We start from the raw sequence: 99,371 nt of genomic DNA, 5'->3' as shown, positions 1-99,371 counted from the left end.
GAAGACCAGGCCCGCCTGCTCTCCGAAGCGGTGGATGTGTTCGTCATCGAAGGCGAAGCCACCGGCGGAATGCGCCCGCATTCCGCAGCGCCCGCCGCCCCGGTCATGCCCGCCACGCCGGCACGGGCCTCCGTCCGTCCCGCACCACGCAAACCCGCCGCGCCGATCCGCCGCAAGCCCGAACCGGCCCTGGCCGACGGCGACTGGCAGGAGTTCTGACCACTGCCTTCCCGCTTTTGCCTCCCCCTTCAAAGAAGGGGGATTGAGGGGGATTGGCTCTTCGCGCCAAAAGCCAATCCCCCGTCACCCGCTCACGCGGGCGCCCGCCCCCTTTTCGCCTTCAACCGCCGAATGGCGGGTCAAGGGGGCTATCCACTGCAAGGACGACCCGCTGTTGCCTCCCCCTTCGAAGAAGGAGGATTGAGGGGGATTTGCTCTCGCGCGAAGAGCCAATCCCCCGTCACCCGCTGACGCGGGCGCCCGCCCCCTTTGTCAAAGGGGGCTACCACTTCACGGACGACCTTTTTTGCCTCCCCCTTCGAAGAAGGGGGATTGAGGGGGATTTGCTCTCTCTCCCTCCCTCACGCATCTCCACGCGTGCATCCACCCACAAAAGCACGATTACGCCTAAAGCCCGGCAGCGTACGGCCGATGGAGTGCTTTGCAGACCGCTCCCCCCATCGGCCTGGTGATTCTCCCGTCCTCACTACCGGCCTTTTTCATGACCCGCTCACTCCGGAACTTCGCAAGCAGCAGCGTCGCCACCCGCCTGATGTCCGGCACGGCCCTGATCGCCGCACTCGCCTTTGGCGTTACCGCCCTGATCACCTACGTCCGCAGCAGCAATGCGCTCCTGGATAGCGCGCATGCCAGCATGCAGAACCTCGCGCAGGCGGAGGCGGAACGCATTTCCGGAGACCTGGAACGCGCGTTCTCGACCAACGAGACGCTCCGCAACAGTTTCCTCAGCCAGCGGGCGCATGCCGGCCTGGATCGCGGCACCGCCAGCGCGATCATCCGCGAGCAATTGGTCACCCATCCCGAATGGGTCGGCGTGGGCACCATCTGGGAACCGGATGCGTTCGACGGCAAGGACGCGGAGAACGTCGCCACCGCAGGCCACGACGCCACCGGCCGGTTCATGAGCTACTGGGCCTGGAGCGACGGCCAGCCGATGCTGGAAGCGCTGCGCGACTATGAAGTCCCCGGCAATGGCGACTGGTATCTGCTGCCGCGCAAGCTCAAGCAGCCGGTGGTGCTGGAGCCGTACGAGTACGAGATCGGCGGTCGCAAGGTGCTGATGACCACGCTGGCCACGCCGATCGTGGAGAACGACCGCTTCGTCGGCGCGATGACCGTCGATTTCGCACTGGAGTCCCTGCAGAAATCCATCGCCAAATTGCGGCCGATGGGTGAAGGCCATGTCCGCCTGCTGTCGCCGGCCGGTACCGTGGTCGCCGATCCGGATCCGGCCAAGGTCGGGCGCAAGCTGGAAGACGCCGACACCCGTGCCGTGCTGGCCAGCATATCCAAGGGGCAGTCCGTCTTCCGCGAAAGCCGGGATGCGAACCTGGATGAGGATCTGGTGGAAGCCTATGTGCCGCTGCAGATCGGACAGGCCGCGCAGCGCTTTGCCCTGGGCGTGGTGGTGCCGCGCTCGCTGCTGATGCAGCAGGCCCGCTCGCTGCTGTTCACCATCATGGTGGTCGGTCTGATCGCCGCCGGCGTGCTGTGCGGTGCGTTGTTCGTGCTGATGCGTCGCCAGATCCTCAAGCCGCTGGCCGAAGCCGTGCGCATTTCCGACGCCATCGCCGAAGGCCGGCTGGACAATCGCATCGCCCAGGATCGCAACGACGAATTGGGGCAGTTGCAGGGTGCAATGCTGCGCATGCAATCCCAGATCCATGCACTGATCGGTGCACTGGGCGAAATGACCCGACGCCATGAAGAAGGCGCGATCAGCTATCGCATGGACGAGTCCTTGTTTCCCGGCGAGTATGGCCGGATGGCGCGCGAGACCAACGCGCTTATCGGCGAACACATCAAGGTGAAGATGCGCGCGGTCGAGGTGATGCGGCAGTACGCCGTCGGTGATCTGTCGGTGGACATGGAAGATCTGCCTGGCGAAAAGGCGGTCATCACCGAAGCCATGCGCGCCACCAAGGCCAGCCTGTCGGCCATCAACGCCGAAATCAAGCGGCTGGCCAGCGCCGCGGCCGCCGGCGACTTCAGCCAGCGCGGCGAGGTCGACCGCTACCAGTACGACTTCCGCGACATGGTCGCCGGCCTGAACCAGCTGATGGAAACCACCGACGGCAACCTGGACCAGGTCTCGCAGCTGTTGCAGGCCATCGCCCGCGGCGATTTGACCGCCCGCATGGACGGCGACTTCCACGGCGTGTTCGCCCGCATGCGCGATGACGCCAACGCCACCGTCGCCCAGCTCACCGACATCGTCTCCCGCATCCAGGACGCCTCCACCGCCATCAACACCGCCGCCGGCGAGATTGCCTCCGGCAACGCCGACCTGTCCCGCCGCACCGAACAACAAGCCGCCAACCTGGAGGAAACCGCCGCCTCCATGGAGGAACTGACCTCCACCGTGCGCCAGAACGCCGACTCGGCCCGCCAGGCCAACCAGCTGGCCATCGGCGCGGCTTCCGTCGCCTCCCAGGGCGGCAACGTCGTCGGCCAGGTCGTCACCACCATGCGCGACATCGAAGCGGCCTCGCGCAAGATTGCCGAAATCATCGCCGTCATCGACGGCATCGCCTTCCAGACCAACATCCTGGCCCTCAATGCGGCCGTGGAAGCGGCCCGTGCCGGCGAACAGGGCCGCGGCTTCGCGGTGGTGGCCTCGGAGGTGCGCACCCTGGCCCAGCGTTCGGCCAATGCGGCCAAGGAAATCAAGGGCCTGATTGAGGCCTCGGTGGACCAGGTGGCCACCGGCTCTTCGCTGGTCAACCAGGCCGGCGCGACCATGGGTGAAATCGTCGCCTCGGTCCAGCGGGTCACCGACATCATGGCCGAAATCGCCGCCGCCTCGCAGGAGCAGTCCGCCGGCATCGAGCAGGTCAACCAGACCATCACCCAGATGGACGAGACCACCCAGCAGAACGCCGCCCTGGTCGAGGAAGCCTCCGCCGCCGCCCGCAGCATGGAAGACCAGGCCCGCCTGCTCTCCGAAGCGGTGGATGTGTTCGTCATCGAAGGCGAAGCCACCGGCGGAATGCGCCCGCATTCCGCAGCGCCCGCCGCCCCGGCCATGCCCGCCACGCCGGCACGCATCTCCGCACGCCCCGCGCCACGCAAACCCGCCGCGCCGGTCCGCCGCAAGCCCGAACCGGCCCTGGCCGACGGCGACTGGCAGGAGTTCTGACCACTGCCTTCCCGCTGTTGCCTCCCCCTTCGAAGAAGGGGGACCGAGGGGGATTGGCTCTTGGCGCCAAAAGCCAATCCCCCGTCACCCGCTCACGCGGGCGCCCGCCCCCTTTTTCAAGTCGAGTCGTCGATGTCTCATGTCGAAGGTCGAAGGTCGAGGGTCGTGGGATTCAGGTGGCGTCGGCAAGGTCCGACGCCAAGGGGCTATCCACTGCAAGGACGACCCGCTGTTGCCTCCCCCTTCGAAGAAGGGGGACCGAGGGGGATTTGCTCTTCGCACCAGCAACAAACGCCTCTCAACCGCGCCGGCACAGGTCAACCCCCATCACGCTCACTCTCCCCTTCTCTAAAGAATCCGTGACGAGGTCGATATATCGGCAACTGTCCCGCTCCCCACCGGGCCTGGTCATTTCCGCTTCCCACACCGAACCCATGTCCGAACAGATCGAGGCCGCCACCCAGGAACCCGTGCGGTACGACGAGGAAGAGAAGTACCTGCTCAGGCACCCGCGCGACATCCGCCAGGTGCTGCAGGCGCTGATCGACCGCCGCGCCCTGATCAGCGCGCATCTGGTGCCGCGCGGTCATGTCTTTCCCACGGCACTCCTCGAGCTCGCAGCCGATGAAGGCAGCCTGCTGCTGGACGGCAGCATCAGCGAAACCATCAACCGCTCGGTCGAGGAAGCGGACCAGATCGTCTGCGTGTCACAGCTGGACCGCGTGCACGTGCAGTTTCCCCTGGCTGGTTGCGAACGCCTGCGCGTGGATGGACAGACCGCGTTCCGGGCGCCGTTGCCGGACCGGGTGCTGCGCCTGCAGCGGCGCGAGTTCTATCGCCTGCAGGTGCCGGTCGCGCATCCCGTGCGCTGCCAGGTTCCGTTCGGGTCCGGCGAAGAGGAACCGCAATGGGTCGACATGCGGGTGCTGGACATCAGCGGCGGCGGCCTGGCGGTGGAAGTGCCGCCGGAACGCCCCGAGTTCCGCCCGTTCCGTGAATACACCGACTGCCGGCTCCTGCTGCCGGACGGCGAACCGCTGCAGGTGCGGCTGATGGTCAAGAACCTGTTCCGCCAGTCCCGTCCCAACGGCCGGGAAATCTGGCGGGCCGGCTGCCAGTTCACCGACCTGCCGCGCGGCGGCGACGCCCAGATCCAGCGCTACATCTTCCGCATGGAACGGCAGCGCAGCGCCCGCGAGCGCGGAATCGGCTGACCCCCCGATTCTGCGGCCCCCATCCCGGTTCCGCCCGCCGCCTCCCCGCTCCGCCTAAAGTCCCCGCCCTGCCGGCCGATGAGTAGCGGGAAGGACGCCTCCGCGTCCCAGCCAGAATGCACAGGAGCATTGCGATGAGCGACAACAAGACCACGGCCGCGGAGTTCCTCAGCTTCGCGCTGGGCGAGGAGCACTACGGCGTGGACATCCTGAAGGTCCAGGAGATCCGTGGTTACGACGCCGTCACCCGGCTGCCGGACGCGCCCGAGTACATCAAGGGCGTGATCAACCTGCGCGGCACCATCGTCCCGGTCATCGACCTGCGCCTGAAGCTGCGCCTGAAGGAAGCGCGCTACGACGCCTTCACCGTGATGATCGTGCTCAACGTCGAGGACCGCGTGGTCGGCATCGTGGTCGACAGCGTCTCCGACGTGATCCCGCTGGAACAGGACCAGATCCGCCCGACCCCCGAGTTCGGCGCCAGCGTCGACACCCGCTTCATTTCCGGCATCGGCACGGTCGACGACCGCATGCTGATCCTGCTGGACATCGAGACCCTGATCGACAGTGCCGATCTGACCGAACACACCGCCGAAGCCGAAGCGGCCTGACGCCGCCTCGCGCGACGGTTCCATCGCATGACCGCCCGCGCGGGGGGAGCCAGGCTTCCCCTGCGCCCGCGCACGCCTCGCGCGGTTCCCTGTCAGGCATTCCCCTACGACCAAGGATGATTCAACGCGCGCGCGCTCCGCGCCGATAGCACTACCGGGCCCGGCGCCCCTCTGCCAGAAGTGAACGGAAGTCCCATGAAGTCCGCTGCATCCCGCCCGCGTTTCGGTGCCCTCTCCCCGCGCGGCAAGTTTCTCCTGACGCTGGCCGCGCCGGCCATCGGCGGCGTCATCCCGTGCAGCGCGAGCGCGCGCCGGGATCATCGCAGGCTATGGCAATGGCGGATGCGGTTCGACACCCGGCGGGAGGCGGCTTCCCCCCAGGTTCCCATACCAGCGTCCACTCGCGCCTGCACCCTCCGCTGACGCATCGCCTGATCCCACTTTCCTTCCCCCGAGTTCGCCATGAACCTGTCCCGCCGCTTCGCCAACCTGCCGGTCCGGCACAAACTCAACCTGCTCACCGTCCTGATCGCGATCGGCATCGTGGCCCTGGCCGTGATCGCCGCGCGCATGCAGTACCTGGATCTCTACGAGACCCGCAAGACGGGCCTGAAGACCCGTGTGGAGCTGACCTTCGGCATCCTCGATCACTACGCGGCGCTGGAGAAATCCGGCGAACTGGATCCCGCGGCGGCGCGCGCGAACGCGCTCAAGGCGATCGAGCGCATGCGTGGCAACAAGGGCGTGGACTACTACTACATCCATGACATGCAGCCGGTCATGCTGATGCATCCGATCCGCAAGGAACTGGCCGGCAAACCGATTGGCGACGAACGCAGCCCGGACGGCGTGTTGCTGTATCGGGAGGGCGTGGAAGCCGCGCGCCGTGGCGGCGGTTTCGTCGAGTTCCGCTGGCCCAAGCCGGGCGGCGACGAGCCGATCGCCAAGGTCGTCTACGCCGCGCCCTACAAGACCTGGAACTGGGTGGTGGCCACCGGCGTGTACATGGACGACGTGCAGAGCCAGGCCTGGATGTTCACCGGCATCATGACCCTGGCCGGCGGCACGCTGGTGGTCATCGTGGTGCTGCTGAGCTGGATCATCGGCACCCGTATCGTGGTGCCGCTGCGGCACGCCACCCGCGTGGCCGAGTCCATTGCCGCGGGCCGGCTGGAGAACGCCATCGGCGAGCAACCGCACGACGAACCCGGCCGCCTGCTGGAAAGCATGCACCGGATGCAGGACCAGTTGCGCGCGGTGATCGGCGCGCAGCGCGAAATGGCACGCCGCCATGACGAAGGCTCCATCAGCTATCGCATGGATGAATCCGCGTTCCCCGGCGAGTACGGGGACATGGTGCGCGAGACCAACGGCCTGGTGGGCGAGCACGTGGCCGCGATCCTGGACGCGCTGCGCATCATGCAGCGCTACTCCATCGGCGATCTGTCGGTCGACATCGCACGCCTGCCCGGCGAGAAGGCGCTGATGACCGAAACGGTCGATGCGGTGAAGTCGAGCCTTTCGGCCATCAACGCCGAAATCAAGCGGCTGGCCAGCGCCGCGGCCGCTGGCGACTTCAGCCAGCGCGGCGAGGTCGACCGCTACCAGTACGACTTCCGCGACATGGTCGCCGGCCTGAACCAGCTGATGGAAACCACCGACGGCAACCTGGACCAGGTCTCGCAGCTGTTGCAGGCCATCGCCCGCGGCGATTTGACCGCCCGCATGGACGGCGACTTCCACGGCGTGTTCGCCCGCATGCGCGATGACGCCAACGCCACCGTCGCCCAGCTCACCGACATCGTCTCCCGCATCCAGGACGCCTCCACCGCCATCAACACCGCCGCCGGCGAGATTGCCTCCGGCAACGCCGACCTGTCCCGCCGCACCGAACAACAAGCCGCCAACCTGGAGGAAACCGCCGCCTCCATGGAGGAACTGACCTCCACCGTGCGCCAGAACGCCGACTCGGCCCGCCAGGCCAACCAGCTGGCCATCGGCGCGGCTTCCGTCGCCTCCCAGGGCGGCAACGTCGTCGGCCAGGTCGTCACCACCATGCGCGACATCGAAGCGGCCTCGCGCAAGATTGCCGAAATCATCGCCGTCATCGACGGCATCGCCTTCCAGACCAACATCCTGGCCCTCAATGCAGCGGTGGAAGCCGCCCGTGCCGGCGAACAGGGCCGCGGCTTCGCGGTGGTGGCCTCGGAGGTGCGCACCCTGGCCCAGCGCAGCGCCAACGCCGCCAAGGAAATCAAGGGCCTGATTGAGGCCTCGGTGGACCAGGTGGCCACCGGCTCTTCGCTGGTCAACCAGGCCGGCGCGACCATGGGTGAAATCGTCGCCTCGGTCCAGCGCGTCACCGACATCATGGCCGAGATTGCCGCCGCCTCGCAGGAACAGTCCGCCGGCATCGAGCAGGTCAACCAGACCATCACCCAGATGGACGAGACCACCCAGCAGAACGCCGCCCTGGTCGAGGAAGCCTCCGCCGCCGCCCGCAGCATGGAGCAACAAGCGCAGAGCCTCGCCGAGGCCGTCGACGTGTTCGTCATCGAAGACAACGCGGCAGGCGCGCCGTCCCCGGCGCGGGCTTCCCGTGCGAACGGCCACCCCGCGAAGAGCACGCGGCCTGAGGCCGCTTCCGCCGGTATCGCCGCCACCCGCAAGCCCGCCGCACGGCGTGCCCAGCCCTCCGCACCCGCCTTCGCGGACGCGGAGTGGCAGACCTTCTGACGGACCGCGCCGCCCATGACCTTTCCCGTCATGCCATTGGTCCGACCACCGGGCATGACGGCCTCAAGCGGACGCGTCCGCGGCCGATATCTGATCCCGCCTGGAACCAACGGATGGCGCATGAGCCCCGACTTTCCTCCCCACCGCTGCCATGCCCGCCCGATCCCCGCATCGGGAAGTGGCTCCTTGCGCGGTGACAGGGCATGAAGGCGTCCGTGTTCGCGCCCGCCCCGGTCGACACCGCCTTCGATCTGCTGTTCCAGACCCTGGAACAGTCGAACGACGCGGTGCTCGTGCTCGACGGGCAAAGCCGCGTCCTGCTGTTCAACGCCGCCGCCGAAAAGCTGTGGGGCGTGCCACGGGCACAGGCGCTGGGAGAGCCCCTGCACCGCTTCCTGCCGTGCCCGGTCGAGGGTGGCGCGGAACTTCCCGATCACGCCTGCGCCGCGCACTGGGTCGGCGGCCATCGCGAAGTGATGCTGGAACGCGGTGACGGTCGCCGGGTCACCGCTTCCCTGACCATGTCGCCGGTCGACGCCGGCAGCAGCCACTTCCACACCGCCGTGCTGCGCGATTTCACCGACGTGCGCCTGCAGCGCGAACGCATGCGCCAGTTGTCGCTGGTGGTGGATCGCAGCGACAACGCCATCTTCGTGAGTGCACCCAACCGGCAGGTCCTGTACGTCAACAGCGGTTTCACCCGCATGCTGGGCTACGAACTGGACGACCTGCGCAGCCGCAAGCCCAGCGAGGTGTTGTCCGGTCCCCATACCGAGCCGCAGCTGGGCGATCTCATCGAGCGCTCGCTCGCGCTCTCCGAGGGCATGCAGACCGAAGTGCTGCTCTATACCAAGAGCGGACGTCCGCTGTGGGTATCGGCCGCGATCAATCCGGTCCTCGATGATGACGGCCGTACCATCGGACTGGTCAGCGTGTTGACCGACATCACCCAGACCAAGGCGCACCAGGTCCTGCACCACAAGGTGCTGGACGCGATGGTCCGCGAGCAGCCGGTCACGGACGTGATGACCCTCATGTGCCGGGAAGTCGAGCGCATCGCTCCCGAAGTCGCGGTGTCCGTGCTGGCGGTGGATGGCGATGGCCGACTGCGGCCGCTTGCAGCGCCCAGCCTGCCGACCGCGCTGGTGACCGCCTGCGATGGCCTGGCGATCGGCCCGCGCGTGGGCGCCTGCGGCACCGCCGCCTGGCGGGGTCGCCCGGTGCACGTGCCGGACGTCGCCACCGATCCGCTGATGTCGGGTTTCCGCGACCTGCTGCTCGGCAACGGCCTGCATGCCTGCTTCTCCAGCCCGATCAAGTCCAGCAGCGGACGCGTGCTCGGCACGTTGTGCTTCTACTATCGCGAGCGCGGCGAACCCAACGATCTGCATCGCCGCATCGCCGACACCTGCCTGCACCTGTGCGCGCTGGCGATGGAGCGCGAACAGACCAACGAGCGGGTCCACCAGCTCGCCTTCTACGACACCCTGACCGGCCTGCCCAACCGGATCATGTTCAGCGCCAAGGCCGAACAGGTCCTGGCCAACTCCGCCCAGCTCAACAGCCAGGCGGCGGTCCTGTTCATCGACGTGGATCGCTTCAAGCGCGTCAACGAGGCGCAGGGCCACGCGGCCGGCGACGGCCTGCTGCGCGACATCGCCGCACGCCTGGCCGAGGAACTGCCCGGACCCAACCTGATCGGCCGCCAGGCCGGCGACGAGTTCGTCGCGGTGTTGCCGCAATGTTCCACCGAACAGGCCGCCAGCGTCGCCGAACGCCTGCTGGGCGCCATCGCGCGCCCGGCCACCGCCGGCGTGATGACCCTGCATCCCAGCGCCAGCATCGGCGTGGCGATCTATCCCGACGACGGCCGCGATATCGACCTGCTGCTGCGCCACGCCGACATGGCGATGTACCGCGCCAAGTCCGACGGCGGCGGCAGCGTGCGCTTCTTCAGCGGCGACATGAACCGGGTCGCGCAGGAGCGCGTCTCGCTGGAAACGGCGATGCGCGAAGCCTTGCTGGCCGACCAGTTCAGCCTGCACTACCAGCCGCAGATCAGCGGCGGCGGCGAACCCACCCTGTATGGCGTGGAGGCACTGCTGCGCTGGGAACATCCGGAACTGGGCATCGTGCCACCCTCGCGCTTCGTGCCGGTGGCCGAGGAATGCGGCCTGATCGCCGACCTCAGCCTGTGGGTGCTGGAACACGCCTGCGCCCAGATGGCCGACTGGCGTCGCCGCGGACTGCGGGTGCCGCGGGTGGCGGTGAACGTCTCGGCGATCAATTTCCGCGATCCGGATCTGTCGCTGCAGATCGCCAGTTGCCTGGATGCGCATGGCCTCCACCCCGACGACCTGATCCTGGAAATCACCGAGAGCGTGATGCTGGATCCCAATCCGGACGTGCTGGAGAACATCGAGGCCATCTACGTGATGGGCGTGCGCCTGTCGCTGGATGATTTCGGCACCGGCTACTCCAGTCTCAGCCACCTGCACCGGCTGCCCATCTACGAACTCAAGCTCGACCAGAGCTTCGTCCGCGACATCGACAGCAGCGCCATCGCCCGCACCCTCACCACCTCGGTGCTGCGCATCGGCGAGAGCCTGAGCATGAAGGTGGTGGCCGAGGGCGTGGAAACCGGCGCGCAGCACGCGTTCCTGGCCGAACAGGGTTTCCCGGTGCTGCAGGGCTACCTGTTCTCCGCGCCGCTGCCCGCGCCGGCACTGGAACACTGGTTGGGCAACAACGACTACGTGTCGATGCCGGCGTCCGGGGATGGCGCGGCGCACGCACCATGAGCGCCATCCCGCGTACGCCGCCGGTGCAGCGGTTGCCGGCGGCGTACTCCCTGACACCGCACCTCATCTACCCGCATCGGCTGTACCTGCTGCATGCCATCGCCACCGTCCTGGCGGTGGTCGCGATGGCGCCGGCGATGTGGACCCTGCAGGTGCCGCTGGAGCACTGGCTGACCACGCTGGCATTCGGCCTGGGCTGGCCGCACCTGGCGCGCTGGCGGTATCGCCGCAGCCGCAATCCAAACCGCGCCGAGATGCAGCACGTGCTGATCGACGGCCTGCTCGCCGGCATGGGCCTGCCGTTGATCGCCTTCAACCTGCCGATCGGCACCGCGCTGATCGCGGTGACCTGCTTCGCCGCGATGTTCGGCGGCGGTCCGCGCCTGCTCGCCGGCAACCTGTTGGCGCTGATGGTGGGCGTACTGCTGGGGATTCCCTTCTATGGCCTGCACTGGGAACCTGGCCTGGACTGGCTTTCCTTCCTGGCCAGCCTGCCGCTGGCATGGGTCGCGCCCATGGGCCTGCTGCGCATCGGCTACGACGTCACCCAGGGCCTGCACCACCGCCGCAACGAACTGGAGCTGCGCGGCTGGCATGACGGGCTCTCCGGACTGTTCAACCGCACCCACTGGGAAGACACCGTGCGCGCGGAGTTCGCCCGCTGCCGGCGCACCGGCCAGGCGGCGACGCTGATCCTGGCCGACCTGGATCACTTCAAGCAGATCAACGACCTGTACGGCCATGCCGAAGGGGATTCGGTGATCCGCCGGTTCGCGGATCTGCTGCGCACGAACCTGCGTGACATCGACGTCCCCGGGCGCTACGGCGGCGAGGAGTTCGGCGTCCTGTTGCCGCTCACCCCACTGCCCGAGGCGATGGAAGTGGTCCGCCGGCTGCACCGCCGCCTGCATGAGGCGCCGCTTTCGCGCCATCGCACCATCACCGCCAGCTTCGGCGTGGCCGAACTGACCGCCGACATCGACAGCCCGGAGACCTGGATCCGCCAGGCCGATCTGACCCTGTACCGGGCCAAGTACGACGGTCGCGATCGCATCGCCGAGCGCAGCGCCACGCCTGTCGCGCCATCCGCACCGGAGGGCGGGTCGTCGCATGCGCCCCTGCGCCCGGCGCTGTCGCCGCGCGATCCCGCGGTGCTGGCGCAACTGCTGCAGGGCATCGACATCGCCGACACGCCGGTGGCGATGTACAACCCGGACGATCAGCTGGTGATGGCCAACGACGCCTACATCCGCCTGCACGGCATCCCGCCGGGCGTGGTCCGCTTCGCCGACGTCATCCGCCATGCGCATCGCCTGCGACAGGGCGTGGCGCTGGACAGCGATCCGGAAACCTGGCTGCGCGACGTGCAGTTGCAGCGGCGGCGCGCGCCACGCCGGCTGTTCCCGGTGACGACCCTGGACGGAGTCCGCTTCCAGGGCATCGAGGTCTGTTTCAACGACGGCTGGATCCTGACCACCCTCGTGGCCGCCGCCCCGGCCGGTCTGGCCAGTCCGGCCTGACGCAAAAATGTGACGCCGTCCGCGAACACGCGGACCGGCGCCCGCACCGGCTCAAGTTCGCTCCGGAGGGGCCGATGACTGCCTTCAAGACGCCTTCCGCGTCATCGATTGTCCCTTCCCGGAGAGCACCCATGAAGATCGCCACCCTCATCACCCTGTCGGCCGCCGTCGTGGGCGCCACCCTGCTGTTGCCGGCCGAGCGCGCCAACGGCCAGGCCCAGGTCACCGACGCCATCCCCGCCGACAAGGCCGTGCGTTTCGCCGGTCGCGACGGCATCGTCTGCGGCAAGGTCGGCAAGGCCCGTTTCGCCGAAAACTCCGAAGGCACCCCGACCTTCCTGTACATGGGCGGCGACTTCCCGCGCCATACCTTCACCGCCCGCATCCCGGGCCCGGATCGCGGCAAGTTCAAGCCCGCCCCGGAAACCCTGGAAGGCAAGGACGTGTGCGTGATCGGCAGCATCCAGCGCGACAGCTCGCGCGCCGAAATCGTGGTGACCTCGCCGAGCAACCTCAAGCTGGCATCGATGCGCTGATCGCCCGTTCCCGTCGGCGGCGCCGCGCTGCGGTCCGCCGGTGTCCCCTTCCTTCGCCAGCCACTCCGCCCGCGACGTCGTCCGCCCCGGACCGAGGAAACCTTTCATGCAGTGGATCCAGAACCTCCGCCTGACCCAGAAGATGATGCTGGCCTTCGGCATCGTGCTCGTGCTGATGCTGGTGCAGGGCGTCTCCTCCTTCATCGGCCTGAAATCGCTCAATGGCGTGACCCGCGAAATGGCCGACAACACGCTGCCCAGCGTGAGCACCGCGGGCGCGCTGCGTGGCCTGATCGGCGAGTACCGCGCCACCACCTTCACCACGCTGGTCCGCGCCAGCGACGCGGTGAAGAACGATGCGCGTGGCCGGGCCAAGCGCATCCATGCGGAGATCGACAAGGCCATCGCCGCCTACAAGCCGCTGATCTCCACCGCCGCCGAACGCAAGGCCTACGAGGCCTTCGTGGCCGACTGGAGCAAGGCGTACAAGTCCTACCAGGACGTCAACGAGATGCTGGAGCTGGACCTGCAGGACGACGCCATCGATACCTTCATCGGCGGCACCTGGAATGCCCACGCCAAGGCGGCCGCCTCGCTGGATGCCCTGCTGAAGGAAGTCAACCGCCAGACCGCGGTCACCGCCAAGGACTCCGCCAGCACCTACACCGCTTCCAGTTCGCTGTTGCTGATCATGCTGGTGGCCGGCATTGTCGGTGGCCTGGTCCTGGCCTGGCTCTTCGCACGCGCCATCGCCCGCGCGGTCGGCGAGGCCGTGCGGGTGGCCAACGACGTTTCGCGCGGCAAGCTGGACGGCAGCATCGATACCTCGCGCAAGGACGAAGTCGGTGAACTGCTGGCTTCGATGCAACGCATGCAGCACCAGGTGCAATCGGTCATCGCCGCCCAGTCGGAGATGGCGCAGCGCCATGAGGAAGGCGCGATCAGCTACCGCATGGACGACAGCGCGTTCCCGGGCGAGTACGGCCGGATGGTGCGCGACACCAACGCACTGGTCGCTTCGCACCTGGAAGCGATCGGCAGCGCGCAGCGGATCATGCAGCGCTATGCCATCGGCGATCTGAGCCCGGACATGGATCGCCTGCCCGGCGAGAAGGCGACGCTGACCGAAACCATGGACGCCACCAAGGCCAGCCTTTCGGCCATCAACGCCGAAATCAAGCGGCTGGCCAGCGCCGCGGCCGCCGGCGACTTCAGCCAGCGCGGCGAGGTCGACCGCTACCAGTACGACTTCCGCGACATGGTCGCCGGCCTGAACCAGCTGATGGAAACCACCGACGGCAACCTGGACCAGGTCTCGCAGCTGTTGCAGGCCATCGCCCGCGGCGATTTGACCGCCCGCATGGACGGCGACTTCCACGGCGTGTTCGCCCGCATGCGCGACGACGCCAACGCCACCGTCGCCCAGCTCACCGACATCGTCTCCCGCATCCAGGACGCCTCCACCGCCATCAACACCGCCGCCGGCGAGATTGCCTCCGGCAACGCCGACCTGTCCCGCCGCACCGAACAACAAGCCGCCAACCTGGAGGAAACCGCCGCCTCCATGGAGGAACTGACCTCCACCGTGCGCCAGAACGCCGACTCGGCCCGCCAGGCCAACCAGCTGGCCATCGGCGCGGCTTCCGTCGCCTCCCAGGGCGGCAACGTCGTCGGCCAGGTCGTCACCACCATGCGCGACATCGAAGCGGCCTCGCGCAAGATTGCCGAAATCATCGCCGTCATCGACGGCATCGCCTTCCAGACCAACATCCTGGCCCTCAATGCAGCGGTGGAAGCGGCCCGTGCCGGCGAACAGGGCCGCGGCTTCGCGGTGGTGGCCTCGGAGGTGCGTACCCTGGCCCAGCGCAGCGCCAACGCGGCCAAGGAAATCAAGGGCCTGATTGAGGCCTCGGTGGACCAGGTGGCCACCGGCTCTTCGCTGGTCAACCAGGCCGGCGCGACCATGGGTGAAATCGTCGCCTCGGTCCAGCGGGTCACCGACATCATGGCCGAAATCGCCGCCGCCTCGCAGGAACAGTCCGCCGGCATCGAGCAGGTCAACCAGACCATCACCCAGATGGACGAGACCACCCAGCAGAACGCCGCCCTGGTCGAGGAAGCCTCCGCCGCCGCCCGCAGCATGGAGCAACAAGCGCAGAGCCTCGCCGAGGCCGTGTCGGTGTTCGAACTCGACGATCTGGCGCCGGCACCGGCCGCCGCTGCGGTCGTCGCTCCGAGGGTGGCGCCCAGGCCCGCATCGGTCGCCCGTTCCACCCCATCGCGCCAGACGCCCGCCGCCATCGTCGAGGCCGCGCTGGCCACCGAAGGGGAAGACTGGCAGGAATTCTGATCCCGCCATTCGCTGCAACGGGCGCCCCCAGGGCGCCCGTTCTCGATAACCCGCTCCCCACGAGTTCTCCATGTCCGTCCCGCTCCGCACCTCTCCCGCCGCCGCCCACGATGAAGACGCTTCGCGCACCCATGGACGCGAATTCGAGTTCGGCGATCGCGATTTCCGCCGCGTCTGCGATCTGATCCGCCAGCGCGCGGGCATCGCCCTGGCCGACGGCAAGCGCGACATGGTCTACGGCCGGCTCTCGCGACGCCTGCGCGCGCTCGGCATGCGCAGCTTCCGCGAATACCTGGATCAACTGGAAAGCGACGGCGGCGACGAATGGCAGGCGTTCACCAACGCGCTGACCACCAACCTGACCTCCTTTTTCCGCGAGCCGCATCATTTCGATCGCCTGCGCGAGGAACTGGAACGGCGCGGCGGCGCGGGCACGCTGCGGCTGTGGTCGTGCGCGGCCTCGACCGGCGAGGAACCCTACTCCATCGCCATCACCGCGTGCGAAGCCTTCGGCACGATGGCGCCGCCGGTGCGCATCCTCGCCACCGACGTGGACACGCAGGTGCTGGCGACCGGGGCACGCGGCGTCTATCCGCTGGAGCGCATCGCCGGGCTGGACGACGGCCTGCGCCGCCGCTACTTCCAGCGCGGCACCGGGCCGAACGAAGGCCATTGCCGCATCCATCCGGCGCTGCGCCAGCTGATCGACTTCCGCCCGCTCAACCTGCTGGCGCCGCGCTACGACGTGGAAGGTCCGTACACCGCGATCTTCTGCCGCAACGTGATGATCTACTTCGACAAGCCGACCCAGCGCGGCATCCTGTCGCGGCTGGTGCCACACCTGGCCGACGACGGCATGCTCTATACCGGCCACTCCGAAAACTACCTGCACGCCGCCGACATCATCCAGCCGTGCGGGCGCACCCTGTACCGCCGGGCCGGGGCACGCGGATGAGCGCCGCCGCCCTCGCCTTCGCCGAAGGCAGCGTGCTGCGCTACCACGACGCCCGCTTCCAGACCCCGGCCGCCAAGCTGCTGCCCACCCAGTACCTGGTGGTCGACGACGACACCGCGCTGGTCACCGTGCTCGGTTCCTGCGTGGCGGCCTGCATCCGCGATCCGTTGCTCAAGCTGGGCGGCATGAACCATTTCCTGCTGCCCGACGGCCAGGCCAACGATGGCGCTCCTTCGCGCTACGGCGGCTTCGCAATGGAACTGCTGATCAACGACCTGCTCAAGCGCGGTGCCAGCCGTTCGCGCCTGGAAGCCAAGGTGTTCGGCGGCGCCAACGTGCTGAAGGGGTTCACCAGCAATCCGGTCGGGACCCGCAACGCCGAGTTCGTCCGCCGTTACCTGGACATTGAACGCATCCCCGTGGTCGCCGAGGACCTGTGCGGCATCCATCCGCGCAAGGTCTGGTTCTTCCCCGCCACCGGCCGGGTGGTGGTGCAGCGACTGCCGCACGCCCACGACGCTGAAGTGGCCGCCGCCGAATCCGCCGCCCGTGCCCGCCTGTCGCGCACGCCGGTCAGCGGTGGCGTGGAGCTGTTCTGATGGGAGCGCCCTGCAAGGTCCTGATCGTCGACGACTCCGCGGTCGTGCGGCAGATGCTCACCGAGATCCTGGCCAGCGACGCCGGCATCGAGGTGGTCGGTTCGGCCAGCGATCCGCTGATCGCGCGCGACAAGATCAAGCGCCTGAATCCGGACGTGATCACCCTGGACGTGGAAATGCCGCGCATGGACGGGCTCGCGTTCCTGGAAAACCTGATGCGGCTGCGCCCGCTGCCGGTGGTAATGATCTCCTCGCTGACCGAGCGCGGCGCCGACACCACCCTGCAGGCGCTGGCGCTGGGCGCGGTGGACTTCGTCTCCAAGCCCAAGCTCGATGTGGTCCGCGGGCTGGAGTCCTACGCAGACGAAATCATCGCCAAGGTCAAGGCCGCGGCGCGCGCCAAGGTGCGCCCGCTGGCGCGCCCGGCCAGCGTGCGCCAGAGCGCCGACGCGGTGCTGCCCGCCGCGCAGCCGGCGCGAGCGCTGCGTTTCCAGACCACCGATCGCCTGATCGCCATCGGCGCCTCCGCGGGCGGCACCGAGGCCCTGCGGGTGGTGCTGGAACAGATGCCCGCCGACGCCCCGGCGATCGTCATGACCCAGCATATTCCCGCCGGTTTCAGCCGCGCCTTCGCCGAACGCCTGGATCGGCATTCGGCGATGGCCGTGCGCGAAGCCGGCGACGGCGAGGCGATTCTGCCTGGCCACGCCTACCTGCCGCCCGGCGGACGCCACCTGCGGGTGATTCGCGACGGCGCCCGCTGGCGCTGCCGGATCGACGATGGCCCGCCGGTCAACCGGCACAAGCCGGCGGTCGACGTGCTGTTCCGTTCGGTGGCGCACGCCGCCGGCGACAACGCCATCGGCGTGATCCTCACCGGCATGGGCGACGACGGCGCGCGCGGCCTGCTGGAAATCGCCCAGGCCGGCGCCCCGACCTTCGTCCAGGACGAAGCCACCAGCGTGGTCTGGGGCATGCCCGGCGCGGCCGTGCGGCTGGGCGCGGCCAGCGAGACCGTGCCGCTCGACGACGTCGCCGAACGCCTGGTGCAACTGTCCGCGCAATCGCGCTGACCACCCGTTTCCGCCGTTTTTCCGGCAGATCTCCACCCAGTTCACAGTTTTCCCCGCGCATCGCGCATTGCCGCGACGAACGCTAAAGAGCCATCCCCCATGGCCGATATCCATACCGTGATTCAGCAGAGAGCACCCATGTATTCGCGCATCCTGGTTCGTCTTGCCGCTCCCTTGATCCTGACGCTGGTGTTCCCGCTGTCGGTCGCCTTCGACTGGCCCGGTGCGGTCCAATGGGCCATCCTGACCACGATGACGCTGGCCTGGCTGCTGTTCGCCTTCCTGTCGGTATGGGGCGCGCAGAAACCCAGTGCGGAACACACCAGCATCCTGCGCGAGCAGGACACCCTGCTGAACGAACTGCGCCGCTTCGTCGGCAATGAAATCGATGGCTCGCGCGCCGAAATCGACCGCGCGCGCGGCCTGATCCGAGATGCGGTCGGCGGCCTGGGCGAGAGCTTCGACGCGATGATGCGCAAGTCCCGCGAGCAGAGCCAGGCGGTGTCGCGCATCGTCGACCGCGCCGGCGACGGCGACCGCGCCGGCGTGGACGTGGCCCGCTTCGCCCAGCACGCCAGCCAGCGCATGGAGCAACTGGTGGAAGCGCTGGAACAGGTCAGCGGCCAGAGCACCACCACCGTGCACCACATCGACGAGATGGCCCAGCACCTGGATGGCATCTTCTCGCTGCTGGAGGACGTCAAGTCGATCGCCGACCAGACCAACCTGCTGGCACTCAACGCCGCCATCGAAGCCGCCCGCGCCGGCGAGGCCGGCCGCGGCTTCGCGGTGGTCGCCGACGAGGTGCGCAACCTGTCCGAGCGTTCGACCGCCTTCAACGAACAAATCCGCAAGCTGGCCCACAGCTCCAAGGACGCCATCGCCAAGGTCCGCGAGACCGTCTCGCACATGGCCTCGCGCGATCTGGACCGTTCCCGCGAGGCGCGCGGCGAGGCGGCCAACATGCTGACCCAGGTCGCCGCCATCAACGCCTCGCTGGGCGACGGCATGCGCGAGATCTCCCAGTGCGGCCATGCCATCGACCTGAGCGTGGCCGAGGCGGTGCGCGCCCTGCAGTTCGAGGACATCGCCACCCAGTCGCTGGGCAGCGCGGTCACCCACCTGGAGCGCCTGACCACCATCAACCAGGAAGCGCTGGCGCTGCAGGAACTGCTGCACCGCAGTGGCGGCGTCATGGACCAGGAACTGCTCTCGGCCCTGCGCCATATCGGCAGCCGCCTGCGTGACCGCCGCAGCGAATGGGAGCGTCCACCGCACAAGCCGGTGGCGCAGCAGAACATGGGCGCGGGCACCGTCGAACTGTTCTGATTCTCGACGAATACGTTCCCGACGCATCCGCTTTCCCCGACGCCGGCACCGACTCCACGGTGCCGGCGTCGTCGTATCCGCCGCGCCGGAACCCGCGGGCAACTGGCATACTGGCGCGGTTGTCCATCCGACCGTTGCCAATGACGGCCCGCACACCCGCCGCTCCCGACACCTCGTCCACCGCCGCCGACGCCCTGCGCGAGCTGTACGCGCGCCAGGAAGCCGAGCGCCGCCAGGTCGCGCGGGCATTGCACAATGAAATCGGCCAGGCGCTGTCGGCCATCAAGATGTCCGCGCACCTGGCCGGCGACGAGGACGACGCCGCCCAGCGCCGCCAGGATCTGGCCGACATCGTGCGCATCGCCGACGATACCGTCGCTCGCCTGCGCGAGCTCTACGCGGATCTGCGCCCGCCGCAGATCGACACCCTTGGGCTGGCCGCCTCGCTGCGTGGCGAAGCCGAGCGCTGGCAGGCACGCTGGGGGGTGGCTCCGCGGCTGCAAATGGCCGACCCGGCGCCGCGCGCGGAGCCCGCGATCGAACTGGCCGCGTTCCGCCTGGTGCAGGATCTGCTGTTGCCGCTGCCCACGCTCGCCTCGCTGGAACTGCGGCTGTTAGCCGCGCGCGGCGGCCTCGCCGTGTTGGAAGTCCGGCATGACGGGCCCGCGCCCGATCCGCTGACCGCAACGTTGCTGCAATCGCGCGCCACGGCCGCCGGCCTCGCGCTCCAGTTGCCCGGCGATGCGCATGCCGGAACCCGCCTGCGGGTGGAACTGCCCGCCACGATGGTGGAGGCCTGAGCATGTCCGCCTACCCCGTCGCGCCGCCCTCCATCGCCCGCCTCGGCGCGCTGGATCCGGATCTGCAGGCCATGGTCGAGTCCGCCATGCAGGGCGGCACGCCGCTGATGCTGCTGCACGTCGACATCGATCACTTCCGCTCCATCAACGAGAACATGGGCGCCGACGTCGGCGACCAGGCGCTGCTGCTGCTCGGCCAGCACCTGTCCACCCAGTTGGGCCCGGAGGCGCGGGTCTGGCGCCAGGGCAGCGACGAGTTCATCGTCGCCATGCCGCGGTTGCCCCAGGTGCCGTCGCCGGATGCGTTCGGCGCATTCGTGCGCGATCAGGTCGAACTGCCGATGGCGGTGCTGCCCTATACGTTGTTCCTCACCGCCACCGTCGGCATGGCGCTGTGCCCGGAAGACGCCACCACCGTCACCGGGCTGCTGCAATGCGCGGAGACCGCGGTCGGCCAGGCCAAGCACGAGGGCCTGAACCTGGTCCGCCGCTATGCCCGCGACGCGGCCATCAGCATCCGCAGCGACAGCATCATCGCGCGCCAGATCGTCAACGCGATCGACAACAACGAGTTCCGCCTGCACTATCAGCCGCAGATCAACGCCCATGACGGCCGTGTGGTCGGCATGGAAGCGCTGCTGCGCTGGCATTCACCGGCGCTGGGCGTGCTGATCCCCGAGCGCTTCATGCACGTGGCCGAGAAGCTCGGGGTGATCGTGCAGATTGGCGACTGGGTGCTGCGCGAGGCGTTCCGGCAGGCGCGGGTCTGGCGCGACTGGGGCTTCGACGACTTCGAGATCGCGGTCAACGTCTCCACCCTGCAGTTGCTGCGCCCCAACTTCGTGATGGAGGTGCTGGAGGCGATGCAGGCCGCCGGCATCCCGCCGCAGATGGTGGTGCTGGAAGTGCGCCAGAACGCGCTGGCCAAGGACACCCTGCTGGTCCACCGCACCCTGGCCAGCCTGCACCGCGAAGGCGTGCGCCTGACCCTGGACGACTTCGGCATGGGCGACTCCAACCTGGACTCGCTGGTGCGCTTCGCGGTCGACAAGATCAAGATCGACCGCAGCTTCGTGAAGGGCGTGCCGGCCAGCAACCGCGAGGTCGCCATCACCTGCGCGATCATCGCGATGGGCCACCAGCTGGGCATGAAGGTAATCGCGCATGGCGTGGAAACCGACATCCAGCTGGGCTTCCTGCGCCGCAACCATTGCGACATGTTCCAGGGCCACCTGTTCGGCGAACCGATGTCGGCAGACGATGCCGGCGCGGTACTGCGCCGGCGCTACCTGCGCGCCGACGCCTTCGCCGCCACCAAGCCGGATCGCACCCTGCTGCTGCTCGACGACGAGGAGAACATCCTGCGTTCGCTGGTGCGGCTGTTCCGCCGCGACGGCTACCGCATCCTGGCCGCCTCCAGCGTCAACGACGCCTTCGAGCTGCTGGCCACCAACGACGTGCAGGTCATCCTGTCCGATCAGCGCATGTCCGACATGAGCGGCACCGAGTTCCTTGGCCGCGTGCGCGTGCTGTACCCGGACACCGTGCGCCTGGTGCTGTCCGGCTACACCGACCTGGCCACCGTCACCGAAGCGATCAACCGCGGCGAAATCTACCGCTTCCTGACCAAGCCCTGGAACGACGACGACCTGCGCGAGCACATCCGCCAGGCCTTCACCGCCTACGAGAACCAGCCGCACCACCGCGTGGTGGGTTGATTGCAGTGGTTCAAGTAGCGGCGGAGCAAGCTCCGCTCTACCGATGCGTGGAGCCGAGCTTGCCCGGCTGCCTTTGCCATTCGCGACACCCCACGCGAACCTCAGCCCGCATCCTTCACCGGCTGCCGCACCGGCAGGGTGATGCGGAAGCGCGAACCTTCACCGGGCTTGCTGTCCACCTCGATGCGGCCGTTGTGCTTCTTCACGATGCCGTAGGAAATCGACAGGCCCAGGCCGGTGCCGCTGCCGACCGGCTTGGTGGTGAAGAACGGATCGAAGATGTTCTGCAGGATGCTCTCGGGCATGCCACTGCCGGTATCGGCGATTTCGATCCAGACTTCCTCGCCGGCCAGTCCGGTGGTGATGGTGATGCGGCCCTTTTCCTCGATGGCGTGGCCGGCGTTGAGCAGGATGTTCATGAACACCTGGTTGAGCTCGGACGGCAGGCACTGCACCAGCGGCAGCTTGCCGTAGTGCTTGTCCAGGCTGACCTTGTACTTGAGCTCGTTCCAGATGATGTTGATGGTCGAGTCCAGGCCATGGTGCAGATCCGCCAGCTTCCACGAGTCGTCGCGCCCGGAGTAGGAGAAGTCCTTGAGGCTGCGCACGATCTGGGTCACCCGCTCGATGCCCTCGCGCGACTCCGACATCAGCTGCGGCAGGTCGCTGGTGATGAAATCGATGTCGAATCGCGAGCGCATGTCGTCGATTTCCGGCAGCAACGCCTTCGGATCCGGCGCGCGCAGGGCGCGCTCGTAGATTTCGATCAGGGCGAACAGGCTGTGCAGGTATTCCTGCAGCGATCCCAGGTTGGAATGGACGTAGCCGATCGGATTGTTGATCTCATGCGCCACGCCGGCGGCCAGCTGGCCGATGGAGGCCATCTTTTCCGATTGCACCAGTTGTTCCTGGGTACCGGCCAGGCGGATCAGGGTCTGCCGCAACTGGGCGTGCCGGCGCTGCAGTTCCTGCTGGCGCGCGTGGCCTTCGCTGATGTCGTGGAACAGGATCAGCGCGTAGCCGTCGTCACCCGGCGCGTGGTGATGGTAGATGCGCAGTTGCAGGATGCGGCCATCCTCCAGCGCCAGTTCGCCGTTCCAGTGCCCCGTCGCGCGGGCGGCACGGCGCGCCTCGGCCGGCACCAGCTCCAGTACGGCCTGCAGCGATTCCGGCTCCTCGCCCTCGGGCAGCAGTGCCAGCGCGGAGGCATTGGCATGCAAGGCGCGATCATCGCCGCGGCACAACAGCACGCCATCGTCCATCAGCTCGGTGAGCGCCTGGATGTCGACGAAGGACGGGATGTCCGCGGGAAGACGGGAAGCGGAGGAAACACTCACGACGGATGGCCCCTCGAAAGGGAATGGCGGCAAACGGGGGCCGCCAGTATCGGCAAGCGTCGCGGCGGCGGCAAGCGCGTGCGCCGCGCGCCTCAGGCCACCGCGATGGGGCGGCTGCCGCGCAGGACTTCGGTCTGTCCGTTGGCATCGTAGGCGCCGCTGCTTTCGCTGCGCCCAAGGTGACGCAGTGCCCAGTTCACCTCGCGGCGACGTCGCGCCAGCAGCGCGCCATTGGACTGGTTGGCTTCCGACAGTTCGCGCAGCCGCTGTTCGAACGGCGTGGACGCGGACGCGGGCATGCGGCTTTCCAGTTCGCGCAGCGCGGCCAGCTTCTCCCGGGTCGAACAGACCAGCGCTTCGACATCGTGTTCCAGGATCGCGCGGCGCTCCTCGGCCAGTGCCGAGGCCAGGCGTTCGAACTGGGTCTCCAGTTCGGCGCTCATTGGCCGAGCTGGCGTTCCAGGCTCAGCATGCCGTCGGCGATCGCCTCGGCATTGATCCGGTACGTACCGGCCTGGAGCGCGTCGCGGACCTGCTGGACCCGCGCGGTATCCACCGCGGAGGCCGAGGACAGCTCGCGCTGCAGCGCCTGCAAACCAGTGGCCTCGCCGGTCAGGCGCAGGCTGTCGCCGCCCGCGCTGGCTTCCACCGGCCGGGAACGTTCGGCGCCGGACGCCGCCACCTTGCCACCGATCGGACCGGTGGTGCGGATGGCAGAAGGCGCGTTGCCTTCGATTTTCTGGCTCATGTCGGTCTACCTGTTGCGGGTTCAAACAGCATATCGGCCGTCAAAGGCAAAGCTTTAGTGACGGAATCCACATTTTTTTATCGGGAGCGCAGCCGAAGCGCACTTCCCTGCCAGCTCGGTATCGGCCGCCCGTCCGGGGACTTTAGGACCGATTCCATTTTTTTCTCAGCGGCTTACCCAGACGTCACCGCCCGGGCCGACCACGCCCTGCACCACCCGGCGCGAGGACAGGTTTTCCACCGTCACCCGCTCGTTCTCGCCGGCGTCGGCCAGCGCCTTGCCGGCCACCCGCACCTCGACCCCGCCGCGACGCGACACCAGCGCCACGTTGTCGCCGCGCCGGATCAGGCGGGGCGCGACCAGGTCGTTGGCCCCCAGCACCGAGCCGGCGGTCAACATCCGCCGCGCCACCTGGCCCACGGCCTGCGCCGGATCGGTCAATGCGCCGGCGCCGATGCGGCCACCGTCACGGGTTTCGGCGACGAACGCATCGGCGGTCACCACCTGCCCCGGCGCGATGCCGCGATTGAGCACCAGCACGGTCTGGCTGCGGCGCACCCGCACCGGCACGAACAGGCGCCAGCCATGCGGGCAGCCGACCTCGACCGAACCACTGTTCTGCACCCGGGCTTCAAGCGGCGCGGCGCAACGCGGCAGGCGCAGGTTCGGGTCCAGCGTCGCTTCCGCCTCGCCGGCCGACGCCATCGCGCCAACCGCGGCCTGGCGGATGCTGTCCACCGGCTGGAAGTCCGCGGCGGGCACGGCGAACGCCGCCAGCAGCGCGGGCAGCAGCACGAGTCGTCGCATGGGCGGGCTCCATCGGTTCATCGGTGACAAGGAATGCAAGCGATGTGCCGAAACCAGCGGTCCTCGCGCCTGCCGCGGTGCGCGTTGGTGAAATGGACGGCGTGACCGCCGTCCCGCGAGGATCGAGCCTTCCCCGCCGCCGTACGCCGCGCACCACTCAAGCCGCCCGCAACCCGGCCGATATGCCTGCATGACCCAGGATCTGCTCAACCGCATCGACCAGCGCACCCGCCTGGCCGGCCACAACCGGCTCGCCCTGTTGCTGTTCCGCCTGGGCGGGCGTCAGCTTTTTGGCGTCAACGTCTTCAAGGTGCAGGAGGTCCTGCGCCGCCCGCCACTGTTCCAGCTGCCCGGCCTGCCCGCCGAATTCGCCGGCGCGGCCGATGTACGCGGACGTTCGATACCGGTGCTGGACCTGGGCCTGAGCATCGGCCATCCGGAGCGCGATCCGGATCCGGCGCGCGCGCCCAACTACCTGGTGGTCACCGAATTCAACCGCTCGGTGCAGGGCTTCCTGGTCAGCGACGTCGAACGCATCGTCAACATCGCCGTCGAGGACATCCATCCGCCGCCGGAACTCGGCGCGGAAGCCAGCTACCTGACCGCGGTCACCCGCTTCCAGGGCGAGTTGATCCAGGTCATCGACGTGGAAAGCGTGCTCGCCGACATCTCGCAGGCGCGCATGGACGCCCCGCTGGCGCCGGAAATGGCGCTGCCCGCCGACGCCCCGCCGCTGCAGGTGCTGGTGGTGGACGATTCGCGGGTGGCGCGCTCGCAGATCCGCAGCGTGCTGGACCAGTTGGGAGTCAGCGCCACCCTGCTCTCGGACGGCAAGCAGGCCCTGGATCACCTCCTGCAGATCCAGGCCGCCGGCGAGGATCCGGCCGAGCGCTACGCCATGGTCATCTCCGACATCGAGATGCCGGCCATGGACGGCTACACCCTGACGACGGAAATCCGTCGCCACCCCGGCCTGGCCGGCCTGTACGTCCTGCTTCACACCTCGCTCTCGGGCGTGTTCAACAACGCCATGGTCGAGCGGGTCGGCGCCAACGCCTTCGTCGCCAAGTACAGCCCGCACGAACTGGCGGACTACGTGCTGAACCGGCTGAAGCAGGTGGTGGCGACGAAGCGGGCGGCGTGACGGCGGCCGGTTGGCCGCCGGGATTGGGGATTCGGGATAGCCCCCTTTGGAAAAGGGGGCGGGCGGCCGCGTCAGCGGACGATGGGGGATTTGCGCGGTGCCAGGAGCACCGGCGAAGAGCAAATCCCCCTCGGTCCCCCTTTTTTAAAGGGGGAGGCAAAGCCACAAGGTGCCCATCGTTCCCCATGAGAAGGAATGGCACCGGCACTTAGTGGGGGAAGCATCTCCCCCGGACTGGCACAAGCCTTGCACCCACCCGGGCAACGTTCCCAACGGGGCCCGCCAATGTCCAATCCCATCCGCGACTACCTGGGCGTCCACGCCGCCGCCCTGCCGCTGCGCGAGCAGCGCATGCAGCTGATCGCCAGCAACCTCAGCAATGCGGACACCCCCAATTACAAGGCCAGGGATCTCAACTTCCAGGCCGTGCTGGAGAACGCCGCCGCCCGCCAGGCCGCGCCGCTGCAGACCAGCGACGCGCGTCACCTCAACGGACTGGAATTCGGCCCGCAGATCTACGAGCGCCAGGGCGTGCAGCCCAGCCTGGACGGCAACACCGTCGATGCCGACACCGAGCGCGCCGCCTACGGCCGCGCCGCGCTGGAGTACCGCGCCTCGCTGAGCTTCATCGAATCCAAGGTGCGCACCATGCTCACCGCCATCACGGGGCAATAAGCCATGAGCAACCTGCCGATCTTCGACGTCGCCGGTTCAGCCCTGCAGGCGCAGTCGGTGCGCCTGAACACCATCGCCAGCAACCTCTCCAACGCCGACTCCATCGCCTCATCGCCCGAGGCGGTGTACAAGCCGATCGAGCCCATCTTCCAGGCGCGTCCGCTCAACGCTGACGGCTCGCTGACCTCGGTGCAGGTCAAGGAGATCACCCAGAGCGAAGCCCCGCCGATCAAGCGCTACGAGCCCGGCCACCCGATGGCCGACGCCGAAGGCTACGTCTATGCGCCGGACGTGGATCCGGTCGCGCAGATGGTCAACCTCATTTCCGCTTCGCGTGGCTACCAGGCCGGCGTCGAAGTCCTCAACACCGCCAAGGAACTGGCGCTGGCCACGCTGACCATGGGTCGCTGACGCGACCCGCCCACCGGAGCAACCGCATGACCACCGCCGTCAATGGCGATCCCTTCGCCGCGATCAACAACAGCACCACCGGCACCGGGTCGAACAAGAAGAAGGAAAGCCTGGGCCAGGCCGAATTCATGCGCCTGATGACCGAGCAGCTCAAGCACCAGGATCCGCTCAAGCCGCTGTCCAACAGCGAGTTCATCGGCCAGCTCGCGCAGTTCTCCACCGTGCAGGGCATCAGCGAGCTCAACACCACCGTCAACGGCTTCACCACCGCGCTGACCGGCGATCAGGTGCTCAAGGGCGCTTCGCTGGTCGGCCATGACGTGCTGGTGCCGTCGGAGAAGATCGCACTCGGCGCGCAGGGCAGCGCCACCGGCCTGGTGATGTCACCGGCCACCGGCACGCTCAAGGTCGAAATCACCGACGCCAGCGGCGTGGTGGTCGACACCATCGAGATCGACGCCGCCAAGGGCGAGACCGCGTTCGCCTGGGACGGCGTGAAAGCCAACGGCGAACGCGCGCCGGAAGGCGTGTATGCGATCAAGGCCACCCACACCGACGACACCGGCAAGGCCACCAAGCTCAACACCTACGTCGATTCCACCGTGGAAAGCGTGACCATCGGTTCCGACGGCCTGTATCTCAACCTGCCCGGCCTGGGCACCGCTCCGCTCGACTACGTGCTGCGCATCGGCAAGTCGGCTTCCTGATCCCTGACATCCACGGGCCATTCCGACCCGGCATCCGCTAAGGAGTTTTCCATGGCTTTCAACAGTTCGCTCTCTGGCATGAAGGCGGCCAACGCCGACCTCAACGTCACCTCGCACAACATCGCCAACGTCGGCACCACCGGATTCAAGGAATCGCGCGCCGAGTTCGCCGAAGTATTCTCCACCACCGGTTACGGCCTGCTGCGCAACGGCATCGGCGCCGGCGTGCGGGTGACCAACGTGGCCCAGCAGTTCTCGCAGGGCGACATCAACCAGACCGGCCGCTACCTGGACCTGGCGGTGGATCGCGAAGGCTTCTTCACGGTCAGCAACAACGGCACCAACGTTTACACGCGCGCCGGCAACTTCCAGCGTGATCCCAACGGTTTCGTCACCACCCCGGACGGCTTCCGCCTGCAGGTGTTCCCGCCGCGTGCCGACGGCAGCGGTTTCGATACCGGCCGCCTGGTCGATCTGCAACTGCTGACCAGCGACAGCCCGCCGGCGCCGACCACTCTCGTCAACCTGGGCGTCACCCTGCCCGGCAACGCCGCGCAGCCGACCATCACCCCGTTCAATCCCAATGACGGCAACAGCTACAACGAGACCACCTCGGTCACCGTGTACGACTCGCTCGGCGTGGCCCACCAGCAGTCGGTCTACTACGTGAAGACTGCCAATCCGAACGAATGGCAAGCCCACGTCTACGTCGACGGCACCTCGATGGGTCCGGCCACCACCGTGCAGTTCGACAACAACGGCGCGCTGACCCTGCCGGCCAACGGCCGCATCACCCTGGCGCCGTTCACCCCGACCACAGGCGCCGGCGTGCTCAACATGACCCTGGACATCACCGGCACCAACCAGTACGGCGAAGCCTTCGCCAAGAAGGACCAGCGCCAGGACGGCTACGCCAGCGGCAAGCTCAACGAGTTCACCGTGTCGCCGGAAGGCGTGGTGTTCGCGCGCTATTCCAACGGCGTGGACCGCGCCATCGGCCAGGTCGCGCTGACCAACTTCACCAACCCGCAGGGCCTGGTCTCGCAGGGCAACAACACCTGGACCCACAGCTACGCCTCGGGCGAACCGCGCACCGGCGCACCGGGCACGTCCGACTTCGGCCAGGTCGCCTCCGGCGCGCTGGAAGCCTCGACCGTCGATCTGACCGAACAGCTGGTCAACATGATCGTCGCCCAGCGCAACTTCCAGGCCAACTCGCAGATGCTGTCCACCCAGGATCAGATCACGCAGACCGTCATCAACATCCGTTGATGAGATAGCCCCCTTGACCAGCCATTCGGCTATTGAAAGCGAAAAAGGGGGCGGGCGCCGAAGGCGACGGGGGATTTACTCTTCGCGCAAACAGCAAATCCCCCTCAATCCCCCTTCTCCGAAGGGGGAGGCAAAGCCAAAAGCGCTTCTCCGATTCTCCGCTTCTCCGATTCTCCGCTTCTCCGCTTTTCCGATTCTCAATTCCCGATTCCCCATTCCCGGCAAAGCCCATGGACAAAGCCCTCTACGTCGCCATGACCGGCGCCCGCGCCTCGCTGCAGGCCCAGGGCGCGGTGTCGCACAACCTCGCCAATGTGGACACCAAGGGCTTCAAGGCCGCACTGGCCGCGACCGAGGCGTTCAAGATTCCCGGCCAGGGATTTCCCTCGCGCGTGGACGCGGTGTTGACGGATCCGGGTTTCGATTCGCGTACCGGTACCCAGATGGTCACCGGCCGTTCGCTGGACGTTTCGCTGCAACCGGGCCGCTGGCTGGCGGTGCAGGCGCCGGATGGCGGCACGGCCTATACCCGCAACGGCGAACTCAGCGTCACCCCCAACGGCCAGTTGGTCACCAACGGCGGCCGCGCCGTGCTCGATGAGAACGGCAATCCGATCGCCATTCCGCCCGCGCAGTCCTTCGACCTCGGCGCCGACGGCACCATCTCCATCGTGCCGCAGGGCGAAGGCCCGCAGACCATGGCGATGGTCGCCCGCATGCGCATCGTCGACGTGCCGGCCTCGCAGCTGGCGCGTGGCGCCGACGGCCTGATGCGTCCGGCCGACCCTGCCCAGCCGCCCCCGCCGATGGCCCAGGGCAACAGCCTGACCACCGGCGTGCTCGAAGGCAGCAACGTCGACGCCGCCGGCGCCCTGGTCCAGATGATCCAGCTCCAGCGCCAGTTCGAAATGCAGGTCAAGGTCATCCGCACCGGCGACGACATGGCGCAATCGTCGAATCAGTTGCTGCGGCTGGGGGGTTGAAGGCCGTGAATCGGGAATGGGGAATCGGGAATCGTAGGCACACGTTTGTGGCCTACGTCCCAATTTCCATTCGCGTCGGGATTTCGACCGTGTCATTGGCACGGCACTTGCCTGTTCTTTTCCGTGAGGAGGGAGCCGGCGGCAGTATCGATTCCCGATTCCCCATTTCCAATTCCCAAACAAGGACCACGCCATGAACCAGGCACTCTGGGTCGCCAAGACCGGGCTCGATGCGCAGCAGACGCGCATGTCCGTGGTCTCCAACAACCTGGCCAACACCAACACCACCGGTTTCAAGCGCGATCGCGCCAGCTTCGAGGATCTGCTGTACCAGCAGTTGCGCCAGCCCGGCGGTTCGACCTCGCAGCAGACCCAGTTGCCGTCCGGCGTGCAGCTGGGCACCGGCGTGCGCGTGGTCGCCACCTCCAAGGATTTCCAGCAGGGCAATCCCCAGCAGACCGGCCGCTCGCTGGATGTGATGGTCAACGGCCGCGGTTTCTTCGAGGTGATGCTGCCCGACGGCACGCCGGCCTACACCCGCGACGGCTCGTTCCAGATCAACGCCCAAGGCGAACTGGTCACCAACAGCGGCTATGCCGTGCAGCCTGGCATCCAGGTGCCGGAAGGCGCGCAGTCGATGACCATCGGCAACGACGGCACGGTCAGCGTGACCATGGCCGGCGAGGCGCAGGCGGTGGAAATCGGATCGCTCACCCTCACCGACTTCGTCAATCCGTCCGGCCTGCAGGCCAAGGGCGAGAACCTGTACGTGGAAACCACCGCCTCCGGCCCCGCCCAGAACGGCACGCCCGGCCTCAATGGCCTGGGCAACCTGGTGCAGGGGTCGCTGGAAGGGTCCAACGTCAACGTGGTGGAAGAGCTGGTCAGCATGATCGAAACCCAGCGCGCCTACGAAATGAATGCCAAGGCCATTTCCACCACCGACTCCATGCTCGGCTATCTGAACAACAACGTCTGAGGCCCGCCATGACCCGCCTGTCCCGCAACGCCACCCTCGCCTGCTGCGTCCTCGCGCTGGCCGGCTGTTCGCGCTCGTTCGGCGACGTGCGCCCGTTCGCGCCGATGCAGCCGGTGCAGGTGGTGATGGCGGCGCAGGCCGAGCCCACCTCCGGCGCGATCTACCGCGCCGGCCCGGGCCTGAACCTGTACTCCGACCGCCGCGCCCGCGACGTCGGCGACCTGCTGACCATCAACCTGGTCGAGAACACCAACGCGCAGACCAGCGCGACCACCCAGGTCGACAAGACCAGCGAGGTCACGATGGCGGCGCCGAACCTCGCCGGCGCGCCACTGACCTACAACGGCCGCGATCTGCTGAGCGCCTCGGTCAAGGGCGATCGCGGTTTCAACGGCAACGGCAAGAGCGCGCAGAGCAACCGCCTGCAGGGCAGCGTGACCGTCACCGTCGTCCAGCGCCTGCCCAACGGCAACCTGGTGGTGCAGGGCCAGAAGAACATGCGCCTGAACCAGGGTGACGAACTGGTCCAGATCCAGGGCATCGTGCGCCCGGCCGACATTTCGCCGGACAACAGCATTCCGTCCAGCAAGGTCGGCGAAGCGCGCATCGCTTACGGCGGCCGCGGCGCAATCGCCCAGTCCAACTCGATGGGCTGGCTGGGGCGCTTCTTCAATTCGCCGATTTATCCCAATTAACCCTCTGAACTGACGAGTCACCCGGGAGCGCCGCATGATGGCCATCCGCCTGCCCTTCCATCGCAACCCGCGCGATCCCAACCGTCGCCGCGTCGATCCGTGGACCACGATCGGCGCCCTGCTGTGGTGGCTGATGGTGCTGGCCTGCCTGGCGCCGTCGGCACGCGCCGAACGGATCAAGGACCTGGCCCAGGTCGGCGGCGTGCGCAGCAATCCGCTGGTCGGCTACGGCCTGGTGGTGGGCCTGGACGGCAGCGGCGATCGCACCAGCCAGGCGCCCTTCACCGTGCAGAGCCTGAAGAACCTGCTGGGCGAACTGGGCGTCAATGTGCCGCCCAACGTCAATCCGCAGCTCAAGAACGTCGCCGCGGTCGCCATCCACGCCGACCTGCCCGCCTTCGCCAAGCCCGGCCAGCCCATCGACATCACCGTCTCGTCCATCGGCAACGCCACCTCGCTGCGCGGCGGCAGCCTGCTGATGGCGCCGTTGCGCGGCGCCGACGGCGAGGTCTACGCCATCGCCCAGGGCAACCTGGTGGTCGGCGGCTTCGGCGCGCAGGGCCGCGACGGCTCCAAGGTCTCGGTCAACGTGCCCAGCGTCGGCCGCATTCCCAACGGCGCCATCGTCGAACGCGCGGTGCCCAACGCGATGAACGACGGCAGCGGCAGCGTCACCCTCAACCTGCACCAGGCCGACTTCACCACCGTCTCGCGCATGGTCGCCGCGCTGGACCAGCGCTTCGGCACCGGCGCCGCCTACGCGGTCGACGCGGTCACCGTGGCGGTGCGCGCGCCGACCGACGCCGGCAGCCGGGTGAACTTCCTGGCCCAGGTCGAGAACCTGGAACTGACCCCCGGCAGCGCGCCGGCCAAGGTCATCGTCAACGCCCGCACCGGCACCGTCGTGATCGGCGCGCAGGTGCAGGTGATGCCGGCCGCGGTCACCCACGGCTCGCTGACCGTCACCATCACCGAATCGGCCAACGTCAGCCAGCCCAACAGTTTCAATCGCGGCGGCCAGACCGTGGTCACCCCGCAGTCCGACGTGCAGATCACCGCCGAGGGCAACCGCATGTTCAAGTTCGAGGGCGGCACCTCGCTGGACGAGATCGTCCGCGCGGTCAACGAGGTCGGCGCTGCGCCGGGCGATCTGATCGCCATCCTGGAAGCGCTCAAGCAGGCCGGCGCGCTGCGCGCGGAGCTGGAAATCATCTGATGAACATCCTGCAGCCCACCCTGCCGCTGAACCCGACCGCCAACCCGGCGGCGGACAACGCGCGCATCCACGAGGTGGCGCAGAAGTTCGAGGGCCAGTTCGCGCAGATGCTGATCAAGTGCATGCGCGAGGCCAGCTTCGGGGACTCGCTGTTCCCCGGCGAAAACCAGATGTTCCGCGAGATGTACGATCAGCAGCTGGCCAAGGCGATGACCCAGGGCAAGGGCATGGGCCTGGCACCGATGATCGCGCGCCAGCTCGGCGCCACCGACACGAATACCGCGCCGGTGCCGGTCAACACCGCGCTGTCGCAGTACCGCAAGATGATGCCGTCCGGCGCCGAGCAGATGCTGGACGTGATCGCCGGGCGCGCGCCCGGTCTGTCTGGCGCGTCGTCCGCCGAAGCCGCCGATCCCGGCGCCGCGATGGGCCTGCCACGCATCGACTGGGCCGCGCTGACCGCGCCGGACGCCCAGGCCGCGTGCGACCAGGTGGAACAGGTCGCCAGCGCCAATCCCCAGCAGTACGCCCGCAATACGCCCGAACGCTTCGTCGCCGAGATCTGGGACCACGCCCAGCGCGCCGCCAGGGAACTGGGCGTGGATCCGCGCGCCCTGGTCGCCCAGGCCGCGCTGGAAACCGGCTGGGGCAAGCGCGTCATCCAGCGCAACGACGGCGGCAGCGCGCACAACCTGTTCGGCATCAAGGCCGCCGGCTGGAAGGGCGAACGCGCCCGCACCGGCACACACGAATACCGCAACGGCGTGCGCCAGAACGAGACCGCCGACTTCCGCGCCTACAGCTCCCCGGCGGAAAGCTTCGCCGACTACGTGCGCCTGCTGAAGAACAACCCGCGCTACCAGAAGGCGCTGGCCGCCGGCAAGGACATCCACGGCTTCGCCCGCGGCCTGCAACAGGCCGGCTACGCCACCGATCCGTCCTACGCGAAGAAGATTGCCAGCATCGCCACCGGTCCCACCCTCGGCAAGGTCATCTCGGCGGTCGGCAACACCGTCGGCGGTGCGATTGGCGCCACGGTGGGCAACGCGCTCGCCAGCCGCTTCCTGGGCCGCTGAACGGAGTAGTCCATGTCCAACCTCCTCGCCACCGGTTCCAGCGCCCTGCTCGCCTTCCAGCGGGCGCTGTCCACGGTCAGCCACAACGTCGCCAACCTCAACACGCCGGGTTACTCGCGCCAGCGCACCGAGTTCGCCGCGCGCAACGGCACCTTCCACGGCTACGGCTACCAGGGCGGCGGCGTGCAGATCGTCGACGTCCATCGCATGGCCGATTCGCTGGCCACCGCGCGCCTGCTCGACAGCACCGGCGAACTGAACCGCCTGCAGCAGATGTCGGTGCTGTCCAACCGCCTGGACAGCCTGTTCTCGGAGAAGGCCACCGGCATCGCCGCGCCGTGGTCGGGCTTCTTCGATTCGATCAGCGCGCTGTCCTCCAGCGCCGCCGGCGCGGCCGATCGGCAGAGCGTGCTGTCCCAGGCCAACGCGCTGGTCACCCGCTTCAACCAGATCGATCAGCAACTGGACAAGGTGGATGGCGAGGTCAACAGCGGCCTCACCTCCGCCGTGGGTGAAGTGAACCGGCTGGCCAAGGAAATCGCCCAGCTCAACGGTCGCATCGGCAACGGCGCCAATGCCTCGGGCGATCTGCTGGATCGCCGCGATCAACTGATCAGCCAGCTGATCGGCTACACCGGCGGCACCGCCGTGCAGCAGGACGGCGGCCAGATCAACGTGTTCACCGCCGGCGGCCAACCGATGGTGGTCGGCGCCACCGCCAGTTCGCTGGTGACCGTGGCCGATCCCTACCGGCCCGAGCGCCTGCAGGTGGCGCTGGAAACCAACGGCCAGCGGGTCACCCTGGACAAGCGCGCGCTCGGCGGCCAGATCGGCGGCCTGATGGAATTCCGCACCACCGTGCTGGATCCGGCCATCGCCGAACTCGGCCGCATCGCCATGTCGCTGGCCGAGACCTTCAACGAAGGCCATCGCGCCGGCATGGATCAATACGGCCAGATGGGCGGGGATTTCTTCACCGCGCCGCAGCCGCAGATCTCGTCGCACTCGGGCAACACCGGCAACGCCGTGCTGCAACCGTCGCTGGATGATCTGGGCGCGCTCAACGGCAAGAACGTGATGCTGCGCTTCGACGGCGGCAACTGGGTCGCCACCGATCCCGACACCGGCACCGCCATCCCGGTGACCGGGACCGGCACCGCCGCCGATCCGCTGGAGGTCAACGGCGTGGAACTGGTCCTGTCCAGCGGCACGCCTGCCACCAACGATCGCTTCCTGCTGCAACCCACCGCGGGTGCGGCCGGCACGATCAAGCTCGCCATCAGCGATCCCAGCCGGATCGCCGCCGCCAGCCCGGTCAAGGCCAAGGCCGATCTGGCCAACACCGGCACCGGCAAGCTGGGCGCGGTCACCATCACCAACCCGGCGGATCCGAACCTGCTGGCACCGTCGGTGATCGAATTCATCGACGCCAACCAGTACACCATCGACGGCGCTGGCCCGTTCACCTACACGCCCGGCCAGGCCATCACCCACAATGGCTGGAGCGTCACCCTCGACGGCGCGCCCGCCGCCGGCGACGCCTTCAACCTCGGCCCCACCGGCGCCAACTCCAGCGACAACGGCAACGCCAAGCTGCTGTCCAACCTGGACGACGCGCGCAAGCTCAACGGCGGCACGCTCACCCTCAACGGCGCCATCTCCGGCCTGACCACCACGGTTGGCTCGGCCGCGCGCCAGGCCGACTACTCGGCCGAGGCGCAGCAGGTGCTGCAGGATCAGGCGCAGGCCGCGCGCGATGCCATTTCCGGCGTCAACCTGGATGAGGAAGCGGCGGATCTGATGCGCCTGCAGCAGGCCTACCAGGCCGCGGCGCAGATCATTTCCACCGCCGACACCCTGTTCCAGTCCCTGCTGAGCGCGACCCGCCGATGAACAACCGCATCTCCACCGGCCTGATGTACCAGCAGTCGATCACCACGATGCTGGCCAAACAGGCCAAGCTGGCCCACACCCAGCAACAGCTCGCCTCCGGGCAGAAGCTGATCAGCGCCAAGGACGATCCGGTCGCCGCCGGCAATGCCGTTGGCCTGGATCGCACCCTGGCCGAACTGGAACGCTTCGCCGCCAACGCCAGCACCCTGCAGAACCGCCTGGGCCTGCAGGAAAACGCGCTCAAGCTGGTCGGCGACGCGATGGCGCGCGTGCACGAACTGACCGTGCAGGCCAACAATGCCGCGCTCGGCGACGACAGCCGCAAGGCGATCAGCGCCGAACTCAAATCCATCCATGACGGCCTGCTGGATCTGGCCAACAGCACCGACGGCACCGGCCGCTACCTGTTCGGTGGCACCGCCGACGGCAGCGCCCCGTTCGCGCTGGCGGCCGGCGGCGTCATCTACAGCGGCGACCAGACCCAGCGCCAGGTCGAGGTCGCGCCGGACACCTTCGTCTCCGACACCCTGCCCGGCAGCGAAATCTTCCTGCGCCTGCGCACCGGCACCGGCCGCATCGACGGCGCCACCGCCGGCACCAACACCGGCACCGGCCTGCTGATGGATCTCAGCGTCACCGATTCCAGCGCCTACGACGGCGGCCAGTACAGCATCCGCTTCACCAGCCCGACCACCTACGAGGTCTACGGTGCAGGCCCCACCCCGATTTCCACCGGCGCCTACACCAAGGGCCAGAGCATCGCCTTCGCCGGCGTGCAGGTGAAGATCGACGGCCAGCCCAACACCGGCGACGCATTCGACATCGGTCCTTCGGCCACCCGTGACGTGTTCGCCACCATCCAGAATCTGATCGGCGCACTGGAAACCAACCCCACCACCGACGCCCAGCGCGCCGCCATGCAGAACCAGTTGCAGGCCGCCATGCGCGACGTCGCCAGCGCCCAGGGCCACATGATCGACGCCCGCGCCAGCGGCGGCGCCCAACTGATGGCCATCGACAGCGCCGCCGAACTGCGCGACGCCAACGCCGTCACCCTCAAGGGCACCCTCTCCAGCCTGCGCGACCTCGACTGGGCCGAGGCCATCGGCCGCTACAACCTGGAAAACACCGCCCTCCAGGCTGCGCAGAGCGTGTTCATGCAGATGCAGCAGCTGTCGCTGTTCAAGATGATGGGGTGAGGGGCGGGATTCGGGAATCGGGAATCGGGAATCGGGAATCGGGATTCGGGATTCGGGATTCGGGATTCGGGATTCGGGATTCGGGATTCGGGATTCGGGATTCGGGATTCGGGATTCGGGATTCGGGATTCGGGATTCGGGATTCGGGATTCGGGATTCGGGATTCGGGATTCGGGATTCGGGATTCGGGATTCGGGATTCGGGATTCGGGATTCGGGATTCGGGATTCGGGATTCGGGATTCGGGATTCGGGATTCGGGATTCGGGATTCGGGATTCGGGATTCGGGATTCGGGATTCGGGATTCGGGATTCGGGATTCGGGATTCGGGATTCGGGATTCGGGATTCGGGATTCGGGATTCGGGATTCGGGATTCGGGATTCGGGATTCGGGATTCGGGATTCGGGATTCGGGATTCGGGATTCGGGATTCGGGATTCGGGATTCGGGATTCGGGATTCGGGATTCGGGATTCGGGATTCGGGATTCGGGATTCGGGATTCGGGATTCGGGATTCGGGATTCGGGAGTCGGAAGTCGGAAGTCGGAAGTCGGAAGTCGGAAGTCGGAAGTCGACCAGAGCTTCGCCCAGTGACACCATCGTCGCAGGGAAGGCTACCGTGACGCACGCAGTCCACGCGTTCTTCAAGATAACCAACATCCCAGCAAAAACGACTACCTCTGCCTCCCCCTTTGAAAAAGGGGGACTGAGGGGGATTTGCTCCTGACGCCGACCACCACCACTCGCCACTCCGCCAAACACAACAGACGCCCGCCGTCACGCGCACAAAAAAGTGAGCCCAGAAACACTGAAGCCAAAACGCTCAAAGTTAGTCGACACCGCCCAACCACATCGGCAGACTCCTGCATCAGGAAGTCAGAACTCCTTACGTAGCGGTACCACCTCCATCATCCTGGTGGCTTCATTACCAGCAATGGGTGAAAGACGGCATTCCTAGGTTCAATGCCGGGAGTTGGGCGAATACGAGACCCGCAAGGGGAATAACCCAACCGACTACGTACGGTTTCTGACCTCCCGGCACCCGGCCGCACTCGCGCGCGCCGGGATTCTTCAACGAAGAAATGGAGGTCCCCATGACCAATGTTCGAATGGTCTATCTGTTGGAAGAACAAACCCAGCTGAATCTCATCCAGCTGCGTGATCACCTCAAACTGCTGTCCCTGCTCATCAGTCCTCGCTTCCGCCAGGACGAGCACCACAGCCTGCCCATCCCGCTGCAACCCCTGAGCGACTGCTTCGCCGGCCTCGCCCACGACGCCAGCCACATCCTCGACCAGCTCCGCTGGTACTCCGGCAAGCCCAACGTCGAACCGGCCAACGACGCGTAACAAAAACGCGGGCTGCTAGCGCCCGCGTTTTCTGGATAGTTCACTACCTACTTATTCAGCATAAAATAATCCGCCGCCATCGCCCAACATTACGAAATTTCAAAGCCAAGGAAACTTCGCATTTCTCGCCATTATTTTCCAGAATTGGCAGCCTGCCAATTCCGCATTTTCACCCAAGAAAAACAATGTGTGCCGCGACAAAGAAAAGCAGAAAAATTCCAATAACCTGAAAGAGTACGCACAAGAGAACTGGCGTTCTCGCATCATTCGTAAGCGCGCCCCATCGGCGAACGAATCGAATAGCAAGGAAATCAGAGCCCGCCATAGAGGCATCTGCTAGGAGATCCCGAATGGAATGATCATCTCTTAGCCTTGTAAATATATAAACTCGAATACCAAAAGATCCGATTATTAAAGCAACCGAAACAAAAAGGAGTATCGTTTCAATTCCATAAGTTTCAGTTCCTTGCATAAAGACCATTATCTCTTCATGGCTCCGCCGTCTTTTCTTCAGTTCGAAAGAAGCTCAACACAGCGGATGGCTTAGCGATCGACATGCCAATTATCCAACTTTCCCCCTCTTGTTCTCGCTCCAAGAGATGGAGACCCCAGGAAAGGTGATAGTTGTTTTCTTCTCAATATTATCGATAGCCGCCGCGTTAGTTAGTGATGAAATCCCAACTTCGTACCCTAAGGGACCAGCCTGCGCACCAACCACCGTTGCATTTAAGGTTTTCCCCTCGACGCCCTTCATAGTTGCCTGTAGCTTGACTCACCAGCAGGTGTCGTAATTAGGGCCTGTGGGCCATTTAGAATTCCACTAACACCCTTGACGCCGGCAGCGGCAGTTCCAGAGAGTCCTTGAGCGCCCCCCCAACTAGACCACCGCCAGCAGCCTCGCCACCAGTAACGGTTGCATAGACAGTCTTCGGGGCTGCGGCCCTTTCGGCGATCTTCCACGCGTTAGAGACTTCATTCGGAACGCGTTTCGACGTATCCACGTTAAAATTGGCTGGTGTTGGCCATGCCCATCTGCCGTCAGCATCCGTAAACCTATAGGGGTTATTGTTGGCATACCAATACCGGTTGAAGTTAGCACCGGGCATTGAATACGCCGTCACCGGGCCCACCGACAGGAACTGCCCGATACTTTGCGTCACGATATTGCCGTACGGAGCGGGATCTGTGCTTACCTAGGCCATGTTAGCTATCCGGGATCCGGCAAGAGTTTAATCTCAGACGCGCAAATGGATGCTGGCCATAGACCAAGGTGGCCTTTCTGCTTCGCATCAGCGATTCCGGAAATTCGAACTCGCTGCTCGGCAATCTCGGCGAAAGGCGAAATCCCGGTCACCCATACAGCATCATCTACAACCAACTCTTTGGAACCCTGACGACGAGCGGAAATAGCGCTTAGCTCAAATCCAGAGTAATAGAACCCCTCTAAGGTAATGTATCTCCCATCGTACTTTCCAGGATCGGAAATTAGTGCTGAGATGGTGATGAACTCTCCAGAATTCGCAGGCTTCTGACACGCATCAGAGCTCAACATGCTTTCAAGCGGAACATCAGCCAATTCTTGTTCAGTCCTGCTCGAGCAACTTACTGAAAAAATGCTGCCGATGGCTATCGCTATTGGCAACGCTCCTGTTAGCAACCAAAATAAGCACCTGGATCGCATCGGACCGATTCCCTCCTTTCGGCATCCTGATAATGTAGGCGTGCGGGCTCGTTGAGATCTTTTCCCACCTCACGATCAACTTTCGAAGCGCGCTGTTCTTCACGACTCACGCTCTTACTACCATCCTTATTTATGATTGGCATTAGTGCCTTTTCAAACTGCTTCGTACCAATTCGATCATGCTCGGCCGCATGGGTAATTTCGTGCGGGCCATTGACTTTTGGCGACTGAACTTTTCCGCTTGAAATAATGCGCAAGCCTACTGTCGGATTGAGGTAAACAGTGCGATTCTCATAGTCGTACCATACTCTATTATCGTTTCCGATATTGATTTCGTAGGTGAACTTGGAGTCTTCAAGCTGCTTTAGCTCGGCACGAGCCGTAGGGGACATCGCGAGCGAAATCATGTGCTGTTGCATAGTTTTCTCGTTGTGTCCGAGCCCAGCAGCGTACACAACCTTTTCCCCATCAGGATCCTTGTACGAGTAAGGATTGTTGTCCGCATAGGCGTACCGATTGAAGTTCTCTACAGGCCGCTCATACGCAGTGACTGGATCGACACTCAAGAACTTACCCACCAGCGGGTCGTAATACCGCTGCTGCATGTAGGTCAGTCCGGTGGCCGCATCCTGCACATGCCCGGTGAAGCCCGGCCCGTCGGTCAACGGTCGGTTGACCAGTTGCCCGTAGGGTTCGTATTCGCTTCGTTCGATGACCACGCCGGTGGCATTGGTCACCGCGACCGGCGTACCCAGCGCATCGGTGTGGATGTATTCCACTGTAGCCTGTGCGTGGCCTTCACCTGAAACCAGCAACGCGCAAAGGAAAAACAACGCCAACGTCAGGGCGCGAAAGATTCCGTTTTTCATTTCATTCACCATATCGGAAAGGCCTTGACCGCTACCGACCATGCGGAGCAACCACCTGCGTTGCACGCCCTGACCGAGTATTGGTATTGCGATGGGTTGGTCATGGTGGTCTGGTAGCTGGTGGCCGCACCCGAGTAACTGATTCCACCACCACTCAACTGATAGCTTGTGGCACCGCCGGACGCATTCCAGGTGAAATTCATCTGACTTGGCGTGGTGTCGGGGTTGTACGTCACAGCAAGGCCGGTGGGTACAGCGGGTATCGGAGGCGTCACCGTTACGCTTCCCACGGACGAGAACGGTCCGCATCCCCCACCATTGCACGCGCGTGCGCGGTAGCCATAGGTCCCACTAGCCTTGCCGCTGATGGCCTTGCTGGTGCCGGCCGCGTTGTGGATGAGCGTCCAGCCGCCGCCGTTGACCTGTTCCTCCACCTGGTAACTGGTCGCATTGGCCACCGCCGTCCAGCTCACCGTGTAGCTGCCCGTGGTATTGCTCGCCGGCACCGTCACCGTCGGCGCGCCCGTGGGCGGCAAGGTCACCTGCGTGGTCGCCGTCGCGGAGTAGCCGCCGCAACCGGCGGCATTGCATGCCCGTGCCCGATAGGCATAGCTGCTCGTTCCCTTACCACTGATGGCCTTGCTGGTGCCGGCCGCATTGTGGATGAGCGTCCAGCCACCACCATTGGCGCTCTCCTCCACCTGGTAGCTGGTGACATTAGCCACCGTGCTCCAGCTCACCGTGTAGCTGCCGGTATTGTTGCTGGCCGGCGTGCTGACCGTGGGCGCGCCCGCCGGCAGGTACACCGCCTGCACCGTGCCGGTGGCCGAGTACGCCCCGCACCCGGCCGGGTTGCATGCCTTGACCCGGTAGCCGTAACTGCCCGCGGGTTTGCCGGTGTAACCCTGGCCCAGGTTGGTGCCGGTGTAGGCCTGCGTCCACGCCCCGCCGTTGGCGCTCTCCTCCAGCGTGTAGCTGGTGGCCGAACTCACCGCGCTCCAGCCCACCGTGTAGGTGCCCCCGGCCGCCGTGGCCGGCACGCTCAAACTCGGCGCGCTGCCCGGCGCGAACTGCACCGCCACCTCGCTGGTCCCGCTCCAGTTGCTGCACCCGGCGTTGAGGCAGGCCCGTACCCGGTAACCGTAGTTGCCCGCAGTCTTGCCGCTGAAGGCCTTCGACGTGCCCGTGCCGCTGTACACCGTCGTCCACGCCCCACCCGACACCGCCTCCTGCAAGGCATAGCCGTTGGCCCCGGCCACCGTGTTCCAGCTCACCGTGTAGCTGCCGGTGGTGTTGAACCCCGGCACCGTCAACGTCGGCGTGGCCGGGGCGGTGGAGTTCACCACCCGCGCCACCAGGCTACCGCCCAGTTGCACGTAGGCGGTGGTTTTGGCCTGGCGTTCGTCGGACTGGTACAGCAACTGACCGCTCTGGCTGTACTGGGAGAGGATGTTGCCGCTGGCAAGACTCGCTCCCAGGACGCGCCGGCCATGGCCGTCGTACCGGTAGAACTCCTTGTTCGGTACATTGCGCAGCCGGTTGCCGAAGTCGAACTGGTACACCTGCGCGTTCTTCTGGGCCAGGTTGCCCTGCGGGTCGTACTGCAACCCCACCACCGTGGCCCCGCCCACGCCGTTGGTGAGGTTGGTCAGCCGCTGGTGGGCGTCATACACATAGGCGTAGGTCCGCGGCTGGCTGCCGCCGGTCATCCCCACCGTCTTCAGGTTGTCCAGCGTGTCGTAGGTGTACGTGGCCGTGCCGAAGCTGGGTCCCGTAGCCTGGGTCAACCGGTCCAGCCCGTCGTACGTCAGGCTGCGGCTCTGCCGTCCCCCGGCCGTATGGTCGGTGATGCTGGCCACGTTGGCATTGCCGTCATAGGCATAAGCCAGGTCCAACGGGTTGCCGCCGCCGCTGTCGGTGCTGCGCGCCGGCAACTGCCGCGCGTTCTGGGTCATCGTGTGGACGATGCCGTTGCCGTAGGTGAACTGTTTGATGCCGCCATTGGGGTAGTACTGCACCCCCACCGCATACGGCCCGGCCTGGGTGGCCTGGCCCAGCGCATTGGGGGCATAGGCCACCGACAAGCCGCTCGGGTAGGTCTGCGAAGCCAGGTGGCCATTGACGCTGTAGCCGTAGCCAATGCCCCATACACTCCCAACGCCCTGCTGGAGCGACTCGCCCGTCAACAGCCCGCGCTTGTTGTAGCTGTAGTGGTTGGTGACCGTGCCCTGCCCCGGGCCGTCATTGTCGGTGACGATGGTCTGCACCGCCCCGGTCGGCCAGTAATACCAGGTCTGGTTGCCCTTGCTGTCCGGGAAGGCCAGGGTCTTGAGCCGGTTGCGTGCGTCGTAGGTGCGGCTCACCACCCGTCCCGACGCCCACGCCTCGGTGCGGTTGCAGGCCTGGGTGTCCCCCAGGTTCGCCACCCCGGCCGCGCTCCAGGACAGGTTGCCGGCCGGGTCATAGTCGTACACCGTGGCGCCCGTCTCCGGCTCCAGGGTTTTGCACAACTGCTGGGAGATGTCGTAGGTGTAGTACCGCCACACCTGCTCGCTGGCCGTGGCATTGCGCCGACGCAGCGCTGTCACGTTGCCGAACACGTTGCGGTGAATCTCCGTCGAGGCTCCTTCCGGATGGTCGATGCCCGTCGGATAGTCATACGTGGGCTGGTCGTAAGCCTGATAGGACGTCGTGGTCACCTGACTCTTCGGGTTGGTCACTCGCGTCTTGAACCCTGCCTCGTACGAGGTCAGCGTAGTCAGCGGACCCGACTCGCTGTCCTGGCTGACCGAAGTCGTCCGGCCCAACGCGTCGTACTCGGTCCAGATGCCGGTGGCCAGTGTGTCGGTCGTGCCCGGATACGAGGTGAAGGTGGTCCGGCCGTCGTGGTCGTAGGCAAACCGCTGGAACCGCTTGGTCAGCGTCTCGGTCGTGCCGTTGGTGGCATCCAGTTCCTTGGTCAGCACCGGACGCCACAACGCGTCGAAGTAGCTCACCTTGCGCGCGTTGCCGGTGCTCACCGTCTGCCGCCAGTGGCCGGCAGGAATGCCGTACTCGGGCACCGCCACCGGCTCGAACACCAAGGTCGTGTTGAGCCAGTTCACCGTGTCGTTGATGGGGTACTGGATGAGGGTCAACCGCCCCATCGCGTCATACTCGTAGCTTGTGGCGGCACCGCCCTCATCGGTGACCGAGGCAACCCAGCCTCGGTCGTCCACCACCGCCGACTGGCCCGTGCTGTCGGCGTAGCCGATGCTCTGCGGAATGCCCCGCTTCCAACTGCCGAACGTCGTGAGGTTGTTGTTGGCATCCTTGACCGTGGCCAGGGTGCCGTCGGTGTTGTAGGTCAGCGTCTGCTTCAGCTTGCCGAATGCCTTCACCGTCACCGGCACTGCCGTGACCGGGTCGTAGCTGGCCTCGGACATCACGATGCCCGATGGCCCGCAGGCCGTCGGTGTCGTGCAGGTCACCGACGCGAGTTGCCCCAATACCCATTTACCGGAATGGTCGTAGTACACCGTGCGCTCGGTCCGGCTGTCGCCGAGCGTGCTGGCCCGCGTCACCTGGGTTGGCCGCGCAAATACATCGAAACAGAGCGGCTGGCCGGTGCAACCGGCGTCGACCTGCCAACTGAAGGTCATGCCTTGTTGGACGATCGTCTTGCTCCTCTGCGGCGTGTGCCTCGTCGCCAGGTAGCCATCACCACGCTTCTGACCGCTTGTGCCTACCGGATCCGGATATGGACCTGCATTGGGAGCGGCATAGGCATACGTCGTGGTGCTGATCGCGTTGCTTCCGTTCCAGCCCGTATCCGTACGCTGGAGTTGGCCTTCCGTCGTCTCGAAGCGATTCCCGAAAACATACCGGGTGACCACGCCTTCCGGATCAGTCACAGTGACGGTACGCGTCACCGGCGCATCGGCTGCGCAACGGGCTCCAATCCCCGGCCAGGTACCGCCTGGCACGTAGCACGCGTTCGCGGTGCCATAGGCGTAGCTCCAGACCAGGCCGGTAACCGGCAATCCAGGCCCTGACAATTTCTTCTCGGACAGCGCAGGCGCGATGTGTTCAGACGGGATGCGGCTATAACCCTGCGAGCCGCCTTCTCCACCGCCGCCGCTGGCCATGTCGCGGCAATCCAGCGGAACCCACGAACGCCCGAAAGTTATCGGGACCACGGTGAAACTACCCACCGCTCCGCTGGGATGCGTGATGGTTCCGATTCGCGGACCAAAATTGGCCATTCCCGGGTGACCGCAACTGCCTCCCTCGACATAGGGCGTCATCATCCGGATGGAGTTCAGCTGAAACGTCCACTTGCTTGCATCCGGCAACGTCACCGACTCCAGCGTCGATGTGCCATTCAAGGCGATGTAGTTGTAGGTCCAACTACGGGTACCGTCGCTTATCGCAGCAATCTGGTGGGTTCCCTCAAGATACGAGAAGATCAGCTGGCGTCCATCTGACGCCGTGATGCTGTCCAGACGCCATGGATCCGTGGCGTTCCACTGATAGGTCACGGTATTGCCGAAACGATCCGTCACCAAGGTCGGCAGGAGCCATACCTCCTGTCGCCTGAGCAGGTAGCCCATGGGGGCCCGCGCGGTCACGGGTCCGGGGTTGGATTTGGTCAACGCGGGGTGGTAGCGCTTGACAAGATGATCAAAGCGATAGCGGATGCCATCCGGTGAAAGCGCTTCGAAACCCTCCCCCTGGTCCATGCTGTTCGGTGCCAGGTTCGCCAGGCAGCCCACGGCGAATCCCGATTTCGTCACCAACGGATAGGATTTTCCGTCCGTGGGCGCGGGTGCGACAGAGCGACGCAGTACTTCCTGCTGGCCGGAGCCTGGTACATAGAGGAAGTTGCCCTGCCAGTATTCCTGGGCGTCGAACGTTCCCCCGCCCGAGGTACCCGTGGCCGCGGGAGGGGCGCCGAAGTTCGTGCAGCGCAGATAAGCGTCAGAGGCTGGGTGCCCTACGTCAACCGGAACGGTCCAGGCACGCTGGGAATCGAACACCGCTTGCATGCGCGGCACTTCCAGTTGCCAATCACCGAAGTGCCCACCGGGATACATGTCCTGATTGGGCGAAAACTGCCTGCCGACAGCCATCGGCAACGCATTGTTGCCCGGCAGGCTGATGTCGGTCTGCTGGAACTCCAGTGAACCGGAGTACATGCTCACCTGCTCGCCAAACAGGTCATTTCCGAGCGCTCCAACGACCTCTCGGCTCTGAATGAGCTTGCTGTACTCATCGAAAATCGTGACGCTGGACTGTGCATGCACTGCCGGTGCGATCAGTCCCCCCAATGCCAGCGCACACATCGTCCGTTCTAGAACGCCCATCCTTCGTCGCCCCTTCCTTGTCATGTCCTGCCACCCTAAAGAAGGATGGTCCCCGTGACCGGATGTTGGAGGCGAGTCCCATACTCCGTCAAGTAACTCGCATTACCGCACAGCGATGCACTCACGCCAGGTCGCTAAAGCGTGAGATAGCGAGAGTGAGCTAGCGGAAAGCCAATAGGCTTGTCACACTCAGGTCACGTCGTGGTCTACGGACTTATGATCATCAGGGCTTCACGGAGATATCGAATACAAGAGGCACAGAGCATCGGGATACCCCCAGCAAGAAATCGAATCCATTGCGGCGCCAAGTGCCCATGTCCGATTTTCTCACCATCGCGGCAACTGGAGCACGCCCGATGTATCAAGCAGCGCTAGCCACCCGCTCAAACAGGCTGTCCGCCATCTCCCGCCAGCCGGCGAGTTGATGCAGCACACCGAGCGATTTGAGGTAGTCCTCGTCGACCTGCTCATTGCTGGCGAGCGCGCCGGCGACGTGCACGGCGCCGGGGACCCAGAAGCTGCGCAGGCTGGAGCGCTGCGGTTGGCGGTGGAAGGCGACGGCTTCGACGATGGGCATGGGCAGGCCCCAGAGGCCGAGCAGGTAGGCGCCGGCTTCGGTGTGGCCGGGACGTTCGTCGCCTTCGGCGGCGACGGGTTCGCGTTCGTCGCGCACGCCGGGCAGCAGCAGGCCGACGTCGGCGAGCAGCGCGGCGGTGGCGCCGAGTTCGGCGCTGGTTTTCGGCAGGATGCGCGCGGCCAGGCGCGAGGCGATCAGGGCGCGCTGTTGCAGGGCCAGGCGATCGACGTTGCTGCCGGTCTTGATTGAGAACACTTCGCTGGCCAGCACCAGATCACGCAGGGTCGCCAGGCCCAGGCGGGTGACGGCGGCGCGCAGATCGGTGATGGCGCGGCCGTTGGAGAAATAGGCCGAATTGCACAGTTGCAACACCTTGGCGGCGATGGCCGGATCGCCGGAGACGATGCGGGCGATGTCGTTGCTGTCGCCGTCGTCTTCTTCCAGTGCGCGGGTCAGCGCGAAATACAGGTGCGGCGGCGACGGCAGGTGCTCGACCCGACCGATGACGCGGCGCAGGCGCGGGCTGTCCAGCAGATCGCGCAGTTCTTCCAGGCTGTGGATGGATTCCAGCACGGTCTCGGAAGAGAGGGGCAGCGGCAGGAAGCGATGGGCGACGCCGATCAGCTTGATCGGCGGGGACACGCCGGCTTCGGTGTTTTCCAGCAGCGCGATGCGGATGGTTTCCGGACGCAGGGTGCGAATCTGGCCGAGCAGCGTGGCCGGCGGCAGGTCGGGCAGGCCCGGGCCGACGATCAACACGTCAATCGGGGAATTGGCGACCGCGAACATGGCGGCGTTGCCGTCGGCAACGAACTCGACCTTCCATTCGTCGCCCATGTCGCCGATGTAGTCGCTCAGATCATCGGGCAAACAGGCGGTGTCGCCCACATACAGGATCCGCAAGGCACTTCCCCTTCAAACCATTGTCCAGTGGCGCATCCGAACCCTGGATACACGCCCGCGCGAAAATCTACCGATTTTTCGGCCGCGCGATGACATTCCTGAAGGGTTGTCACGCGATATTGCGCAGCCCTTCACACAACCGCCCCGGCAGAGCCGCGTCGCAGTCGGAATTCGTCAAATTTTTGGCGCGATTCCGGGCAGCGAACGCCCTTCCACCGGCCCGGCGGAAGACAAGTGCGCGAGCAGGCGGGCCAGCGTGACGACGTCCTGAAAGTTGTGTGCGGCCACCCGATGCAGCAGTTCGGACGAGCCGCCGCGCAGATAACCCAACCAGGCCGCGGGCGCTTCCGAGCCGGGCAGATCGTCCTCGCGCACGATCTCCAGCGCGCGCCGCTCGATGGTGGCGAGGCGGCAGTTTTCCCAGACGCCTCGATAACGCCGGCGGGTGGGATACAGCAGATCCAGGTGGGCCAGCCCTTCCAGCGGATTGCGACGACGCGCCAGCCGGTAGCGGGTGACCAGCAGGGGCGCGTCGTAGCAGCGCCCGTTGTAGCTGACCAGCCGTATGTCGGGCCGCAGCCAACCGGCGAAGGTATCCAGCATGGCGCGCTCGGCGGTCAGGTGCGCGATCAGCAACTGGCGCACCCGCAGCCCTTCGGGAACGAAATCCGAGGCGCCGATCATGAAGGCGCGGGTGCCGGTGCCGCCCGCCAGTCCGGTGGTCTCGGTATCGAAGAAAAGAAGCTGCGAGGCGGAAAGAAGATCCTCGCGCGCGAACGCGCCGTCGAACGACTCGGGTATCACCGGCCACGGCAATATCCGCTCGATCAGATGCAGGCCATCGGCGATCTCCTCACCCGGCAGGATGCGCTGGTGTGCGGCGGCACGCGAAGGCGGCGCGGAACGCGTGCGCACGCCCAGCATCCGCCGCAGCGAAGCGGTCATGTCGATTGCCGCGCCGCGCATCGCCGGCGGCGATGCCGCCGGCGTGGCGTGTCCGGCCTGCTGCCGCAGCCGGCGCAGGTGTTCCAGCGCGGTGCTCATGCAACCGCCAGCAGTTCCAGCACGCGTCGCGCCAGCACCTTGGGGGTGACTTCCGCCGTCTCGTCCGCGGCCAGGATGGGGCCGACGCAGGCCGGGCAACCGGCGCGGCAGCCGCAACCGTCGACCAATTCGCCCGCACGCCGCACCAGTTCGACCTGCCGGCGCCACAGCGGTTCGCTCAGGCCGATGCCGCCGGGGTAGTTGTCGTACAGATACAGCGTGGGCACGAAACGATCGCCTTCCAGCGGCGACAGCAATTGCCCTTCGCCGCCGCGCAGTTGTCCCCTGCCCTGTGCGTCAGGCAGCGCGAACCAGGCGCCGTCGCCATCGCCCACCGCCTTCTGCAGATCCCGGCCTTCGGCCATCACCGCCACGGTGGCGGCGATGTGCAGCGCATTGGCCGCGCCGAGGAAACCATCCAGCGCCTCCTGCCGCGAGGCGAAGCCCGCGTGCAGGGTCTCCGGCGGCAACTGCCACCACAGGCTGGTGGTGTGCATTTCCTGATCCGGCAGGTTGACCGGGCCGTAGCCGATGTTCTCGTGGGTGTAGTAGCGGATCTTCTTGTAGCCGGCCACGCGCCGGACCACATGCACCTCGCCGTGATGGCAGGTGCCCTGCCCCGCGCGGCAACCATCGAAACGCTCCAGCACCTTCAGCTTGGTGTAGTCGATGGCGTCGGTGTAGTAATCCACGTGGGTGCGGGTGACGTAGGCCTTGCGGCCTTCCCAGTCCAGCCGCTCGACCTGGTAGGGCGTGGACTGGATCATGTGGATCGCGCCTTCATAGAGGGTCAGCGGCGCGGCGCTGAAATCCACTTCCGCGATGATGGCCTGGCGGCCGTCGGTGCGGTCCACGACCACGAAGTTGCCGTCCGCCACCGCGCGCAGGCTGACCGCGTTGGCCGGATAGCTGTCGGCGATCCATTCGTAGCGATCGCCCTCGCGATGGATCACGCTGTCCTCGCTCAGCAGTTCCAGGAATGGCGCCGGGTCCACCGGACCGAAATGCTCGCCTGCCAGGAACGGCAGCTCGAATGCCGCGCAACGGATGTGGTCGAGCAGGATCATCGGCTGGTCGGCCGCGATACGCGCGTGTTCCGGCGGGCTGTCGGCGAAGAAATCCGGATGCCGCACCACGTACTGATCCAGCGGCTGCGAACTCGCCACCAGCACACCCAGCGAGGGTTGCTGGCGACGCCCGGCGCGGCCGAAGCGCTGCCAGGTGGCGGAAATCGAACCGGGGTAACCGTTCAGCACCACCGCATCGAGGCTGCCGATGTCCACGCCCAGTTCCAGCGCCGAGGTGGAGACGATGCCGTCGATGCGGCCATCGCGCATGTCGCGCTCGGCCTGGCGGCGCTCGGTCGGCAGGTAGCCACCGCGATAGGCGCGGATGCGCGCCGGTTTGCGCGGGTCGTGATCGAACACGTCCTTGAGGTACTTGGTCAGCACTTCCACCATGGTCCGCGACTGGGCGAACACCAGCGTCTTCAATCCGGCCTTGATCGCGAGCCGGGCGATGCGGTTGCTTTGCGAGCGCGCCGAAGCGCGCAGGCCCAGATCCGGATTGACCACCGGCGGATTCCACAGCAGCACATGCTTGTCGCCGCTGGGCGCACCGGATTCGGTGATGGCGTGCACGTCAGCCTCCAGCAGCGCCTCGGCATGCGCCTTGGGATTGCCAATGGTCGCCGAGCACAGGATGAACTGCGGCGAGGCGCCATAGAACGCGCACACCCGGCGCAGGCGGCGCAGCACGTTGGCCACGTGCGAGCCGAACACGCCCCGGTAGGTATGGACTTCATCGATGACCACATAGCGCAGGTTCTCGAAGAACTGCGCCCACTTGGTGTGATGCGGCAGGATCGCTTGGTGCAGCATGTCGGGATTGCTGACCACGATGTCGCCGTGCAGGCGGATGGCCTGGCGCGCATCGCCCGGAGTGTCGCCGTCGAAGGTGAAGGCCTTGATGCCCAGATCGCCGGCGGCGTTGAGTTCCAGCAGCTCGCTGACCTGGTCCTGCGCCAGCGCCTTGGTCGGAAACAGGTACAGCGCCTTGGCGCCGCCGCCCATCACCGCCGACGCCACCGGCAGCGTGTAGCACAGCGACTTGCCCGACGCGGTGGGCGTGGCGATGACCAGGTGCTCACCCGCCGCCGCATGCGCCCAGGCTTCGCCTTGGTGCGCGTACAGGCGCTCGATGCCACGGCTGCGCAAGGCACGCGCCAGCCCTTCCGGCAGGTCCGCCGGCAATGGCGCATAACGCCCCTCGCGCCCGGGCACGGTCAGCTGCCCGGTCACCCGGTCCGGATACTTGGCCGCCAGCCGCTCGGACAGGCGACTGCCGTCGGTGGTACCGGCCGGCAGCAGGTCACGGTGGGAACGGGCGATTTGCCGGGCGGGTACGGACATGGGCGGACTCCAGAAAGGCCGTCATCACAAACCACCGCCGTCGCAGGATTTGAGATTGGCGCCGAGCCGTCCTGCACGCGCCCAACCGGACGCGAAAAAGCAAAGGCCCGGCTTGCGCCGGGCCTTTGCGTACAACTGGTGGGCGGTACAAGGTTCGAACTTGTGACCCCTGCCGTGTGAAAGCAGTGCTCTACCGCTGAGCTAACCGCCCGAATCTCGGGCCGCGTATGTTAATCGGGCCTGCCGGATAGGTCAAACATTTTTGCCCGCCGACCCGCAAAGGCCCGCCACGCGGGCCGTTCCAACGGCTCAGACCGCGGCGGTCACCAACACCTCGATGCGCCACTCGGCATTGGCCAGGCGGGCCTGGACCGTGGCGCGCGGCGGGGTGTGGCCGGGCACCACCCACTCGTCCCAGGCCTGGTTCATGCCCTCGAAATCGAGCATGTCCTTCAGGAAGATTTCCACCCGCAGCAACTTGCTCTTGTCGGTCCCGGCCTGCGCGAGCAGCGCGTCGACGGCAGCGAGTACCTGCCGGGTCTGGCCACGGATGTCCTGGCTGGCATCGTCGGCAATCTGGCCGGCCAGGTAGACCACGCCGTTGTGGATGGCCATTTCCGACATGCGGGGGCCGACATCGAATCGCTGGATCATGGGGAAAGCTCCTTCATTCATCGGCACAGGCCGTGCCGCCGATGAAGCTTAACGCAGGCGCAGGTCGAGGGGAGCCATGCGCGCCGTGTCGTCTTTTCAGCTTTCCTGTTCCTGTGTTTCCCGGCGTGCCGTCTCGCCGCTCGCCGGTACCGTCCGCCGTTCGGGCAACGAATAGCCACCTTCGTAGGCGCTGACCTGATTGCGACCGTCATGCTTTGACCGATACAGCATGCGGTCGGCGAGCGAAAACAAGCGGGCGAGTTGATAGCCGGCCAGCGCGGTGGTGGTGACGCCGAAGCTGGCGGTGACCAGAAAACGATGACCCGTATCGGAAGTATCGATGCGGGTAACGCGCTGGCGGCAATCCTCCGCCGCCTCGACCGCCTGCGCCAGACTCATGCCAGGCAGCAGCAGGGCGAACTCTTCCCCGCCCAGCCGGCCAACCACCGCATTGCGGTAGTCCAGTCCACGGCAGAGTTCGGCCACCCGCACCAGTACCTGATCGCCGGCGGCGTGGCCGTAGCGATCATTGATGGCCTTGAAGTGATCCAGATCGAACATGACCAGCGCGACTTCCTGGTCGTTCCTTGCACACTGGGCCAACAGGCGTTCGGACTGGATGCTGAAATGGCTGCGATTGCCGATGCCGGTCAGCGCGTCGGTCTGCGCCAGCCGCTTGAACATCATCTGGGTGCGCTTGGTGCGATATGCCCAGTAGCCGATGCTGGCCAGGAGCATGGTCAACAGCACCACCACCAGGCGGGTGTTCTGGACCGACTTGCTCTCCAGCTTGCGCTGCAGTTGCAGCAACTGGTTCTGGCTGCCCAGGCGCTGGATCTGCTCGGATTTCTCGAAGGTTTCCTGGCGGACGATCTGGTAGGCCAGCTCGCGCGCCTTGATTTCGTTGAGATAAGCCTTGTCCGCTTCCGCATAGCGACGGTAATAGACCAGTGCCGTTTCCGTATCGCGCCTGCGTTCGGCGATTCGGTACATCGTGCGATAGGCGCCGACCAGCGATTGGGTGCTCGTGCCAACCGCTCCGCTGAGCGTGATGGCTTCGGAAGCATAGGTTTCCGACGCCTGCAGGTCACCGCGCTCGAACAGCAGATCAGCGAGCGTCGCCTTGACCAGCACGGCCAGATACGGGTACCGGAACGACTCGACCTCCGCCATGTGCGAACGCAACAGCGCGATGGCCTCGGGACGCTTGCGTTCCGCGGCCATCGTTCTCGCCAGGATCACGCGCATGTGGTTGGCGAGCAGTCGCTCTCCACCTTGCGTGCACTGCTCGATCGCCTCTTGCAGCGAGCCCATCCTGTCGGGAGACAGCGTCGCCAGGTTGAGCATCGCGTCGTACTTGAGGTACTCGGCGAAGCAATGGGCCCGCGCGTCCGGCTGGCTGGCAAGGATGCGCTCGGCATACTGCATGCCAAGGGCGTACTGCCCAATCTCGTTGTGCAGATAGGACGCCTCCACCAGGGCATGGATGCGCAACTGCGGATCACGCACTTGATCCAGTTGGGGCAACAGGCGGCCCAGCTGCCGCAGGCTCTCCGCGAATCGCCGGCTCTTGGTGTAAAGATTCACCAGCAGTGCGCCGGCCCGGAAGCGGGTATCGCTGTCGGTCGAAGACGCCATCAGCTTCTGCAACCGCGGAATCGCCGCTTCGTACTTGCCGGAAAAGGCAATCCCGTACGCCTCGAGATACGCCAATTGATCCTGTTGGAGACCTCGCAACTCCTGCCGCCTGCCCTGCAGCTCGCCGATGAGTTCGGCGAATCGCACGGGATCCCCGCTGCGGACCGACTCGGCCTGCGCCAACAGTTCGGTCACCTCGGGCTTCGGCGTACCGGCGGCCAGACTCATCGATGCCAGCAGGGCAAGGCACAGGCAGAGGGCCCGAAGACAGCCCACGGCCCGACGGCCCGTCCCCGTGTCCAGGATAGCCATCACCTGCCCATACCGCGTGAGTGCAGACAAACCCAACCGCATTGAACGTGTACTTCCCCCGTTTTGGAGGCCCGCGCCGACCAGCCCGCCTGCGAGCGATCTTATCGCATCGGCTTCCCCAGGTATCGGGCAGCCCGTTCAGGGGCCACCGTCGCTCAGCCTGGCCGCGCGCCCTGCGTTTCGGCCATCTCGGTCCAGGACGTCCCGGATTGGGACACCTCTCCATCATCCTGGGAAGCCGCCCTGAACGCGGTAACCCGATTGCGTCCCTGGGCCTTGGATTGGTAGAGCATCCGGTCCGCATCGGAGAGCAGGCGCTGGAGCACGTAGCCGGACATGGCGGTCGAGGTGACTCCGAAGCTCGCGGTCACCTGGATCCGCTGGCCGATCTCCGATGTGTCGATGGAAGCGATACGCGTCCGGCAGTCCTCGGCCAGGCGGATCGCCGAACGGAGATCGCAGCCGTACATCAGCATCGCGAACTCTTCCCCGCCCAGGCGCCCCAACACATCGATGCGCCGGCACAGCGACTGGCATACCTGCGCCACCTGCTTGAGGACCCAATCGCCGGCCGGGTGGCCGAACCGATCATTGATTGATTTGAAATGGTCGAGATCGAACATGATCACCGCCACTTCCTTTCCGTTGCGTTCGCACTGGCTCAACATCCGCCCTGCCGACTGGGTGAAGTGGTGACGGTTGCAGATGCCGGTCAATGCATCCGTCTCGGCAAGATGCTTCAGTGAAACCTGGACGCGCTTGGTCTTGTACGCCCAGTAGGCGATGGTCGCCAGCAACACGACCAGCAGGATGATAATCAACCGGGTGTTCTGTCCCGCCTGTTTCTCCACCTTGCGCTGGAGCTTGAGCAACTGGTTCTGGCTATCCAGTCGCTGGATCTGCTGGGATTTTTCGAGAATCTCCTGGCGGACCATCTGATACGCGAGCTCGCGCGCCTTGACTTCGTTCAGATAGGCCCGATCGGCTTCGGCATAACGTCGGTAATAGACCAGCGCCGTCTCCGAATCCTTGCGAGCCTCGGCAATCTGGTACATGGTCTTGTAGGCGCTGGCCAGCGACGACGTGCTGCCCGGCGTATTCTGGGCCAGGCTCTCGTTCGCATAGGTTTCCGCCGCGGCGTATTCCCCCGCGTCCAGCAGCAGTTCGGCCAGGAATGCCTTGACCTGCGCTATCAGGTGGGTATAGCCGGTTTCCTCGATTTCCTTCAGGTGCCCGTCCATCAGGGCAATGGCCTGCTTGCGGCGGTTGGATTCCGCCCATTTCTTGGCGAGGATCAGCCGGATTCCATTGGCGGTGACCGTCTCGTGGGACGCGTCGCACTGGTTGATCGCTTCGACGACGACGTCGTCATCGGAAGGCAGTTCACCCAGGTTGTAGAGTGAATCGAACCGGGCCTGGTTGGCGAAACACAAAGTGCGCGCGTCCGGCTCCTCTTCCAGGATCCGATCCGCGTAGCGCAGGCCCAGGCGGTACTGGCCGACCTGGTTGTAGAGATAAGACGCCACGCCCAGGCCGTGATGACGCAACTTGGCCGATTGGATCTTGTCCACCAAGGTCAGGGTCTGCTCCAACTGGCGCAACCCGTCCGTGAACTGGCGGCGCAGGGCGTGGGTGTTGACTATCAGCGCGCCCGCACGGAACTGGATCTCGGGATTGGTCGAGGATGCCATCAGCGCGCGTGCGTGCCGTATGGCCTCGTCATAGTGTCCGCGAAAGCTGAAGCCGTAGGCGCGCAGATACTCGATTTGTTCCCGCTGGGCCTTGTCGGCGCGATCGATGTGCTGTTCAAGCTCACCCAGCAGCCGCTGGAAGCGATGCGGATCCGAACTCCGCGCCTCCTCGGCCTGCTGCAGCAGCGTCTCCAGCCCGGGAGACGCCGCCGCCATGGCCAGAACGGGCAGGCACAAGGCGAACGACAGCACCCCGCATTGCAGGATGCTTCGGATCGTCGCGCGCCCGCCCACCGTGCCGACCTTATTCCTCTTCCGGCGCGTCGCCATCCGGAGTCGGATCGCGCAGCGGTTCCGTGTCGTCCGGGGTATCCAGCGGACTCGGCTCCTGGCCAGGCTCCCAGAGGATGCAGTACAACGGGGCGCGCTTTTCCAGCGCGTCGGCTAGCGCGGCCGCGTCCTGGCGGCGCAGGGCGTCGCTTTCGTTGCCGCTCAACTCGAGCGAATCGATCATTTCCTGCAGCTGTTCGGCCGACAAGCGCGACAGTGCCGGGTTCTGCCCCAGTGATTCAAGAAAACGTATTGCGTTTGACATGATGCGTCCTCTGCGGTTGGTGGTGGAAGGAAGCCGCGGCGCGGTTGGCCACGGTTCCCAGCAATTCGAGCTTTTGGCGCAAATCCTGGTTGGGCTGCATCGGGCATGCCGGAGGCACGACCAGAGTGGTTTGCAGGTTCAATTCCATCGTCGGCAAGGCCGACAGCGGGAACCGCTCCTGGCGCGGTTGCGTGATCGGCAAGGTAGCCGCTTCATAGGCGATCACCGGATGATCCAACGGATAATCCTGCGCCAGCAGGTCGACCAGCAACTGCCGTTCGGCGGACGAGGTACTGAATCGCCGCAGGCTTCGGTCGCCAGCCAGGCCGACCTGCCAGAGGATCAGATATGCGGAGGGATCGATGCGCCGCTGGTAGAGCATGAACTGGCTGGCTTCGTAATGCTGGCAGCCATAGGTGCCCGGATCGATGCCCAGGTCGGCATAGAGACAGTCTTCCGCCGAAACGCCGGGCTCCATGCTCGCTTCGAATCCTTCCTCGCGGGCCCGCTCTATCGCCAGATGCGGCGCCAGCGCGAATACGCCGGGATGGCCGTAGAACGCACCGCAGACGTGCTTTCCGGCGCGGACTTCCACCAGCATCGATTCCACCATTTCCCCATAGGTATCGCGACGTGACTTGCCCTCCGCATACAGCGGTTGCAGGCTGCGGACATCGGCATTCATCCCCTGCACCCACAACTCGACGAGGGGATCGGAAACGGCAAGAAAGACCACGTCCGCCTGTTCAATGTGGCCGCGTGCGCGGGGGCAGATATGGGCCCCCAGCATCATCCCCGTTCCCACGCAGACCAGGCTTCCCCGCACGTCCATCGCGCCGCCGAAGGTTTCAAAGAGCGAAATCTAACGGTCCAGCCGCCGCAATGCAAAAAAATGCCGTGACAGCATCGAGACGGCCGCCGGCTTCCGCTCCCCTCAGCGTGCCTTTTCCTTGGCCGCCTCCTCCGCCGCCTTGCGCCGGGCCGCGGCGTCCTGCTGGTACTCCACGATATGCGGCAACGCCCGCAGCAGGCGCGAAGCCGGGTCCAGGGTATAGGTCTCCCCTTCGGCCAGCGCCAACCGGCCCCGGCCGTTGGCCATGGCCACGGTCTGGACCTTGCCGTCGACCCCGCCGACGCGGACCTCCACCGGCACCGGGAATGGCAGGTCGTCCGGGGTTTTCCAGCGCAGGTCCAGGCCGCTGGCGTCGCGTTCGACGACCAGTTCCGGCAGCGCGGCGCGGTAGAGGTAGACGTCGAAGAACCAGCCATAGTCGCGGCCGGTCACCTTGCGGACGATATCGATGTAGTCGCGGGTGGAGACGTAGCGCGGCTTGAAATTGCCCGGCTGCGGCGTGTCGGTGCCATACACCGCCTGGCGGATGCTGGCGAAGAAGGCCTTGTCGCCGATCAGCCCGCGCAGCATGTGCAGCATCAGCGAGCCCTTGTAGTAGATGTCCAGGCCGGGGCCGTGTTCGCGGTCGTAGACGGTCTTCTCGGTCTGGCTCTTGCCGGACACGATGGGATACTTGTTGACCAGCCCGGCGCGCTGATCCAGCAGCGCGGCGTGGTACTCCATCTCGCCGCGCAGGTACTGCAGGTAGAGCGGCTGCATGTAGCTGCCGAAGCCCTCGTGCAGCCACATGTCGTCCCAGTCCACGTTGGTCAGCTGGTTGCCGAACCACTCGTGGGCGAACTCGTGCTGCAACAGCCAGTCGTAGCCGTACTTGTCTTTCTTGTAGTCGTTGCCGTAGGCATTGATGGTCTGGTGTTCCATGCCCAGGTGCGGGGTTTCGACCACGCCCATCTTCTCGTCGCCGAACGGATACGGGCCGATGTTGCGCTCGAAGAAGTCCAGCACCTGCGGGAACTCGGCGAACAGGCCGCGCGCCTTTTCCTCGCGCCCCTTCAGGTACCAGAAGTGCAGCGGAATGGTGTTGCCGAAGCGGCTGCGGTATTCGCCCTTCATCTCCTCGTAGGGACCGATGTTCAGGGCGATGGCATAGGTGTTGGGGTCGCGTGCGCGCCAGTGGTAGGTGCGCCAGCCGTCCTTTTCCTGCATGCCCAGGGCGATGCCGTTGCCGGCCGCGACCAGCGGCGCCGGCACGGTAATGTGCTGGTCCACGACCAGCGGCTCGCCTTGCGGGTGATCGATGCAGGGCCAGAACAGGTCGCAGCCCTCGCCCTGCACCGCCGAGGCGACCCAGGGTTCACCGGTCGGGGCGGTCGCCCAGACAAAGCCGCCGTCCCAGGGCGCGCGCTTGGCCACGTGCGGCTTGCCGCCGTAGACGATGCGGACCTTCACCTGCCGCTCCGCCGCCACCGGCGCGGGCAGATCGATGGTCATCCGCCCTTCCGGGTTGCGCCAGGCGCTGGCCGGCAGGACGGCGCCGTCGGCCTCGACCCGGCTGATGGCCAGGTTGCGGTCCAGGTCCAGGACGACCCGCTGGATCGGCGACCTGGCCCGGAAGGTCAGCCGGGCGTCGCCCTGGATGGCCTTTTCCGCCGGCACGACCTTGAAGCTCAGGTCCGCATGCTCGAACACGACCGCCTCCTGTTCAGGCGCGCGCGGCACCCCGGAGTCACGGGTCAGGTCGGTGATGTCGGGCTGCTGGGCCAGGGCGGACGCGGACAGGCTCAGGGACAGGGCAAGCATCAGGCGGGAGGACTTCATCAGCGTCTCGGCTCCGTTCGGGGCGTGGCGAGCGCCACGACAACCGCCGATAGTGGCACGCCCGTCCGGACCAGCGGTATCCGACTGAAGTCATGGCGGACGCGGATCAGGCCCCGGCCAGTACGCGGCGGGCCCACGCCACGATCTGATCGCGCGAAAGCGCCCCGGACTGACGGCCCAGTTCTCGCCCCGCGCGAATCAGGACCAGGGTCGGAATGCCGCGGATGCCGTAGCGGGCGGCCAGCGCGGTCTCCGCTTCGGTGTCCACCTTGGCCAGGCGCATCTCCGGCTCGAGCACTTGCGCCGCGGCCTCGAACTGCGGCGCCATCGCCAGGCATGGGCCGCACCACGGCGCCCAGAAGTCCACCAGCAGCGGGAGCTCGCTGCGCAGCGCGTGGCGGTCGAAATCGCCGGTGGTCAGCGCCAGCGGCCGTCCGCGGAACAGCGGCTGGTGGCAGCGCCCGCAACCGGGCGACTGGCCGAGCCGTTCCGGCGGCAGCCGGTTCATCGCCCCGCAGTCCGGACAGGGAACAACCAGCCACTGGGTTTCGTTCATGGCGCCTGCCGCCGCGCCATCGGGGCGCCTTCGGACAGCCTCAGGTGCAACAGCGGGAACGGTTTGCCCAGTCCGTCCCGCTCGGACCGCGATTCCAGCTCGAAGCCCATGTGCAGGTAAAAACCCACCGCCCCCGGGTTCTGTTCGTTCACGTCCACCCGGCTCGCGCCCCAGCTTTCAATCGCATGCCGGAGCAACGCCTTGCCGGCCCCGGTCCCGTGATGGACCGGATCGACGAACAGCATCTCCACCTTGCCAGCCTCCACGCCGACGAATCCGCACGGCAGGCCGTCGGCGGCCCGCGCCACCGCCAGACGCTCGGCGGAAGGGAGATAGCCGTCACGCACCAGCGGCCGGAACATCTGAATGTCGGCCTCCTCCAGGAAGTGGTGGGTGGCGCGGACGGCGGATTCCCAGACTTCGAGCAGGCGAGGCAGATCGGCGTTGGTGGCGGCTTCGATTTTCATCCGCGCAGCTTGCCACGATCCACGTCCGGGAGGTCTTGTAATCCCCGCTTCCGTCTTGTCTTTCCCGCCCATCGTTTTCACTCCACCCGGCCCGGAAAGGAATAGACTGGCGGCGACCGGAGTTTGGCCGAAGACGTGGAGGTACGCGTATGGCCACGTGGTTGCTCGCCGCCGCCCTGGCGCTTTCGCCGCAGCCGCCGCTGCCGGATGCGCAGGTTCCTTCCGACCTGCCCACGGTCGAAGAAATCATGGCCGTGCCCCCGGAACTGCAGGACCGGTTCCGGCAATGGATGGCACAGGCGGGCGACGCCCAATCCTCCGCGCGACTCAACCGGCTGGTCGATTTCCTGTTCTCGAAGGAAGGCGGCCTGGGTTTGCAGTACCAGAACGGTGCCAACTACACCGTCCGCCAGACGTACCAGACCGGGCGCGCGAACTGCCTGAGCTTCACCCTGATGGTGGTGGCACTGGCGCGCGCGGACGGACTGCAGGCCTACGCGCAGGAAATCGAGGACGTGCTGACCTGGTACCAGGAGGGCAACACCGTCTATCGCAACAACCATGTCAATGCCGGCATCCGCATCGGGCGCCAACGCTTCAGCGTGGACGTGGCCTGGGATCAGGTCATCGCGCGACAGCAGCCCGAGGCGATTCCCGACACACACCTGTTCGCGATGTTCTACAACAACCGCGCGGTGGATCTCCTGAGCGCCGGCCATGCCGCCAGCGCGCAGGCATACCTTGCCCGCGCCCGTGCGCTCAGCCCCGGATACCCGGCGTTCTGGAACAACACCGGCGTGGCGGCGCTCCGGCGGGGTGACTCGGCGGGCGCCGAACGCGCCTACCTGCACGCCCTGACATTGAACGAGAACTATTCGTCCGCGCTATTCAACCTGGTGACGTTCTACAACCGCAGCGGCCGCATTGCCGAGGCCAAGCCGCTGCAGCGGCGGTTGGAGCGGGTCCGTGCGCACGATCCATTCGATCAGTTCCTGCTCGCCCTCCAACACGAGCGTTCGGGCGACTACGAGGGCGCGATCAGTTATTACCAGCGCGCGATCCGGCTGTTCGGCAGCGAACACAGGTTCTATCTAGGGTTGGCGCGGGCGTACCTGCATCTGGGCAAGGCGCGGCGCGCGGGCCATGCCCTCGCCCGTGCCCAAGAGTTGAGCGAGGGGGCGACACGCGCCCAGTACCAAGCCAAGCTGGAGCGACTGCGGCGGCCGCGTGAACCGAGTATCTTCGGTCCGCAGCCGCGCTGAAGCGTTAGGGATTCAGCCTGTGCCGAGACGCCAGTGGCCAAGAAAGCTGTAATCCGCCCGCCCCTCGATACTCTGGACCAGCACGAATCCGGTGGGAGCCAGGTCAATCGGCGCGACCGCCGGCGTTTCGGGCTGCGGCTCGCTGTAGCCCAGGGTCAGGTGCGGCATGAAGCTCCTGCCGACGTGATCCTTGAAGCCGGCCCGGATCAGGCGCTCCTGCAGGCCACGCCAGAAACCGATCAACTCCGCCGGGGAAGACGAGGCCGCCAGCGTGAGCGCCGGCCGCCGCGGATTGCCCAGCGGGAGGAGATGATCCAGTTGCAGATGGAATGCCTCGCCATTGAACCCTTCCGCGGCTTCCCGCGCCCGTGCCATCCAATCTTCCCGGGGACCGCTGCTCTCGCCCAGGTAGTGAAGGGTCAGATGGTAGCGTTCCGGATTTACCCACCGCGTATGCGGGTGGCTGGCGCGCAATGCGTCGGCCATGCCCGCGACTTGCGCGCGCTCCGACGCTGATGGCAGGAGTGCGAAGAACAGGCGATGCAATGGCGGTAATGGATCGCCGAAAAGATCACCCTGATTACTTGCCACGGTCTCCCAATCCTCTCGATTCCTGAATCTCGTCCGGATGCGCCATGATCATCCAGTCAGGAGATGATCGTCGTGACGTCCCCAGGATGCAATCCGTCCGGGTTGTCGACATGCATAATGCAATGGACATTCCACATCGCGGCGGAAATGACCGAAACTTCCCAGGAAACACTCGCCACCCTGCATGCGCGGGCATACGACGCCATGCACCGTGGGGATCTGCGTGAAGCCTCGTCCGCATTCGAGCGCTTGCTCATGCACTGCCCTGATCGCTCCCACTACCACTACATGCGCGGCCTCGCACACAAGTACCTGATGGACTGGCCGGTATCGCTGCACCACAACCTGCGCGCGATCGAGTTATCCGACGAGATGGACGAGGCGGAGCATTGGAACGCCGCCATCGCCGCCACCGCGCTGGGCGAATGGACACAGGCCCGCCGCCTGTGGGCGGCCTGCGGTGTCCGCGTTCAGGAGGGCGACGGCCCCATTGAAGGCAATCATGGGGTGGCAGTGGTCCGCCTGAACCCCTGGGATGCAGGTGAAACGGTATTCGTGCAACGTATCGACCCGGTCCGCGCCCGGCTGCTCAACGTCCCACTGCCCGAAAGCGGACATCGCTTCGGCGATATCGTGCTCCATGATGGCGCGGCAACCGGTCGTCGTTTCGACGGAGAGCGGGACGTACCGGTGTTCAACGAACTCGAACGGCTGGTTGTTTCCGAGTTCCAGACTTTCGTGGTGTTCGTTTCCAGTCCGGGACCGGACGATGTGATGGCACTGCTTGAAGCGGCCGCCCCCGGTATCGGTTACACGGAAGACTGGACCAGCAGCATCCGCAACTACTGCATGCGTTGCAGCTATGGGACTCCCCATCTCCATTCCGAACAGGACGACACCAGCGACGATTGGCAGCTCGAGCGCAGTCTCGGTATCGCCGCCCAGAGCCGTCATTCGGTCGAAACGCTGCTGCGGGGCTGGATGGCGCAGGGATCCGGCCGCTCGGTCGCTGCCATCGAAGCACGTGAATGCCCGGTTCCCGAGCATCAGGAAGGCTGGAACTGGTGGGTCGGTCCGGAAGACGAGGATGATGGGGACGAGGCGCCGGACACCTCTGCGCGTTGATGCGCTCCGTCCTGACGTCTGGCTGCGTACTTCAACGCAACTGGCTGTCCTTGCTCCCGCGCCGGTTGTACATCTGCGTCTGATCCTGCTCCCGATCGGCCGCCTCCTGGCAGGCCACGCACAGGCGCACGCCGGGCACGGCCTTCTGCCGCGCGGGCGGAATCGGCGCGTCGCATTCTTCGCAATGGGTGAGGCTGGGACCGGTCGGCAGATTGCGACGCGCGCGCGCAATCGCGTCCTTCACGGTCGCGTCGATCTGATCCTGTACGGCGCCGTCGCCGGCCCAACCGGTTGCCATGGTCCTGTCCTCACGCCTATCACCGGACGGAGGTTACACCTGCCGTCCCCGAATGCCTTTCACGGAGCGAAATGGGGCCTGACGCCGAAACCTTCAAGCATGCGCCAGCGCATAGTCGATGGCCGCGCACACCGCCGCCACCTGGGCGTCGTTGCATTGCGCGGGAGTCGCCTTGGGGCTGTCCGGGTAGACCTCGGTGGTGGTGGTGTAGCGCGCGTTGGTCACGCCGGCACACAGGCCCAGCGGCTTGAACGCGTACTCGATGACGCCGGGGGCTACCACCGGTGAGCCAATGATCTCGCCGCTGGCGTCGGCGGGCGCGATGTGGGTGACCTGCTCCACCGCCGCGATCACCGCGCGCTGGAAATCGGGCTGCGGGTTCTCGCTGTCGTCGACCAGGTAGAACCCGTCGGGAATCTCGCCCGGCTCGAACGGCTTGCCGTCGCGCGCCGCCAGGGCCGGGCGGAACTCGCTCTCGTCGGTATCGGTGGTCTCGTGCAGATCGATATGCATCCGCGCCAGATCGCGGATCGGCGCGACCAGCCGGATCAACGCGGCCGATTCCTGCGCCGGGCTGTTTTCCCGGAAGGAGCGGTTCGGATCCAGCGCGTCGGCGTTCCAGCGATGGACGCGCTCGTAGCCCCACGGACTGATGCACGGCGTCACCAGCAGGTTGGCCCGGCCGGCATAGTCCGCCGCACGCTGTTCGAGGAACTGCAGTGCGCCGTGCACGCCGCTGGTCTCGTAACCATGCACACCGCCGGTCACCAGCATGATCGGCAGCGCCGGATTCCAGTCGCGGCTGCGCACGGCGAACAGCGGGTAGCGGCCGTCCGCGCCGTAGTCCAGCTCACCGTACTGTTCCACGTCGAACCGCGCGCGCAAGCGCTCGATGACCGTCAGCACGTCGGCGGCGTAGCTGCGCTGGACGGTCTGGCGGGCACGCCACTCGGCTTTCTCGGCGGCGCCCCAAGGCAGGCCGGGGGTGCCAATGGGATGGAAGCGGTCGGTCGTGTTCATGCGGATGCGACGGGCGGAAGCGGAAAAGAACAGCACTTTAACAGGGGTGCCGAGGCGGGTCCGGTTTCGTCGACGGGGCCAGTGGCCGGGTCCTGCCCGACCGGCGGCGGGATTCCTTCACGCGGGCTGAGCGCGGACTGGTGCAAATACGGCGCACCCCCATGCCCACCGCAACCTGGCCATGTCCCCGGAGGTCCTGCCATGAAGTGCAGTTCCGTTCTCCCCCTTGCCCTCGCCTGCCTGCTACCGGTCGCCTCGGCCGAGGCGCAGGACAACAAGGCACCGTCCATGACGCCCGAAATGAAGGCGATGATGGAAGCCTTCCAGAAGGCCGGCACGCCCGGCGCCGAGCACCGCAAGCTGGCGTCGCTGGCCGGCAACTACGATTTGACCATCAAGAGCTGGCACGCCCCCGACACCCCGCCCACCACCGATACGGGTACCGCGACCCGCAAGATGATCCTCGGCGACCGCGTGCTGGTCGAGGAAGTGAACTCGCAGATGATGGGCCAGCCGTTCACCGGCCAGGGGCTGCATGGGTTCGACAACGTCACCGGCAAGCACTGGTCGACCTGGAACGACAGCATGAGCACCGGGCTGATGGTCAGCGAAGGCACCTGCGATGCCAGCATGGCCTGCACCTACACCGGTACCTATCACGACCCGGTCAGCAAGAAGCCGGTGACCTCGCGCATGACCACACGCTGGTCAGACAAGAGCACAGAGGTGTTCGAGATGTATGCGCCGGGCCCGGACGGCAAGGAGGCCAAGATGATGGAGATTACCTACAGGAAACGTCCCTAGGCGCGCTGCGCAACAGGCTCGGGGCGGTCCTGGACCGCCCCGTTTTACTTGCCGCGGGCTATTTCTCCCGCGCCGCGGCTTCAATCTTCGCGACATCGAGCTTGTGCATGTCCAGGAAGGCGTGCGTGATCCGTCCCACCAGCGCCTCGTCGCCCGAGGTCATCAACTCATCCAGCACTTGCGGCGAAATCTGCCAGGACAGCCCGAAGCGGTCCTTGCACCAGCCGCACTGCTCGGACTCCGGCACCGACGACAGCTGCGTCCAATAGCGATCGATTTCGGCCTGATCGCGGCAGGTCACCAGGAAGGAGATGGCCTCGTTGAAGGCGAAGCCGTGTGGATGGCCACTGTCCATCGCCGCCATCCAGGTATTGCCCAGGCGGAAGTCCGAGAACATGACCGTGCCGGCGCGATCGCTGGCGGTGTCTTCCGCGTAGCGGGCCATGTGCCCGGCTTCGGAATCGTCGAATACCGAACGGTAGAATTCCGCCGCCTCCTCGGCCTTGCCGTACACCTCACCGGTGAACATCAGCACCGGCACGATGCGCGGCCGCGGCGGTGTGCCCGGCGAGTTGAGCATCAGTTGCCAGGACAGGCCGTAGCGGTCCTGCACCCAGCCGTAGCGCTCGCTGAAGGGATACGCATCCAGCGGCATCAGCGCCTGTCCGCCATCGATTAGCTTCGCCCACATCGCATCCAGTTGCTCGCGTGCATCCTCGTCGCGCGCGGGGTCGAAATGGACCAGGAAAGAGATCGAGGGATTGAAGGTGAACACGGGCCCGGCGCTGATCGCCATGAACGGCTGGCCGGCCAGCGTGAACGACACCACGTCGCAGTCGCCGGAGGGCGTGTCGCGCAACCGGACGATGGAATCGACCTGCGAATCGGGAAACAGCGAACAGTAGAATTCGGAGGCCTCCCGGGCCTGGGTATCGAACCAGAGATGCGGGGTGATGGGTTTCACGAGGGACATGCGTTGGCTCCTGCGGAATGGGCGTGTATCCAAGCGACGAACCGGGCCGCCGGAAATCGACACCCTTCCACACATTGCGTAAAGCCCCGGTTGCCAGTGCCAGCGGGCTCGACCTGGCGGAAACGGCTATCGTGTGTGGCCCGCCCCCCCCATTTCCCCGCCCATTCCGGCCCATTCCCCGCCCGTGACTAGATTCCCTGATTCCCACCTGCATCTTCCGCCTGCTTTCACGTCCCGTGCCGTCCGTGACATGCCGCACGTGACACCTCCCTGATGGACGATTCCCCCGCTCCCGCCCCGCAGATCTGGGTGGATGCCGACGCCTGCCCCGGGCCGGTCAAGGAAATCCTGTTCCGCGCGGCCGAACGCGCACAGGTCCAGGTCACCCTGGTCGCCAACCAGTGGCTGCGCACGCCCCCCTCCCGCCACATCCGCGCGCTGCAGGTGCAGGGAGGCTTCGACGTGGCCGATGATGCCATCGCCGAACGCGCGCGGGCCGGCGATCTGGTGGTGACCCAGGACATCCCGCTGGCGGCGCGGGTGCTGGCCAACGGCGCACAGGCCATCAACCCGCGCGGTGATCGCTACACCGCCGATAACATCGCCGAACGGCTGTCCATGCGGAACTTCATGGATGAACTGCGCGGCGCCGGCGTCCAGACCGGCGGACCGGCGGCCTTCAATGCCCGCGATCGGCAGGCGTTCGCCAACCAGTTGGATCGCTGGCTGGCGACGCGGCGCTGAGGGTGCCGGAGACGCCCTTGTCCGACATCGAACTGCGTCCGGCCATCCACCTGCTGCTGCACGTGCTGGTGCCCGTCGCCACCGCGCGCCTGTTCTGGCCAAAGGAATGGAAACGCGCCGCCGCCTGGATGCTGGCCGGCTGGATCATCGATCTGGACCACCTGCTGGCCGATCCGATCTACGCACCCGGACGTTGCAGCCTGGGTTTCCACCCGCTGCATACCTGGCCGGCGATGCCGTTCTACGGTGCGCTGACGATACCGCGCCGGACCCGCTGGTTCGGTGTCGGCCTGCTCATCCACATCACGCTGGACGGGCTCGACTGCCTGATGATGTAGCAGCCCCGCATCGCCCGGACAGCAATCGGCGACGCATCGGCGGGACTGAGGGCGCGTATGCGCCCTCTCCCGCCCGACTGTCAACGCTGATCGGACTTGCGCGGTTCCCGCTGCGGCGCCGCCGGGGTCTGCCCGGTCGCACCGGCGCCATGATTGACCAGGTGCTGCGGCTTGCCCTTCAGCCGGCGCGGCTCGTCATTGCGCTGCGGCGCCGCCGACAGATCGCGCTTGGCGCATTTGCAGTACTTCTGGCCGCCGATGGTTTCGCACTTGTAGACCTCATCCACCGCGCAGGAAGCGGGCGGCGGATTGATCGGACCGCCGGCCAGGGCGGCGCCGGCCAGCAGCAACAGGCCGGCAACGGAGGTGGAGTGGATGATGAACTTGCGCATGGGGTGTCTCCTCGATAGGGGTGGTGCAGGCCACCACTGGCCTGCATTTCCTCTACCGGCAAACACGCCCGCCGGGCGTCATCGGATTTCATCGCCCATCGCAGGAGCGTCTGGAAGGCCGCTCGGCGGCGGCCTTCCGCCCTCACATGTTGCGACGGTACTCCCCGCCCACGTCATACAAGGCATGGCTGATCTGGCCCAGGCTGTGGGTCTTGACCGCGTCCACCAACGCCACGAACACGTTGCGGCGGTCCCGTGCCGCCTTCTGCAGGTAGGCCAGGCCGTGGCCGTCGTGTGGCTCGGCTTCGGCATGTTCCTCCAGCGCGGTGGAATGGGCGTGGTCAGTCTCGCCTTCCGGCGCCAGGCCGTTGCGCGAGGACTGCCAGGCGCGCACGTTGGTGATCTGCTGGCCCTTCTCTTCCTCGGTCGAACGGATCAGCTCGATCTCGGTGGCGATCTCGCCGCCGTGTTCCTTCGGCAGGAAGGTATTGACGCCCACCAGCGGCAGGCTGCCGTCGTGCTTCTTGTGCTCGTAGTACAACGACTCTTCCTGGATCTTGCCGCGCTGGTACATGGTGTCCATCGCGCCGAGCACGCCGCCGCGCTCGCTGATCGCCTCGAACTCCTTGTAGACCGCTTCCTCGACGATGTCGGTCAGGTATTCGACCGCAAAGCTGCCCTGCCACGGGTTCTCGTTGAAGTTGAGGCCCAGTTCCTTGTTGATGATCATCTGGATCGCGACCGCGCGGCGCACGCTTTCCTCGGTCGGCGTGGTGATCGCCTCGTCGTACGCATTGGTGTGCAGGCTGTTGCAGTTGTCGAACAGCGCGTACAGCGCCTGCAGCGTGGTACGGATGTCGTTGAACTGGATTTCCTGGGCATGCAGCGAACGGCCCGAGGTCTGGATGTGGTACTTCATCATCTGGCTGCGTTCGTTGGCGCCATAGCGCTCGCGCATCGCGCGTGCCCAGATGCGCCGCGCGACGCGGCCAATCACGGTGTACTCCGGATCCATGCCGTTGCTGAAGAAGAACGACAGGTTGGGCGCGAAGTCGTCGATCTTCATCCCGCGCGCCAGGTAGTACTCGACGATGGTGAAGCCGTTGGACAGGGTGAAGGCCAGCTGCGAGATCGGGTTCGCTCCCGCCTCGGCGATGTGGTAGCCGGAAATCGACACCGAGTAGAAGTTGCGCACGCCGTTGTCGACGAAGTACTGCTGGATGTCGCCCATCATGCGCAGGGCGAACTCGGTGCTGAAGATGCAGGTATTCTGCGCCTGGTCCTCCTTGAGGATGTCGGCCTGCACGGTGCCGCGCACGGTCTTCAGGGTCTCGGCCTTGATCCGCGCGTAGGTGTCCGCGTCCACCAGTTGATCGCCGGTCACGCCCAGCAGGCCCAGGCCGAGTCCGTCGTTGCCGGCAGGCAGTTCGCCGGAATAGCGCGGACGCTCGCGGCCCGCGAACAGTTCGTCCAGCTTCTTCTGCGCGGCCGCCCAGCGGCCGGCGTCGGCCTTCAGGTACTTCTCCACCTGCTGGTCGATGGCGGTGTTCATGAACATCGCCAGGATGATCGGCGCCGGGCCGTTGATGGTCATCGACACCGAGGTGGTCGGCGCGCACAGGTCGAAGCCGGAGTACAGCTTCTTCATGTCGTCCAGCGTGGGGATGTTGACGCCGGAGTTGCCGATCTTGCCGTAGATGTCTGGACGCGGCGCCGGATCCTCGCCGTACAGCGTGACGCTGTCGAAAGCGGTGGACAGGCGCGCGGCCGGCTGGCCCAGGCTCAGGTAGTGGAAGCGGCGGTTGGTCCGCTCCGGCGTGCCTTCGCCGGCGAACATGCGGATCGGATCCTCGCCGGTGCGGCGGTACGGATACACGCCGCCGGTGTACGGATAGCTGCCCGGCAGGTTTTCCTTCTGCAGGAAGGTCAGCAGTTCGCCCCAGCCGCGGTACTTCGGCGCGGCGATCTTGGGGATCTTCTGGTGGCTGAGCGACTCGCGGTAGTTCTCGATGCGGATGGTCTTGCCGCGCACCTCGTACTCGTTGACCTCGTCGGTCGCCGCCTTCAGGCGCGCCGGCCACTCGCGCAGCAGCTTCAGCGCGTCGCTGGACAGTGACTGCACGGCGTCCTGGTAGCGCTGACGCAGGGTCAGCAGGGAGCGGTCGACTTGACCTGCCCCCTCCCCCGCCCGCGGGGGAGGGTTGGAGTGGGGGTCGGTGTCACCCGTCCTGCCCCCATCCGCCCTTCGGGCACCTTCCCCCGCAAGCGGGGGAAGGAGATCTTCGGCGGCATACAGATCCAGCGCCTTGGGGAGTGCCGGGTCGTCAAGATCGCGCAGCGACTGCCAGTACGACTGTGCGCGGCTGGCGGTTTCGGCCTCGCTCTCGATGCGACGGTTGATGCCGCGGCCCTGCTCTGCGATCTCGGCCAGATAGCGCACGCGCGCACCGGGAATCAGCACGGTCGCGCGCGGCTCCTTCAATTCGGTGTCGATATCCGGCGTCCATTTCTCCGCCGGCAGGTGCAACTTCCCGCGCAGAAGGCGGCACAGGTTGGCGAACATCCAGCTGATGCCGGGATCGTTGAACTGGCTGGCGATGGTCGGATACACCGGCACTTCCGCATCGGGCGTCTGGAACGCCACCCGGTTGCGCTTCCACTGCTTGCGCACGTCGCGCAGCGCGTCCTCGGCGCCGCGTTTGTCGTACTTGTTCAGCACCACCAGTTCGGCGAAGTCGAGCATGTCGATCTTCTCCAGCTGGCTGGCCGCGCCGTAGTCGCTGGTCATCACGTACATCGGGAAATCGACCAGATCGACGATTTCCGAATCGCTCTGGCCGATGCCGGCCGTCTCGACGATGATCAGATCGAAACCCAGCGACTTCAGGTAGGCGATGCAATCCTTCAGCACCGCGTTGGTCGCCACGTTCTGCCGGCGGGTCGCCATCGAACGCATGTAGATGCGTTCGCTGCGCAGCGAGTTCATGCGGATGCGATCGCCCAGCAGCGCGCCACCGGTGCGGCGGCGGGTCGGATCGACCGAAATCACCGCCATCCGCATCTGCGGGAAGCTGGACAGGAACCGGTTCATCAGTTCGTCGGTCACCGATGACTTGCCGGCGCCGCCGGTGCCAGTGATGCCTATTACCGGCGCTGCGCGCCGGAGGGAATGGGGATTGGAGAATGGGGAATCGGAAGCGCGGCCCGCCGCCCACTGCTTGCGCAGCTTGTCCAGTTCGGCCTCCGAAAATTCTCCGTCTTCGATGGCACTGAGCATCCGGCCGACCGCGGCCTCGTTCTCGGCGCCTTCGGCCTGCGCTTTCTGCGATTCCCGATTCCCGATTTCCGATTCCCGCGCGCCTTCGGCGCGCGCGACCACATCCTCGATCATCTCCACCAGCCCCATCTTCATGCCGTCGTTGGGGTGGTAGATGCGTTCGACGCCGTAGGCCTGCAGTTCGGCGATTTCCTCGGGGGTGATGGTGCCACCGCCGCCGCCGAACACGCGGATGTGGCTGGCGCCGCGCTCCTTGAGCATGTCGACCATGTACTTGAAGTACTCGACGTGGCCGCCCTGGTAGCTGGACAGGGCGATGCCGTCGGCATCCTCCTGCAACGCGGCGCGCACCACGTCCTCGACGCTGCGGTTGTGGCCCAGGTGGATTACTTCGGCGCCCTGTCCCTGGATCAGGCGGCGCATGATGTTGATCGCTGCATCGTGGCCGTCGAACAGGCTGGCCGCGGTAACGAAACGCAGCGGTGATGCATCCGCGCGTGCTGCAGGAAGTTGGGAAGCCGGTGTGCTCATTCGCGCCCTCACTCGCGTATTGCATGCATTAGAGGCGGAATTGTAGCGCGCGGCGGAGTTCGGCCCCATGGCGCCTTGGGTCGAAGCACCCTACGCCGCCGTCTGGCGCGGCGACGCAGAGCGGGTCGAACGCCTGTTCAGGCGAATCCGTAAGGCAGGTCCGGCGTGGACACGACGCGCTGCCCCACCGCGCGTCCGTCCAGGTAGGACATCGCCGCGGCAATGACGCCGGGGTCGGTGAGGATGCGGTTGTGTCCGAGCCCGGTGGTGCTCAGCAGCCGCGCTTCCGGCCAGTAGCGCGCATAGCGCTCGCCTTCCGACCAAGGCACTTCGCGGTCTTCCAGGTCATGGACGATCAGTGCGGGACTGGCGATTCGGGGCGCATTGAGGTGCGCCTGGAATCCCTCCACCGCCATGCCGGTCAGCGACTCGAATTCGTCGAACAGGCGAGCCGAAAGATGCGCGGCGAGACCGACGAAGCCACCGAAGCGCTGCGCCGCGGCGATGGGATCGGCGGCCGGCGCGATCAGGACCGCGCGTTCCGCCTTCAGCCCGCGCGAGAGCGCGATCATCGCGGCGGCCCCGCCGAGGGAATGCGCGACCAGCGCCTGCACGCCGCCGAAGCGTTCGGCGAAACGGTGCAGGACGTCGGCGAACATCGGCAGGGTCGCCCGGTACCCGCTGCTGCGACCATGTGCGATCTGGTCCAGTGCCACCACCGCGTAGCCGGCCTGGCGCAGCGGTTCCACCCACGGCAACAGTTGCAGCCCATAGCCCGACCAGCCATGCGCCAGCAGTGCGATTGGCTGGCGCTGGAGGTCCCCCCAGGCATACCAGGCGAGCCGTTCGCGGCCGTGCGCGAAGGTGTGGACGCTGGCGCCCCAGGTATCGCTGCGGCGGGCGCGCTCGCGTCCACCGGGCATCGGCGTGCCGAACAGGCGGAAGGCGCGCTGGAGCGTGGCTTCCGGCATCAGCCAACTGCCCACGGCGAAGGCGGAACGCAGCGGCAGCAGGCGGACATTTTTGCGAACGATCGTGCTTTTTCTTGGCGAAACGACGGCGGCCATGGGGGACTCTCCGGATCAGGCGGCGTAGGAGGCGAACAGGTGATCGAGCGCCCGCCGGGCCAGGGCTTCGGCCTGGGCGGGGTCGTACAGGCGGGCGTTGTGCAGCCCTTCGGTGATGGCGAACAACTGGAACGACACCAGCACCGGATCGGTGTCGGCGGCGAACTCGCCGCTGTCGATGCACATCTGCGCGGCCTTGGCGACCACGCCGCGCCATTCGGTCAGCCAGGCGATCACGCGCTCGCGCATGATCCCGGGACGGGCGTCGTATTCGTTGGCGGCGCCGAGAATCACGCATCCATCGGGATTGGCCCGCACCCAGGCGAACCAGCCGTCCATGATCGCGCGCAGCCGCGCCTGTCCGCGCGGCTGCCGCAGGGCCGGCGCCATCACCGCCTCGCCGAAGCGGCGCGCGGTCCAGTCCAGCAAGGTGAGCTGCAGATCCTCGCGGGAGCCGAAGTGCGCGAACACGCCGCTCTTGGACATGCCCGCGGCCTGCGCCAGTTCGCCGATGGACAGGCCTTCCAAGCCCTGCCGGCAGGCGATGGCATAGGCCCGCTCGACAATCATCTCGCGGGTGGCGGTGCCCTTGCTGGTGGCGGCGCACAGATTCATGGCCGGCAAAATAGCACGGTCGTTCGCATCTGTCAGCTGGCCGGGGAGCGGCACGAAAACGGGATCCCTTCCACAAACTGCCCCCGGCCGGCCGTATGGATTAGAATGCCCGCCTGCGACGACCACGGCGAGCCGGAAACGTCGCTTTTTTGTTTTTCGAACAAGCGGTTAGCCAAAGCCACCCGGCGTAGCCCGCGGCCCCACGCCGCACCGGAGCCCCAGATGATCTTCGAAACCCTCGACACGTCCGGCCATGAGCAGGTCGTCTTCTGCCACAACCCCGACGCTGGCCTGAAGGCCATCATCGCGGTTCACAGCACGGTCCTGGGTCCGGCCCTGGGTGGGGTGCGCATGCGCCCGTACGGCGACAGCCAGGCGGCGCTGACCGACGCGCTCCGGCTCAGCCGCACCATGACCTACAAGAACGCCTTGGCCGGGCTCAACGTCGGTGGCGGCAAGGCCGTGATCATCGGCGACAGCACCGCCGACAAGACCGAGGTGCTGTTCCGCTCGTTCGGCCGTTATGTCGACTCGCTGGGCGGTCGTTACATCACCGCCGAGGACGTGGGCACCGACGTCAACGACATGGAGAACGTCTACCGCGAGACCGAATACGTGGTCGGCGTGCACCAGGTCCACGGTGGTTCGGGCGACCCCGCCCCGTTCACCGCCTACGGCGCGCTGCAGGGCCTGATGGCCACCCTCAACCGCAAGTTCGGCAACGAGGAAATCGGCAAGTACAGCTTCGCCGTGCAGGGCCTGGGCCATATCGGCATGGAGTTCGTCAAACTGCTGAAGGAACGCGGCGCCAAGCTGTTCGTCACCGATCTCAATCCAAAGCTGGTGGAGTACGCGGTGGAGGAATACGGCGCCGAGGCGGTCAAGCCGGACGAAATCTACGACCTGCCGGTGGACGTGTTCTCGCCGTGCGCGCTGGAATACGCGATCAACGCCGAGACCCTGCCGCGCCTGAAGGCCAAGGTCATCTGCGGCACCGCCAACAACCAGATGTCGCACGTCACCGGCGTGGAGGCCGCCAAGCGCGGCATCCTGTACGCGCCGGATTACGCGGTGAACGCCGGCGGCGTCATCAACGTGTCACTGGAAATCGACGGCTACAACCGCGAGCGCGCGATGCGGATGATGCGCACCATTTACCACACCGTCAGCAAGATCTTCGATCTGGCCGAACGCGAGAACCTCGCGCCGCAGTACGCCGCCGACCGCATCGCCGAGGCGCGCATCGCCGCCATCGGCAAGCTCAAGCTGCCGCTGGGCCGGACCGCACCACGCTTCATGGGGCATCTGCGCGGAGAGCGTTGATCGCCAATACCCACAGGCCGCAATAGGAGGGAGGACCGAATGCGACCCGTTTCAATCGCTGCTTTTCCACTTGGCGAGGACATCGACGCGCTGCGCGACGCCGTGCGCCGGTTCGCGGATGCCGAGATAGCCCCGCGCGCCGCGCAGATCGATCACGACAACGTGTTTCCGCAGGACCTGTGGCCCAAGCTGGGCGACATGGGCCTGCTGGGCATGACCGTGGACGAGGCCTTCGGCGGCAGCGGCATGAGCTACCTCGCCCACCTGGTGGCGATGGAGGAAATCTCGCGCGCCTCCGGTTCGGTCGGCTTGAGCTATGGCGCGCACTCGAACCTGTGCGTGTCCAACCTGTTCCTCAACGGCAACGACGCCCAGCGCCGCAAGTACCTGCCGAAGCTGTGCACCGGCGAGTGGAAGGGCGCGCTGGCGATGAGCGAACCGGGCGCCGGTTCGGACGTGGTCGGTTCGATGGGCTGCCGCGCGGAACTGCGCGACGGCGTTTGGGTCGCCAACGGCAACAAGATGTGGATCACCAATGGACCGGAAGCTGACGTGCTGCTGGTCTACATGCGCACCGCCGGCAAGGAGGCGGGCAGCAAGTGCATGACCGCCTTCATCGTCGAGCGCGGCATGAAGGGTTTTTCCACCGCGCAGAAGCTGGACAAGCTGGGCATGCGCGGCAGCAACACCTGCGAACTGGTGTTCGAGAATTGCGAGATCCCCGTGGAAAACGTGCTGGGCGAAGTCCACCAGGGCGTGCGCGTGCTGATGAGCGGCCTCAACACCGAGCGGCTGGTGCTGACCGGCGGCCCGATCGGGCTGATGCAGGCGGCCATGGACATCACCCTGCCCTACGTGCGCGAACGCCGCCAGTTCGATTCGCCAATCGGCACCTTCGGCCTGATGCAGGGCAAGCTCGCCGACATGTACACCGCCCTGCAATCCAGCCGCGCCTTCGCCTACCAGGTCGCGCGCGATTACGACGCCGGCACGGGTTCGCGCGCCGCCGCGGCCGGTTGCCTGCTGCATGCCTCCGAGGCCGCGGTGCAGGTCACCCTGGAAGCCATCCAGGCGCTGGGCGGCAACGGCTACATCAACGAGTTCGACACCGGCCGCCTGCTCCGCGACGCCAAGCTCTACGCCATCGGCGCCGGCACCAACGAAATCCGGCGCATGCTGATCGGCCGCGAACTGTTCGACGGCCGCGCCTGAACAGGCACTCCACCGCCGCCCGGTCCGCCGGGCGGTTCTCCCCTGTCCGAATGGCCGATTGCTGCACCGCACCGCGAGCGGGATAATCCGGCCACCCCTACACGAGGTTCCGTTTCATGTCCGATATCGTCATCGCCGCCGCCAAGCGCACCGCCATCGGTTCCTTCATGGGCCAGTTCACCGGCGTGCCGACCCCGACCCTGGGCGCGGCGACCATCCGCGCGGCGCTGGAGCAGGCCGGCGTCCCCGCCGCCGATGTCTCCGAGGTCATCATGGGCTGCGTGTTGCCCGCCAACCTGGGCCAGGCCCCCGCCCGCCAGGCCTCGCTGGCCGCTGGCCTGCCGACCGATGTCGGCTGCACCACCATCAACAAGGTCTGCGGTTCGGGCATGAAGGCGATCATGCTGGGGCACGATCTGATCAAGGCCGGTTCGGCCAGCATCGTCGTCGCCGGCGGCATGGAGTCGATGACCAACGCCCCGCACCTGATCCCGAACTCGCGCACCGGCAACCGCTTCGGCAACTTCCAGGCAGTCGACCACATGGCCTGGGACGGCCTGACCAATCCGTACGACGGCCAGGCCATGGGCGTGTTCGCCGAGGCCACCGCCGCCAAGTACGGCTTCACCCGCGAGGAGCAGGACGCCTATTCGACCGAATCGGTCAAGCGCGCCCAGGCCGCCCAGCAGTCCGGTGCCTTCGACGCCGAAATCGTTCCGGTCAAGGTCGCCACCCGCAAGGGCGAGATTGAAGTCGGCACCGACGAGCAGCCCGGCAAGTCCGACCTGGCCAAGATTCCGACCCTCAAGCCGGCCTTCAAGAAGGACGGCACGGTCACCGCCGCCAGCTCGTCCAGCATTTCCGATGGCGCCGCCGCGACCGTCCTGCTGACCGCCGAGGAAGCCGCCAGGCGCGGCCTGCAGCCGCTGGCGAAGATCGTCGGCCACACCACCTTTTCGCAGCAGCCCGAATGGTTCACCACCTCCCCGGTCAGCGCCATCGACAAGCTGCTCAAGCAGGTCGGCTGGACGGTGGACCAGGTGGATCTGTTCGAGGTCAACGAAGCGTTCGCGGTGGTCGCGATGGCCCCCATCAAGGATCTCGGCATCCCGCACGCCAAGCTCAACGTCAACGGTGGTGCCTGTGCGTTGGGCCATCCGATCGGCGCTTCCGGTGCCCGACTCGTGGTCACCCTGATCAACGCGTTGCGCCAGCGTGGCGGCAAGCGCGGCGTGGCGTCGCTGTGCATCGGCGGTGGCGAAGCCACCGCGATCGCGGTCGAAATCGTCTGAGCCATCGACCCTGCCCGCGGTCGCGGTATCCCTGCGGATACCCGGCCGCTTGCCTTTTTGGCGGTCCGATGGGTGCTTTAACGAAGGTTTGACAAAAATAACCAGCGGACCGCTTGACAGGCGTAACTGGCTTGTCATCATGTTGCAGGCGCGCAATAGCGCGTTGCCTAACTAACGACGAGGAAATGCAACATGACCATGAACAAGGCTCTGATCGCGCTGGCCCTGGGTTTCGCCCTGGCTGCGTGCTCGAACCAGGAACAGGCTGCTGACGCCGCTGCCGACGCCAACGCCGCTGCGACCGAAGCCCAGGCTGCTGCCGACGCCGCCGCCCAGGCCGGCACCGCGACCGCCGACGCCGCCCAGCAGTCGGCTGACGCCGCTGCCACCGCCGCCGACGCTGCTGCCACCGCCGCGACCGACGCCGCTGCCGCTGGCACCGCCGCCGCTGGCGACGCCGCTGCCGACGCCGCTGGCCAGGCTGCCGACGCTGCCGGCCAGGCTGCCGACGCTGCCAAGGACGCTGCTGCTCCGGCCGAAGAAAAGAAGTAATCACTTCTTAGCTTCATAGCGTTAAAATTGAAAAAGCCGCCGGTTGATTGGCGGCTTTTTCTGTACCCGGGCCCGGGCACTGGCGCCGCTGTCCCAGCGGGCAAGGACGCTCACCCGTTTTGCTCTCAACCAAAACCTCACTGGGGATCCAAATGAAGACCAAGTTCTACATCCTGCTGGCCGCCGCCGTTCTGGCCCTGAGCGCCTGCAACAAGAGCGAAACCACCGACGCCGCTGCCACCGACGCTGCCGCCGCCGCCGACCAGGCTGCCACCGCCGCTGGCGACGCCGCTGCCGCCGCCGGTGACGCCGCCGCCGCCGCTGGTGACGCTGCTGCCGCTGCCGCCACCGACGCTGCCGCCGCCACCGCCGACGCTGCTGCCCAGGCTGGCGACGCCGCTGCCGCTGCCACCACCGATGCCGCCGCCACCGCGGCTGGCGCCGTGGCCGACGCTGCCCAGGCGACCGCTGACAAGGCTGCCGAAGTGGCCGACAAGGCTGACGCCAAGGCTGAAGAAGCCAAGAAGTAATCGTCCGGCCAACGCCGAACACGACAAGGCCCGCGCAAGCGGGCCTTGTTTTTTGCGGCGCGGAAAGTTTGGCGGACCTGCGGCTTTGTGTTTACATGCCGCCTTTCCCGTTCCGGTCGCCGCATGTCCGCCATCACTTCGCAACTCGATCCGCGTTCGCAGGAATTCCTCGACAACGCCGACTACCACCGGGCGCTGGTCGCCGAACTCGATCGCCGGCTGGCGCGGGCCGCGGACGGCGGTGGCGACAAGGCACGCCAGCGCCATACCGAGCGCGGCAAGTTGCTGGCGCGCGACCGCATCACCGCATTGCTTGATCCGGGCTCACCGTTCCTGGAAATCGCTCCGCTCGCCGCGGAGGACATGTACGACGGCGCCGCGCCGGCGGCCGGCATGGTCTGCGGCATCGGCCGGGTGATGGACCAGGAAGTGGTGGTGGTCGCCAACGATGCCACGGTCAAGGGCGGCACCTACTTTCCGATGACGGTGAAGAAGCACCTTCGCGCACAGGAAGTCGCGCGCGAGAACCGCCTGCCCTGCATCTACCTGGTCGATTCCGGCGGCGCGTTCCTGCCGCTGCAGGACGAGGTGTTTCCGGATCGCGAGCACTTCGGCCGGATCTTCTACAACCAGGCGCGCCTGAGCGCCGACAACATCCCGCAGATCGCGGTGGTGATGGGCAGTTGCACCGCCGGCGGCGCCTACGTGCCGGCGATGAGCGACGAATCGATCATCGTCAAGGAGCAGGGCACGATCTTCCTCGGCGGCCCGCCGCTGGTGAAGGCCGCCACCGGCGAAGTGGTCGATGCCGAGGCGCTGGGCGGCGCCGACGTGCACACCAGCGTTTCCGGCGTGGCCGATCATTTCGCCGAGGACGATCGCGACGCCCTGCAGATCGCCCGCCGCCTGGTCGGCAATCTCAACCGGCGCAAGGCCGTGCCGGTCGCGGTGCGCGAAGCGCGCGAGCCGCTGCATCCGGCCGACGAGTTGTACGGCATCGTGCCGAAGGATACCCGCCGGCCGTTCGACATCCGCGAGGTCATCGCCCGCGTCACCGACGGCAGCGAACTGGACGAATTCAAGGCGCGCTACGGCAAGACCCTGGTGACCGGCTTCGCCCACCTGCACGGCTACCCGGTCGGCATCATCGCCAACAACGGCATCCTGTTTTCCGAAAGCGCGCTCAAGGGCGCGCACTTCATCGAACTGTGCAACCAGCGCGGCATCCCGCTGGTGTTCCTGCAGAACATCACCGGCTTCATGGTCGGCCGCAAGTACGAGAACGCCGGCATCGCCAAGGACGGCGCCAAGATGGTCACCGCCGTGGCCTGTTCGTCGGTGCCCAAGTTCACCGTGGTGATCGGCGGCAGCTTCGGCGCCGGCAACTACGCGATGTGCGGACGTGCCTATGGCGCGCGCTTCCTGTGGATGTGGCCCAACGCGCGCATCAGCGTGATGGGCGGCGAGCAGGCCGCGAGCGTGCTGGCCACGGTCCGCCGCGACGGCATCGAGGCCGGCGGCGGCCACTGGGCGGCGGAAGAGGAAGAAGCCTTCAAGGCTCCCATCCGCGAGCAGTATGAAACCCAGGGCAGTCCCTGGTACGCCACCGCGCGGCTGTGGGACGACGGCATCATCGATCCGGCCGACACCCGCCGCGTGCTCGGCCTGGGCCTGTCGGCGTCGCTCAACGCACCGATCGAACCGGCACGCTTCGGCGTGTTCCGGATGTAGTCCATGGCGGCGCCTGTCCTGCTGGTGACCGGCGGCGGTCGCGGCATCGGCGCGGCCACCGTCCGCCTGGCCGCCGCGCGCGGCTACTCGGTGGCGATCAACTACCGGCGCGATGCCGTCGCCGCGCTGGCGCTGGTCGAGCGCATCCGCGCCGACGGCGGGCAGGCGGCCGCGTTCGCCGCCGATATCGCGGTGGAATCCGAAGTGGAACGCCTGTTCGCGCAAGTGGACGACGCCTTCGGTCCGCTCGATGCGCTGGTCAACAACGCCGGCGTGCTGGAAACCCAGATGCGGGTGGAGGCGATGGACGCGGCCCGCGTGCAGCGCATCCTGGCCACGAACGTGATCGGCCCCCTGGTCTGCTGCCGCGAGGCGATCCGGCGCATGTCGACCCGCCGGGGTGGCCGCGGCGGCACCATCGTCAACGTGTCCTCGGTGGCCGCGCGCACCGGTTCCCCGGGCGAGTACGTCGACTACGCCGCCTCCAAGGGTGCGCTGGATACGCTCACGATTGGCCTGGCCCAGGAAGTCGCAGCCGACGGTATCCGGGTCAACGCGGTGCGCCCCGGGTTCATCCATACCGACATGCATGCCAGCGGCGGCGAACCGGACCGGGTGGAACGGGTCAAGGCGTTCGTGCCGATGAAACGCGGCGGCCAGCCCGAAGAGGTCGCGCGGGCGATCCTCTGGCTCCTCTCCGGGGAAGCCAGCTACACCAGCGGCACCTTCCTCGACGTCGCCGGCGGCCGCTGAGCCGCCCCTCTTCAGCTGCGTGAGCGTGGCCTGCACATCGCCGACCCGTGCATGAATCACGGCGACGAACCGACCAATGGGCAAAGGCGGTCACAACCTTGACCCGGACGACGGGCGATAGTCGGGCGTTCACATCGCCCGGAGTTGCCGCTTTATGTCCATCTGGAAAGACCAAGGCCCCGCCAAGAAGGATGCCGTTCCGCTGCCGCCGGAGCCCTCGCCCGCGCCCGCGCGCGAAGCCTCGGCGGCCGCGGATTTTTCCCCGACCGTCAGCAACCCGCCAGGCATGCGCGCCGCCCCCGCTCCCGAGCGCGAGGTCAAGGAATCGCTGATCGCCGCCGACCTGACCATCGAGGGCAAGATCGAAGGCACCGGCCACATCCGCATCGCCGGCAAGTTCAAGGGCGACGTCAACGTGCAGGGCGACCTCACCATCGAGAACGGCGCCAAATTGAACGGCGGCGTGCGCGCCAAGAAGGTGATCATCGCCGGCGAGCTGGAGGGCAACATCGAATCCGCCTCGCGGGTGGAGCTGCTCGCCTCCGGCGTGCTCGTGGGCGACGTCAAGGCCGGCTCGCTCACCGTCGCCGCCGGTTCGCGGATGCGCGGCCAGGCCGACTTCGGCTGGGAAGAGGACAAGGCCGCGCCGCGCGCCGCCAAGGCGGCCAACGGTCCAGACGCCGGCTAAGGCATGAGCAGCCCGCGCCCGGGGATGGCCGGGGCGACCCGTACCTGCCCGCACTGCAAGACCACCATCCTGGAAAGCGCCGCGATCTGCCCGGCGTGCCGCCACCACCTGCGCTTCGACGAGGCGTCGCTGGCGGCCGCGCGCACGGCGCAGACGGTGGTGCCGCTGAAGGTGGAGGGCAGCGTCCGCCATCCCGCCGATGGCGGTCCCTGGGAGTACTCGGTGGTGATGAGCATCCGCAACGACCGCGGCGAGGAAGTCACCCGCCAGGTGGTTGGCGTGGGCGCCATGCAGCCCGGCGAGCAGCGCACCTTCACCCTGAGCGTGGAGATGTTCCCGCGGCCGGGCGGCCGCGGGCCGCGGCGCTGAAGACCATCCGGCTGCGACCGCGTCGCGTCCCCCGGTACCCGCCATTCCTTCCCTGCCCTTACACTGATCGCCGATGCAGGGAAGGATCCAGGGGACTGAATGATTGTCGGCATTGATCTGGGGACCACCCATTCGCTGGTGGGTTTGTATGGCGAACAGGGACCGCAGCTGATTCCGAATGCGCTGAACAGCTACCTGACGCCGTCGGTGGTCAGCGTGGATGGCCAGGACGCGGTGCTGGTCGGGCAAGCCGCGCGCGAGCGCCTGATCACCCATCCGCAATCCAGCGTGGCGCATTTCAAGCGCTGGATGGGCACCGATCGGGTCACCCGGCTCGGCAAGCATTCCTTCCGGCCGGAGGAACTGTCGGCGCTGGTGCTGCGGGCGCTGATCGCCGACGCCGAGGCGCACCTTGGCCACAAGGTCAGCGAAGCCGTCATCAGCGTGCCCGCCTACTTCGGTGATGCCCAGCGCAAGGCGACCCGCATCGCCGGCGAGCTGGCCGGCATCAAGGTCGAGCGGCTGATCAACGAACCCACCGCGGCGGCGCTGGCCTATGGCCTGCAGCAGCGCGAGGGCGGCGGACGCTTCCTGGTGTTCGACCTGGGCGGCGGCACCTTCGACGTGTCGATCCTGGAGATGTTCGAGGGCGTGATGGAAGTGCACGCCAGCGCCGGCGACAACTTCCTCGGCGGCGAGGATTTCCTGCATGCGCTGCGCGATGCCTGCCTGCAGGATCTCGGTATCGCCGCGGGCACCCTGCAACCGGCCGAATCGGCGCAACTGCTGCGGCGGCTGGAGCTGCTCAAGCGCGAGCTCTCGCACGCGTCGGCCACCGAACATGCCGTCGAACTGACGCTGGCCGGGCAGGCACGCAGCTGGCAGCTGGACGAAGCCCGTTTCGCGCGCATCTGCGAACCCTTGGTGCAGCGGCTTCGCGCGCCGCTGGAGCGCGCGATGCGCGATGCCCGGCTCACGCCCGCGCAACTGGACGATATCGTGCTGGTCGGTGGCGCCTCGCGCATGCCGCTGACGGCGCGGCTGGTCTCGCGCATGTTCGGCCGGCTGCCGCTGCGCCACATCAATCCCGACGAAGCCATCGCGGTGGGCGCGGCGATCGCGGCGGGCATGAAGGCGCGCGACGAGAAGCTGGAGGAAGTGATCCTCACCGATGTCTGTCCGCACACCCTCGGCGTCGGCACCAGCCAGCAGGGGGCCAACGGCCAGGTCACCAGCGGCATCTTCTCACCAATCATCCATCGCAACAGCACGGTGCCGGTCAGCCGGATCGAGCGTTACCAGCCGCTGCAGGACTGGCAACGGCAGGTGGAATTCGAGATCTTCCAGGGCGAAAGCCCGCGGGTGGAGCACAACGTGCGGCTGGGCAAGATCAGCGTGGCGGTCCCGGCCAAGGCCGCGCACGAGAACCCGGTCGACATCCGTTTCACCTATGACGTCAACGGCCTGCTCCAGGTCGAGGCCACCGTGGTCGCCACCGGCGAGACCCACGAGGTCATCCTGGAACAGAACCCGGGCATCCTCTCGCAGGCGGAGATCCGCGAACGCCTGGCGGCGCTGGCGGCACTCAAGATCCATCCGCGCGACCAGCAGGAGAACCTCAGCCTGATTGCCCGCGCCGAACGCCTGTACGAGGAACTGCTGTGGGCACGCGGCGATCTGCAGGACGCGCTGGTGCGCTTCCGGGGCGCGCTCGACAGCCAGGATCCGGACGTGATCCGCGAACACCGTACCCATTTCGCCGCCATGCTCCAGCACATCGAGTCGCAGGCCTGAGATGGCTCCGTTCGATCTGCTGGGCGTTCCCCGCGACGCGGATGAAACCACCATCAAGCGCGCCTACGCGCGACGCCTGAAGGTCACCCGGCCGGATGACGATCCGGAGGGCTTCCAGCGCCTGCACGAGGCCTACCAGCAGGCCCTCCAGCATTGCCGGCAGCGGGCGATGGCGGCCACCTGGGAGGAAGAGGAAGACGACATCGAAGCCGCCGACGAAGCCACGGTCGGTGATGACGGCCAGCCGCGGGCCGGACGGGAACATGGACACGGGGAAGCGGAACTGCTGGCGGATCCCGCGACGGCGCACACTGTCCTGCTCGACGCGGAACAACTGGACGCGCTGATCTCCGGGCGCACGCCGCACCTGCCATCGCCGGTCGCCAGCGCCGCTGCAGCGGCGGCCTCCGCGGTTGCGGATGCGACCACGCGACGCTTCGACTTCGATGGTTTTTTTGCGGAAACCGTGCAACGGGCCCGCGATACGCCTCCCGCCGTACTGTCGGCCTGGCTGGCGGCACACGACGACCTTTACCAACTGGAACTGAAACAGTCGGTCGGCGACGCGCTGTTCCAGCGCCTGGGCTACGACGGCATCACGATTCCGCCCGCGAACCTGTCCGCGCTGGAAACCTTCTTCGGCCAGCAGGATTACTGGCTGGGACAACGCATGGCGGTGCGCTGGGCGATCGAGCGGGAGCAGACCTCCCGCTACGACGAACCTCGCCCGCTGGCGATCCGCCAGCTCAAGCGCCCTTTCCGATGGCCGCAGGCGCTGGCCGTCGCCTGCGTGCCGGGAATGTCCGCGCGCATCGCCCGGCTGTCGCAACGCCTGCGCGAGGACTACGGCGATCTGCCGGAGGGCATTGATCCCGGGCAGGACCGGTTTTTCCGGCAGCTTGCCCGCAAGGACTATCTCGGCGTCTGGCGCTGGTTGCCGATGCTGGCGCGCGCCGCCCTGCTGGCGCTGCTGGGCTATCTGCTCGCACCGGTCGTGTTCGCGCAATCGCGCCCTGCCCTGCAGACCGCGCTGGTAGTCGGTGGAGGTGCGCTGGCCATCCAGGGCGGATGGCGCCTGATGGTGTGGCTGCATGCGATCAGCCTCGGCGCCCACGGTTCCACCAATGAAAACCAACGTGCGCTGATACCGGTGTTGCTGGCGGCGACGGGCCTGATCGTGGCTGGGGCGTCGGGGGTGGATTGGCTGGCTTACCCGCTGGTGATTCCCGCCGCCCTGATCCATTGGCGGCGCAGTTTCGATGCCTTGCGATTCCTGTTGGGCGGCATCGCGATGCAGCCGCTGTTGCCGACCTGGCTTTCGGACTCGCTGTCGGCCGGCGCCGTCGGTTTCGCCATGGTCCCGCTGGGCCTTGCGTTGTTTGACGGACTCTACGCGCGCAGCCAGCGGATTCCATTGTCCGCCGCCGCGGGCAATGGCTGGACCACGCTGGCCTCGTACGGCTTCTTCGTCGGCTGGGTACTGGCGCGGGTGGTGTGAGGTCGTCAGACCTTCGACGAAGGTCCGCAGCTGTTGCAGCCACCGCAACCGTCCCCACCACCGGCACCACGCGGCTCCGGCGCAATCCAGCGCCCCAGTGCATGCAAACAGCCTGGACGACCCTCGCGCAGCAACGGCAGCGCCAACGCCACCCGCGCCTTGCGCAGCGTGCCCGGAAACTGCTTCTTCAGCACCACCCACACGCTGGCCAGCGCCAGCAGGCCGATGATCGCGTATTGCAGGATCAGCGAGCCGTCCACGTCAGCCCGCTCCCAGCGCCTTGGCGATCTGGTAGGTCAGCAGCGAGGCCACGTAGGCCATCGCGAACAGGTAGAACGCCGCGTAGGACATCTGCTTCCACGAGTTGGTCTCCCGCTTGATGGTCGCCAACGTGGACAGGCACATGGGCGCATAGATGTACCAGACCAGCAGCGACAGTGCGGTGGCCAGCGACCAGCCATCGCTGATCAACGGCGACAGCGCCTGCGCGGCCGCATCGTCGTCGGCCGCGGACAGCGCGTAGACCGTGGCCAGCGACGCCACCGCCACCTCGCGTGCGGCCAGGCCCGGAATCAGCGCGATGCAGATCTGCCAGTTGAAGCCAAGCGGGGCGAAGAACACCGCCATCGCGTGGCCGATGCGGCCGGCGAAGCTGTAGTCGATGGCCGGTCCCACCGCGCCGGCCGGCGGCGCGGGGAAATTCAGCAACACCCACAGCAGCACCGTCATCGCCAGGATGATGCCGCCGACCCGGCGCATGAAGATCCAGGCGCGTTCCCACAGGCCAATCGCGAGATCGCGCGGATGGGGAATGCGGTAGGACGGCAGCTCCAGCATCAGCGGATGCTCGCTCTTGTCGCGGCGCCACTTCTTCATCACCCACGCCACCAGCAGCGCGCTCAGGATGCCCGCCACGTACAGGCCGAACAGGACCAGGCCCTGCTGGTTGAACATGCCGATTTTCTTCTCCGGCACGAATGCGCCGATGAGCAGCGCATACACCGGCAGGCGCGCCGAACAGGTCATCAGCGGCGCGACCAGGATCGTCGCCAGGCGATCGCGCGGATCCTGGATCGAACGGGTCGCCATGATGCCGGGAATGGCGCAGGCGAAGCTCGACAGCAGCGGGATGAAGGAACGCCCCGACAGACCAGCGGAAGCCATCATCCGATCCAGCAGAAAGGCTGCGCGCGGCAGGTAGCCGGATTCCTCCAGCGCCAGGATGAAGGCGAACAGGATCAGGATCTGCGGCAGGAAAACGATGACGCCGCCGACGCCGGCGATGATGCCGTCCACGAGCAGGCTGTTGAGCGGGCCTTCCGGCAGCGTGCCGCCCACCCATTCGCCCAGCGCGCCGGTGCCCGCCTCGATCAGATCCATCAACGGGGTCGCCCAGGCGTAGACCGCCTGGAAAATCAGGAACATCACCACGATCAGGGCGACAAAACCGATCACCGGATGCAGCAGCCAGCGATCCAGCGCGTCGTCCACCCGGGCGGTGCGTTGCGGCATATCCACCGCCAGCGACAGCAGACGGCGCGTCTCCGCGTGCAGGTCGGCGTCGCCGCCCAGCCGGTGTTTCGGCGGATGCGGCGCATCGGCCATGCGCTCGATCTGTTCGACCAGCGCGCGCGCGCCGTTGTGCTTGACCGCCACCGTCTCCACCACCGGCACGCCCAGCTCGCGCGACAGCGCTTCCAGGTCCACGCGGATGCCGCGGCGGCGGGCGGCGTCCATCATGTTGACCGCCAGGATCATCGGCTTGTCGAGCTCGCGCACTTCCAGCGCGAAACGCAGGTGCAGGCGCAGGTTGGTAGCATCGACCACGCACACCAGCACGTCCGGCGGCGCTTCGCCGGGCAGGAAGCCGCGGCAGAAATCGCGGGTGACCGCCTCGTCCAGGCTGGCGGCATGCAGGCTGTAGGCGCCGGGCAGATCCAGCAGCGCGTAGCTGCGTCCAGAGGCGGTGTGCAGGCGGCCTTCCTTGCGCTCGACGGTCACGCCGGCGTAGTTGGCGACCTTCTGGCGACTGCCGGTCAGCTGGTTGAACAGCGCGGTCTTGCCGCAGTTCGGGTTGCCGACCAGGGCCAGCCGCAATGGCTGCGCGCTCATGCCGCCGCTCCCGCCGCACGGACCCGGATCCGCGCCGCCTCGCTGCGGCGCAGGGCGAAACGGGTGAAGCCCACCTGCACCAGCAGCGGTTCGGCGCCCAGCGGTCCCTTGGCGACGATCTGCACCTCCTCGCCGTCGACAAATCCCAGCTCACGCAGGCGGCGGGCGATGTTGTCGTTGGGGTGGCTGTCGTCGACCGATTCAACGATGGCCAGGGTCCGGGGAGGCAATTCGGTCAGCATCACGCGGCAACTCTCAAATGCGAACTATTCTCATTGTAGCATCGCCGCAGCGCACGAAGGCCAAAATCGGCGCAGGGGCTATCATTTGCCGCTTTCGGGAGGAGCAGACATGACGGAGCCGCACGCACCAGCGCTGGCCAGCCATCTGGATGATGGCGTGTTGCGGCTGCGGCTGAACCGCCCGGAACTGCACAACGCGTTCGACGCCGGCCTGATCACGCAACTGACCCGTGAACTGGAGGGGGCTGGAGCCAACCCCAATGTCCGGGTGGTGGTGCTGGAAGGTGCGGGCGCCTCGTTCTCGGCCGGAGCCGATCTGAACTGGATGCGCGGCATGGCCGCCGCCGGTGAAGCCGAGAACCGCGAAGACGCGCTGGCGCTGGCCCGGCTGATGCGCACGCTGGACGAACTGCCGCGTCCGACCCTCGCACGCGTGCATGGCGCGGCGTTCGGCGGCGGCGTCGGCCTGGTGGCCTGCTGCGATATCGCCATCGGCGTGCCGGAGGCGAAGTTCGGACTGACCGAAAGCAAGCTCGGTCTGTTGCCGGCGGTGATTTCTCCCTATGTCATCGCCGCGATCGGGCCGCGCGAGGCCCGGCGCTGGTTCGCGACCGCCGAGATATTCGACGCCGCCGCCGCGCGGGACATCGGGCTGCTGCACCAGGTGGTCGAAGCCGACGCGCTGGATGCGGCGGTGCAACGCCAGATCGACCTGCTGCTCAAGGCCGGACCCCTGGCCGCCGCCACCGCCAAGCAACTGGTCAGCCGGGTCGCCGCACACGCGGACCGTGATCGCCTGGATGCCGACAACGCCGCGCTGATCGCGCGCCTGCGGGTGTCCGCCGAAGGCCAGGAAGGCCTGTCCGCCTTCCTGGAAAAACGCGCGCCGGCCTGGGTGCCCGCGCGCTGACGCCACCGGCGCGGGGAACGCGCCGCCCTCTTTCCTCCAAGGTGTGTCGACATGATTGACCATGCGGGTTTTGCCGTCGCCGACTATCCACGCAGCCGCGCCTTCTACGAGCGCGTGCTCGCGCCGCTGGGCTACGCGGTGGTCATGGAAGTGACCGAACGTGAAACCGGCCCGGGTGGCTACCAGGGCTGCGGGTTCGGACCGCCACGCAAGCCGGCGTTCTGGGTCGGCACTGGTGCCCGTCCGGGCACCGGTACCCATGTCGCCTTCATCGCCCCCGACCGCACCGCCGTCGATGCTTTCCATGCCACGGCCCTGGCTGCGGGCGCGACCGACAACGGCGCCCCGGGCCTGCGCCCGCACTACCATCCCGACTATTACGCCGCGTTCGTGATCGATCCCGACGGCAACAACGTCGAAGCGGTCTGCCACGTGCCGGCCTGATCCTCGCCTCGCTTTCCTACCGAACCGACACGGAATTCCCGACCCGCATGTTCGACAAGATCCTCATTGCCAACCGCGGCGAAATCGCCTGCCGCGTGATCCGCACCTGCCGTCGCCTCGGCATCCGCACCGTCGCGGTGTATTCGGACGCCGACGCCGACGCGCAGCATGTGCGCCAGGCCGACGAGGCCTGGCCGATCGGCGGGCCGCGGCCGGCCGACAGCTACCTGCGCGGCGACGCCATCCTCGAGGTCGCGCGCCGCAGCGGCGCACAGGCCATCCATCCCGGCTACGGCTTCCTGTCGGAGAACGCCGACTTCGCCGAGGCGGTGGAAGCAGCCGGGCTGGTGTTCATCGGCCCCGGCGCGGCGTCGATGCGCAAGATGGGCAGCAAGGCCGGCGCCAAGGAACTGATGGCCGCCGCCGGCGTGCCGGTGGTGCCGGGCTACACCGGCGAGGATCAATCGCCCAACACGCTGTCGCGCGAGGCCGCGCGGATCGGCTTTCCGCTGATGATCAAGGCCGCCCATGGCGGCGGTGGCAAGGGCATGCGGATCGTGCACCGGCTGGACGATTTCATCGCCCAGTTGGAAAGCTGCCAGCGCGAGGCCGCCAACGCTTTCGGCCGCGACCGCGTGCTGCTGGAACGCTACGTGTCCACGCCGCGCCACATCGAGATCCAGGTGTTCGCCGATCGCCACGGCCACACCCTGCATCTCAACGAGCGCGAGTGTTCGGCGCAGCGGCGCTACCAGAAAGTCCTGGAGGAGGCGCCCTCCCCGTTCCTGACCCCGGCGCAACGCGCGGCGATGGGCCAGGCCGCCATCCTCGCCGCGCAGGCGATCGACTACGTCAATGCCGGCACGGTCGAATTCATCGTCGCACCCGACGGCGAATTCTTCTTCATGGAGATCAACACCCGCCTGCAGGTCGAGCACCCGGTCACCGAAATGACCACCGGCCTGGATCTGGTCGAATGGCAGTTGCGGGTAGCGGCCGGCGAACCGTTGCCGCTGGCGCAGGATGCGATTCCGCAGCAGGGCCACGCCATCGAGGTGCGCCTGTACGCCGAGGATCCGGAAGCCGGGTTCCTGCCCGGTTCGGGCCGGCTGGAACGCCTGCGGCTGCCGCCGGCGGATTCGCACGTGCGCATCGATTCGGGCGTGACCGAAGGCGATACGGTCACCATTTTCTACGATCCGATGATTGCCAAGCTGATCGTCCACGACCGCGACCGCCCCGCCGCGCTGGCGCGCCTGCGCGACGCGCTCGAACAATGCGACGTGATCGGACCGAAGTCGAACATCGCGTTCCTGGAACGGCTGGCGCGCCACCCGGCGGTGCTGGAGGGACGCATCGATACCGGCTACCTGGATCGGCACCTGGACGAGTTCCTCGCCGCCGGCGAACCCGACCCGGCCACCCTGCTGGCTGCCGCCACCGCCACCCTGCTGACGCAGGAGGCCACCGCCGCCGATGCCGCGCGCGCGTCCGCCGATCCGGGCTCGCCCTGGGCCATCGCCGACGGCTGGCGGCTGGGCCATGCCGGCCAGCGGCCGCTGAGTTTCGTCCACCGGGGACAGGCCTTCGCCCTGAAGGCACGGGGCAGCCAGGGCCACTACGCCATCGAACACGACGGCCGGACCCACGCCATCGAGGGCGCGCGGTTGACCGGCGACCTGCTCGGTTTGCGTATGGATCATGAAGCACGGCGTTTCCGCGTCCTGCGGGAAGGCGAGCGCATCACCGTCCACGACGGCCGGCAACGGGTCGTGCTGGAACAGGTGCCCGCCTATCGCAGGACCGCGACCGCCGATGCCGGGGGAGACCACCGCGTGCGCGCGCCGATGCCCGGCCGCGTGGTGGTGGTCCGCGCCAAGGCCGGCGACACGGTGACCACGGGCCAGGAACTGCTGGTGATGGAAGCGATGAAGATGGAGCTGGCATTGAAGGCCCCACGCGATGGCGTGGTGGGCGAGTTGCGCGCCAGCGCCGGCGACTTCGTCGAAGCCGATGCCGTCCTGGTGACCCTGGAATGACGGGCCGCCGCCTGCCGCTGTGGTTCCTGCTGGTCCTCGCGTTGCCGGCCCTGCCCGGCTGCCTGATGTTCGAACGCGCGCCCGCCGAACTGGGCTGCGACCCGGCCCTGGCCGGCCGCTGGCTGCCCTTGCCCGGCGCGGATCCGGAAAAGATGCCGCTGGGCGCCGGCGACTACGCCGAGATCGACGCCCAGTGCCAGGTCTCGCTGGTCGAAAGCGGAAAGCCGCCGCGCACCCGGTTCCGCGCGCTGGGTTTCGAACTCGACGGCACGCGCTACCTGGCGCTGGGCCAGGACGACATGCGCGATCTGTTCAACGATCAGAAGGCGCCGGCGGGAAACAGCAAGCTGCCCGCCACCAGCGTGCTGCTGCTCAAGTACCGCATCGCCGACGACGTGCTGGAAGTGGCGATGCCGCGGGCCAGCCGCGCGCTCGAACGCATCCAGCAGGGCGACCCCGGCGTTCGCGAGGTCGACACCATGGTGTACCTGCTGGGAGGCGAGGCCGACGCATTGCGCGCGGCGCTGGCGGCGGATCCGGCGCTGTTCGACAGCTTCGATCCCGCGTCCCGCAATCCGCGCCTGCGCCGCGCCGGCACGGAGGCCGCGCCATGACCGACTTCGTCCGCATCGTCGAGGTCGGCCCGCGCGACGGCCTGCAGAACGAGAAGGCGGTGATCGCCACCGCCGACAAGATCGAACTCATCGATCGCCTTTCCCGTACCGGCCTGCGCACCATCGAGGCCACCAGCTTCGTCAGTCCGCGCTGGGTGCCGCAACTGGCCGACGCGGCGGAAGTGTTCACCGGCATCCACCGCGAACCCGGCGTCGCCTATCCCGTGCTGGTGCCCAACGAGACCGGCTACGACCGCGCGCGCGCGGTGGGCGTGGAGGAAATCGCGGTGTTCACCGCCGCTTCCGAAGCGTTCAACCGCAAGAACATCAACGCCGGCATCGACGAATCCATCGAGCGCTTCCGGCCGGTGCTGGCCCGCGCCACGGCCGATGGCGTGCGGGTGCGCGGCTACGTCTCCACGGTGCTGGGCTGCCCCTACCAGGGCGACGTGCCGGTGGCCGACGTGGTCAAGGTCGCCAGCCGGCTGCACGAACTGGGCTGCTACGAGATTTCGCTGGGCGACACCATCGGCGTGGGCACCCCGCTCAAGGCGCGCGCGATGCTGCAGGCGGTCGCCAGCCTAGTGCCGCTGTCATCGCTGGCGGTGCATTTCCACGACACCTACGGGCAGGCGCTGGCCAACATCCTGGCCTGCCTGGAGGAAGGCGTGCGGGTGGTGGACGCCGCGGTGTCCGGCACCGGCGGCTGCCCCTACGCCAAGGGCGCCAGCGGCAATGTCGCCAGCGAGGACGTGGTCTACATGCTGCACGGCATGGGTATCGCCACCGGTGTCGATCTGGACCGGCTGGGCGAAACCGGCCGCTGGCTCGCCGCCCTGCTCGGCCGCGAGACCGGCAGCAAGGCCGGCAAGGCGATGGCGGCCACATGAACATCGCCGGCGCGCCGGCCCCGGACAGTGCCGCCAGCCCGGCGGCCGTCCCCGTCGCGCCGGATCCCGAGGCCACCCTGCAGGCCATCGCCCGGGCGATGGCCGATCCCGCGATCGACGAAGGGACCCGTGCCCTGCTCGCCAGCGCCCACGGGGCCTTGCTCTCCGCCCTTGCCAGCGCGGAAGCCGAACGCCAGCGCTACCGCAATCTTTTCGACGCCGTGCCCGATCCGGTCAGCATCATCGCCGAGGACGGCACGGTGATGGATCTCAACCGCGCTGGCATGCGCGCCTACCGCCGGCCGCGCGAGGAGATCGTCGGCAAGAACATCAACGTGCTCAACCCGGACCTGCCGCGCGATCACCTGATGCCGGTCTGGGAGACGCTCAACCGCGGTGACACCTATGTCATCGAGGTCACCAACATGCGCGGCGACGGCAGCCGCTTCCCGGTCGAAGTGCATTCGGCCAACATCAATTTCGACGGGCGCAAGAGCATCGTCGCGGTGGCACGCGACATCAGCACGCGGCGGGAAGCGGAAATGCGCTACCGCGAGCTGATGGAAACCATCGACAAGGGCATCGTGGTGCAGGACCACGATCTGGGCCTGCAATACTGCAACGGCGCGGCGATGCGGATCTTCGGCATCCGCGAAGACCAGCGCACGGCCGACGAACTGGGCATCGAACACTGGCGGATCGTCGGGGCGGACGGTCGCGAGTTGCGCCGCGACGAGCTGCCGGCACAGCGCGCGCTGGATTCCGGGCATGTGATCGAAAGCGCGCTGCTGGGCATGTACCACCGCCAGCGCCGGCAGATGATCTGGCTGACGGTGACCTCGGTGCCGCAGTTCCTGCCCGGCGGCAACCGCCCGGCACAGGTGACCTCGCTGTTCAGCGACGTGACCGAACTCAAGCGCGACAGCGCGCTGTTCGACCGCGCGCAGTCGCTGGCGCACATCGGCGGTTGGGAATGGGACATTGCCCGCGACCGCCTGTACCTGACCGAGGAAGCCATCCGCATCCTCGGTGCCGCCCTGCCCCCCGATAACCTCGATGCGCTGCTGGCCTGCCTGCGCGAGCCGGATCGGCGGCGCCTGCGCTGCATGGTGGAACGGGTCTCCACCGGCGGCGCCGGTTTCGATCTCGAACTGCAGGGACGTCGCCACGACGGCCAGCCGTTCTGGATCCGGGTGATCGGCGACGCCGAGCCCGGCGACCCCGGCAACTCGCGGATCACCGGCACCCTGCAGGACATCTCCACCGACAAGCAGGCGGAAGAGACCCTGCGCATCCAGGCCCGCACCGATCCGCTCACCGGCCTGATGAACCGCGACGCGGTGCTGACCGAAATCGCCGAACGCCTGGCCGATCCCGTCCATCCGCAGGCTTCGGTGCTGTACATCGATCTCGATCGCTTCAAGATGATCAACGACGTGCTGGGCCACAACGCCGGCGACGAACTGCTGGTGCAGGCGGCCAACCGCATCCGCGACGCGGTGGGCGAGCACGGCATGATCGCGCGCTTCGGCGGCGACGAATTCCTGGTGGTCTGCGATGCCGGCGGTGACCGCGCCCTGCCCGAGCGCCTCGCCGATGCCATCCTGCAGGCGTTCGCCGAGGCCTTCCGCTTCGACCAGGACGAGTTCTCGATCACCGCCAGCATCGGCATCGCGCGTGCGCCCGACGATGGCCTGCGCCCGCAGCAGTTGATCCAGAACGCCGACATCGCGATGTACGACAGCAAGCACCGCGCCCGCAATGGCTGGCAGGTGTTCTCGCCGGAACTGGCGCAGCGCCAGCAGGATCGCCTGCAGATCGAGACCCAACTGCGGCGCGCGGTCGACAACCAGGAATTCCGGCTCGTCTACCAGCCGCAGGTGGACCTGCGCCAGGGCCGGATCGTCGCCGCCGAGGCACTGATCCGCTGGCAGAACCACCAGCTCGGCGAACTGCGGCCGGACCTGTTCATCAGTCACGCCGAAACCACCGGCGACATCGTCAACATCGGCAGCTGGGTACTGCGCGAGGCCTGCCGCCAGGTCGCGGAGTGGCGCGATCAGGGCCTGGGCATCGTGCGGGTGGCGGTCAACGTCTCCTATCGCCAGTTCGTCGGCGAGGATCTGGCCGACAAGGTGCGTCGCCTGCTCGACGAGTTCCAGTTGCCGGGTTCGGCGCTGGAGCTGGAGTTCACCGAACGCGTGCTGATCGAGGACGCGCCCTCCACCCTGCGTACCTTTGCCGGGCTCAAGGCGCTGGGCGTGGTGCTGACCATCGACGATTTCGGCGAAGGCTACAGCGCGCTCAATTACCTGCGCCGGCTGCCCATCCACGGGCTCAAGCTCAGCCAGTTGTTCACCGAGGGCGTGCCCAACAACCGTTCCGACGTGGCGGTCTGCCAGGCGGTTTCCGCGATCGCCCGCAGCCTGGGCCTGGGACTGGTCGCGGAGGGCGTGGAATCGGAGGCCCAGCGCCAGTTCCTGCTGCAATTGGGCGTGCCGGTCGGCCAGGGCTTCCTGTTCGCCCCGGGCCTGTCGCCGGACGAGTTCGCCCGCCGCCTGGACCTGCCGCTGGACCGCGCCTCCAACGGCTGAGCGCACGCCGCTGCCGGGGCGACCGGTCGTTCGCGTAAAATGCGGGTCTTTCCGTCCCAGGTTTCCCGCATGCAAGTGTCCGCTACCCGCGCCGTCATCACCGGCGGCGTCTCCGGCCTCGGCTTCGCCGTGGCCCAGCATCTGGTCGCCCAGGGCGGCAAGGTCGCGTTGTTCGACGTCAATGACGACAAGGGCGCGGCCGCGGTCGCCGCGCTGGGCGAGGCCAATGCCCGCTACTTCCGCACCGACGTCACCGACGAGGCCGGCGTGGCCGCGAACATCGCCGCCGCCCGCGAATTCCTGGGCGGACTGAACGCCGCCATCAACTGCGCCGGCATCCTCGGCGCCGGCCGCGTGCTCGGCAAGGAAGCGCCGATGCCGCTGTCGACCTTCCAGACCACGGTGATGGTCAACCTGGTGGGCAGCTTCAACGTGGCCAAGGCCGCCGCCAACCTGATGCAGCACAACGAGGCAGGCACCGACGGCGAGCGTGGCGTGATCATCAGCACCGCCAGCGTGGCCGCCTACGAAGGCCAGATCGGCCAGGCCGCCTACTCGGCCTCCAAGGGCGGCGTGGTCGGCATGACCCTGCCGATGGCGCGCGAGCTGTCGCGCTTCGGCATCCGGGTGATGACCATCGCCCCGGGCATCTTCTGGACCCCGATGGTCGACGGCATGCCCGAGGCCGTGCAGCAATCGCTCAGCGCGTCGATTCCGTTCCCCTCGCGCCTGGGCAAGCCCGACGAATTCGCCGACCTGGTCGCCTACATCCTCGGCAACACCTATCTCAACGGCGAGACGATCCGCCTCGACGGCGCCGTCCGGCTGGCACCGAAGTGATACCGCCGGGAATGGAGAATCGGGAATCGGGAATCGCCCCGGCACCGTCTCCTTCGCCCGGCTTCCCATTCCCGATTCTCCATTCCCGATTCCCGTCATCACCATGAAAGCATTCGACATCAAGAAAGGAAACGTCGTTGAGCACAACGGCGGCGTGTACCAGATCCGCGACATCGATCGCAGTTCGCCGCAGGGCCGTGGCGGCAACGTGCGCTTCCGTTTCACCATGTACAGCGTGCCCGGCGGCAACAAGCTGGATGCCAGCTTCGATGCCGACGACAACCTGACCGAAGTGGAACTGCTGCGCCGCCAGGCCACGTTCTCGTACAAGGACGGCGACGCCTTCGTGTTCCTGGATGACGAGGACTACACGCCGTACACCCTGGACGCGGATGTGCTGGGCGATGACGCCGGCTACATCACCGACGGCCTGGCCGGCTGCTACGTGCAGGTGATCGACGAACTGCCGGTCGCCTTGCAACTGCCGCAGCACGTGACCCTGGAAGTGGTGGAAACCCCGCCGGAACTGAAGGGCGGCACCGCCACCAAGCGCCCGAAGCCGGCCAAGCTGAGCACCGGCATCGAAATCATGGTGCCCGAGTACATCACCAACGGCGAACGCATCCTGGTCAACACCACCACCGGCGAGTTCGGCGGCCGCGCCGACTGACGCCGCCCGCGGTTCCGGGGCGGGTCCGCGAGGGCCCGCCCTTTTTGTTTTTCATTCTCCATCCTGGAGCGCGTCATGTCCGAGCCCCGCTTCCGTCCCGCCACCGCCGATGACATTGACACGCTGGTTCCGGTCGTCCGCGAGTTCTACGCCGACGAGGACATTCCGTGGGACGAGGCGATGCTGCGCGAGGCGCTCGACGCCCTGCTGCGCGATCCCGCCAACGGTCGCCTGCTGCTGATCGAACGCGGCGGCACGCTGGCCGGCTACATCGTGATCGGCTTCTGCTTCAGCCTGGAGTTCGGCGGGCGCTACGGCTTGCTGGACGAGTTGTACGTCCTGCCCACCCAGCGCGGCGGCGGTCTGGGCAAGCTGGCTCTGGCCGAGGTGGAAGCGCTGTGCCGACGCGAGGGCCTGCGCGCGGTCCGTCTGGAAGTCAGCGATGACAACGAGCATGCGCACGGCATCTACCAGCGCAGCGGCTACGATGCGCATCCACGCCGGCTGATGACCCGCTGGCTGGACGAAAACGCCTGAGCTCAGTTCAGCTGCAGTCCGCCGGCCTGGCGATGCAGTTCTCGCAGGTGCGCGCCCAGCCATTCGATGTTGGCATCGACGGCCTCGCGATCGCGGGCCTGGGCCGGACTGAGCAGCGATCGGGCCTGCTGGTCCAGCTGCCGCTCCAGATCGCGCAGGCGTTCGCGCCGGGCAGCGCTGCCAGCCTGGAGCGCTGTCCGTTCCTCCGCCTGCGGCAAGCCGTAGCCGGCGCCTTCGAGCAGATCCGCGGGGCGGCTCATCCAGGCGGTTTCCCGCAGCAATGTCCGCAAGATCCCGGCCGCCGCGCCCAGCTCATCGCCACCTGATTGCAGGTAGCGGCGCTTGAACGCCTCGCGGAACCGCGATTCCTGCTGCCGTCGCGCCGCCTGTTCGAGCACCAGCAACGCGGCGGCCGCCTTCAGATCCGCGCGCTCCAACCATGGGCGGCGCTGCTGCGGGGACGCGGCCAGCCAGTCCTCGACTTCGCGCTGTGGCAGTCCCGTCCGCACGCGCGCGACCTCGAACAGGGTCTGGAAACGCTCACGCAGCGAATCGAAGCGGTAGCCCTCGCGCAGCGCCCGCGCTGGATCCGCCAGCACGGATCCGTCGGCAATGCCGGTGCGTTGCAATCGCCGCGCCAGCCCGGTCGGGGTGATGCCGCCCAGATCCGCCGTGCCGAGCCGGGGCACGCCGTCGCGCAGCAGCTTGTAGGTCTCCACCGCGCAGTTGTTGCCGAGGAAGAAGTAGTGGCCGTCGTAGCTCCAGTGCAGCTGCGCGGCGCGCTCGACCAGTGTTGCGATCTCCGCGCGCTCCAGCCGCAATGGCACCGACTGCAACCCGCGCAGTTCGATCTTGGTGTATTCGTCGATCACCTGATCCAGTGGCAGCACGAACAGGCGCGAAGGATAGCGACCGGTCAGGCCGCGCCAGCTGGAAATCTGCAGATCGCCGACGAAGGCGCGGAACGACAGTACCCGGTGATGCTCCAGATCCAGCCGGCAATCCGGGCCACGCGGCCGTCCCGGCGCGCAAATCACCAGCCGCAGCATGCTGTGGCCCCAGCGGCTCATCATCGCGTCGTTGCCTTCGGCCAGCAGGTAGTCCACCTGGTAGATCCGCTCCGGGTCCAGCGTTCCCAGGCGCCCGCCTGTCGCCATCGCCGCGTCCGCCCCGGCACTCACGTCGCCCGCATCCACGTAGGCGAATCCATCCGCGCACACCGCGGCCGCGACCGCGGGCGCGCCCCAGCGCTGCGCGAAGTAGCGATACAGCGCCGGCCGCCGGCAGGCGTAGTCGGCATCCAGCAGGAAATGCTCCAGGTTCACCGCGACGTATTCGCGGGGACTGTGCAGCTCGTAGGGATCCGGGCTGCGTTCGCGGAAATCGTTGCCACGCCGGCGGCCCATCAAGCCGGTCAGGCCCGGCGTGGCGCGGATCTGCCAGCCGGCCAGATCCCGCAGGCGCGGATCCCGCGACATCGCGCCGCCGTTCGCGCCGCGATCGAGGAAATGCCCCAGTTCGTGCAGCAGGGCGGCCAGCGCCGCGCGTCCGTCGCCGTCACCTTCGCCAGCCCCGTGCGAGGCCACAAGTCCAGACAGCAGGTTCCGGTTGAGCAGCAGGCGATCATCAATGGCGCGGCCATGCACCCGCGCGTCCAGCCGCGGACTCCATTGCACGCGGATCTCGCGATCCAGCGCCGTGCGCATCGCCGGTGTCAGTCGCGCGACGGCTTCGGCCAGCAGCCGTTCGCTCGCGGCGACCTCATCGGGCTGGAGGCCGGTGGAATCCAGCCGCAGACGGGGTGCTGCCTGCGCGTGCCCGGCGGCGCAGGCGAGCGCCGCCAGCAGGGCCAGGGCGCGGAAGCCCGCGCCGGCGCGGCGCGGGTTCCGGCCGGCCGGGTTCACAGCGCCAGGATGGCCTGTGCCAGGGCCATGTCGGTGGCCTCGCGCGCATTCGCGTCGCGCTCGCGCAGGTGGCGCAGCGCGGATTCCAGGCGCGCACCACGGATACGACCTTCGCTGGCCACGAAGCTGGCGGCGTCGTCGCGGGCCTGCAGCACCACCTTGTCGTCGCCGGAGGAACTGCCCGACGAGGCGGAGGAACCGGCCGAGGAGGCGCCGGCGGAGGAACCGGCAAAGCTGCCGGCGAAAGCGGAAATCGAAAGGACCAGCAGCGCGCTGGCGACAAGCAGGCGTTTCATGCGCGGAAAGACACTCGAATCAAGGGTTGGCAAAGACTACCGCAAATCCCCCGAATCGCCTGAATCCCTCCTTGTAGGAGCGACGTCAGTCGCGACCGTGTCGTCCGGGCCAGCACCCCAAGCCGGGATCGGTCCTCATGGACCTTGACCGGAACTCTCCCGCTTGAGCGCGGACTGCGCTCGCCCCGACCTTGCACGGTCGCGACTGACGTCGCTCCTACAATAAGGGGGCTCCGGCGTCAGTCCGGGTCGAACAGCTTGCCCGGATTCATCAGCCCGTTCGGGTCCAGCACCCGCTTGATGCCGCGCATCACCGCGATTTCCGCGGCGTCGCGCGTGCTGTCCAGGTAGGGCTTCTTGACCAGGCCGATGCCGTGCTCGGCGGAAATGCTGCCGGCGTGCCGCTGCAGCGACGCGGCCAGCAATTTGGTGACCTGCTCGCACTGGCGGACAAATTCGGCGTCGTCCAGGCCGTCGGGCTTGAGCACGTTGATGTGCAGGTTGCCGTCGCCGATGTGGCCGAACCAGACCACCTCGAAGTCGGGGTAGGCCTCGCCCAGCAGCGCCTGGGTCTCGGCCAGGAACGCCGGCATCGCCGAGATCCGCACCGATACGTCGTTCTTGTACGGCTTGTAGCGCGCCAGTGCCTCGGTGATGCCCTCGCGCAGGCGCCACAGCTGGGCGGCCTGGGCGTCGCTCTGGCTGATCACGCCGTCGCTGACCCAACCCTGTTCCAGGCAGGCTTCGAACGCGGCCATGGCGGCGGCCTCCCTTGCCTCGTCGCCAATCGCGAACTCGGTGACCACGTAATAGGGATGGACCTCCGCGAACGGCGGCTGCGCGCCGTGCGCCAGCACATGCTTGAGCGCAAGATCGGTGAAGAACTCGAAGGCTTCCAGTTGCAGGCGCGCGCGGAATTCAGCGAACACCCGCATCAGCACTTCGAACGAGGGCAGCGCCAGCAGCATCACGTTG

83 protein-coding genes, 1 tRNA gene and 1 pseudogene (1 of these 85 cut by a window edge) are annotated in these 99,371 nt (G+C 66.9%); 53 read left to right on the top strand and 32 right to left on the bottom strand.

Annotated features, from left to right (window positions below; all coding sequences use genetic code 11):
* From FG323_RS19575 to FG323_RS00870, 15 genes are all read left to right on the top strand, one after another.
* The coding region (locus tag FG323_RS19575; protein ID WP_220094107.1) for a hypothetical protein at positions 1-219 on the top strand (219 nt) is incomplete at its 5' end.
* A 502-nt stretch (positions 220-721) separates the two neighbouring features.
* A complete protein-coding gene (locus FG323_RS00935; RefSeq protein WP_141452549.1) occupies positions 722-3,379 on the top strand; it encodes a methyl-accepting chemotaxis protein in 2,658 nt (885 codons plus the stop codon).
* A gap of 434 nt (positions 3,380-3,813) precedes the next feature.
* Entirely contained in the window at positions 3,814-4,593 is a 780-nt protein-coding gene (locus FG323_RS00930) for a flagellar brake protein (RefSeq protein ID WP_141452548.1), read from the top strand.
* Between the two features lie 134 nt (positions 4,594-4,727).
* Positions 4,728-5,204 (top strand): chemotaxis protein CheW, encoded by a 477-nt coding sequence (locus FG323_RS00925; RefSeq protein ID WP_141452547.1) that lies wholly within the window; start codon positions 4,728-4,730, stop codon positions 5,202-5,204.
* Positions 5,205-5,666: 462 nt separating this feature from the next.
* Positions 5,667-7,940, top strand: coding sequence for a methyl-accepting chemotaxis protein (locus FG323_RS00920; protein ID WP_141452546.1), 2,274 nt, complete (start codon positions 5,667-5,669; stop codon positions 7,938-7,940).
* A 203-nt stretch (positions 7,941-8,143) separates the two neighbouring features.
* Positions 8,144-10,741, top strand: a complete 2,598-nt coding sequence (locus FG323_RS00915; RefSeq protein WP_141452545.1) for an EAL domain-containing protein — start codon at positions 8,144-8,146, stop codon at positions 10,739-10,741.
* The gene (locus FG323_RS00910) at positions 10,738-12,261 is read left to right on the top strand and encodes a diguanylate cyclase (protein WP_141452544.1); all 1,524 of its coding nucleotides are present in this window, start codon (positions 10,738-10,740) and stop codon (positions 12,259-12,261) included. Before FG323_RS00915 ends, FG323_RS00910 begins: the two co-directional genes overlap by 4 nt.
* A 131-nt stretch (positions 12,262-12,392) precedes the next feature.
* On the top strand, positions 12,393-12,797 hold the full coding sequence (locus FG323_RS00905; RefSeq protein WP_181444042.1) for a hypothetical protein: 405 nt from the start codon (positions 12,393-12,395) through the stop codon (positions 12,795-12,797).
* Positions 12,798-12,903: 106 nt separating this feature from the next.
* A complete protein-coding gene (locus tag FG323_RS00900) occupies positions 12,904-15,147 on the top strand; it encodes a methyl-accepting chemotaxis protein (protein WP_141452543.1) in 2,244 nt (747 codons plus the stop codon).
* 70 nt (positions 15,148-15,217) lie between these two features.
* Positions 15,218-16,102: a CheR family methyltransferase gene (locus FG323_RS00895; RefSeq protein WP_141452542.1), complete on the top strand. Its 885-nt coding sequence runs from the start codon at positions 15,218-15,220 to the stop codon at positions 16,100-16,102.
* The gene (gene cheD / locus FG323_RS00890) at positions 16,099-16,701 is read left to right on the top strand and encodes a chemoreceptor glutamine deamidase CheD (protein ID WP_141452541.1); all 603 of its coding nucleotides are present in this window, start codon (positions 16,099-16,101) and stop codon (positions 16,699-16,701) included. The genes FG323_RS00895 and cheD overlap by 4 nt, the downstream gene beginning before the upstream one ends.
* Positions 16,701-17,774 carry a chemotaxis response regulator protein-glutamate methylesterase gene (locus tag FG323_RS00885; protein ID WP_141452540.1) on the top strand — a complete coding sequence of 358 codons (1,074 nt, stop codon included), beginning with the start codon at positions 16,701-16,703 and terminating at the stop codon, positions 17,772-17,774. Before cheD ends, FG323_RS00885 begins: the two co-directional genes overlap by 1 nt.
* 138 nt (positions 17,775-17,912) lie before the next feature.
* The gene (locus FG323_RS00880; protein WP_141452539.1) at positions 17,913-19,103 is read left to right on the top strand and encodes a methyl-accepting chemotaxis protein; all 1,191 of its coding nucleotides are present in this window, start codon (positions 17,913-17,915) and stop codon (positions 19,101-19,103) included.
* Between the two features lie 140 nt (positions 19,104-19,243).
* Entirely contained in the window at positions 19,244-19,903 is a 660-nt protein-coding gene (locus tag FG323_RS00875) for a histidine kinase (protein ID WP_181444041.1), read from the top strand.
* Between the two features lie 2 nt (positions 19,904-19,905).
* On the top strand, positions 19,906-21,621 hold the full coding sequence (locus FG323_RS00870; RefSeq protein ID WP_141452537.1) for an EAL domain-containing protein: 1,716 nt from the start codon (positions 19,906-19,908) through the stop codon (positions 21,619-21,621).
* 101 nt (positions 21,622-21,722) lie between these two features.
* On the opposite strand, the gene FG323_RS00865 is transcribed toward FG323_RS00870, so the two are convergent.
* The 4 genes from FG323_RS00865 to flgA form a co-directional block, all read right to left on the bottom strand.
* Positions 21,723-22,883, bottom strand: a complete 1,161-nt coding sequence (locus FG323_RS00865; RefSeq protein WP_141452565.1) for an ATP-binding protein — start codon at positions 22,881-22,883, stop codon at positions 21,723-21,725.
* A gap of 167 nt (positions 22,884-23,050) precedes the next feature.
* Positions 23,051-23,401 (bottom strand): flagellar protein FlgN, encoded by a 351-nt coding sequence (locus tag FG323_RS00860; protein WP_141452536.1) that lies wholly within the window; start codon positions 23,399-23,401, stop codon positions 23,051-23,053.
* Positions 23,398-23,706, bottom strand: a complete 309-nt coding sequence (gene flgM / locus FG323_RS00855) for a flagellar biosynthesis anti-sigma factor FlgM (RefSeq protein WP_141452535.1) — start codon at positions 23,704-23,706, stop codon at positions 23,398-23,400. The genes FG323_RS00860 and flgM overlap by 4 nt, the downstream gene beginning before the upstream one ends.
* Positions 23,707-23,871: 165 nt before the next feature.
* Complete coding sequence (flgA, locus tag FG323_RS00850) at positions 23,872-24,513, bottom strand: flagellar basal body P-ring formation chaperone FlgA (RefSeq protein WP_141452534.1); 642 nt, start codon at positions 24,511-24,513, stop codon at positions 23,872-23,874.
* Positions 24,514-24,703: 190 nt separating this feature from the next.
* Between flgA and FG323_RS00845 the strand changes: the two genes are divergently transcribed.
* From FG323_RS00845 to FG323_RS00780, 13 genes and pseudogenes are all read left to right on the top strand, one after another.
* On the top strand, positions 24,704-25,657 hold the full coding sequence (locus FG323_RS00845) for a chemotaxis protein (protein WP_141452533.1): 954 nt from the start codon (positions 24,704-24,706) through the stop codon (positions 25,655-25,657).
* Positions 25,658-25,942: 285 nt separating this feature from the next.
* A complete protein-coding gene (flgB, locus tag FG323_RS00840) occupies positions 25,943-26,332 on the top strand; it encodes a flagellar basal body rod protein FlgB (protein WP_141452532.1) in 390 nt (129 codons plus the stop codon).
* Positions 26,333-26,335: 3 nt separating this feature from the next.
* On the top strand, positions 26,336-26,743 hold the full coding sequence (flgC, locus tag FG323_RS00835; RefSeq protein WP_141452531.1) for a flagellar basal body rod protein FlgC: 408 nt from the start codon (positions 26,336-26,338) through the stop codon (positions 26,741-26,743).
* Between the two features lie 26 nt (positions 26,744-26,769).
* Entirely contained in the window at positions 26,770-27,450 is a 681-nt protein-coding gene (locus FG323_RS00830) for a flagellar hook capping FlgD N-terminal domain-containing protein (protein WP_141452530.1), read from the top strand.
* A 51-nt stretch (positions 27,451-27,501) separates the two neighbouring features.
* Positions 27,502-28,722 (top strand): flagellar hook protein FlgE, encoded by a 1,221-nt coding sequence (gene flgE / locus FG323_RS00825; RefSeq protein ID WP_141452529.1) that lies wholly within the window; start codon positions 27,502-27,504, stop codon positions 28,720-28,722.
* A 230-nt stretch (positions 28,723-28,952) separates the two neighbouring features.
* Entirely contained in the window at positions 28,953-29,705 is a 753-nt protein-coding gene (locus FG323_RS00820; RefSeq protein ID WP_141452528.1) for a flagellar basal body rod protein FlgF, read from the top strand.
* A gap of 193 nt (positions 29,706-29,898) precedes the next feature.
* The gene (flgG, locus tag FG323_RS00815) at positions 29,899-30,684 is read left to right on the top strand and encodes a flagellar basal-body rod protein FlgG (RefSeq protein ID WP_141452527.1); all 786 of its coding nucleotides are present in this window, start codon (positions 29,899-29,901) and stop codon (positions 30,682-30,684) included.
* A gap of 8 nt (positions 30,685-30,692) precedes the next feature.
* Positions 30,693-31,379 (top strand): flagellar basal body L-ring protein FlgH, encoded by a 687-nt coding sequence (gene flgH, locus FG323_RS00810; RefSeq protein ID WP_141452526.1) that lies wholly within the window; start codon positions 30,693-30,695, stop codon positions 31,377-31,379.
* A 133-nt stretch (positions 31,380-31,512) separates the two neighbouring features.
* Entirely contained in the window at positions 31,513-32,595 is a 1,083-nt protein-coding gene (locus FG323_RS00805; RefSeq protein WP_141452564.1) for a flagellar basal body P-ring protein FlgI, read from the top strand.
* Positions 32,595-33,654, top strand: a pseudogene (flgJ, locus tag FG323_RS00800) (flagellar assembly peptidoglycan hydrolase FlgJ); the annotation flags it as partial. The gene FG323_RS00805 and the pseudogene flgJ, both read left to right, overlap by 1 nt.
* A gap of 29 nt (positions 33,655-33,683) precedes the next feature.
* The gene (gene flgK / locus FG323_RS00795) at positions 33,684-35,564 is read left to right on the top strand and encodes a flagellar hook-associated protein FlgK (RefSeq protein WP_141452524.1); all 1,881 of its coding nucleotides are present in this window, start codon (positions 33,684-33,686) and stop codon (positions 35,562-35,564) included.
* Positions 35,561-36,763, top strand: coding sequence for a flagellar hook-associated protein FlgL (gene flgL / locus FG323_RS00790; RefSeq protein WP_141452523.1), 1,203 nt, complete (start codon positions 35,561-35,563; stop codon positions 36,761-36,763). The genes flgK and flgL overlap by 4 nt, the downstream gene beginning before the upstream one ends.
* Positions 36,764-37,856: 1,093 nt before the next feature.
* Entirely contained in the window at positions 37,857-38,111 is a 255-nt protein-coding gene (locus FG323_RS00780; RefSeq protein WP_141452522.1) for a hypothetical protein, read from the top strand.
* A gap of 1,650 nt (positions 38,112-39,761) precedes the next feature.
* On the opposite strand, the gene FG323_RS00770 is transcribed toward FG323_RS00780, so the two are convergent.
* The 14 genes from FG323_RS00770 to FG323_RS00705 all read right to left on the bottom strand — a co-directional run bounded on the left by FG323_RS00770 (position 39,762) and on the right by FG323_RS00705 (position 59,597).
* Positions 39,762-40,703 (bottom strand): RHS repeat-associated core domain-containing protein, encoded by a 942-nt coding sequence (locus tag FG323_RS00770; RefSeq protein WP_255469964.1) that lies wholly within the window; start codon positions 40,701-40,703, stop codon positions 39,762-39,764.
* Positions 40,667-44,302, bottom strand: coding sequence for a wall-associated protein (locus FG323_RS00765; RefSeq protein WP_181444040.1), 3,636 nt, complete (start codon positions 44,300-44,302; stop codon positions 40,667-40,669). Before FG323_RS00765 ends, FG323_RS00770 begins: the two co-directional genes overlap by 37 nt.
* A 2,065-nt stretch (positions 44,303-46,367) precedes the next feature.
* On the bottom strand, positions 46,368-47,486 hold the full coding sequence (locus FG323_RS00760; protein ID WP_255469963.1) for an HDOD domain-containing protein: 1,119 nt from the start codon (positions 47,484-47,486) through the stop codon (positions 46,368-46,370).
* Between the two features lie 174 nt (positions 47,487-47,660).
* The gene (locus FG323_RS00755) at positions 47,661-48,530 is read right to left on the bottom strand and encodes a ribonuclease H-like domain-containing protein (protein WP_141452520.1); all 870 of its coding nucleotides are present in this window, start codon (positions 48,528-48,530) and stop codon (positions 47,661-47,663) included.
* Entirely contained in the window at positions 48,527-50,941 is a 2,415-nt protein-coding gene (locus tag FG323_RS00750; RefSeq protein WP_141452519.1) for a DEAD/DEAH box helicase, read from the bottom strand. The genes FG323_RS00755 and FG323_RS00750 overlap by 4 nt, the downstream gene beginning before the upstream one ends.
* Before the next feature lie 136 nt (positions 50,942-51,077).
* A tRNA-Val gene (locus tag FG323_RS00745) sits at positions 51,078-51,152 on the bottom strand.
* Between the two features lie 98 nt (positions 51,153-51,250).
* The gene (locus FG323_RS00740) at positions 51,251-51,595 is read right to left on the bottom strand and encodes a RidA family protein (protein WP_141452518.1); all 345 of its coding nucleotides are present in this window, start codon (positions 51,593-51,595) and stop codon (positions 51,251-51,253) included.
* A gap of 96 nt (positions 51,596-51,691) precedes the next feature.
* On the bottom strand, positions 51,692-53,428 hold the full coding sequence (locus FG323_RS00735) for a GGDEF domain-containing protein (protein ID WP_181444039.1): 1,737 nt from the start codon (positions 53,426-53,428) through the stop codon (positions 51,692-51,694).
* A 272-nt stretch (positions 53,429-53,700) separates the two neighbouring features.
* Positions 53,701-55,488 (bottom strand): GGDEF domain-containing protein, encoded by a 1,788-nt coding sequence (locus FG323_RS00730; protein ID WP_181444038.1) that lies wholly within the window; start codon positions 55,486-55,488, stop codon positions 53,701-53,703.
* 52 nt (positions 55,489-55,540) lie between these two features.
* The gene (locus FG323_RS00725) at positions 55,541-55,831 is read right to left on the bottom strand and encodes a hypothetical protein (protein WP_141452515.1); all 291 of its coding nucleotides are present in this window, start codon (positions 55,829-55,831) and stop codon (positions 55,541-55,543) included.
* On the bottom strand, positions 55,806-56,663 hold the full coding sequence (locus FG323_RS00720; protein ID WP_181444037.1) for an SAM-dependent methyltransferase: 858 nt from the start codon (positions 56,661-56,663) through the stop codon (positions 55,806-55,808). Before FG323_RS00720 ends, FG323_RS00725 begins: the two co-directional genes overlap by 26 nt.
* 102 nt (positions 56,664-56,765) lie before the next feature.
* Positions 56,766-58,502: a M1 family metallopeptidase gene (locus tag FG323_RS00715; protein ID WP_141452514.1), complete on the bottom strand. Its 1,737-nt coding sequence runs from the start codon at positions 58,500-58,502 to the stop codon at positions 56,766-56,768.
* A gap of 106 nt (positions 58,503-58,608) precedes the next feature.
* Entirely contained in the window at positions 58,609-59,058 is a 450-nt protein-coding gene (gene trxC / locus FG323_RS00710) for a thioredoxin TrxC (RefSeq protein ID WP_141452513.1), read from the bottom strand.
* Positions 59,055-59,597 carry a GNAT family N-acetyltransferase gene (locus FG323_RS00705; protein ID WP_220094106.1) on the bottom strand — a complete coding sequence of 181 codons (543 nt, stop codon included), beginning with the start codon at positions 59,595-59,597 and terminating at the stop codon, positions 59,055-59,057. The genes trxC and FG323_RS00705 overlap by 4 nt, the downstream gene beginning before the upstream one ends.
* 77 nt (positions 59,598-59,674) lie before the next feature.
* On the opposite strand from FG323_RS00705, the gene FG323_RS00700 reads away from it, so the two are divergent.
* Positions 59,675-60,787 carry a tetratricopeptide repeat protein gene (locus FG323_RS00700; RefSeq protein WP_141452511.1) on the top strand — a complete coding sequence of 371 codons (1,113 nt, stop codon included), beginning with the start codon at positions 59,675-59,677 and terminating at the stop codon, positions 60,785-60,787.
* Between the two features lie 12 nt (positions 60,788-60,799).
* Here the strand turns inward: FG323_RS00700 and FG323_RS00695 are convergent, their stop codons facing one another.
* Complete coding sequence (locus tag FG323_RS00695) at positions 60,800-61,378, bottom strand: 2'-5' RNA ligase family protein (RefSeq protein WP_141452510.1); 579 nt, start codon at positions 61,376-61,378, stop codon at positions 60,800-60,802.
* A 117-nt stretch (positions 61,379-61,495) separates the two neighbouring features.
* Here FG323_RS00695 and FG323_RS00690 point away from each other — a divergent pair, with 117 nt between their 5' ends.
* The gene (locus FG323_RS00690) at positions 61,496-62,503 is read left to right on the top strand and encodes a hypothetical protein (protein ID WP_220094105.1); all 1,008 of its coding nucleotides are present in this window, start codon (positions 61,496-61,498) and stop codon (positions 62,501-62,503) included.
* 31 nt (positions 62,504-62,534) lie between these two features.
* Here the strand turns inward: FG323_RS00690 and FG323_RS00685 are convergent, their stop codons facing one another.
* Together FG323_RS00685 and FG323_RS00680 are read right to left on the bottom strand one after the other, a co-directional pair.
* Entirely contained in the window at positions 62,535-62,801 is a 267-nt protein-coding gene (locus tag FG323_RS00685; protein ID WP_141452509.1) for a DksA/TraR family C4-type zinc finger protein, read from the bottom strand.
* Positions 62,802-62,894: 93 nt separating this feature from the next.
* Positions 62,895-63,821, bottom strand: coding sequence for a M14 family metallocarboxypeptidase (locus tag FG323_RS00680; RefSeq protein ID WP_141452508.1), 927 nt, complete (start codon positions 63,819-63,821; stop codon positions 62,895-62,897).
* A 201-nt stretch (positions 63,822-64,022) separates the two neighbouring features.
* On the opposite strand from FG323_RS00680, the gene FG323_RS00675 reads away from it, so the two are divergent.
* Positions 64,023-64,625, top strand: a complete 603-nt coding sequence (locus FG323_RS00675) for a DUF1579 domain-containing protein (protein ID WP_181444036.1) — start codon at positions 64,023-64,025, stop codon at positions 64,623-64,625.
* 58 nt (positions 64,626-64,683) lie between these two features.
* Here FG323_RS00675 and FG323_RS00670 read toward each other — a convergent pair whose 3' ends face one another.
* On the bottom strand, positions 64,684-65,598 hold the full coding sequence (locus tag FG323_RS00670) for a VOC family protein (RefSeq protein ID WP_141452506.1): 915 nt from the start codon (positions 65,596-65,598) through the stop codon (positions 64,684-64,686).
* Positions 65,599-65,871: 273 nt separating this feature from the next.
* On the opposite strand from FG323_RS00670, the gene FG323_RS00665 reads away from it, so the two are divergent.
* Together FG323_RS00665 and FG323_RS00660 are read left to right on the top strand one after the other, a co-directional pair.
* On the top strand, positions 65,872-66,342 hold the full coding sequence (locus FG323_RS00665) for a YaiI/YqxD family protein (protein WP_141452505.1): 471 nt from the start codon (positions 65,872-65,874) through the stop codon (positions 66,340-66,342).
* Positions 66,343-66,359: 17 nt separating this feature from the next.
* Positions 66,360-66,680 (top strand): DUF6122 family protein, encoded by a 321-nt coding sequence (locus FG323_RS00660; protein ID WP_220094104.1) that lies wholly within the window; start codon positions 66,360-66,362, stop codon positions 66,678-66,680.
* Between the two features lie 80 nt (positions 66,681-66,760).
* Here FG323_RS00660 and FG323_RS00655 read toward each other — a convergent pair whose 3' ends face one another.
* From FG323_RS00655 to FG323_RS00640, 4 genes are all read right to left on the bottom strand, one after another.
* Positions 66,761-67,072, bottom strand: a complete 312-nt coding sequence (locus tag FG323_RS00655) for a hypothetical protein (protein WP_141452504.1) — start codon at positions 67,070-67,072, stop codon at positions 66,761-66,763.
* A gap of 142 nt (positions 67,073-67,214) precedes the next feature.
* Entirely contained in the window at positions 67,215-70,880 is a 3,666-nt protein-coding gene (locus FG323_RS00650) for a methylmalonyl-CoA mutase family protein (protein WP_141452503.1), read from the bottom strand.
* Between the two features lie 137 nt (positions 70,881-71,017).
* The gene (locus tag FG323_RS00645) at positions 71,018-71,947 is read right to left on the bottom strand and encodes an alpha/beta fold hydrolase (protein WP_141452502.1); all 930 of its coding nucleotides are present in this window, start codon (positions 71,945-71,947) and stop codon (positions 71,018-71,020) included.
* Between the two features lie 15 nt (positions 71,948-71,962).
* On the bottom strand, positions 71,963-72,562 hold the full coding sequence (locus FG323_RS00640) for a TetR/AcrR family transcriptional regulator (protein ID WP_141452501.1): 600 nt from the start codon (positions 72,560-72,562) through the stop codon (positions 71,963-71,965).
* Between the two features lie 222 nt (positions 72,563-72,784).
* On the opposite strand from FG323_RS00640, the gene FG323_RS00635 reads away from it, so the two are divergent.
* From FG323_RS00635 to FG323_RS19570, 11 genes are all read left to right on the top strand, one after another.
* On the top strand, positions 72,785-73,885 hold the full coding sequence (locus FG323_RS00635) for a Glu/Leu/Phe/Val dehydrogenase dimerization domain-containing protein (RefSeq protein WP_141452500.1): 1,101 nt from the start codon (positions 72,785-72,787) through the stop codon (positions 73,883-73,885).
* A gap of 39 nt (positions 73,886-73,924) precedes the next feature.
* Positions 73,925-75,097: an acyl-CoA dehydrogenase family protein gene (locus tag FG323_RS00630; RefSeq protein WP_141452499.1), complete on the top strand. Its 1,173-nt coding sequence runs from the start codon at positions 73,925-73,927 to the stop codon at positions 75,095-75,097.
* Between the two features lie 116 nt (positions 75,098-75,213).
* Positions 75,214-76,389, top strand: a complete 1,176-nt coding sequence (locus tag FG323_RS00625) for a thiolase family protein (protein WP_141452498.1) — start codon at positions 75,214-75,216, stop codon at positions 76,387-76,389.
* Positions 76,390-76,581: 192 nt separating this feature from the next.
* Positions 76,582-76,941, top strand: a complete 360-nt coding sequence (locus tag FG323_RS00620) for a hypothetical protein (protein WP_141452497.1) — start codon at positions 76,582-76,584, stop codon at positions 76,939-76,941.
* A 152-nt stretch (positions 76,942-77,093) separates the two neighbouring features.
* Positions 77,094-77,471: a hypothetical protein gene (locus tag FG323_RS00615; RefSeq protein ID WP_141452496.1), complete on the top strand. Its 378-nt coding sequence runs from the start codon at positions 77,094-77,096 to the stop codon at positions 77,469-77,471.
* A 123-nt stretch (positions 77,472-77,594) separates the two neighbouring features.
* On the top strand, positions 77,595-79,202 hold the full coding sequence (locus tag FG323_RS00610) for a carboxyl transferase domain-containing protein (RefSeq protein WP_141452495.1): 1,608 nt from the start codon (positions 77,595-77,597) through the stop codon (positions 79,200-79,202).
* Positions 79,203-79,205: 3 nt separating this feature from the next.
* Positions 79,206-79,955: an SDR family oxidoreductase gene (locus FG323_RS00605; protein ID WP_141452494.1), complete on the top strand. Its 750-nt coding sequence runs from the start codon at positions 79,206-79,208 to the stop codon at positions 79,953-79,955.
* 154 nt (positions 79,956-80,109) lie between these two features.
* Complete coding sequence (locus FG323_RS00600; protein ID WP_141452493.1) at positions 80,110-80,643, top strand: polymer-forming cytoskeletal protein; 534 nt, start codon at positions 80,110-80,112, stop codon at positions 80,641-80,643.
* Positions 80,644-80,646: 3 nt separating this feature from the next.
* Complete coding sequence (locus tag FG323_RS00595) at positions 80,647-81,012, top strand: hypothetical protein (RefSeq protein ID WP_141452492.1); 366 nt, start codon at positions 80,647-80,649, stop codon at positions 81,010-81,012.
* 99 nt (positions 81,013-81,111) lie between these two features.
* Positions 81,112-82,806: a molecular chaperone HscC gene (locus FG323_RS00590; protein WP_141452491.1), complete on the top strand. Its 1,695-nt coding sequence runs from the start codon at positions 81,112-81,114 to the stop codon at positions 82,804-82,806.
* A gap of 1 nt (position 82,807) precedes the next feature.
* Positions 82,808-84,304, top strand: coding sequence for a hypothetical protein (locus FG323_RS19570; protein ID WP_181444035.1), 1,497 nt, complete (start codon positions 82,808-82,810; stop codon positions 84,302-84,304).
* A 5-nt stretch (positions 84,305-84,309) separates the two neighbouring features.
* Here FG323_RS19570 and FG323_RS00580 read toward each other — a convergent pair whose 3' ends face one another.
* The 3 genes from FG323_RS00580 to FG323_RS00570 are packed head-to-tail and all read right to left on the bottom strand — an operon-like array spanning position 84,310 to position 86,661.
* Positions 84,310-84,564 (bottom strand): DUF6587 family protein, encoded by a 255-nt coding sequence (locus tag FG323_RS00580; RefSeq protein ID WP_141452490.1) that lies wholly within the window; start codon positions 84,562-84,564, stop codon positions 84,310-84,312.
* Position 84,565: 1 nt separating this feature from the next.
* The gene (gene feoB, locus FG323_RS00575; RefSeq protein WP_141452489.1) at positions 84,566-86,416 is read right to left on the bottom strand and encodes a ferrous iron transport protein B; all 1,851 of its coding nucleotides are present in this window, start codon (positions 86,414-86,416) and stop codon (positions 84,566-84,568) included.
* Positions 86,413-86,661, bottom strand: coding sequence for a ferrous iron transport protein A (locus tag FG323_RS00570; protein ID WP_141452488.1), 249 nt, complete (start codon positions 86,659-86,661; stop codon positions 86,413-86,415). Before FG323_RS00570 ends, feoB begins: the two co-directional genes overlap by 4 nt.
* A gap of 106 nt (positions 86,662-86,767) precedes the next feature.
* Between FG323_RS00570 and FG323_RS00565 the strand changes: the two genes are divergently transcribed.
* The 9 genes from FG323_RS00565 to FG323_RS00525 all read left to right on the top strand — a co-directional run bounded on the left by FG323_RS00565 (position 86,768) and on the right by FG323_RS00525 (position 96,196).
* The gene (locus FG323_RS00565; RefSeq protein ID WP_141452487.1) at positions 86,768-87,568 is read left to right on the top strand and encodes an enoyl-CoA hydratase-related protein; all 801 of its coding nucleotides are present in this window, start codon (positions 86,768-86,770) and stop codon (positions 87,566-87,568) included.
* A 51-nt stretch (positions 87,569-87,619) separates the two neighbouring features.
* Positions 87,620-88,012: a VOC family protein gene (locus FG323_RS00560; RefSeq protein WP_141452486.1), complete on the top strand. Its 393-nt coding sequence runs from the start codon at positions 87,620-87,622 to the stop codon at positions 88,010-88,012.
* A gap of 47 nt (positions 88,013-88,059) precedes the next feature.
* Positions 88,060-90,051 (top strand): acetyl/propionyl/methylcrotonyl-CoA carboxylase subunit alpha, encoded by a 1,992-nt coding sequence (locus FG323_RS00555; protein WP_141452485.1) that lies wholly within the window; start codon positions 88,060-88,062, stop codon positions 90,049-90,051.
* Positions 90,048-90,665 (top strand): hypothetical protein, encoded by a 618-nt coding sequence (locus tag FG323_RS00550; protein ID WP_141452484.1) that lies wholly within the window; start codon positions 90,048-90,050, stop codon positions 90,663-90,665. Before FG323_RS00555 ends, FG323_RS00550 begins: the two co-directional genes overlap by 4 nt.
* Positions 90,662-91,555 (top strand): hydroxymethylglutaryl-CoA lyase, encoded by an 894-nt coding sequence (locus tag FG323_RS00545; RefSeq protein WP_141452483.1) that lies wholly within the window; start codon positions 90,662-90,664, stop codon positions 91,553-91,555. Before FG323_RS00550 ends, FG323_RS00545 begins: the two co-directional genes overlap by 4 nt.
* Positions 91,552-94,149, top strand: coding sequence for an EAL domain-containing protein (locus FG323_RS00540; RefSeq protein ID WP_255469962.1), 2,598 nt, complete (start codon positions 91,552-91,554; stop codon positions 94,147-94,149). Before FG323_RS00545 ends, FG323_RS00540 begins: the two co-directional genes overlap by 4 nt.
* Before the next feature lie 69 nt (positions 94,150-94,218).
* Positions 94,219-94,989, top strand: coding sequence for an SDR family NAD(P)-dependent oxidoreductase (locus tag FG323_RS00535; protein ID WP_141452482.1), 771 nt, complete (start codon positions 94,219-94,221; stop codon positions 94,987-94,989).
* Between the two features lie 103 nt (positions 94,990-95,092).
* Positions 95,093-95,659 (top strand): elongation factor P-like protein YeiP, encoded by a 567-nt coding sequence (gene yeiP / locus FG323_RS00530; protein ID WP_141452481.1) that lies wholly within the window; start codon positions 95,093-95,095, stop codon positions 95,657-95,659.
* Between the two features lie 75 nt (positions 95,660-95,734).
* Positions 95,735-96,196 (top strand): GNAT family N-acetyltransferase, encoded by a 462-nt coding sequence (locus FG323_RS00525; RefSeq protein ID WP_141452480.1) that lies wholly within the window; start codon positions 95,735-95,737, stop codon positions 96,194-96,196.
* A 2-nt stretch (positions 96,197-96,198) separates the two neighbouring features.
* Here FG323_RS00525 and FG323_RS00520 read toward each other — a convergent pair whose 3' ends face one another.
* The 3 genes from FG323_RS00520 to FG323_RS00510 all read right to left on the bottom strand — a co-directional run.
* A complete protein-coding gene (locus FG323_RS00520) occupies positions 96,199-98,100 on the bottom strand; it encodes a DUF4105 domain-containing protein (protein ID WP_255469961.1) in 1,902 nt (633 codons plus the stop codon).
* Positions 98,097-98,396 carry a DUF2388 domain-containing protein gene (locus tag FG323_RS00515; protein WP_141452479.1) on the bottom strand — a complete coding sequence of 100 codons (300 nt, stop codon included), beginning with the start codon at positions 98,394-98,396 and terminating at the stop codon, positions 98,097-98,099. Before FG323_RS00515 ends, FG323_RS00520 begins: the two co-directional genes overlap by 4 nt.
* A gap of 239 nt (positions 98,397-98,635) precedes the next feature.
* Positions 98,636-99,371 carry the 3' portion of an FAD-binding oxidoreductase gene (locus FG323_RS00510; RefSeq protein ID WP_141452478.1) on the bottom strand. The gene runs 656 nt beyond the window's last position, so the window shows 736 of its 1,392 coding nt (coding positions 657-1,392); the start codon falls outside the window, past its right edge — the gene reads right to left on this strand; it ends in the stop codon at positions 98,636-98,638.

Source organism: Pseudoxanthomonas sp. z9 (genome assembly GCF_006542425.1).
Classification (GTDB): domain Bacteria; phylum Pseudomonadota; class Gammaproteobacteria; order Xanthomonadales; family Xanthomonadaceae; genus Pseudoxanthomonas_A.
The sequence above is the reverse complement of the archived record's forward strand: the minus strand, read 5'-3'. Positions and strand labels throughout refer to the sequence as shown.

Excerpts from the sequence above, each read along its gene's own strand:
- FG323_RS00935 (WP_141452549.1), top strand. The coding sequence starts at position 722 with ATGACCCGCTCACTCCGGAACTTCGCAAGCAGCAGCGTCGCCACCCGC.
- FG323_RS00930 (WP_141452548.1), top strand. The coding sequence starts at position 3,814 with ATGTCCGAACAGATCGAGGCCGCCACCCAGGAACCCGTGCGGTACGAC.
- FG323_RS00925 (WP_141452547.1), top strand. The coding sequence starts at position 4,728 with ATGAGCGACAACAAGACCACGGCCGCGGAGTTCCTCAGCTTCGCGCTG.
- FG323_RS00920 (WP_141452546.1), top strand. The coding sequence starts at position 5,667 with ATGAACCTGTCCCGCCGCTTCGCCAACCTGCCGGTCCGGCACAAACTC.
- FG323_RS00915 (WP_141452545.1), top strand. The coding sequence starts at position 8,144 with ATGAAGGCGTCCGTGTTCGCGCCCGCCCCGGTCGACACCGCCTTCGAT.
- FG323_RS00910 (WP_141452544.1), top strand. The coding sequence starts at position 10,738 with ATGAGCGCCATCCCGCGTACGCCGCCGGTGCAGCGGTTGCCGGCGGCG.
- FG323_RS00905 (WP_181444042.1), top strand. The coding sequence starts at position 12,393 with ATGAAGATCGCCACCCTCATCACCCTGTCGGCCGCCGTCGTGGGCGCC.
- FG323_RS00900 (WP_141452543.1), top strand. The coding sequence starts at position 12,904 with ATGCAGTGGATCCAGAACCTCCGCCTGACCCAGAAGATGATGCTGGCC.
- FG323_RS00895 (WP_141452542.1), top strand. The coding sequence starts at position 15,218 with ATGTCCGTCCCGCTCCGCACCTCTCCCGCCGCCGCCCACGATGAAGAC.
- cheD (WP_141452541.1), top strand. The coding sequence starts at position 16,099 with ATGAGCGCCGCCGCCCTCGCCTTCGCCGAAGGCAGCGTGCTGCGCTAC.
- FG323_RS00885 (WP_141452540.1), top strand. The coding sequence starts at position 16,701 with ATGGGAGCGCCCTGCAAGGTCCTGATCGTCGACGACTCCGCGGTCGTG.
- FG323_RS00880 (WP_141452539.1), top strand. The coding sequence starts at position 17,913 with ATGTATTCGCGCATCCTGGTTCGTCTTGCCGCTCCCTTGATCCTGACG.
- FG323_RS00875 (WP_181444041.1), top strand. The coding sequence starts at position 19,244 with ATGACGGCCCGCACACCCGCCGCTCCCGACACCTCGTCCACCGCCGCC.
- FG323_RS00870 (WP_141452537.1), top strand. The coding sequence starts at position 19,906 with ATGTCCGCCTACCCCGTCGCGCCGCCCTCCATCGCCCGCCTCGGCGCG.
- FG323_RS00865 (WP_141452565.1), bottom strand. The coding sequence starts at position 22,883 with ATGGACGATGGCGTGCTGTTGTGCCGCGGCGATGATCGCGCCTTGCAT.
- FG323_RS00860 (WP_141452536.1), bottom strand. The coding sequence starts at position 23,401 with ATGAGCGCCGAACTGGAGACCCAGTTCGAACGCCTGGCCTCGGCACTG.
- flgM (WP_141452535.1), bottom strand. The coding sequence starts at position 23,706 with ATGAGCCAGAAAATCGAAGGCAACGCGCCTTCTGCCATCCGCACCACC.
- flgA (WP_141452534.1), bottom strand. The coding sequence starts at position 24,513 with ATGCGACGACTCGTGCTGCTGCCCGCGCTGCTGGCGGCGTTCGCCGTG.
- FG323_RS00845 (WP_141452533.1), top strand. The coding sequence starts at position 24,704 with ATGACCCAGGATCTGCTCAACCGCATCGACCAGCGCACCCGCCTGGCC.
- flgB (WP_141452532.1), top strand. The coding sequence starts at position 25,943 with ATGTCCAATCCCATCCGCGACTACCTGGGCGTCCACGCCGCCGCCCTG.
- flgC (WP_141452531.1), top strand. The coding sequence starts at position 26,336 with ATGAGCAACCTGCCGATCTTCGACGTCGCCGGTTCAGCCCTGCAGGCG.
- FG323_RS00830 (WP_141452530.1), top strand. The coding sequence starts at position 26,770 with ATGACCACCGCCGTCAATGGCGATCCCTTCGCCGCGATCAACAACAGC.
- flgE (WP_141452529.1), top strand. The coding sequence starts at position 27,502 with ATGGCTTTCAACAGTTCGCTCTCTGGCATGAAGGCGGCCAACGCCGAC.
- FG323_RS00820 (WP_141452528.1), top strand. The coding sequence starts at position 28,953 with ATGGACAAAGCCCTCTACGTCGCCATGACCGGCGCCCGCGCCTCGCTG.
- flgG (WP_141452527.1), top strand. The coding sequence starts at position 29,899 with ATGAACCAGGCACTCTGGGTCGCCAAGACCGGGCTCGATGCGCAGCAG.
- flgH (WP_141452526.1), top strand. The coding sequence starts at position 30,693 with ATGACCCGCCTGTCCCGCAACGCCACCCTCGCCTGCTGCGTCCTCGCG.
- FG323_RS00805 (WP_141452564.1), top strand. The coding sequence starts at position 31,513 with ATGGTGCTGGCCTGCCTGGCGCCGTCGGCACGCGCCGAACGGATCAAG.
- flgK (WP_141452524.1), top strand. The coding sequence starts at position 33,684 with ATGTCCAACCTCCTCGCCACCGGTTCCAGCGCCCTGCTCGCCTTCCAG.
- flgL (WP_141452523.1), top strand. The coding sequence starts at position 35,561 with ATGAACAACCGCATCTCCACCGGCCTGATGTACCAGCAGTCGATCACC.
- FG323_RS00780 (WP_141452522.1), top strand. The coding sequence starts at position 37,857 with ATGACCAATGTTCGAATGGTCTATCTGTTGGAAGAACAAACCCAGCTG.
- FG323_RS00770 (WP_255469964.1), bottom strand. The coding sequence starts at position 40,703 with ATGGTCGGTAGCGGTCAAGGCCTTTCCGATATGGTGAATGAAATGAAA.
- FG323_RS00765 (WP_181444040.1), bottom strand. The coding sequence starts at position 44,302 with ATGACCTTCAGTTGGCAGGTCGACGCCGGTTGCACCGGCCAGCCGCTC.
- FG323_RS00755 (WP_141452520.1), bottom strand. The coding sequence starts at position 48,530 with ATGAGCACCGCGCTGGAACACCTGCGCCGGCTGCGGCAGCAGGCCGGA.
- FG323_RS00750 (WP_141452519.1), bottom strand. The coding sequence starts at position 50,941 with ATGTCCGTACCCGCCCGGCAAATCGCCCGTTCCCACCGTGACCTGCTG.
- FG323_RS00740 (WP_141452518.1), bottom strand. The coding sequence starts at position 51,595 with ATGATCCAGCGATTCGATGTCGGCCCCCGCATGTCGGAAATGGCCATC.
- FG323_RS00725 (WP_141452515.1), bottom strand. The coding sequence starts at position 55,831 with ATGTCAAACGCAATACGTTTTCTTGAATCACTGGGGCAGAACCCGGCA.
- FG323_RS00720 (WP_181444037.1), bottom strand. The coding sequence starts at position 56,663 with ATGGACGTGCGGGGAAGCCTGGTCTGCGTGGGAACGGGGATGATGCTG.
- FG323_RS00715 (WP_141452514.1), bottom strand. The coding sequence starts at position 58,502 with ATGAAGTCCTCCCGCCTGATGCTTGCCCTGTCCCTGAGCCTGTCCGCG.
- trxC (WP_141452513.1), bottom strand. The coding sequence starts at position 59,058 with ATGAACGAAACCCAGTGGCTGGTTGTTCCCTGTCCGGACTGCGGGGCG.
- FG323_RS00705 (WP_220094106.1), bottom strand. The coding sequence starts at position 59,597 with ATGGGCGGGAAAGACAAGACGGAAGCGGGGATTACAAGACCTCCCGGA.
- FG323_RS00700 (WP_141452511.1), top strand. The coding sequence starts at position 59,675 with ATGGCCACGTGGTTGCTCGCCGCCGCCCTGGCGCTTTCGCCGCAGCCG.
- FG323_RS00690 (WP_220094105.1), top strand. The coding sequence starts at position 61,496 with ATGCAATGGACATTCCACATCGCGGCGGAAATGACCGAAACTTCCCAG.
- FG323_RS00685 (WP_141452509.1), bottom strand. The coding sequence starts at position 62,801 with ATGGCAACCGGTTGGGCCGGCGACGGCGCCGTACAGGATCAGATCGAC.
- FG323_RS00680 (WP_141452508.1), bottom strand. The coding sequence starts at position 63,821 with ATGAACACGACCGACCGCTTCCATCCCATTGGCACCCCCGGCCTGCCT.
- FG323_RS00675 (WP_181444036.1), top strand. The coding sequence starts at position 64,023 with ATGAAGTGCAGTTCCGTTCTCCCCCTTGCCCTCGCCTGCCTGCTACCG.
- FG323_RS00670 (WP_141452506.1), bottom strand. The coding sequence starts at position 65,598 with ATGTCCCTCGTGAAACCCATCACCCCGCATCTCTGGTTCGATACCCAG.
- FG323_RS00665 (WP_141452505.1), top strand. The coding sequence starts at position 65,872 with ATGGACGATTCCCCCGCTCCCGCCCCGCAGATCTGGGTGGATGCCGAC.
- FG323_RS00655 (WP_141452504.1), bottom strand. The coding sequence starts at position 67,072 with ATGCGCAAGTTCATCATCCACTCCACCTCCGTTGCCGGCCTGTTGCTG.
- FG323_RS00650 (WP_141452503.1), bottom strand. The coding sequence starts at position 70,880 with ATGAGCACACCGGCTTCCCAACTTCCTGCAGCACGCGCGGATGCATCA.
- FG323_RS00645 (WP_141452502.1), bottom strand. The coding sequence starts at position 71,947 with ATGGCCGCCGTCGTTTCGCCAAGAAAAAGCACGATCGTTCGCAAAAAT.
- FG323_RS00640 (WP_141452501.1), bottom strand. The coding sequence starts at position 72,562 with ATGAATCTGTGCGCCGCCACCAGCAAGGGCACCGCCACCCGCGAGATG.
- FG323_RS00635 (WP_141452500.1), top strand. The coding sequence starts at position 72,785 with ATGATCTTCGAAACCCTCGACACGTCCGGCCATGAGCAGGTCGTCTTC.
- FG323_RS00630 (WP_141452499.1), top strand. The coding sequence starts at position 73,925 with ATGCGACCCGTTTCAATCGCTGCTTTTCCACTTGGCGAGGACATCGAC.
- FG323_RS00625 (WP_141452498.1), top strand. The coding sequence starts at position 75,214 with ATGTCCGATATCGTCATCGCCGCCGCCAAGCGCACCGCCATCGGTTCC.
- FG323_RS00620 (WP_141452497.1), top strand. The coding sequence starts at position 76,582 with ATGACCATGAACAAGGCTCTGATCGCGCTGGCCCTGGGTTTCGCCCTG.
- FG323_RS00615 (WP_141452496.1), top strand. The coding sequence starts at position 77,094 with ATGAAGACCAAGTTCTACATCCTGCTGGCCGCCGCCGTTCTGGCCCTG.
- FG323_RS00610 (WP_141452495.1), top strand. The coding sequence starts at position 77,595 with ATGTCCGCCATCACTTCGCAACTCGATCCGCGTTCGCAGGAATTCCTC.
- FG323_RS00605 (WP_141452494.1), top strand. The coding sequence starts at position 79,206 with ATGGCGGCGCCTGTCCTGCTGGTGACCGGCGGCGGTCGCGGCATCGGC.
- FG323_RS00600 (WP_141452493.1), top strand. The coding sequence starts at position 80,110 with ATGTCCATCTGGAAAGACCAAGGCCCCGCCAAGAAGGATGCCGTTCCG.
- FG323_RS00595 (WP_141452492.1), top strand. The coding sequence starts at position 80,647 with ATGAGCAGCCCGCGCCCGGGGATGGCCGGGGCGACCCGTACCTGCCCG.
- FG323_RS00590 (WP_141452491.1), top strand. The coding sequence starts at position 81,112 with ATGATTGTCGGCATTGATCTGGGGACCACCCATTCGCTGGTGGGTTTG.
- FG323_RS19570 (WP_181444035.1), top strand. The coding sequence starts at position 82,808 with ATGGCTCCGTTCGATCTGCTGGGCGTTCCCCGCGACGCGGATGAAACC.
- feoB (WP_141452489.1), bottom strand. The coding sequence starts at position 86,416 with ATGAGCGCGCAGCCATTGCGGCTGGCCCTGGTCGGCAACCCGAACTGC.
- FG323_RS00565 (WP_141452487.1), top strand. The coding sequence starts at position 86,768 with ATGACGGAGCCGCACGCACCAGCGCTGGCCAGCCATCTGGATGATGGC.
- FG323_RS00560 (WP_141452486.1), top strand. The coding sequence starts at position 87,620 with ATGATTGACCATGCGGGTTTTGCCGTCGCCGACTATCCACGCAGCCGC.
- FG323_RS00555 (WP_141452485.1), top strand. The coding sequence starts at position 88,060 with ATGTTCGACAAGATCCTCATTGCCAACCGCGGCGAAATCGCCTGCCGC.
- FG323_RS00550 (WP_141452484.1), top strand. The coding sequence starts at position 90,048 with ATGACGGGCCGCCGCCTGCCGCTGTGGTTCCTGCTGGTCCTCGCGTTG.
- FG323_RS00545 (WP_141452483.1), top strand. The coding sequence starts at position 90,662 with ATGACCGACTTCGTCCGCATCGTCGAGGTCGGCCCGCGCGACGGCCTG.
- FG323_RS00540 (WP_255469962.1), top strand. The coding sequence starts at position 91,552 with ATGAACATCGCCGGCGCGCCGGCCCCGGACAGTGCCGCCAGCCCGGCG.
- FG323_RS00535 (WP_141452482.1), top strand. The coding sequence starts at position 94,219 with ATGCAAGTGTCCGCTACCCGCGCCGTCATCACCGGCGGCGTCTCCGGC.
- yeiP (WP_141452481.1), top strand. The coding sequence starts at position 95,093 with ATGAAAGCATTCGACATCAAGAAAGGAAACGTCGTTGAGCACAACGGC.
- FG323_RS00525 (WP_141452480.1), top strand. The coding sequence starts at position 95,735 with ATGTCCGAGCCCCGCTTCCGTCCCGCCACCGCCGATGACATTGACACG.
- FG323_RS00515 (WP_141452479.1), bottom strand. The coding sequence starts at position 98,396 with ATGAAACGCCTGCTTGTCGCCAGCGCGCTGCTGGTCCTTTCGATTTCC.